Here is an 85647-nt window from a genome sequence, read left to right on the forward strand (position 1 = left end):
CTGCGTCGCCTGAACTATCGCGCGCTTAGAAGCAGAAGCAGAAGCAGAAGCAGAAGCAGAACAACAGCACGAACGCTGGGCATCGTGGCCAGCCTGGGGCGAACCCTGCGCGCGCAGTGCGGTCTGCATAGGCTAAGCGTAGCTTCATACCTTCGCAGGTGGGTTTGCCTACGCGCTTGTGTCATCATGCTCCGACCGCCGGTGAGTCCTCCTAATAAGCCTTTCTATGAACAAACCATACGCATTGCTGCTTGCCTTCGCCCTGCTCCAGGGCTGCCAGAGCCTGGCCCCGCAAAAGGCCGAGCCTCCCGTCGCCGAAGCTGGCAAGGCAGAGGCGGAAAAGCCCGTGGTGTATGGTTCATTCAAGCAGGACACACTCTATAGCCTGTTGGTGGCAGAGCTGGCCGGCCAGCGCAACCGTTTCGACATCGCCCTGGCCAACTACACCGATCAGGCGGCAAAAACCCAGGACCCAGCAGTTTCCGAGCGCGCCTACCGCATTGCCGAGTACCTCGGCGCCGACGAGCCGTCACTGGAGAATGCACTGGTCTGGGCGCGCAACGACCCGCAGAACCTCGACGCCCAGCGCGCCGCCGCCATTCAGCTGGCCCGCGCCGGCCGCTATGACGAGTCCATGGCCTACATGGAAAAGGTACTGCAGGGCCAGGGCGACACCCACTTCGACTTCCTCGCCCTGTCCGCAGCCGAAACCGACCAGAGCACCCGCGACGGCCTGCTGCAAAGTTTCGAACGCCTGCTGATGAAATACCCCGACAACGGCCAGCTGATATTCGGCAAGGCCCTGCTGCTGAACCAGGACGGCAAGACCGAAGAAGCCCTGGAACTGCTTGAGTCGCACCCGGCACAAAACGGCGAAGTCGCCCCGATCCTGCTGCGCGCCCGTCTGCTACAGGCCCTGGACCGTGGTCCAGAGGCCCTGCCACTGCTGCGCGGGGCGATTCGCGACAACCCGGACGACAAACGCCTGCGCCTCACCTACGCTCGCACCCTGGTCGAACAGGACCGTATCGCCGATGCCAAAGGCGAGTTCATCAGCCTGGTCCAGCAATACCCCGATGATGACGAATTGCGCTACTCGCTGGCGCTGGTGTGCCTGGAGAACAAAGACTGGGATGAAGCCGAAGGCTACTTGCAGGAGCTGATCGAGCGCGACAGCTACGTTGACGCCGCGCACCTGAACCTGGGCCGCATCCACGAGGAGCGCCACGACCCTGCTGGCGCTCTGGATGAATACGCCCTGGTCGGCCCAGGCCCAGACTACCTGCCGGCACAGCTACGTCAGGCCGACATTCTGATCGCCAACGGTCGCGGCAGCGATGCCTCGCGCCTGTTGGCCGAAGCACGCGAAGCCCAGCCAGACTACGCCATTCAGCTATTCCTGATCGAATCGGAAAGCTACAGCAACAACAACAAGGATGCCCAGGCCAATCAGGTGCTGCAGCAAGCCATCCAGCGCTACCCGGACGACCTCAACCTGCTTTACACCCGCGCCATGCTGGCCGAGAAGCGCAACGATTTGACGCAGATGGAAAAAGACCTGCGCGCCATCATCGCCCGCGAGCCAGAAAACGCCATGGCCCTGAACGCCCTGGGCTACACCCTGGCCGACCGCACCACCCGCTATGCCGAAGCCAAGGCACTGATCGACAAGGCCCACCAATTGACCCCCGATGACCCGGCAGTGCTCGACAGCCTGGGTTGGGTCAACTATCGCCTGGGCAACCTCGACGTCGCTGAAACCTACCTGCGCCAGGCCTTTGCCAACTTCCCCGACCACGAAGTGGCCGCCCACCTGGGCGAAGTACTGTGGGCCAACGGCAAGCGCCGCGAAGCTCGCCATGTATGGGCCAAGGGCTTCGAGGCCCAGGCCGACAGCCCTATCCTGCGCAAGACCCTTTTGCGCCTGACCGGATCCGAGACTCTTTAACGCCATGTTCCTGCGCCATTGCATCACCTTTACCATGATCGCCCTGCTGGCCGGCTGTGCCGGCTTCGGTAGCCGCGAGGCCCTGCAGGGCCACGGCGACCCGCAGCAGTGGCGCGCCCACAAAGCGCAGCTGAGCAGCCTCGATGGCTGGCAGATCAACGGCAAGGTCGGTATCCGTGCCCCGCGCGATTCCGGCAGCGGCACGCTGTTCTGGCTGCAACGTCAGGACTATTACGACATTCGCCTGGCCGGCCCGCTGGGCCGTGGCGCCGCACGCCTTACCGGCCGCCCGGGTGGCGTGGTGCTGGAAGTGGCCAACCAGGGCCGCTACGAAGCCACCAGCCCAGAAGCGCTGCTGGAAGAGCAACTGGGCTGGCAACTGCCGGTTTCGCACCTGGTCTGGTGGGTGCGCGGCCTGCCCGCCCCCGACAGCAAGAGCAAGCTGACCCTGGATGGCGACAGCCGCCTGGCCAGCCTCGACCAGGATGGCTGGCAGGTGCAGTACCTGAGCTACACCGAACAGAACGGCTACTGGTTGCCCGAGCGCCTGAAGCTGCACGGCAAAGACCTGGACGTGACCCTGGTGGTCAAGGACTGGCAGCCGCGCCAGCTGGGGCATTGATCGCATGCAAAAGCTCACCCTGCCCGCCCCGGCCAAGCTCAACCTGTGGCTGCACATCATCGGCCGCCGCGCAGACGGTTACCACGAACTGGAAACGGTGTTTCAGTTTCTAGACCATGGCGACGAACTGAGTTTTGCCCTGCGTGACGATGGCGTGATCCGCTTGCACACCGAGATCGAGGCCGTCCCCCACGACAGCAACCTGATCGTACGGGCCGCGCGCATGTTGCAAGCACAATCGGGCACCACGCTTGGCGCCGACATCTGGCTGACCAAGGTACTGCCCATGGGCGGAGGTATCGGCGGTGGCAGCTCGGACGCCGCGACCACCCTGCTCGCCCTGGCCCACCTGTGGCAACTGGACTGGGACGAAGACCGCCTGGCCGCACTGGGGCTTAGCCTGGGCGCCGATGTGCCGGTGTTCGTACGCGGCCACGCAGCATTCGCGCAGGGCGTAGGCGAACAACTGACCCCGGTCGACCCGATCGAACCCTGGTATGTCGTGCTGGTGCCGCAAGTGTCTGTCAGCACAGTAGAAATTTTTTCACATCCACAGTTGACACGTGATTCTCTCCCCCTTAAGATGCGCCCCGTTCCCGAGGGAAACAGTCGAAATGACTGCCAACCGGTGGTAGAGCAGAATTACCCAGAAGTTCGCAATGCGTTGAATTCACTGGGAAAATTCACTGAGGCTCGACTAACCGGCACTGGAAGTTGTGTGTTTGGGGCCTTCCCAAGCAAAGCCGAAGCTGATAAAGTTCTGGCCCTTCTTTCAGCGACCCAAATAGGGTTTGTGGCGAAAGGAAGCAATATTTCGATGTTGCATCGCAAGCTGCAAAGTCTGGTCAAGAAGTCGAGCGCATGAGCGTTCGCAGCAACAGATACAGGGGCGTCGCCAAGCGGTAAGGCAGCAGGTTTTGATCCTGCCATGCGTTGGTTCGAATCCAGCCGCCCCTGCCATTTTCCTTATACTCATCCAGGTATACCCTCAGCCTTCAGGTACTGCGCGTGTCCAAGATGATGGTCTTTACGGGGAACGCTAACCCCGATCTGGCTCGGCGTGTCGTACGTCAGCTGCATATCCCTCTCGGTGACGTCTCTGTCGGTAAATTCTCCGACGGCGAGATCAGTACTGAGATCAATGAAAATGTTCGCGGTAAAGACGTTTTCATTATTCAGCCGACCTGTGCCCCGACCAACGATAACCTGATGGAACTGGTAGTGATGGCCGACGCCTTCCGCCGCTCCTCAGCATCCCGAATCACCGCCGTGATTCCCTACTTCGGATATGCCCGCCAGGACCGCCGTCCGCGTTCGGCACGTGTAGCCATCAGCGCCAAAGTTGTTGCTGACATGCTCACTGTCGTAGGTATCGACCGTGTACTCACCGTCGACCTGCACGCTGACCAGATCCAAGGCTTCTTCGATATCCCCGTCGACAACATCTACGGCTCGCCCGTACTGGTTGACGACATCGAAGACCAGCGTTTCGAGAACCTGATGATCGTCTCCCCGGACATCGGTGGTGTCGTGCGCGCACGCGCTGTCGCCAAGTCCCTGGGCGTCGATCTGGGTATCATCGACAAACGCCGCGAAAAGGCTAACCACTCCGAGGTTATGCACATCATCGGCGACGTCGAAGGGCGCACCTGCATCCTGGTAGACGACATGGTCGACACCGCCGGCACCCTGTGCCACGCGGCCAAAGCCCTGAAAGAGCACGGCGCTGCCAAGGTTTACGCCTATTGCACGCACCCTGTCCTGTCGGGCCGCGCCATCGAGAACATCGAGAAGTCGGTACTGGACGAGCTGGTGGTGACCAACACCGTTCCGCTGTCCGCCGCTGCTCAAGCCTGTGATCGTATCCGCCAGCTGGATATCGCACCGGTTGTCGCTGAAGCGGTACGCCGCATCAGCAACGAAGAATCGATCAGCGCGATGTTCCGCTAAGCGGGACACGTGTTGATGTGAAGCGCCCCGCCCCAACCTGTGTTGGGGCGGGGCTTTTTTGCCATCCCCGTTGGCGCTGGTCGCAAACGCCCTCGGGGGGCTATTTTGGAGAAACAAAATGACTGATTTTATTCTGAACGCCCAAGCGCGTACTGACCTGGGGAAAGGTGCGAGCCGCCGCCTGCGTCACTCGCTGAGCATCCCAGCCGTTGTCTACGGTGGTGATAAAGAAGCTCAATCCCTGACCATCCTGGCCAAGGAAATCACCAAGCTGTTCGAAAACGAAGCTGCCTTCAGCCACGTTATCGAACTGAACGTTGACGGTGTTAAGCAGAACGTCATCATCAAGGCCATGCAGCGCCACCCAGCCAAGCAGTTCATCATGCACGCTGACTTCGTTCGCGTCGTTGCTGGCCAGAAGCTGACCGCCAAGGTTCCGGTTCACTTCATCAACGAAGAAGCCCCGGTCAAGAAAGGCGGCGAGATCTCCCACGTTGAGTCCGAGATCGAAGTTTCCTGCGAAGCCAAAGACCTGCCTGAGTTCATCGAAGTTGACCTGGGCAACGCCGAAATCGGCACCATCATCCACCTGTCGGACCTGAAAGCTCCGAAAGGCGTAGAGTTCGTCGCTCTGGCCCACGGTGATGACAAAGCTGTTGCCAACGTTCACGCTCCACGCGTTGCTCCAGAAGCAGAAGGCGCTGCCGAGTAATCCACTCGCACGCCGGCGTTGATCGGGTTACAGTGCCGCGCGCACTGTAACCCACCAACTCCAAGGAAGAGCCCCTGACGTGACCGCCATCCAGTTGATCGTTGGCCTGGGTAACCCCGGCCCCGAATACGAACAGACCCGGCATAACGCAGGGGCTCTTTTCGTTGAACGCCTTGCCAGCGCCCAGCGTGTTTCGCTGACCGCTGACAAAAAGTATTTCGGCCTGACGGCTAAATTCAGCCATCAGGGCAACGACGTTCGTTTGTTGATCCCCACCACCTACATGAACCGCAGCGGCCAGTCCGTAGCGGCCTTGGCCAATTTCTTCCGCATCAAGCCGGAAGCGATACTGGTGGCACACGACGAACTCGATCTGCCCCCGGGCGTTGCCAAGCTCAAGCGCGGCGGCGGCCATGGTGGGCACAACGGCCTGCGCGACATCATCGCGCAGCTCGGTAACCAGAACGACTTCCACCGCCTGCGGCTTGGCATTGGCCACCCGGGTGACGCCAAACTGGTATCCAACTTCGTCCTGGGCCGCGCGCCGCGCGCCGAGCAGGAGAAGCTCGACGCCAGCATCGATTTTGCCCTCGGCGTGCTGCCGGACGTGCTTGCCGGCGATTTCGCCAAGGCGATGCGCGAGCTGCACAGCCAGAAGGCCTGATTTCCTTTAGAGAGGGGAATACCCATGGGTTTCAATTGCGGCATCGTCGGCCTGCCCAACGTCGGCAAGTCCACCCTGTTCAACGCCCTGACCAAGTCTGGCATCGCGGCGGAGAATTTCCCTTTCTGCACCATCGAGCCGAACAGCGGCATCGTGCCTATGCCCGACGCTCGCCTGGCTGCGCTGGCTGAAATCGTCAAGCCAAACCGCATCCTGCCGACCACCATGGAATTCGTCGACATCGCCGGCCTGGTTGCCGGTGCCTCGAAAGGCGAAGGCCTGGGCAACAAGTTCCTCGCCAACATCCGCGAGACCGACGCCATTGCCCACGTGGTGCGCTGCTTCGAAGACGAGAACGTGATCCACGTTTCCAACAGCGTCGACCCCAAGCGTGACATCGAGATCATCGACCTGGAGCTGATCTTCGCCGACCTCGACAGCTGCGAAAAGCAACTGCAGAAGGTAGCCCGCAACGCCAAGGGCGGCGACAAGGATGCCTTGGCGCAAAAGGCCATTCTGGAAAAGCTGATCCCGCACTTTACCGAAGGCAAGCCTGCGCGCAGCCTGATGAAGCACATGGCTGACGACGAAAAGGCCGTCATCCGTGGCTTCCACTTGCTGACCAGCAAACCGGTGATGTACATCGCCAACGTGGCCGAAGACGGCTTCGACAACAACCCGCACCTGGACGTGGTCAAGGCCATTGCCGAGGAAGAAGGCGCGGTCGTGGTGCCGGTGTGCAACAAGATCGAAGCAGAAATCGCCGAGCTGGAAGACGGTGAAGAGAAGGACATGTTCCTCGAGGCCCTGGGCCTGGAAGAGCCTGGCCTGAACCGCGTGATCCGCGCCGGTTACGAGCTGCTGAACCTGCAGACCTACTTCACTGCCGGCGTGCAGGAAGTACGCGCCTGGACCGTTCGCGTCGGAGCCACTGCCCCGCAGGCAGCCGGCGTTATCCACACCGACTTCGAAAAAGGCTTCATCCGCGCTGAAGTGGTGGCCTATGACGACTTCATCCAGTTCAAGGGTGAAGCCGGTGCCAAGGAAGCCGGTAAGTGGCGTCTGGAAGGCAAGGATTACATCGTCAAAGACGGCGACGTGATGCACTTCCGCTTCAACGTCTAAGCGGTAACCTGCAGCACACACAAACCCCTTGAGGCTTGCGCTTCAAGGGGTTTTGTTTTGCCCGGACATGCGCCCTGTGCAGGGGCGGCCTTGTGTCGCAACGGGCCACAAAGCGGGCCCCGCCCCCAGCATCTAAGCTGAGGTTCAGCGCCCTTCTCGCCCAGAGCCGACACCATGCCCCACCCCACTCGTTTCGACTGGCAACGCTGGTTACCCGGCCTGGTCACCCTGCTCCACTACAAGGCAGCCTGGCTACCCAAGGACATCGCCGCCGGCCTGGTACTCACCACCATGCTGGTGCCTGTGGGCATCGCCTACGCCGAGGCTTCCGGCGTCCCCGGCATCTATGGCCTGTACGCCACCATCATCCCTCTGCTGGCCTATGCCCTGTTCGGTCCCAGCCGTATCCTGGTGCTGGGCCCGGACTCGGCGCTGGCCGCGCCTATCCTGGCGGTGGTGGTGCAATACGCGGCCAGCGACCCGCAGCGGGCGATCGCCATCGCCAGCATGATGGCCTTGGTCGCCGGGGCGTTCTGTGTGATTGCCGGGCTGCTGCGCCTGGGCTTTATCACCGAGTTGCTGTCCAAGCCCATCCGCTATGGGTACATGAACGGCATCGCCCTGACCGTATTGATCAGCCAGTTGCCCAAGCTGTTCGGCATCAAAGTCGACAGCGAAGGGCCCTTGCGCGACCTTTGGTCCTTGGGCCAGGCGCTATACGCCGGCCAAGGGCACTGGCCAAGCTTTGTCGTGGGTGCCGGTAGCCTGGCGCTGATTCTGCTGCTCAAACCGTTCAAGCGCCTGCCGGGCATCCTGATCGCCGTGGTACTGGCGACGCTGGCAGTGAGCGTGTTCAACCTCGATCAGATGGGCGTCAAGGTACTCGGGCAATTGCCCCAGGGCCTGCCCGGCTTCGTCTTCCCCTGGGTCAGCGACATTGACCTGGTCGAGGTGCTACTGGGCGGGATCGCAGTGGCGCTGGTGTCGTTCGCCGACACCAGTGTGCTGTCACGCTCCTATGCCGCGCGCCTCAAGATGCGGGTGAACCCCAACCAGGAAATGTTCGGCCTGGGCGTGGCCAACCTGGCCTCGGGGCTGTTCCAGGGCATCCCGATCAGCAGCAGTTCATCGCGCACACCAGTGGCCGAAGCTGCCGGCTCGCAGACCCAGCTCACCGGCATCATCGGCGCCCTGGCGGTAACCCTGTTGCTGCTGGTAGCGCCCAATCTGATGCAGCACCTGCCCAACAGCGCTTTGGCTGCGGTGGTGATTGCCGCTGCACTGGGGCTGTTCGAGTTTGCCGACCTCAAACGTATCTTCCGCATGCAGCAGTGGGAGTTCTGGCTGTCGTTCACCTGCTTTGTCGGCGTGGCAGTGTTCGGCGCCATTCCCGGTATCTGCATTGCCGTGGTGGTGTCGGTGATCGAGTTCCTGTGGGACGGCTGGCGGCCGCACCACGCGGTGCTTGGCCGGGCGGATGGGCTGCGCGGTTACCATGACATGCAGCGTTATCCACAGGCCCGGCGTATTCCAGGGCTGGTGCTGCTGCGCTGGGACGCGCCGTTGTTCTTTGCCAACGCCGAGCAGTTCCAGAACACAGTGATGGCGGCGGTAGACGCGTCGCCAACGCCGGTGCAGCGGGTGGTAATTGCCGCTGAGCCTGTGACCAGTATCGATATCACTTCGGCGGACATGCTGGCCGAACTGGACCGGGCATTGGAGGCGCGGGGGGTGGAGTTGCAGTTTGCCGAAATGAAGGACCCGGTGAAGGACAAGATGCGGCAGTTCGAGTTGTTCGAGCATATGGGGGAGAAGGCTTTTCATCCGACGGTGGGCGCCGCGGTGGATGCCTATCTGGAAGAGAGTGGGGTTGATTGGCAGCCCTGAATGGCCTGGGGGAGCGGGCTTAACTGCGAAGAAGCCCGCGCCGACTCCGAAGCCGGTCAATCCAGATCAACATGGCGCTGGCATACACCGACACCGCCAGAAACAGCGCCATACGCACCGCAAATGCCTTGTACACATCCTGCCCACCTGCACTGTCCTGCACCGACTGCCCCAGCAAGATCAACAGGGTCGTCAGGCAACTGACCCAGTACGCCGGGCTCTGCCGGCTCGGCACCGCCTGGTACAGGCGCCGAGCCTGCCAGAGGGCGAACAGCAGTACCCACAAAAAGAACATCCACAGGTGAACGAACAGGCTCAGCGCTACCCACAGCGCTATCGCCAACACCCCGGCAAGCAAGGTTGAACCGATCAGCTCCCGGCTGGCGTGCCGCGCGCGGGTTTCACCGGCTTGTTGCCCCACGCTCACGGCCTTCATGATCAACGGCATGTACTGGTCAGGGGCGATCAATGCCAGCAGAAAGGCCGGCATCACGATCAGCGTGGCACGCAGCGCCACCCAGCTGACATGCTCGCTGCCCAGCAGCGGCGGCACCGGCGGTGCTGGCGCATTGGCAGGTTCGGGGAACAACCTGTGCGCCACTGACGTGCCCAGCACTGCCAGCAGCATGCCTTTGGCCAGCGCTTCGACCACCGACAATGCCAGGGTGAAGTCACTGGTGCCGGCAGCGGCGATCATGGTCAGGCCGACCACCAGCAGGTTGGCCAGCAGGCCGTTGCCGCCCTTCAGTGCATAGCGCAAGGTCAGGAAAACACCCACCCCGACCAGTAACACCCCGGCCAACGGAGCATGGCGCAACAGCGGAATCAGCAGCAACCCGCTGCCGCAAGCGAGCAGCACCAGTAACGCCAGGGCCGGTGCCGCACGCAGCGGCAATGGCTGACTGCGCATGGCCAGTAACAGCACCGCAAACACCGGCGCCAGGATCGGCACCGGCAAGCCGATACCAAAGCTCACCGCCAGGCACAACGCCACACCCCAGGCCAGGCGCAGCGCCCGCAAGCGGCGCCATTCAATAGGCATACGACAGCCAGCTCATCAGCCACATGAACAACCGGCCCAGCAGGTTCAGTGGGTTGCCTTCGCTGGGCAGGGCCATGACCTCGGCCTGACCACCGACCCGCAGCACGGTCTTGTCCTGAAGCTGGTCGCGCTCCAGCTGGACAATCACCGGAAAGCGCTGCGCCGAACGCAGCCACTCGCGGCTATTCTGCACGGTCGGCAGCGTACCCGGCGGCGTGCTCTGGCCCACGCTCACGCCATAGCCAATGCTGCGGATACGCCCTTTCAACACGGTGCCCGGCAGCGCATCGAGCACCACCAGCACCGGGGTTTCAGGGCGCAAGCGACCGAGGTTGTTCTCGGTCATGTCGGCACTTATCCACACATCATGGATACTGATCAGGGTCATCATCGGGCTGCCCGCCCCGACATAGTGGCCAACGTCTGTGCGCAGGTCGGTGATCAACCCGTTCGCGTCGGCACGCACCACGGTACGGGCAAGGTCCAGGCGGGCCTTTTCCACATTGGCCGCAGCACTGCGCAGCTGGGCGTTGTCTTCCTGTGCCCCGCCCTGCTGCTCACGGGCGCGCTCTACCTCTGCGCGGGCTGCCGCCACTTGGCTGATGGCCTGGTCGCGGGTGGCCTGGGCGCCTTCCAGGCGGCGCACCGACACCGTACCGGGGTCCTCGTCAATCAGCCGTTTGAGGCGCTCGGCGTCCTGCCGCGCCTTGCGTTCGTTGGCCTGGGCGGCCACCAGCGCTGCCTGCGCCGAATCGATGCCGGCGGTACTGGCGCCGATCTGCCGGCGCACGGTATCGAGGTCGGCTTCGGCACGGGCCAAGGCAATGCGGTACTGCTCCTGATCGAGTTCGAACAGCACATCGCCCTGGCGCACCTCCTGGTTGTTGCCTACGGCCACACGCTTGATCTGCCCGGCCACTTCGGCGGCCACCGGGACCACGTAAGCCTGCAGGCGAGCTTGCTGGGTGTACGGCGTATAGCGGTCAGCCAGCAAGTACCAGAGCAGGCTGACGGCAATCAGCAGCAGCACCCAGCGCATGCCGCGATCCGGGGCTGACGGGGGCGGCGTGGGCGTGGCGTCGCTCATTCGGTTTCACCTTGTGCATGCGCGGTGGGGGCTGGCTCGTCGAGCAACTCGCCCCAGTCGGTGCGTTGCTGCATTTGCTGGCGGGTGGCCGGGTCGATCGGCGCGCGGCTGGCGTCCCAACCACCACCCAGGGCCTTGTACAACGTCACCAGGCTGCTGACCGCGTTGCCACGGCTGACCAGGTAACCGTCCTGTTGCTGCAACAGCAGTTGCTGAGCATCGAGCACCCGTTGAAAATCAGCGAAGCCTTCGCGGTATTGCGAGCTGGCCAGATTCAGCGAGCGCTGCGCAGCCTGAGAGGCCTGGTCGCGAATGGTTGCACTCTGCAGCGAGCGCACCAGCCCGCTGGCAGCATCGTCGGCCTCACGGGCGGCTTCGCGCACGCCCTGGTGGTACAACTCGATCAGTTGCTGCAAGCGGGCATCTTCCACGCGTACGGTGTTCTTGCGCCGGCCATAGTCGAACGGGTTCCAGATCAGGCTTGGGCCAGCCGCCAGGTCGAAGGTGTCGGGCAGATGATTGGCCGATAAAAAGGTCCAGCCGATACTGCCAAGCAAGCTCAGCTGTGGATAAAGATCGGCCTCGGCCACCCCGACCAGCGCCGACTGCGCCGCCACTGCCTGCTCGGCGGCACGGATGTCCGGGCGGCGCTGCAGCAGGCTGGCCGGTACATCCTGCAACACTGCCCGGTCTGGCAAGGGCAGTTGGCCATGGCCGGCCGCCAGCTGCGGCAGCGGCCCAGGCGGGCGGCCGAGCAGCGAACACAGCACATTGCGCAGGGCATTGAGCTGGTTCTCGAACTCGGGAATGGTGGCCTGGGTCGCCAGGTATTGAGTACGCGCCTGCTGCCAGTCGAGTTCGTCATTTTCACCGTGGCGGAACAACCGCTCGGTGATCTCCAGGCTACGCGCCTGGCGCTTGGCGTTCTCTTGTGCAATAGCCAGCCGCGCTTCGGCAGTGCGCAGGGCAAAGTAGGTGTCGGCCACCTGCGCACGTAGCAGCAGCATGGCATCGGCGTAGTTGGCCTGGGAGGCGAAATAGACGGCATCGGCGCTTTCGATGGCGCGACTGAAGCGGCCCCAGAAGTCAATTTCCCAGCCGATGTCGAAGCCCACGCTGGATTGCCAGAACACCGAATCACGGGCGGAGGGCGTACCGGACTGGTGCTGCTTCAGGTACAGGCTCTGCGCACTCAGTTGCTGCAGCTGTGGATAACGCCCGGTTTGCACGATGGCCAACTGGGCACGGGCTTCAGCGATACGCAGGCCAGCCACGCGCAGGTTGGTGTTGTTGGCATCGGCCTCAGCTATCAGCGTATCCAGCGTCGGGTCGGCAAACACCGCCCACCACTCGCGCAGGTCGGGCGCCGCCGCGCTGCGCTCGGCCTGCTCCAGCATTGGCGTGCTCCAGCCGCCCAACCACGGCGTTTGGGGCTTTTCATAATCCGGGCCGACTTGGGTGCAACCGGCCAGCACGATCAGCAGCCCCAGGCCACAGCAGCGGTTGGGCATGGCTCAGGCGGCAGGTGGCGCCGGTTGCTCCGGCACCTGCAGCGCAACCCATTGCCAGAACAATACGTAGGCCACGCCAAGGATTACCGGGCCGATGAACAAGCCGATGATGCCTTTGACCACCATCCCGCCCAATGCGCCGATCAGTACCACCGGCATTGGTACATCGACCCCGCGTCCCAGCAGCAGCGGCTTGAGCACGTTGTCGGCAAGGCCGGCGACAAAGGTGTAGACGGCAAAAATGATGGTCGCCACCGTGAAGCCTTCGGCGTTGAACACATAGATGATCACCGGCAAGGTCACCAGCGTCGCCGGGGCCTGTGCAATGCCCAGCATGAGGATGACGATGGCCAGCATCCCGGCACCGGGAACCCCTTTGACGATAAAACCAACACCGATCAGCAGCATCTGGATGAAGGCAATGCCGATCACCCCTTGTGCCACCGCGCGAATGGTAGCCGTACACAGCGTGGCCAGGGGTTTACCGCGCTCTGCGCCTGAAACCCGCATGGCGATGCGCTGGGCAGCGATTTCACCGCGTTCACCAAAGGCCATGATGACCCCGGAAATGATGATTGCGCCGATGAACAGAAGAAAGGCCCCACCGGCGCTGGCCGCAGCGCCCAGCACCGTTAGCCCGGCCCCCTTCATCTGGGGCATCCACTGATTCAACACACTGGCCATGTTTTCGGAGGCCGCCAACCACAGCGCATGCACCTTCGGCCCGATCAGTGGCCAGGTCGCCACGGAATCAGGCGGGACCGGCACGCTCCAGGCGCCGCTCTTGAGCAGCGTCACCAGGCTGTTTACCGATTCGCCAATCGACATCATCACCAGGTAGATAGGCACCAACAGCAGCACCAGAACCAATAGCACCACCAGCGTCGCCACATAGCCTTGCTTGAGCCCGGTGCGGCGCTGGATACGGCAATGCAATGGGTACAACGTAACCGCCAGGATCACCGCCCACATCATCAACTCCAGGAACGGCTGAAACACCTGGAAGGCGAAGATCACCAAGGCTGCCACCAGACCGGCCTTGATGAGCACATCGAGCAAGCCCCGCGAAAGGGCGCTGTCCAGCTTGAAACTCGACTGCATGACTCACCTCCCGATACCCAATGCGCCAGCAAGGCGCAATTCACTGGCCCGTTTCAGGGGATGCCTGTAAAGGGCTGTCATCGCGTAGCTGCCGCGCCAGGGCCATCATGACCAAGGGCACCACTGCCATCGACAAGGTGATGGCCAGCACCAGCAGGTCGTGTACCTGCTGGGTGAGTACCTGGTGCTCCAGCGCCAGCTTGAACACCACGAAGGCAAACTCGCCGCCCGAAGCCAGCACCACGCCCAGGCATAACGCCTGGGCCTGGTTGAGCCCACCGACCGTATGCCCCAGGCCATACAGCAAGGGCAGCTTGATCACCACCAGCAGCAGGGTGAGGCCCAGCACCATCAGCGGCATGCCGAACAGCAGGCGCAGGTCGGCACTCATACCTACGCCAACGAAGAACAATCCAAGCAGCAGGCCTTTGATCGGCTCGATCTGGGTTTCCAGTTCATGGCGGAACGGCGACTCGGCCATCAGCACACCGGCCAGAAACGCCCCCAGCGCCATCGACACACCCACATGCTCCATCAACCAAGCGGTGCCCAGCACGACCAGCAAGGCCGTGGCGGTCGACAGCTCAGGCAGGCCCGAACCCACCGTCCACTTGAATATCGGGGTCAGCAGATAACGGCCAAAAACAATCAGCACTCCAATGCCGACAGCTACAGCCAACAAAGGCCAGGCACCTTCGTCAGCAGTGCTGACATCGCCACCGAGCAGCGGCACCACGGCAATCAAGGGAATGGCGGCAATGTCCTGGAACAGCAGGATGGCCACGGCCAGGCGGCCATGAGGTTTGCCCAGGTCCTTGCGCTCGGCCAGTACCTGCAAGCCAAAGGCGGTGGACGACAGCGCCAGGCCCAGCCCCAGCACGATGGCGGCGGGTTTCGATTGGTCGAACAGCCAGAATGCCAGTAGCCCAAGCAGCACGGCGGTCAGCCCCACTTGCAAACTGCCGACGCCAAATAGCGCTCGGCGCATGGTCCACAGGCGCCTTGGGGACAACTCCAGGCCAATCACGAACAGCAGCATGACCACGCCCATTTCCGACAGCCGCGCCACGTTGTCCGGGTTGCCGAGCAGGCCAAACACCGACGGACCAATCAAGATACCTGCCAAGAGGTATCCCGGTACTGCGCCCATTTTCAGACGCTGCGCCAGCGGTACCAGAAGCACCACAGCCAAAAGGAATACCACCGTCGCCTGCAACAGGCTGCCGTCATGTGGCATGAGCTCGTACCTTCGCAGCTCCCTGCAGGGAGGGGTTCAGAAACGTTCTTCGACGAACTTGAACGGGTAGGCGACAGCCTTGTACTTGCCGATCTTGCCGCGTTTGGGCAGCTTCACGTGCTGGTCGCGGGTTATATCCTTGTAGGGAATACGGCTGAGCAGATGGCTGATGATATTCAGTCGGGCGCGACGTTTGTCGTTGGAGTTGGCCATGAACCACGGCGCCCAAGCGGTATCCGACGCCTGGAACATGTCATCACGCGCTTGGGTGTATTCATCCCAGCGGCTATACGACTTGACGTCCATTGGCGATAACTTCCACAGCTTGCGGCCGTCGTTGATGCGATCCTGCAGGCGCCGAGTCTGCTCATCGGCGCTGACTTCAAGCCAGTACTTGATGAGGATGATCCCTGAATCGACTATGACCCTTTCGAACCCGGGTACTCCGGTCAGAAACTTGTCCGCTTGCTCGCCAGAGCAAAAGCCCATTACCCGCTCAACGCCCGCACGGTTGTACCAGCTGCGATCGAAGATCACCACTTCACCCGCCGCAGGCAGATGACCGAGGTAACGCTGCAGGTACATCTGGGTCTTTTCCCGCTCGGTCGGTGCGGGCAGCGCCACTACACGAAACACCCGCGGGCTGACACGCTCGGTAATGGCCTTAATGGTGCCGCCCTTGCCGGCGCCATCGCGGCCTTCGAAGACAATGCATACCTTCAGGCCCTTGGCGACCACCCACTCCTGTAGCTTCACCAACTCTACATGCAGGTTCTTGAGCGCTTTTTCGTAGGCCTTGCCGCCCAGCTTTTCTGGCTGTTTTTTGGGGGGCTTCCTGGACGGCTTCGACATGACACGCTCCTGAAGGCGAATGAAGAGTGAGTATGGTCGATTAATGCCAGTTTGCCGCTTCGCTTGCAGATTGATGTGGGGGCTGTCGTGCAGCCCCCGGGAGGCACTATTTGGCCAGCTTGTTGTAACTGGTCATCAGGTTGCGGTAGTCCGGGATATGGTTGGAGAACAGGGTACCCAGCCCTTCGATGTCGTTGCGCCAGTCACGGTGCAGTTCGCAGGCCACGCCGAACCAGGTCATCAGCTGCGCCCCGGCAGCCTCCATGCGTCGCCAGGCCGAATCACGGGTCAGTTCGTTGAACGTGCCAGAGGCGTCGGTGACGACGAATACCTCGAAGCCCTCCTCCAACGCCGACAGGGCCGGGAAAGCCACGCATACTTCAGTGACCACGCCAGCAATCAGCAGCTGTTTCTTGCCGGTGGCTTTTACCGCTTTGACGAAATCTTCGTTGTCCCAGGCGTTGATGTTGCCCGGGCGTGCAATGTAGGGGGCATCAGGGAACTGCTCTTTCAGCTCCGGCACCAGCGGGCCGTTGGGCCCCGTCTCGAAACTGGTGGTGAGGATGGTCGGCAGCTTGAAGTATTTGGCCAGGTCGGACAGGGCCAAGACGTTGTTCTTGAAGCGGTCGGGGTCGATGTCCCTTACCAGCGAGAGCAAACCGGTCTGATGGTCGACCAGCAGTACGGCTGCGTTGTTCTTGTCCAGACGCTTGTATTGGAAGGTCACAGTGGATCTCCTTGCTTCAGCGGGTTGGGAGTATCAGCGTAGGCAAGGATGGAGGGTGGGAGAGACCGTCAGTCGGCTTGCCTGTACTGCCATGTGCCCCATCACTTCACAAATTCCTGAACTGATTATTTGCCGCCAGCGATTTTTCCCCTCGCCCACCGCCACCAGAATCGCTTCACCACAATCACAAAAAACCGTGAGGCCACTCCCGTGGACCAGACACTCCAAGTGCGGCAAGCTGCCGCCGACCTCGTCGCGGCGTTCGCCAGCAACGACACCGCCCGCTATTTCGCCTGCTTCAGCGAAGACGCCACCTTTCTGTTTCACACCTTGCCGTATCCGCTGCTGTCGCGTCGCGCCTATGAAGAGCTGTGGGCCCAGTGGCAGGCCGAGGGCTTTACCGTGCTTGCCTGCGAATCGGGCAACGCCCATGTAAGCCTGCAAGGCGACGTGGCTGTTTTCATGCACGATGTGGCCACGCATATCCGCATCGGCGGTGAAGAGCACCCGTTGAGCGAACGCGAGACCATTGTCTTCCGCCGCCATGGTGACCAGTGGCTGGCCTGCCACGAGCACCTGTCGGTCGTAACACCGGCCTGATCACCCTTTACGCGGCGCTGCCGCCCTGCCATCGCACCCACAAAAAGGCCCGCGCACTGCGCTGGCTACAACAACCGCGCTGGAGCACCACCATGAGCCACTCGACCGGTATCGAGACCAACGGCGTCGAACAGATCCCCGCAGATCAACGCGACGCCTCCCCGCTAGACCTGTTCCGCCTGATCTTCGGCGGTGCCAATACCTTCGCTACCGCCGTATTGGGCAGCTTCCCGGTGCTTTTCGGGTTGTCATTCCAGGCGGGTGTGTGGGCGATTCTGCTTGGCGTTGGCATCGGCGCGCTGATCCTTGCACCGATGGGGCTGTTCGGCGCGCTTAACGGCACCAACAACGCCGTTTCATCGGGCGCGCACTTTGGCGTACACGGGCGTATCGTCGGCTCGTTCCTGTCGCTGCTCACGGCGGTGGCGTTTTTCTCGCTCTCGGTGTGGAGCTCGGGGGATGCATTGGTCGGTGGTGCCAAGCGCCTGGCCGGCCTGCCAGAGACCGACCTGACCCTGGGGCTGGCCTACGGTGTGTTCGCGGTGCTGGTCCTGGTGGTCTGCATCTTTGGCTTCCGCTTCATGCTGTGGGTCAACAAGATTGCCGTTTGGGCCTCGAGCCTGCTGTTCCTGCTGGGCATCGTCGCCTTTGCCGGGCCCTTCGATGCCGGCTACGCAGGCAGCGTCAACCTTGGCCAGGCAGGCTTCTGGGCTGCGTTCGTCGGCGCGGCGATCCTGGCCATGAGCAACCCGGTGTCGTTTGGCGCCTTCCTGGGTGACTGGTCGCGCTACATTCCACGCGAAACCCCCAAGGCACGCATCATGCTGGCAGTGATCGCGGCACAGGGAGCGACGCTGATTCCGTTCCTGTTCGGCCTGTGTACGGCCACCCTGGTCGCCACCCAGGCTCCAGACTACATCGCCGCCAACAATTATGTGGGCGGACTGCTGGCGGTAGCGCCAAGCTGGTTCTTCCTGCCGGTGTGCCTGATTGCGGTGATCGGCGGCATGTCCACCGGCACCACCGCGCTGTATGGCACCGGCCTGGACATGTCCAGCGTGTTCCCACGCTTGCTCAGCCGAGCCGGCGCCACCCTGCTGATCGGCGTGCTGGCGATCGGCTTCATCTTCATTGGCCGCTTCACCTTCAACCTCGTGCAGAGCGTATCGACCTTTGCCGTGCTGATCATTACCTGCACCAGCCCGTGGATGGTGATCATGATCCTTGGCCTGATTACCCGCCGCGGCTTCTACCACGCCGACGACCTGCAGGTATTCACCCGCGGCCAGCGTGGTGGCCACTACTGGTTCCTGCACGGTTGGAACTGGCGCGGCATGGGGGCGTGGATCCCCAGCGCGGCGGTCGGCCTGTGCTTCGTCAACCTGCCGGGGCAGTTCGTCGGCCCACTGGGTGACCTGGCTGGCGGCATCGACCTGAGCCTGCCGGTCACGCTGGGGCTGGCTGGCGTGCTGTACCTGCTGTTGCTCAACCTGTTCCCTGAACCTGCTGGCGTGTATGGCCCCTTGGGCCCGCGATGGGTGCGTTGCAAAAGCACCGCGCATACGCCTGTGACCACTGCCGAAATGGCCTGACTGGAAACCGACCATGACCACTTCCCACTATATCGCCGGCCATTGGGTCGAAGGCCAAGGCAGCGACTGCATCAGTGTCAACGACCCTGCACTGGGGCAACCGTTCGCCGAGCTGATGGCCGCCAGCGTGAGCCAGGTCGACCAGGCCGTCGCCGCTGCCCGCAGCGCCCTGCCCGCCTGGAAAAGCACCTGCGCCAGTGAACGTGCCGCCTTCCTGCGTGGTTTTGCCGAACAGCTCGGGCAACGCCGTGAAGCGCTTGTCACCCTGCAGATGCGCAATAGCGGCAAACCGCGTCACGAAGCGGAAATCGACCTGGATGACGCCATCGCCACCTTTGGCTATTACGCCGAGCTGGCCGAGCAACTGCCATCGAAAAACCGCACTGTGCCGCTGGCTGCGCCGGGTTTCACCGCCCGCACCCGCCTTGAACCGGTGGGCGTGGTCGGCCTGATCGTGCCGTGGAACTTCCCGTTGGTGACCAGCGCCTGGAAACTTGCTCCGGCCTTGGCCGCCGGTTGCACCGTGGTGCTCAAGCCTTCAGAGGTCACCCCGCTGATCGAGCAGGCCTACGGCCAGATCGCCGACGCCCTGGGCCTGCCCGCCGGGGTGCTGAACATCGTCAACGGCAAGGCCGAGACCGGCGCCGCACTGAGCAACCACAACGGCCTGGACAAGTTGTCCTTCACGGGTAGCAACAGCGTCGGCTGCCAGGTGATGCGCAGCGCGTCGGCGCAGTGCCGGCCGGTGACGCTGGAACTGGGCGGCAAGTCGGCCATCGTGGTGTTCGATGATTGCGATGTCGACCAGGCGGTGGAATGGATTGTTGCCGGCATCAGCTGGAACGCCGGCCAGATGTGTTCGGCCACATCGCGGCTGCTGGTGCAGGACGGCATTGCCGATGCACTGCTGCAGCGCTTGCAGGCGGCACTGGAAAACCTGCGGGTGGGTAATCCTTTGACCGAAGAGGTCGACATGGGCCCGCTGACCAGCCAGGCGCAATGGCTGAAGGTGGCCAGCTACTTTGCCACGGCGCGGGAAGAAGGTTTGCAGTGCCTGGCTGGCGGCCATGCACTGGACCGTGAAGGCTGGTTCGTCAGCCCGACGCTGTATACCGATGTGCCGAAAGACAGCCGCCTGTGGACCGAGGAAATCTTTGGCCCGGTGCTCTGCGCACGGCGCTTTGCCACCGAGGAACAGGCCATTGCCGAAGCCAATGACAGCCGCTTCGGGCTGGTCGCCACGGTGTGCTCCACCGACCTGGAACGCGCCGAGCGCGTGGCCGATGCGCTGGAGGTTGGCCATGTGTGGATCAACTCGGTGCAGGCGGTGTTCGTCGAAACGTCATGGGGGGGCACCAAGGGCAGCGGGATCGGCCGTGAGCTGGGGCCTTGGGGGTTGTCAGCCTATCAGTCGGTCAAGCATGTAACCCGCTGTCTGGGCTGATATCGCAAGGGGCCGCCTTGAAACTTCTCACCGGTGTCAGTCGACAGGCAGCAACCTGCAGCTTCAACGGCGGCAATGCCTGGAAAGGCTTTGAAATAGAGGTGATTAATCATCAAACCGTGGGGCAAGGCGAAATCTATGGTTTTCCGGCCTCCTCGCGGGTAAACCCCCACAGGTAATCCACAACACCTCAGGCCTGTGGTCATCTTGTGGGAGCGGGCATGCCCGCGAAGAAACCAACGCGGTGGATGGCACCGGCTCTGCCGGTGTTCGGGGGTAAACCCGCGCCTACAACGACCTGTGCGTGTGTAGGAGCGGGTTTACCCCCGAATACGGTGGCGGCTGCGACGGTGAGCGGCCGGTGGAAATTGGCCAGCAGGGCCGGCCCTTTCGCGGGTAAACCCGCGCCTACAGGCGACCGCGAAGGCTTTTCAACTGTTGAGCGCCCACGAGCAGTTCACCCGCGAAGAGGCCGGTACAGGCCATACAAACATTCCCCCCGCGTGACTTTCTCCAGTGCCCGCAAAGTCCCACTTCCTGGTACCCCCATAATCACAACACCAGGCCGGACCACCCATGCACCCTCAACGCACCGCCTTGCACAATGAACTGCACGCCCGTCCGTCACTCTATTTCGACGGCCCGGCGCATGTCTTCCACCTGGCCTTGCTCGGCGGCGATGCTGCCTGTACAGCATTGCTACAACGCTGCTGCCCTGATGTTTCGGACACCGGTGCCGCACAAGGCATCACTGACATGGATGGCCACCCGTTCAAATGGGAGCGGCACACCGAGTTCTTCACGTTGACGCTGGTTGTGCCATGCACCACAGCCGATACCACATGGCAAACCCTACCGCCGGTGCTGGCCGAGGCGATTGCGCCGCAGGCGGCGCAGGTGATCAATGCAGTGCAGGTGCTGGTACGTCACGAACAGGACCTGAACCTGGCCCACTATGGTTTCAAAGACCCGTGCGGCTCGTGCGTGGGTGGTGGCGATGCGGTGGTGTGGAGCGACTTCCGCCTGACCGAGGATGGCACCAACCGCTTCCTGTTCATCAACAGGCGCCTCAATGCCTACCGCCAGGGCCGCATGATCCGCCGCCTGCTGGAAATCGAGACGTACCGCATGATGGCTTCGCTGACCCTGAGCACGGCCAAGCAACTGAGCCAGGAACTGGATGCCTTCGACAAGACCCTGGTCTGCCTCTCCGAGCGCAGTGCCGGGGTCGATGGCCATGATTCCAAGGGGCTCTTGGAAGCCATTGCCCACCTGTCACGTCAGGTTGTAAGCCGCACGGTAAAAACCCGTCACCGCTTTGGCGCCACCCAGGCCTACGCACAGCTGGTGTTCGAACGCCTGGGGGAGTTGCGGGAAAGCCATGTGGGCGACTGCCAGCGCCTTGGGGTATTCATCGAGCGCCGGTTCAAGCCGACCGTGCGTTACTGCGCAGCCACCGAGCAACGGCTGGAGCAGTTGGCGAAGAACGTGGCCAACCTGGGCGACTTGCTGCAGGCGCGGGTGCAAGTTGAGATGGAGGAGCAGAACGCCGAGATCTTGCGCAGCCTCAATGCCCGGGCAGATGCCCAGGTGAAAATCCAGCGAGCGGTGGAGGGGCTGTCGATCATCGCCATCACCTATTACCTGCTGAATCTGTTCAAGCTTTTGTATGGCGGGCTGAATGTACTGGGGTTGGGACTGACGGCGCGCGATGGCTTGATGGCCATGGCGCCGCCAGTACTGCTGGTGCTGCTGGTGATACTGCTGCGTATCAGGCAGGCCAAACAGCATTGAGTTGGGGGGCCTTGCCCCCCGATGCCTACACCGACTCGTCAGCCGGCCGCGTACCTTCCTGCACCAGCACCATGCTCTGCGGCGAAGACAGTGGAATGCCTTCATCACGCAACCGGCCAAGAATGGTGAACAGCAGGTCGCTGCGGGTGCCCGATACCTGCCGCGGCCCAGCCACATAGCCACTCACACCGATCACCATACCGCTGGCCGTCAGGTCCTTGAACGACACCGAGGTAGCTGGCGCATCCAGAATCGCCTCATGCTCATGGTAAGCCGCCAGCAGCAGCTCACGCACGCGGTTGGCATCGGTCTCCAGCGGCAGTGTCAGGGTAATGCTGACCACGCCCAGCGCGTTGCCCATGGTCACGTTGCGCACGTTCTGCGAGATGAACTGCGAGTTGGGCACGATCACCGTGGAACGGTCAGACATCTGGATCTCGGTGGCGCGGACATTGATGCGGCGGATATCCCCCTCGACACCCGCCAGGCTGACCCAGTCGCCGACCTTCACCGGGCGCTCGGTCAGCAGGATCAGGCCGGAAATGAAGTTCTGCACGATCTGCTGCAAACCGAAACCGATACCGACCGACAGGGCACTGACCACCCAGGTCAGACTGGTGAGGTTGATACGCAAGGTCGACATCACCAGCATGGCCAGGAACAGGAAACCCAGGTAACCCACCAGGGTTACCAGCGAGGCCCGCATGCCGGCGTCCATCTCGGTTTCCGGCAGCAGGCGGTCGCTCAGCCAGCGCTTGACCACACGGATGGCGAACAGGCCGCCGAGGAAGATCGCCAAGGCCAGCAGGATGTCCTGCGGCACGATGTTCAGGTTACCGAGCAGCTTGCCGCCGGTCCCATCCCAGTCGCCCAGACTCAACAGCAATTCGCTAGGGCTGGTGCCCGACGGCATCAACACCAGCAGCAGTGCCAGGAACAGCACGACCGTGCGGCCAATGCCGGCCAGTATGGTACTGGCCTGGGCCTGGTGGCGAGGGGCCAGGCCCAGGGTCGACGCCAGAGCCAGGCCACCGGGCTGGCGGGGTGACAGCAGGGTTTCGCACAGGTCGCCGAAGAAGGTGGTCAGCAAGTAGGCACAGGTGATCACCAGGCTGACCCACAACAGCTTGGCGGTGAGGAAATAGGCGAGTGTCAGGTAGCCGGTGAGCAGTGCCAGCAGGATCAACGTCAGCCAGATGACCATCACGAACGGGATCAGCCCGGCCAGGCCCGTCGGGCGCTCCAGGCCATGCTTGCGCAGGGTGCGGCGGTAACACAGCAGCGCGCCTGCAAAGGTGAGCGCCACCACCAGCGCGGTCAGCCCGTTGACGGCCACCGTCAGCGCCAGGCTGGCGCCGATCACGCTGTTCATGCGCTCCATGGTCATCATGACCATCAGTGCCAATGCCAGCACCTTCGGGAACCAGCCCAGCGCACTGGCGACTTCGTCGTGGATCGCCGGCAACCGCCAGGACGGACGCTGCAGCATCAGCATGGCGCGGCCCAGGCCTGTGATGAAGGCACTGAACACCACCAGGGTGAGAATGTGATTGGTCAGGCTGGCGATATCCGAACCCAAGCGTGCATTGCTTTCCAGCCCCCAGCGCAGCAACGACACCGAGCCGGCGATGGTGCCCAGGGTTGCCAGGCTAACGCCCAGAGCCAAGGCGCTGCGGCGCAGGCGGCCCTCCGGCAGCCAGTGGACCATGGCACTGGCCAGCAAGCGTTCAAGCACGCGCCGCACCAACGTCCACACCAGAATCGCCGCCACCAGGCTGGCAACGAACAGCCAGCGGTTTTCGGCGCTGAAGGCGCTGCTGATGGCATCGGCCGCCTCGCTGCGCAGGTCACGCAGGCGCGCCACGTCGTCCTGGGTGGGGCGGATGATGCTCTGCCAGAAGGCTGGGCTCAGCGGCGAGGCTGCACGGCTGGTGATTTGCGAGTTGAACTGGCTGCGGCGCAGGTTGACGATTTGCGTGGACAGGTCACGGGCCGACTGGGTCAGCTTGGTGGCCTGATCCTGCTGGGCTACCAGCGCCTTTTTCTCGGCCTCCAGCGCTTTGCGCTGCTGTGTCAGGGTAGCAGCCTCGTCCGGCTGGGCCGGGCCGATGACCTTCAGCTGGTCGTCGAGTTTTCCCACATCGGCAGTGCGCTGTGTACTCAGTGCATCAGCTTGACGCTGAACCTGCATCGCGCCCAGGCGCAGTTGCGACAGCACGTCGTCGTTGGCCTCGCTGGTGACGCCTTGGCGGATCAGGTCCAAGCGGTCACTCAGCTGTTCGAGGCTGGCGTTTTCGTCCAGTGCGGGCGCTTCGGCAGCCGCCAGGTTGGACAATGGCGTGGCCGGGGCCGACCAGGCCGGGCTGACAAGCAACAGCATCAGGGCCAGCAGGGCAATCAGACCTGGGCAATAACGGGCAAGGCTGACACGCCTCATCGAATATTCCTCTTTGCAATTCGATTTGGCGGGGGATTCTACGCGGCTTCGGGCTGTCAGGAGAGTGCCGTTTCTCGCTTCAGCAATTGCTGTTTGCGCTCCACGCCCCAGCGGTAACCGCTGATGTCGCCATCCCGGCGCACTACGCGGTGGCAAGGGATGGCCACGGCAATACGGTTGGCCGCGCAGGCCATGGCTACCGCCCGCACGGCCTTGGGGGCGCCAATGCGCTCGGCGATGTCGGTGTAGCTGACCCGGCTGCCGGCCGGCACCTCACGCAGCGCCTGCCACACCCGCTCCTGAAACGCGGTGCCTTGTACATCCAGCGGCAGGGCCAGGCCCAAGGCGGGCGCTTCGACGAAACCGATCACTTCGGCCACCCTCTGTTCGTAGGCGCTGTCGCCGCCAATCAGGTGGGCCTTGGGGAACTGATCCTGCAGCTCGTGCAACAAGCCCTCGGGGTCGTCGCCCAGCAGAATCGCGCAGATACCCTTGTCGCTCTGGGCGACCAATATTGCACCCAGCGAGCACTGCCCAAGGGCGAAGTGAATGCTTGCCCCGGCACCGCCGGCGCGGTATTGCCGGGGGCGCATGCCCAGGCGCTGGTCGGCGCTTTCGTAGAAGCGGCTGTTGGAGTTGTAGCCGGCGTTGTAAATAGCATCGGTGACAGAGTGCTGGCCGTCTTCCAGATGCGCACGCAGGCGCCGGGCCCGGAAGGCTGTGGCGTAGGCCTTGGGGGTGACCCCAGTTTCGGCCTTGAACAGCCGATGCAGGTGGAAGGGGCTGACGGCCAGCTGTGCACTGAGTTGGTCGAGGCTTGGCGCGGGGTCGCTGGTTTCGATCAAGCGGCAGGCGTGGGTAACCAGCTGGCTATGGCGGGTGGCGCTGGCCTTGCTGATACAGCGTTTGCAAGCACGGTAGCCGGCAGCCTCGGCAGCCGCGGCAGTGTCGTAGAACTCGACGTTCACGCGCTTGGCCTGGCGTGATTTGCAGCCGGGGTGGCAGTAGACGCCAGTGGTACGTACGGCGTAGACAAAGTGGCCTGTGGCGGCAGTGTCGCGGCTCTCTACGGCTTGCCAGCGTTGGTCAGGGGTGGTGTAGAGGTTCATCTTTGTTTCCCGGATATGTTGTTGCCTGTACGGGCGATGCAAAAACCTCAGGCCCGCCACAGGTACCAGGCCGCCACGGTACGAAACGGCCGCCAGGCGCCGCCCAGCGAACGCATTTGCGCCGGTGTCGGCGCCGACTCCAGCCCTTTGAGCCGCCGATACCCCTCGCGCACACCAAAATCGTCCACCGGCAGAATGTCAGAACGCCCCAGGCTATAGATCAGCAGCATCTCCACCGTCCACCGCCCTACCCCACGCAACGCCACCAGGCGTTCGATCAACGCCTCGTCAGCCATGGTTAACGCCTGCTCCCGCGTCGGTACCAAGCCCTCCAGGGTGGCTTGAGCAATGCCCTGGACCGTCACCAGCTTGCTCGCCGAAAAGCCGCAGGCACGCAGGGTTTCCGGGGTTACCGCCAACAACTGCTCTGGCTGCGGAAAATCATCTGCCGGGAACAGCGCCAGCAAACGCCCCAGGATCGCCTCGGCGGCGCGGGCGTGCAGTTGCTGGTAGGCAATCGCCCGCACCAATGCCTCATAAGGCTCACGTCCCGGCGTAGCCTGGTGCAGGCAGGGCCCGATCGCTGCGATATGCCGCGACCAGTCCGGGTCAAGTGCCGCCAGGTGTTGCGTGGCCTCGTGATAGGCCTCAGGCGAAAGGTCAGCCAGCATCATGGCACCTCCATCAAGTCGATTGCAGGTCCAGCTTAGCGCAGCCGTTCATCGGGCAAACGCCGGTTCTTGCGCAGCTAATCTTTGGCATTCCATTGCTCAGCGCCATCTTCCCCGCATAGAATTGAGAACTATTCACAATCGCACACATCACTGGACTGGGCCTTCTCTACGATGCAGATCAACGACACGCTCAAGCCCACCGAGGTCGCTCTGCTCTACCAGTCTCACCATGCCTGGTTGCGTGGCTGGTTACGCAGCCGGGTCGGTTGCAGTGAACATGCCGCAGACCTGGCCCAGGATACCTTCGTGCGGTTGTTGCGCGCCCGCCACGTGTCGCCGCTCAAAGAACCGCGCGCCTACCTCAGCAGCATCGCCCGTGGTTTGATGATCGACCAGTTCCGCCGCCGCGCGCTGGAGCGGGCCTACCAGGAGAGCCTGGCTCACCTGCCCGAAGCAGAAGTGCCCAGCGAAGAGGATAAGCTTGTCATCCTCGATAGCCTGGAACGCCTCGACCGCGCCTTGCACCAGTTGAAACCGCGCGTCCGCCAAGCGTTCCTGCTGGCCCAGCTAGACGGTTTGAGCATCGTGCAGGTTGCCCAACGTCTGGAGGTGTCCAGGGCCACCGTTGAGCGCGATCTGGCCAAGGCCCTGGGCGTCTGCTACCGGTTGCGCTATGCCGATGCCTGATGGTACGCCCGCTCAAACGCAAGTCGATCAGGCCATCGACTGGCTGGTAAAGCTGCGTTTCGACACCCCCAGCCCGCGCACCGAGCAGCAGTTTCAACACTGGCTGGCCAGCCACCCACACAACCGCCTGGCCTGGCAGCGGGTCAATCATCTGGGCGATGAACTGGCCGGGCTGCCCAAGGACCTGAGCCGGCGCACCCTGGACGCTAGCCAGCACCCCAAAGCCAGCCGCAGGGACCACCTGAAGTTACTGGGGCTGTTGGCCGTGGGCGGCAGCCTGGGCTGGGCCGCGCGCGAACCGCTAGGCCTGCCACAGCTGCTGGCCGACACCAGCACCGCCACCGGTGAACGGCGCCAATGGCAAGGCAGTGACGGCAGCCGCATCCAGCTCAACACTGCCAGTGCCATCGACTTGCACTACAGTGCGGAACAACGCCAGCTGAAACTGATCCATGGCGAGGTCAGCCTGGACAGCAACCCCAACGACAACCGCCCATTCCACGTCGCCACCCCTGTCGGCCCGCTGACCACCTTCGATGGCCAGCTGTTGCTGCGCGAAAACAGCCAGGGCCTGCTGCTGTCGGTGCGGCGTGGTGAAGTCACGCTGTTCCCTGCCTCGGCGTCAGCGAGGCAGGTGCTGCCCGGTGAAACCTTGCAAGTCAGCGCCAACGGCAGCATTCAGGCCAGAACACTGCACAACGACCCCTGGGGTTGGACCGAAGGTGTGCTCAGCGTGCAGCAGATGCCGCTTGCCGAGTTTGTCAGCGAACTCGGCCGCTACCGACCGGGCCTGTTGCGCTGCGCTCCAGAAGTGGCGGGCTTGAAGGTTTCCGGCACCTATCAGTTGGCTGACACCGGGCAAATCCTGCAACTGCTCACCCGCAGCCTGCCCGTGCGGGTCGAGTACCGAACGCGCTATTGGGTCAGCATCGGCGCGGCGTAAAGGGGTATCACTGCGCCACAGCCCGCATCCGCCCACGGCGCCGGTATGACTGCCTGGCAAAGCACACGAACAGCCCGGCCATCAGGGCCAGCGCCATGGGCAAACCGTGGGGCGCGACATTCATGGCCGCCCCACTGACCAGCGGCCCGACCAGGCTGCCTACGCCCCAGAGCAAGCCCACACTGGCGTTGGCAGTGACCAGGTCCTGGCCCTTGAAGCGCTGCCCGATCAGCACCAGCGCCAAGGTATAGATCCCCCCCGCCACCGCGCCCAGCACCACCAGCAGCGGCCACAGCAGCCAGGTCAGATTCAGCAGCCAAGGCAAACCGATGCCGATCACCATCGCCACCAGCCCGCACGCCAGGTGCAACCCTGTGCGCTCAACCCGGTCGGCCAACCAGCCCAGCGGCAGCTGGAACAGCATGTCGCCGGCAAACACCACCGTCACCATCAACGCCGCCACGCCAACGGCAAAGCCATGGCTGGTGGCGTACACCGGCAGCAGCGACAGCACCACGGCATCGAAGAACGAGAAGAACAGCACCGCCATGCACAACGCCGGTGCCACACGGAAGAACCCGGCCAGGCCGAAGCTTTTTTCGCCCTCTTCGTGCTCGACATGGTCGTTGGGCACCGTCAGCACAATGCACAGCAACGCCAGCCCATAACAGACCGTGACGACACCCGTGATCCACGGGCTATCGGCGCCCAACACTGCCAGCATGGCCGGGCCCAGCACCTGAAAGCCCGTAAAGCTGGTGGCGTACAAGGCCATGATCTTGCCGCGGTTATGTTCGGGGCACAGTTCGTTGACCCACGACTCGCCGAGGATGATGGCGATCCCCATGCCAAGCCCCAGGCCCAGGCGCAGCAACGCCAGCAGCCACAACGAGCCGAACGCGGACTCGAGCAAGGCGATGCTGACCGTGCACAGGCTGAAACACAGCAGATAGATAGTGCGCCGGGTGAGATGGCGGCAGCAGATGTCGACCAGAAAAGCCGAGAGCATCATGCCGGCGGCAGGGATGGCCGAGATGATGCCGATTTCCAGGGTGCTCGCCCCCGCTTCATGCAGGCGCAACGACACCAGCGGCAAGCTGGCCCCCAAACTGAAACCCACGACAGAAACGGCGAACAACAAGCCCGCCAATAAACGCATGTTCATGTACCACTCCTGGCAAACCGAAAAGACGTGCAGAAACAGGCGCGCACGCCGGAACGGCGAGCGACGCGAAAGCGCAGATCAGTTCAGGCGAGGTGTGGCGAGAAGGTGAAGGCAAACAGCACGCTGCGGCGGCGCTTGAGCACCGTGTCACTCGGCCATGCACGACGCAGTGCCTGGAAGGCAGGCTGGCGGGCGTGTGGGAGGGACTGGGTACGGCGCATTGCTTTGGCTACTACGCAGGTGATTGAAAAAAGAGGCGGCACTCTAGCCACCTCCGGGGGGCTCGTCAATTGCCCAGGGGCCTCTGCCAGGCCCCCGGCGCGTTCAGCGTTTACCTGTACTTGGCAGAAACACCGCCAACAACCCGAACAATGGCAGGAACGAGCACAACCCATACACGTATTCGATACCACGCAGGTCTGCTACGTACCCCAACAGCGCAGCGCCAATGCCACCAAAGCCGAACATCAGGCCGAAGAAGATCCCGGCAATCATGCCCACGCTGCCCGGCACCAGTTCCTGCGCATACACCACGATCGCAGAAAACGCAGAAGCCAGGATAAAGCCGATCACCACGCTCAGCACCGTGGTCCAGAACAAGTCGGCATACGGCAGCGCCAGCGTGAACGGCGCCACGCCCAGTATTGAAAACCAGATGACTGCCTTGCGCCCGATACGGTCACCGATCGGCCCGCCAAAGAAGGTGCCCGCCGCCACCGCGCCGAGGAACAGGAACAGGTGCAGCTGCGAGCTGGCCACCGACACACCGAACTTCTCGATCAGGTAAAAGGTGAAGTAGCTGGTGAAGCTGGCCATGTAGAAGTACTTGGAGAACACCAGCAAGCCCAGCACGATCAGCGCCGCAATTACCCGATTGCGCGAAATGCCGTGGGTGGCCTGAACCGTCTTGCGCGCCTTGACCTGATTGAGGTGCTCCTTGTACCAGCCGCGCAGCATCAGGGTAACGCCGAGGAAGAACAGCCCGGCCAGGCCGAACCAGGCCACATGGGTCTGGCCGAACGGAATGACGATGGCCGCTGCCAGCAGCGGGCCCAGAGCGGAGCCGGTGTTGCCACCGACCTGGAAGGTCGACTGGGCCAGGCCGAAGCGCCCGCCCGAGGCCAGCCGTGCAATACGCGAGGTTTCCGGGTGGAAGGTCGACGAGCCAATGCCCACCAGCGCCGACGCCAGCAGGATCATCGGGAAACTGCCAACGAAGGCCAGCATCACGATCCCCACCAATGTGCACAGGGTGCCTAGCGGCAACAGATTAGGCGTGGGCCTGCGGTCGGTGAAGAAGCCGACCCAAGGCTGCAACAGCGAGGCGGTGATCTGGAACGTGAGCGTGATCATGCCGATCTGGGCGAAGCTCAGGTCGTAGTTGGCCTTGAGCATCGGGTAGATCGCCGGCAGCACCGACTGGATCAGGTCGTTGATCAAATGCGCCAAGGCGCAGAAACCGATGATGCGCATCACCATCGGCGAGGCTTGGCTTGCCGCTGCCGGGGTGGATGCGGTGGAGGCACTACTGGTGGCCATTTGCCTGAATCTCCGTCCTCTGGTTTGGGATCCGATTATCAGGAATCAAATAGATACATAGCTACCTTTTTTATCCCCCTGTCGCCACGCACTTGAAAATGGTTCTCAATATAATTAGCATCCTCTGCCAATGACCCCTGTCATCGTTAGGCCAAACGGCCCCTATCGTGAGCAGACCGCCCCCATGAGCCCGATGTCCGCCAAGCAGCTGCAGCCCGACCCACAACAGGAAGCGCTGGCGTGGTTTTCGTTGCTGCGCCAGCCCGGTTGCGACGAAACCCAGCGCCAGGCATTTGCAGCCTGGTGCCAGGTACAAGAGAACGCCCACGCCTACGCCGAGCTGGAGACGTTCTGGCAACAGCTGCAACCCGCACCTGCCCGCCCTCGCCCACGGCATGTCACTGTCCGTCGCAGTCACCTGGGTAAAGGGTTGGCGCTTGTGTTCTTGCTAGGGTTAGGCGCTGCTGCTTACCTGTACTGGCCGCTGATACAGCGTCTGGCCAGCGAGCTGCACACCGATGTGGGAGAGCGCCGCAGCATACGCTTGGCGGATGGCACGACATTGAACCTGGACAGCGCCAGCGCGATGAACGTCGACCTGCGCGGCCGCACCCGCCAACTGCACCTGGTGCAGGGCCAGGTGCATATGGAAGTCGTGCTCGACGGGCGGGCCATGGACGTGGAAGTGGGCAACGCACGCATCCAGGTATACGGCACTCGCTTGCAGATAGCCCGCCATGCAGGGCGTGACGAACTCGTGGTATTCAGTGGCAAGGCCATGGTCACCCAGGGGGGTGAGCAGCGAATGGTCTCGGCAGGTGAGCGGGTAACCTTCGATGACACACGCATCGATACGGTGCGGAAGGCTGATCTGAAAACCGCTGACAGTTGGCGCAACGGCCGCCTTAAAGCCACAGACATGCCATTGAGGCAGGTGCTGGAGCGCCTTGCCGGTTACCAAGGGCAGCGTCTGTGGATGATGGATGAACACGTGGCTCATCGCCGTGTGAGCGGCGATTTCAACCTCGACCGGCCTGGCCAAAGCCTGCAATCCCTGGCTGCAGCCCAGCAGCTGCAGTTGCTGGGTGTGCTCGGGCACTGGCTTGTGGTGCGCTAAAACCGGGGCTGGCCGCTAAGTTTTTGAAAGCGTGCAAATTTTTTTTGAAATGAGTGTTGACAGAGGGGGCGTTCAAGAGAATAATGCGCGCCATCGGCTACATAGCTCAGTTGGTTAGAGCATAGCATTCATAATGCTGGGGTCCGGGGTTCAAGTCCCTGTGTAGCCACCAAACAAGACGAAGGGCTTACAGCAAGGTAAGCCCTTTTTCTTTGCCTGCGAAAAAGTTGCTGGTGCCCGCGCTAACCCATCCAGCAGCAGCCGGGCGCCGAACCACAGGGTTCGGCGCTGCTATCGTCGCCTCAACGTATTCCGGTCACCGCCACAGCCAGGCCAAGCCCGATCAATGCCAGACCAATGGCCCGGTCCACCAGCACTTGCCGTTCGATCATCGCCTTGCGCAATGCCGTGCTGGAAAAAAATACCGCCACCAGGCTGAACCATAGCCAATGGGCAACGGACATGAACGCACCGTAGGCGAAGTTCAGCGTCAGCGGGCTGCCAGGCTGTACCACCTGGGTGAAGGCACTGATGACAAACAACAGGGTCTTGGGGTTGAGGGCGTTGGTCAAAAAGCCGGTGCGCAGCGCTTGCAGTACGCTGGCAGCAGACTGGCCAACCCCGTCCAGGCTGATGCGTCGGGTGTTGGTCAATGACTTGTACCCGAGGTAGATCAGGTAGCCCGCACCCAGCACTTTCATGACGAGGAACAGCGCCGGGCTCTGGCTGATGATTACGGCAATGCCCAACACTGTGTACAACACATGCACCTGCACCCCCAGTGCGATACCTATGGCGGCCGCCAGCCCGGCCTTGCGGCCCTGCGCATAACTGCTGCGGGTGACCATGGCGAAATCGGCGCCAGGGCTGATGACGGCGAGCAGGGTAAACAGGGCGACGGCGATGAGTTCGGTCATGCTGATGGCTCTCGATAGGCGATGGAAATGCACAGACCGCCGATTATCGAGCGCTTACAGATGCGGAAAAATCGATTTATGCTGAGATGAATCTGATAGTTTTGCTCACAGATACGTACAACCTGCCTTGGCCTCTTCGCGGCTAAACCCGCTCCTACAGGGAACTATGTGGCCATGTAGCAGCGGGTTTACCCGCGAAGAGGCCGGCACAGCTGAGCAGGGAAATCATGAAACTGCCGCCACTCAACGCCTTCCGCTACTTCGACATTGCCGCCCAGACCGAGAGCTTCGTGCGCGCCGCCGAGCACTTGCACGTCACTCACGGCGCGGTCAGCCGCCAAATACGCCTGCTGGAAGAAAGCCTTGGCGTGGAACTGTTCGAACGGCGCAACAGGGCCATTTTCCTCACCCCTGCCGGGCGCGCCCTGCATGGCACCACCCAGGCGATCTTCGAGCAGCTGGAAGGCGCCGTGCAGCGTTTGCAGCACCAGGTCCGCGACAATGTGCTTGTGCTGTCCTGCGAACCGACCATCGCCATGCGCTGGCTGATCCCGCGCCTGCCGCGCTTCCATGCCACCCATCCCGACCTGCAGTTACACCTGGTGGCTGCCGGCGGGCCGCTGGACTTCGCCCGCAGTGGGGTCGACATGGCCATCCGCCGTGACGACTTCCACTGGAATAACCAGCTGTTCAACCAGAAGGTCTGCGATGAATGGATCGGCCCGGTGTGCCACCCCGCCGCCAGCGCCAGACTCGATGGCCAACGGCTGCTGCACAGCACCACACGCCCTGCTGCCTGGCCCACCTGGCTGCGCCTGAGCGGCCAACAGGCGCGGCACTGCGAACGCAGCGACTACGAGCATTTCTACCTGTCGATCCAGGCCGCCAACGCCGGCCTGGGCCTGGCCATGGCCTCAGCCCTGATGGTGTGCGACGAACTCGACAGCGGGCAGTTGCAGGCGCCGTACGGTTTTGTGCGCGATGGCTCGGCCTACCACCTGCTTAGCCCACAGCCTCTGGCCGACAGCAGCAAGTGCCAGCGCTTCGCAGAGTGGCTAATGGACGAATGCCGGGGTTGCCTGGCTCATTTGGGTTTGACGCAGAACGACGACCCCGCACTGCCATCGCCGCCCCAGGTGCGATAGCCGGCGGTATCCACATGAATGCGGCCTGATGGGTAGCGGCCCAGGCCCATGTTCCAGGCTTGGCCGTGCTGCTGCCAGAAACGGCACAGCGGATTGGGGTCGGCCCAGGCCGGCAGCAGTATATCGACGGCGAACGCGCGGGTATGCGCACTGTTGGCTGCCCCGCCCGCACAGGCGTTCAGGCGCGGCTCACGGTAAGCCGAAACCACCTCGAACTGGCGCAGGATGCCTTGATCGTCGAGTGCCCTGATCAACGCGAGGGTCGAGCGTACAGCCGCCCAATTGCCGGGGGGCGGTACAGCGAAAGGCGATGCGTGGCACAGTTTCCAGTCCGAAGCCGAGCGCAGCAACTGGTGAATTGGCACTACACCGTAAAGCCGGGCATCTACCAGCATTTCGCGGAAAGGGCGGGTTTGATGATCACCCGCCCACTGGGCGAACATCCACACGTCGCGCTCGTCAGCGTGGGCAACGCTCGCTAAACACAGGCCCGCTGCCAAAAGCAGTTTTCTCATTCTTTATCCGTCCCTGCTGAGAACAAAGCCTGCACTCCCACCGGAACTCATACTAGTTCAACGTGCAACCGTTACTGCAGCGTCAGCGGGTGGCCGAAGCAGAGGGGTGCCTGCGTGACGGGGTAAGCCGCTGGAAAGTCAGTCTTCGAACAGGGTACAGGCCATCACCAGGGCGTCTTCACGGCCGCCGGCGATCGGATAATAGTCGCGGCGGCGGCCAATTTCGTTGAACCCGTAACGTTCGTATAAACGATAGGCCGACTGGTTGCTGGCGCGTACTTCCAGGAAGCATTCGCGGCCATTGAGCTGATAGGCCCGGGCCATCAGGTGTTCGAGCAGGCGCAGGCCCAGGCCGCAGCCTTGGTTTTCCGGTTTTACGGTGATGTTGAGCAGGTGCGCTTCATCGATGATCACATTGATCACACCATGGCCCACTTGCTGCTGGCCATCGAACATCAGCCAGACTTCGTACGACTTGAGCGCATCCTGAAAGATTCCACGGGTCCAGGGATGACTGAATGCGGCATATTCGATCTTAAGTACGGCATCCAGATCCGCCTCGGTCATCGGGCGGAAGCTGATCGAGTCACTCATTCAACGCTCTTCCAGCGCGCCATCAGCTGGCGCATGGCTTTCCAGACGTCCGCCTTGCGCTGCGGCTCGTCCATCAACAGTTCAAGGCCCGGCAATGCCCAGGCGTCGCCCAGGCTGTCGAGCGTCAGGGTTTGGTAATAGGCGTCGGCGTCGACATTGGCGGCAAAACGCAGTGCCGGCAGGCCGACCAGCCACAGACAGGTACACGGGGCGTCTTCCAGGCGCGCCTGAACGAAGCCCTGGACGAAATCGCGCGCAGCCTCTGGCCCCTGGTCCATGTTGCCGCGCACCAACAGTGGCCAGCGTACCGGCTCGCCGATGATCTGCGGGGCGTCGGGCAGGCCGGCGGCGCGCAGCATGTCCTTGAGCAGCAGATAGGACGGATCGCGACTCTGGAAGGGCTGACCGGTGGCCAGTTCAACCAGCAGCAGGCAACTGCCGGCGCGCAACAACTGCAGCGAGAAGCGCGGTGGCGGCACCGGTGCCGGGCGCGGAGCAGCGGGCTGCTCTTGTGCCTCGGCAGGCTTGACGGCGGGTTTTGCCACACTGCCCGGGCGTGGGATCTCGATTTTCGGCCGCTCGCCGGAGCGGGCCTGGGGGGTGACAGGCGCTTCGTTGGTTACCGATGCCGGCCTGACCTCGAAATCGATGTCCTCGACTGGCACAACCGGCAGCAGCAGCTCGGGCCGCGACGGTGCGGCGAACGGCAGCTCGGCGCGCGGCAGCCAGTGCACCACTTGCATGGCGGAAAGGTAGGCGCGGCGACGGGGTTCGGTCAGCAAGGGGCGGATATCCGAGGGGGTGAAGGCAATTGGGCATTCTAACGTGTACGCCGTGGTTTTTGCAGCGCCTATCAGACCGAGCGCCGCGCGGGCGGCGCTCGATCTCACGAGTGCCACTAGAACAACGACATACACCCACAAACCTAAAGGTTATCTCTCATTACAGACCAAGGGGTAAAAACCACCCCCGCGAATGCAGTACAATCGCCCCCTTTTTCTTGGCAACGAGTCGAAGCCAATGATCGAACCCAAGCGCGTCCTGCGCGCCCTAGCCGAACACTGGGCCCTGATCGAGCCGCTGTGCGAGCGTTTCGACCAGGGCACCCTGAGCCTGGTCGAACTGCGCCAGCATGTGGCCCGCCAGCAGCTCGAAAGCACCCCGCAGGACATCACCCAGCTACTCGACGTGTGGATCCGCCTGGATATCCTGGTCCCGGTGGCCAAGAGCCCGAACCGTTTCGAGCTCAACGCGCAGATCCACGACTTCCTCGCCTACCTGCGCCGCGAACACCGGCTGGGCCTGTGCCTGGAGATCGAAGCCTACTTGCGCCACCTGGAGCGCCTGGCCGGGCACATCCAGGATGCCTTCGACAACCGCGACAGCGACGACCTGGCACGCCAGTTGCGCCTGCTCGACATGCGTGTGCGCGATGTGCTGAAAAAGCTCGACAACGACGAGCAGGCACTGGTGGCCGTGGCCGAACGGGCCAAGACCAGCAACCGCCAGATTCCGCTGCGCCAGCGTTATGCCGAAGTGCTGGCCACCTGGGACGAATACGTCGAGCCGATGATCCAGCTGGTCAACGCCGACGGCGCCTTCGAACAGGGTGTACGCAAGGTCGAGACCGTGCTGCTGAAACTGCTGGGCGAACAGGCGCGCCTGGGCCACCTGGTCGACGACGACATGCTGCTGCGCACCCACGCGCGCATTCTGGAAATGCAGACCAGCGCCCAGTTGACCCTGCGCCACGCCCGCGAACTGCTGCTGCCGCTGCGCGAAGAAGCCCGCCGCCACAACGCCGTGACCCGCGGCGCTGCACTGGCCCTGTCGGTGATCCGGCGCAAGGGCATCGATGCCGTGCCGCAGGCGGCCATGCCGATGTTCACCCGCCCGCAAAGCACCTTCCTTGGCAGTGCCAGCCAGGTCGAGGCCTACGTTTACGCACTGGCCCGCTTCGAGCCCAAACCGGCGCGCTTCCCCAAAGCCCACAAGACCCAGTCCGGCGCCCTGCCCCGTGCCCCGCGCACGGTCAAGGAAATGGCCGAACGCTGCGAACAGGCCCTGCCACTGCCCGACTTGATGGTCTGGCTGCTGGAGCAGGAGCCCGAAGGCGCCACCGACGAGCTGCTGTACTGGTTCTCGCGCCTGTCGCGGGAAAAGCGCTTCAAGCGCGAACGCCTCGACCGCCGCGAATACACCACTCAGGAACATTTGGTCAGCCTGCATTCGTTCGCCCTGACCTCCAGCCGCGAAGACGCCCCTAGCGCGCCTACCGAACCCAACGCGAGCCCAGCCCATGCATCTTGATCTTTCCGAACTGTCCCAGCTCGCGCCGATCTTCCGCGAGCTGTTCAAAGGCTTCCACGTCAGCCGGCGCGACCCTGAGCTGTACGCCCAGCTGTCGAACTTCCAGGACCAGTACCGCACCCTGTTCAAGGCCCTGGGCTTCGAGCTGGTGTGCGATACCCGTGGCTTCTATTACTTCGTGCCCGACATGACCGCCGCGCAGGTCAACAAGACCGCGCAGCGCCTGTCGCTGTTCACCTTCATCCTGGTCGAGCACCTTGCTGACCAGGGCCGCGACCCGATGGCCGTGCTCGATGGCGGCAGCATCGGTCGCGACGAACTGCCCTCGCTGCTGGACAAGTACCGCGACCTGTTCCTGCAGGCCGAAGTGCAGACCGTGGACGAGCTGGAAGAAAAAATCCTGCGCCGCATGACCCAACTCGGCTTCGCCCATGAGGAAGGCGGCATCTACCGCTTCCTGCCGCCCATGCATCGCTTCCTCGATGTGTGCCTTTCGGTGCAGCAGGACCGCGACCTGGCCGCCACCCTGCACAGCGCCCTGCCGCTGCCGACCCCGGTACTGGTCGAGGAAGAAAGCGCCGAAGAACTCAACCGTACCGACGACCCGCTCGACCTCACGCCTTTCCAGGGCGAGGAAAGCGAAGAGGACGCCTTGGCCCGGGCCATCCGCGAAGAGCAACAGGAGATTGACGCATGAGCCAGGAACGCTACGGCATCCGCCGCTTCGCATTGCTCAACACCGCCGGCTACAGCCTTGGCCTGTTCCCGCTGGAGCACCCGCTGTCGGTATACGGCGCCAACAACCTGGGTAAATCGGCTTCGATCAATGCCCTGCAGTTCCCGATCCTGGCACGTATGTCGGACATGAGTTTCGGCAAGTACAGCCTTGAGCAATCGCGCCGCTTCTACTTCGCCAGCGACACGTCGTACATTCTTTGCGAACTGAGCCTGCCCCACGGCACGCACGTGATTGGTGTGGTCGGGCGCGGCCCGGGTGGCGGTTTCGGCCACCAGTTCTTCGCCTACAAGGGCGAACTGGACCTGGCCCACTACCAGAAGAACGACACCTGCCTGCGTCAGAAAGAGCTGTTCACCAACCTTGAACGCCTGGGGATCAAGGCTTACGAACTGAAGCCGGACGAACTGCGCCGGCTGCTGGTGGGCGGACACACTTCGGTGCCGCTGGACCTGACCATGATCCCGCTGCGCTCCACCAGCGAGCAAAGCCTGAAAACCTTCCGCGCGCTGTTCATCAACCTGCTGCACATGCGTGAGATCACCGCCGCCAAGCTCAAGCAGCTGTTCCTCGACGCCTTCGAGCACAGCCTGCGCTCGGGCAGCGTCGACTACATCGCTGCGTGCGAGGAAGCCTTCCGCGACGTACGCCGCATGGAGCAGGACTACAACGCCCTGGTGGCTGCCGGCCCGTTGGTCGAGGCCCTGGCCGGTGGCGTGGCCCAGCGCGACATCCTGCGTGGCAAGCTGCACCGCATTTCGCCTGTGCTCGACACCCTGCTGGGCACCTGGCAGGAATACGCCATGGCGCGCAAGGAAGAGCTGGTCATCCAGTCCGAGCACTACCGTGGCGAGCAGGACCGCCTGCAGAACGACCAGCGCGGCGGCACCCAGGAGCTGATGCGCCTGGAGCGTGAAATTACCGGTATCCAGCGCTGGCTAGGCGAGCTGTCGGTGCTCAAGCACCGCTTTGCGCTGGTCGATGACGTCAAGGTACTGGAGCAGCAACTGCTGGCAGCCAAAGATGCCCACGACGAGCTGGCCGGCGCGCTGGCCCAGTCACGGCAGTTCAGTGCCGAAGACCTCGACGAGCGCGTACGCGACCTGGAAAAACGCCTGAAGCAGGTCAAGCAGCAGCTGGATCACGCTGACAACAACAGCTATGCCCGCCTGCGCGAGGAGTTCTCGCAGCAGGACGTCGACCGCCTGATGCGCCTGTTCAACGGTGCGCTGTTCAGCCTGCCGCTGGGCGACCGCGGCATCGAGCTGGACGACAGCGACCTGTGGGTAAAATCGCTGGAAGCGGTGCTGGACGGCTTCAAGGGCGAGCGCTTCGAGGCCCCAGGCCTGGCCATCGACCTGACCCACATCGACCCACCGGCCCTGCAGGCCCTGGCCGACCGCGCCGCCCTGCGCGACCAGAAAGAGCGCCTGGAAAAAGAACTCAAGCAGCTCAAGACCCAGCAGGCCGTGGCCGCCGACCGCTCCGCGTCCAAAGCGCAGACCGAAACCCTGTACCAGGAAGTGCTGGACGCGCAGAAGGCGCTGGAAGACTTCCGCCGTAGCCAAACCCTCACCGCCGAAGAGCCCGAGAAGCTGGAACAGCTCTCGCAGCTGGAAGCGGCCCAGGACGAACTCAAGCGCTCCAGCGACGCCTTCACCGAGCGCGTCCAGCAGCTGTCAGCCAAGTTGCAACTGGTCGGCCGTCAGCTCGGCGACCTCGAGTCCAAGCAACGCACCCTGGAAGACGCCCTGCGCCGTCGCCAGCTGCTGCCGGCCGACCTGCCCTACGGCACGCCATACATGGAAGCCATCGACGACTCGATGGACAACCTGCTGCCGCTGCTCAATGACTACCAGGACAGCTGGCAAGGCCTGCAGCGAGTGGACAACCAGATCGAGGCGCTGTACGCCCAGGTGCGCCTCAAAGGCGTGGCCAAGTTCGACAGCGAAGACGACATGGAACGCCGCCTGCAACTGCTGGTGAACGCCTACGCGCACCGTACCGACGAAGCCCTGACCTTGGCCAAGGCACGCCGCGCTGCGGTCACCGACATCGCCCGAACCCTGCGCAACATCCGCAGCGACTACGACAGCCTTGAGCACCAGCTGGCCCTGTTCAACCGCGAGATCAACAAGCGCCAGGTGTCCAACCTGGAAAGCTTCCGCGTGGTACTGGCGCCGAACAAGGAAGCGCTCAAGCACATCGACCAGATTATCCACAGTGCCGGCCAGTACGAAGAAGGCGAAACCCTGTCGGTCTTCGACCTGACCCAAAGCGCAGACCAGGACAACAAGAACGAAGAGGCCAAGGAGTACCTGGCACGGCTGGTGGCGGCCAACCACAACCAGCTGGGCCTGAAGGACCTGTTCGAGCTGGCGTTCGAGATCACCAAGGTCAATGGCCAGCCGATCATCCACGCCGACATCGACGGTGCGGCGTCCAACGGCACCACCATGACCATCAAGGCGCTGACCAACATGTACCTGTTGCTGCACCTGATGGACCGTGACCTGGCTGGGCGCATTCGCCTGCCGTACTACCTGGACGAAGCGGCAGACATCGACGAACGCAACCAGGCGGCACTGCTGGAAACCAGCCAGCAACTGGGCTTCGTACCGATCCTGGCGAGTGTGAAACCACAGGTCTCGGCGCACGTTGCGATCGACCTGGAAGGTGGCAGCGGGCCGAACGGCATCTACATCGACGAGGCGGACTGGAAGTTCATCAGCCGGCTGGATGAAGTGAAGGCGGTTGTGCGTGAGGATCAGGCCGAGGAGCTGGCCTGAGATAGCCGGGGCCGCGTTGCGGCCCATTCGCGGGTGAACCCGCTCCTACGACGGCCTGTGTCCAACCACCGAGCGTATGTAGGCGCGGGCTATCAATGAGCCCAAGGCAGGATCGGAATGGCAGTCACCGCATTCTGCGGGCTGCCTTCGATCATGCGGTCGCTGTACACCAGGTACACCAGCGTGTTGCGCTTCTTGTCGAGAAAACGCACCACCTGCATGGTCTTGAACACCAGCGAGGTGCGCTCCTTGAACACTTCCTCGCCATCTTTGAGTTCACCCTTGAAGTTGATCGGCCCGACCTGACGACAGGCAATCGATGCCTCCGCCCGGTCCTCGGCCAGCCCCAAGCCCCCCTTCACTCCGCCCGTCTTGGCACGTGACAGGTAGCACGTCACGCCCTCAACCTTAGGGTCATCGAACGCCTCGACCACAATGCGATCGTTCGGCCCGAGGAACTTGAACACGGTGGACACCTGGCCGATCTCTTCGGCGCCAGCCAACATCGGCAGCACGCACGCTGCCACCGCGATTACGCTCTTCAGCAGGCTCATACCAGCACCAGGTTGTCGCGGTGTACAAGTTCCGGCTCGGCGCTATAGCCAAGGATCGACTCGATGGCTTCGGACGACTGACCAATGATCTTCTGCGCCTCCAGGGCGCTGTAGTTGGCCAGGCCGCGAGCCACTTCAACACCGTCCGGGCCGACGCACACCACCATCTCGCCACGACGGAAGCTGCCCTGCACTGTCTTCACGCCAACCGGCAGCAAGCTCTTGTTGGCCTGACGCAGCGCTTGCACGGCACCGGCATCCAGCACCAGGGTGCCACGGGTTTGCAGGTGACCGGCCAACCACTGCTTGCGCGCAGCGAGCATGCCGCGCTCAGGGGACAGCAAGGTGCCCAGGCGCTCGCCCGCCTTCAGACGGTCCAGCACGCGCTCGATGCGGCCACCGATAATGATGGTGTGGGCACCGGAACGGGCAGCCAGGCGCGCCGCACGCAGCTTGGTCTGCATGCCGCCACGGCCCAGGGCACCACCGGTACCACCGGCCACGGCATCCAGCGAGGGGTCGTCGGCACGGGCTTCGTAGATCAACTGCGCCTCGGGGTTGTTGCGCGGGTCGGCATCGAACATACCATCGCGGTCGGTGAGGATCACCAGCAGGTCGGCCTCGACCAGGTTGGCCACCAGCGCCGCCAGGGTGTCGTTGTCGCCAAAGCGGATCTCGTCGGTGACCACGGTGTCGTTTTCGTTGATCACCGGCACCACACCCAGATCGACCAAGGTGCGCAGGGTGCTGCGGGCATTCAGGTAACGCTTGCGGTCGGACAGGTCGTCATGGGTCAGCAGGATCTGCGCGGTGTGCTTCCCGTGCTCCCCGAAGCTCGACTCCCAGGCCTGCACCAGGCGCATCTGGCCGAGCGAGGCAGCCGCCTGCAGCTCGTTCATCGCACTCGGTCGCTTGGTCCAGCCCAGCTGGCTCATGCCGGCAGCCACGGCCCCGGAGGAGACCAGTACCAACTCCACGCCTGCCTCACGCAGCGCGACCATCTGCTCGACCCAAACGGCCATTGCACCGCGGTCGAGGCCCTTGCCATCGGCGGTCAGCAGAGCACTGCCAATCTTAACGACCCAGCGCTTGGCGCCCGTCACCTTGCTTCGCATCTTCTTCCAACCTATGTCGAATCTGTAGATACCGTGGATACAAAAACGCCGCTCCAGAGAGCGGCGTTTAGTGTACTGCAACCGATCAGTCGCGCACGTAAATGATTTCCGGACCGTCTTCGTCGTCCTCGAAATCATCGTCCCAACCGTCATCGTCGCCAATGTCGTGCACGCTCTTGACGCCGGTACGGCGCAAGGTACGGGCGTCGTCCAGGGCCTGCAACTGGGCACGGGCTTCGTCTTCGATACGCTGATCGAGGTCGGCCAGCTCTTCGGCGTAGGCCGGGTCGTTGGCCAGGCGGTCGGCGCGGTCTTCAAGGTAGCGCATCAGGTCGTGGCTGAGCTTGTCGGTGCCCTGCTTGGAAATAGCCGAGATCACGTAGACCGGGCCTTCCCACTCCAGACGATCGATCACTTCCTGCACACGCTCGTCGCGCTCGTCGTCCATGACCATATCGGCCTTGTTCAGCACCAGCCAGCGCTCACGCTCGGCCAGCGACGGGCTGAAGCGGGTCAGCTCGTTGACGATGACTTCGGCGGCATCGGCCGGGCTGCTTTCGTCCAGTGGCGCGATGTCCACCAGGTGCAGCAGCACGCGCGTACGCGCCAGGTGCTTGAGGAAGCGGATACCCAGACCGGCACCTTCAGAGGCGCCTTCGATCAGGCCGGGGATGTCAGCGATGACGAAGCTCTTCCAGCGGTCGACGCTGACCACGCCCAGGTTTGGCACCAGGGTAGTGAACGGGTAGTCGGCGACTTTCGGCTTGGCGGCCGAGACCGAACGGATGAAGGTACTCTTGCCAGCGTTCGGCAAGCCCAGCAGGCCGACGTCGGCCAACACCTTCATTTCCATCTTCAGGTCACGCTGCTCACCCGGTTTGCCTGGGGTGGTCTGGCGCGGTGCACGGTTGGTGCTCGACTTGAAACGGGTGTTGCCCAGCCCGTGCCAGCCACCTTGCGCGACCATCAGCTTCTGGCCGGGGGTAACCAGGTCACCGATCACTTCCTGTGTGGAAGCATCGATCACGGTGGTGCCGACCGGCACGCGCAGGAACAGGTCTTCACCCTTCTTGCCGGTGCAGTCGGTGCTACCGCCGTTGGAGCCACGCTGGGCTTCATGGTGACGGGTGTAGCGGTAGTCGACCAGGGTGTTCAGGTTTTCGTCGGCAATCATGTACACCGAGCCACCGTCACCGCCGTCACCGCCGTTAGGGCCGCCGTTCTCGATGAACTTCTCGCGACGGAAGCTCATGCAACCGTTGCCACCGTCACCGGCCTTGACCCGAATGGATACTTCGTCAACAAACTTCATTAAAACCGCCTCTCGTCGGTAGACGAGCTGAATGACTCAAAAACATGAGGCTCTTGCAAAAATGAGCGCGGCGGCCCCGTACGACCGTAGAAACCAACGCCGGCAACCCAGACAAACAGCTTTGCAAGAGGCTCACCACAAACGAAAAAGCCCCGTCGCATGACGGGGCTTCTGGAGCGACGTCGCGATTAAGCGGCGACGATGCTCACGTAACGGCGCATGAACTCGCCTTTCTTCTCGAACTTGATCACGCCTTCGATCTTGGCGAACAAGGTGTGGTCCTTGCCCATGCCAACGCCGTAGCCAGCGTGGAATTCGGTACCGCGCTGACGGACGATGATGTTGCCTGGCTTGATAACCTGGCCGCCATACATCTTCACGCCAAGGCGTTTAGATTCTGAGTCGCGACCGTTACGAGTACTACCACCAGCCTTCTTGTGAGCCATGGTTCAATTCTCCAAATAAATTCAGGGGATCTAGGGGATTAAGCCTGGATGCCGGTGATTTTGATCTCGGTGAACCACTGGCGGTGGCCCATACGCTTCATGTGGTGCTTACGACGACGGAACTTGATGATGCGAACCTTGTCGTGGCGGCCTTGCGAAACGACTTCGGCCACTACTTTAGCGCCAGCAACAACTGGAGCACCGATGGTGACTTCTTCACCGTTGGCGACCAGCAGAACGCGATCGAAGGTCACGGATTCGCCAGTGGCGACTTCCAGTTTTTCGATCTTGAGGAATTCACCTTCAGCGACTTTGTACTGCTTGCCGCCGGTAACGATTACTGCGTAAGACATGGTATTTCTCCGATAATCCTGCTCACCCAGCGCTTTATATGATGAGTATTGGCTGGCATGGCTGCACAGGGCTGGAACGGCCCGGCGCAATTGCGTAAGGCAGGTGCTGCCCAGGAAGTTAGGGTGCGCGATTGTACGCAACCGCGGTTTTGCTTGCAAGTGCCGCCCCCGGCCTGCGGGCACCGCGCCTTGACACACCGGGACCTGCGACCTAGCATGCCGCGCAACCTCACTGGAGCAGCCGATGCAACCCCAAACCTTCTACCGCGCGGTGGCTGATGATTTCAGCGCCGTCGACGAGATCATCAAGAAGCAGCTGACCTCGCGCGTGCCGCTGGTATCGAAGATCGGCGACTATATCACGTCAGCCGGTGGCAAGCGCCTGCGTCCCCTGCTGGTACTGCTGTGTGGCAAGGCCCTGGGCCGCGAAGGCGACGACCTGCGCCTGCTGGCCGCCACCATCGAGTTCCTGCACACCGCCACCCTGCTGCACGACGACGTGGTCGACATGTCCGGCATGCGCCGTGGCCGCTCTACTGCCAATGCCCTGTGGGGCAACGCGCCGAGCGTGCTGGTGGGCGACTTCCTTTATTCGCGCTCATTCGAAATGATGGTCGAACTGGGCTCGATGCCGGTCATGCAGATTCTGTCCAAGGCCACCCGGGTGATTGCCGAAGGTGAAGTGCTGCAACTGTCGCGCGTACGCGACGCCAGCACCACCGAGGAAGTCTACATGGAGGTCATTCGCGGCAAGACGGCGATGCTGTTCGAAGCGTCTACCCACAGTGCTGCGGCACTGGCCCAGGCCACCGACGAGCAGCGCGAAGCCCTGCGTACCTTTGGTGACCATCTGGGCGTGGCCTTCCAACTGGTCGACGACCTGCTGGACTACAAGGGTGACTCGCAGACCCTGGGCAAGAACGTCGGTGACGACCTGGCCGAGGGCAAACCTACCCTGCCACTGATCTACACCATGCGCGAAGGCACTGCCGAGCAGGCGGCGCTGGTACGCCAGGCGATCCAGAAGGGTGGCCTGGAAGATCTGGAACAGATTCGCGTCGCGGTCGAAGAGTCGGGCGCGCTGCAGTACACCGCCGAGCTGGCGCGCGATTACGTGAAGCGTGCCATCGCCTGCCTCGAAGTGCTGCCTGCCAGTGAATACCGGGATGCGCTGGTTGAACTGAGCGAGTTTGCGGTCGCGCGAACGCACTGACAGACCGAGTCGCCTTCATTCGCGGGCAAGCCCGCTCCTACACCATTTGTGGGAGCCGGCTTGCCCGCGATGCTTTTTGTCCGGACATAATCACTTCCGGGAAATTACCTTTTACAATGTAGGCTTTTAACCGCCCGTCTGTTTGTTTGAGGAACCGAAGTGAGCACTCTGCCACCCTGCCCAAAATGCAACTCCGAATACACCTATGAGGATGGCACTCAGCTGATCTGCCCTGAATGCGCCCACGAGTGGTCGGCCGGCGGCGATGCCGAGGCGGCCAGTGACGAGGTGGTGAAAAAGGATTCGGTCGGCAACATCCTGCAAGACGGTGACACCGTCACCGTGATCAAGGACCTCAAGGTCAAGGGTTCGTCCCTGGTGGTCAAGGTTGGCACCAAGGTCAAGAACATCCGCCTGTGCGACGGCGACCACGACATCGACTGCAAAATCGACGGCATCGGTGCCATGAAACTGAAGTCCGAGTTCGTCCGCAAAGTCTGATTACACAAAAATCCGGCAATTGGCGCTTGCCATTTACGTAATAAGAATTATTCTCATTGGAACTGCTGTCCAAGGAGAATAGCCATGACTTATCTGATCGACGCCTGGCTGGAACGCCCTCACCCCTACCTGCGCATTCTTCATCGGGAAACCGGCGAAGTGTGCGCGGTGCTTGAAGAAGAAGCCCTCGACGAACTGCGTGACCAGGGTGACCTGGACATGAGCGGGCTGAATTCGAGTGAGCCGGGGGTGCTCAAGGAACTGGTACGGAATCTGTTTCTGTTCTGCTATGCGCGGGCATTGCGCCCTGAGGGGACAGACTGGAATTGAGGCCGGCAGGGCCGGCCTCTAGGGCATTACAGAACGTCGAGCAGCTCGACGTCGAACACCAGTACGCTGTGCGGCGGGATGCTGCCAACGCCTTGGGCGCCGTAAGCCAGCTCGCTTGGCACGTACAGGCGCCATTTGCTGCCAGCGTTCATCAGCTGCAGGGCTTCGGTCCAGCCAGCGATCACGCCGCCGACCGGGAATTCAGCCGGCTGGCCACGCTCGTAGGAGCTGTCGAACACGGTGCCGTCGATCAGGGTGCCGTGGTAGTGCGTACGCACGTTGTCTTCGCGGGTCGGCTTGGCGCCTTCGCCAGCGGTCAGCACTTCGAACTGCAGGCCCGAAGCCAGCGTGGTGATGCCTTCACGCTTGGCGTTCTCGACCAGGAACTCCTTGCCAGCAGCAGCGGCGGCTTCGGCCTTGGCTGCAGCTTCGGCTTGCATCACCTCACGGATGACCTTGAAGCTGGCCGACAGGTCGGCTTCGCTGACGCGGCTGTCGGCACCGTTGAAGGCGTCGGTCAGGCCGGCCAGGATGGCTTCCAGGCTAACGCCTGGTGGCGGGTTGTCGCGCAGCTGGCCGCCCAGCTGACGGCCGATACCGTAGCTGACGCGCGTTTCGTCGGTAGACAGGTTGAGTTCGGACATTGTCGTGCTCCACTGCAGGGCGCAATGCAGCCGCGCCCTTGATAAAAAGGGCGAGCAGCCTAGCACACTGGGGCGCTGCGAGCAGCTACCAGGCCGAACGCTGGGAAATCGGCACCTTCAGGTCTTCTTCCGGGTGCGTACCCATGCCGCACATTTCGTCCTGCACCGACCAGTGCACCAGGTTCATCGAGAGCAAGGGAATGGTTTGCAGCAACTTGCGCGCATCTTCCACCGAGTGCACGCGCAAGCGTTCACCGCGGGTATCGGACAGGGGGTGAGGATGGCCTTTGACCCGAGCCTCGAGCAGGTAGTCACCGCCTTCGATGGCGATCAGGTTCAGTTCGTCGACATGGCCAGCCCTGGCCTCGGTATTGAGCTGATGCAGGTTCATGAGAGCACCTCGCGATAGGAACCACGCATGAGAGCTCATTTTTTGTACAGACCGGCTAAAAGCACAAGCCAGAAACGACACCGCCCGTCCGTTTGGCAACGGCCGAGCGGTGTAAGCAGCAAGCGGACTCAGTGCTTGGTCAGCTTGTCCAGGTAGCCCATGCAGAACGCCGAGACCACGAAGGTCATGTGGATGATCACGTACCACATCAGGTAATCGGTGGAGATGTTCTGCGCATCCATGAACACCCGCAGCAGGTGAATGGACGAAATCGCCACGATCGACGCGGCAACCTTCATCTTCAGCGACGAGGAGTCCATCTTGCCCAGCCAGTTGAGCTTTTCCTTGCTTTCATCGATGTCCAGCTGCGAGACGAAGTTTTCGTAACCGGAAATCATCACCATCACCAGCAGGCCACCGACCAGCGACATGTCGATCAGCGACAGGATCACCAGGATCAGGTCGGCTTCGCTGAGGGCAAAGACGTTGGGCAGGACGTGGACCACTTCCTGGAAGAATTTCAGCGCCAGGGCCAGCAGGCCGAGGGACAGGCCGAAGTAGATCGGGGCGAGCAGCCAGCGCGAGGCGTACATCGCATTTTCGAGGATACGTTCCATGGAGGGTTTTGAGACTCGTCAGGTGACTGAAAAACGACGGCGAGTATAGCCAGCCACCTGTTACAGCAAAAGCCCGGGGACTGCTCCGCAGCCTGATCGCGACACAAGGCCACACTCCCACAGCAAGGCGATGCTGTACCTGTGGGAGCGGCCTTGTGTCGCGATGGGCCGCAAAGCGGCCCCGGCATTTTTCAGGTCTCAGGATGAAACTGGTAATCCCCCAGGTTGCGACACCGCTCACCATTGATCCGTCGCAACTGCGCCTGCAAATGCAAACACCAGATCTGCGGGTCCTCGGCCACCTGGTACCCATGCAGGGTCAGGCTGTCGACAATGGCATTGAGCACCGACTCGGCCACCAGTGGCCCATGAAACGGGCCCTGCGCCTTGATCGCGGAGGGTTGTTCACCGGCCATGCCGGCGGCGAACAGCAACGTCCACATGCCGTTGTCACCGGCCAGCGGGCGGATGCTGCATTCGATACGGGTCACCAGGCCCAGGCACTGGCGTGTGAGGCTGAGGTTGCGCATGGCCGCGTCCCCTCCAATGAGCCTTGTTCAGCCCGAAACCCTCAGGCTGTTTCCATCCTGAACGCTGTACCGTCCTTAAGTTCCAGCATAGAGGAACCGTTCAGAAAGATGGAAAACTGGCGCTGAACGGTAGCACATCGCCGCCAGCGCCAGTTTATTGACTCAGGCCGGTTTGGCCTGGGCAATTACCTCTTCCAGGCGTTCCTTTTCTGCCTTCTCGATGTCTTCCTCGCTGATCATCTCGGCAATTTCACGCAGGCGCTCCACCACCCGAGCGTTGACGCTGCCCTCGGTGAACAGCCCCTTGTCGTCGAGTACCCCGGCCTCCTCGCCCACCAGCAGGCTCAGCGCCTCATCAGCCTGGCTGACCGCGTAGACGTGGAACATGCCGTTCTCCACCGCCTGCAACACGCGCTCATCAAGCATCAGGGTGGCGACGTTGGCACGCGGAATGATCACCCCCTGCTCGCCGGTCAGGCCACGCGCCTCGCAGAGGCGGAAGAAGCCCTCGATCTTCTCGTTCACCCCACCCACCGCCTGCACTTCACCGAACTGGTTGATGGAACCTGTGATGGCGAAGCACTGCTTGAGCGGCGTGCGCGACAAGGCCGAGATCAGCGTGCAGGCTTCGCCCAGCGAGGCGCTGTCGCCGTCCACGTAGCCGTAGGACTGCTCCAGGGCGATGCTCGCGGAGATCGCCAGCGGGAACTCCTGGGCATAGCGGCTGCCCAGGTAACCGGTGAGGATCATCACCCCTTTGGAGTGGATCGGCTGGCCAAGGTTGACCTCACGCTCGATATCGACAATACCGCTGCCGCCGGGGTAGACGGTGGCCGAAATACGCGCGGGCATGCCGAACGCCGAGTCACCCACTTCCAGCACGGTCAGGCCGTTGCACTTGCCGATGGCCGCGCCTTCTGTGTCGATCAGGATGATGCCGGCGAGCATGTCGTCCAGCACCCGTTGCGACACACGGCCGGTACGGGTGGCCTTGGCCTTGAGCGCACGCTCGATGTGGCCTGCGTCGGTCATTTCGTCACTGGCCAGCTGGCGAATGAAATCAGCCTCGCTGACCAGCTGGAACAGGTCGCCGATACGCGCCGACAGGCGTGACTGGTTTTCAGCCAGACGCGCACTGTAGGTGGCCAGACGCGCCACCGCGTCACTGGTCAGCGGCGCCATGCCCTCTTCGTTGGTGCGGGTGCGCAACAGCTGGGCGAACTGCTCCAGGTTCTCGTCGACCATCGGCATGTCTTCATCGAAGTCCACCAGCACGCGGAACATCTCCTGGAAGTCCGGGTCGTGGTCCTGCAGTGCGTAGTACAGCTGGCGCGAGCCGATGATCACCAGCTTGACGTTCAGCGGAATCACCTGCGGCTGCAGGCTGACAGTGGCAACACGGCCCAGCTCACCGATCGGCGACTCCATCTTCAGCTTGCGCGACTGCAGCGCACGCTTGAGCGCGTCCCATACGAACGGCTCGCCCAGCATTTTCTCGGCTTCCAGAATCAGGAAGCCGCCGTTGGCCCGGTGCAGCGCGCCTGGGCGCAGTTGGCGATAGGAGGTATACAGCGCACCTTGGTCGGTGCTGTATTCGATACGGCCAAACAAATTGTCGTAGGTCGGGTGCGGCTCGAACACCACCGGCGCACCACCGTCAGCGTGATGGCCCACCACCAGGCTGGGCGCGTACTGCTCTTCGAGCAGCTTGCGGGCCACGGCGTCGGACTTGCTGTCATCGACCAGTTGCTCGACCAGCGTACGCAACAGGTTCAACTGCACCGATTGCAGGTAGGCGCACACCGCCGCGTTTTCGGCGTACTTTTCCGACAGCGGCGCCAGCAACGGCTGCAGCGCCAGGGTGATGGTTTCTTCGTTGAGCTGGCGCAGCTGGTTGTTCGATTCGCGCTTCCATTGCGGCAGGCTGGCCAGCTCTTCGTTGAGGCGCTCCTCAAGCAGGGCAATGTCCTCGTGGAACTGCTCGCGCACCTCCTCCGGCAATTGGGCAAATTCAGCTTCATCCAGCGCCTTGCCATCCGCCATCGGCGTGAAGGCGACGTTGCTGGCATCGCGGTACAAGGCCACGTCCTTTTCCAGCGACGCGCGCTCGATCACATCCAGAGCACGGTCATAACGCTGGTTGAAAGCGCGGTCGATGGCGCCCTTCTTCTGCTGGTAGGACGGGTGTTCGAACACCGCCGGGAACGTCGACAGCAGGTTGTCGATCAATCCGCCCATGTCGCTGATGAACTCGGCGGCGCTTCCGGACGGTAGCTCCAGTGCACGTGGTTCACGGGTGTCGTCGAAGTGGTTGACGTAGACCCAGTCGGCCGGGGTCTGCTGGCGCTTGCCCTCGGCCTTGAGGTAGCGCTTGACGAACGAGAAGCGCCCGGTGCCGGGCTCGCCCATCACATACACATTGTAACCAGGACGCGGCATGGCCACGCCAAACTGCAGGGCCTCGACAGCACGTTCCTGGCCCAGAACTCCGCGAAACGGCTCCAGATCGTCGGTATGGGTGAAAGCAAACTGCTCGGGGGAGAAACGCCGGGTCAGGGCTTCAGGCGCAAGACGCAGGCGCGCAGCGACAGGATCGGGCATTGGGTTTCCTTACTTCGGCGGGCAGATACGCAGCATTCTGGCGCTGCCCGCGCGCGCCTTGCAAGGCTCCACGGGACTTTATGTCGCAGCCGGTGCAGTCCTGTGACAGCAAATTTTTCGCAATCAACAACGCAACCTTTAGATCGTGCCTAAACTCCAAGCTGCGCGGGTGGGTGAAAAGCTTTCCCGACCTGGCAACCGAGTTGCCAGAAACCCTGACCCTTGGTTAAGACAAAGAGAACAAATGCTATGAAACGGATTCTTCTGGGTACTCTGTTCACCGTGGTCTCGCTGAACGCCATGGCCGAAGCGCCTGGCGGCCCGAACTGCGGCTGGGGCAACATGCTGTTCGAAGGCCAGCGCGGCACGCCGGCACACTTCCTGGCCTCTACCACCAACGGCACCTCCGGTAACGCCACCTTCGGCATGACCTCCGGCACCAACGGCTGCTCGACCAAGGCTTCGCTGACCTACGGCGGCAAGTCCTGGTTCGCCATGAACGGCATGATGAACGAGCTTTCCGAAGACATGGCCATGGGCCAGGGCGAAGCACTGACCACCTATGCCGTCGTTCTCGGCGTAGCACCGGAGGACCGCAGCTACTTCAACTCGGTCACCCACCAGCACTTCAACCAGATCTTCAGCAGCGCCGACGTCACTGCCGAAACTGTCCACAGCAACACCCTGGCCGTTCTGAAGAGCGACCCCCGTCTGGCCAAATACGCTACCGAGGCCTAAGCACAGCTGCTCCCGCCCCAACCGGGGCGGGTTTCGCCTTTTTCGGCATCGTCAAGAAGTAGTTGCCCGATATGCTCAAACGCCTCGCTGCCCTGGCGCTGTGTGCCTGCGCCCCTGTTCATGCCGCCCCCCTGCTGGATCCAGGCCGTCTCCAGCAATTGGCCAATACCCCTTACTGGCTCGCCATTGGACATTACGAAACCGCCAAGCTCGGCGGCTGGCGCAGCTATGTGGATGATGATGCGTTCTTCCTCGCCGAAGATGGCGCGCACCATCCGGACCAGGAACTCAAGGCTACGGTCGATGCGCTGTATGCCCCGGCCAGTCTCGGTGACAAGCACGCCCAGTGCGTTTTCCCCGCGCGCACCCGCTGGCTGCGCGAACAGCTCGACCTGCAAGACTTGCCACAACCGGACTGCCAGGAATTCAAGACCTGGTACCAGTCGATCGACCCGCACAGCGCCGCGTTGATCTTCCCGGCAGCCTACCTGAACAGCCCGTCGTCGATGTTCGGGCACACCCTGCTGCGCATCGACCAGTCCAACACCCGCAGCGACGACACCACGCTGCTGAGCTACGCCATCAACTTCGGTGCCTATATCGAAGGCAGCGACAACAGCATCCTGTACGCCTGGAAAGGCCTGATGGGTGGCTACCCGGGGCTGTTCGCGCTGATGCCCTACCAGGAAAAACTGTCCGAATACCGCAGCTTGGAAAACCGCGACCTGTGGGAATACCAGCTGGACCTGACCCCCGAAGAAACCGGACGTATGGTCGAGCATGTGTGGGAGCTGAAGCAGATCCAGTTCGACTACTTCTTCTTCGACGAAAACTGCTCCTATCGCCTGCTGGAGCTGCTGCAAGTGGCCCGGCCAAGCCTGGACCTGACGTCTCAGTTCCCGCTGACCGCCATTCCCACCGACACGGTAAAAGCCGTGAAGCAGTCCGGCCTGGTCGCCAGCGAAACCTACCGCCCCTCTCGCGAACGTGAATTGCTGGCCAGGGCCGAGCCACTCGACCCCAACGAAAAGCGCCAGGTGCTGGCTGTAAGCGCCGACATTGCGCAATTGCAAAGCCCTGAATTCCAGGCCCTGCCTCGCGAACGCCAAGCGTTGGTGCAAGATGCCGCGTATCGTCTTGAGCGGTATCGGGCCAATGGCCAGGAACGCGACCCAGGGCAGGCCAAACGCAGCTTCGAGTTGCTGCGGGCGATCAACAGCAACCCGCCGCCGCCCCTGCAGATCAAGCGCCCCGGCCTGCCCGAGGATGGCCATGACTCGCGCACCTGGCAACTGGGCGTGGGCACCCGTGAAGACCGCGCCTACGCCGAATATGGCCTGCGCATGGCCTACCACGACCTGAATGACAACGCCTATGGCTTCCCGCTGGGCGCACAGATCGAAATCCTGCAATTGAAGCTGCGCCAGTACGAAGGCAACGATTGGCAGGTGCAGCGCCTGGACCTGGCCACCATCCGTTCACTGACACCCCGTAACGAGCTGCTCAAGCCTTGGTCATGGCAAGTGGCTGGGGGGCTGGAGCGGGTGCCGGGCAAGCATGATGACGAAGTGCTGGTGAGCCATGTGAATGGTGGTGCTGGCGGCACCTGGCAGCTGGCCGACGGTTTGCTGGGGTTTGCCTTGGGCACGGTGCGGGTCGAGCATCACAACGACTTCGCTCAGTTCATTGCCCCGGCGGCTGGCTTCAATGGCGGGCTGCTGTGGCGCAACGGACTGGGCAACATGACGCTGGAGGCCAAGGGCGATTACTTCACCAACGGCGAAGTGCGACGCAGTGTGAGCCTGAACCAGCAGTGGGAGATCAGCCAGAACCTGGGGTTGCGGCTGAGTGCCTCGCGGGAATTCAGCCACTTGGCTACGGCGCAAAACGAGGTGATGCTGGAGCTGAAGTGGTATCACTACTGAGGCCGTTTTGCGGCCTTTCGCGGGCACGCCCGCGAACTGGCCAGTTAAGCCAGCAAAGCAGTGTGACTGAACCAACTCTTTGACACTGTTTTGACACCTACCCGACAAACCGCCACCTAGACTTCCCATCATCAACTGGAGGGCTTTGTGGCTATGTCGCGGTACTGGTTTGGCGTGTGCATTGCGTTGTTGCTGTCAGGTTGCGAAACCACCCACGAGCAGATGGTCAACCACGGTTACCCTCCTGCCTATGCGGATGGCTTCCAGGACGGCTGCAGCAGTGGCCGCCAGGCGGCCGGGCTGATGGTGGGCAACTTTCGCAAAAACGTACCGCGCTACCTGCACGAGCGTCAGTACGAAACCGGCTGGGACGATGGCTTCCGCCAGTGTCACGCCATGCAGAACAGCGAAGAACAGCGCCAATACCACGAGCGCTTCTGGGACCAGCGCGACCGCGAGTGGGAACAGGAAAAGGACCGCGGCGCTGCCAAGGCCTATCGCCACAACTGAGTCGCAAACGGACATTCCTTTAAACCGGCGGCCTGCCATGATGGTCTCACGCACAAGGAGGCCCTGCATGAGCCGAGCATTCGTCAACGAAGACCAAGCCGCCGCCCAGGCCGACCAGCCGGTCGAGCGGCGTATCAGCGAACAGCCCAACTATGTGACGGCCAGCGGCCTGCGCCAGCTGCAAACGCGGGTGGCCGAGCTGAATGCCTTGCGCAGCGAACTGCAGGCGCAGGGCGAACGGGGTGACAAACAACGGCTGGCCGATACCGAGCGGGATCTGCGCTACTTCAGCGCGCGGGTGCAAAGCGCCCAGGTGGTACCCGCGGCGACTTCGCATAGCAAGGTACAGATTGGTAGCCGGGTGCGATTTGTCGACGCGCAGGACCAGGAGCAGGTGGTGCAGCTGGTAGGCGAGGATGAGGCGGATGCCGGGCACGGGTTGATCAACTGGGGTTCGCCACTAGGGCGGGCTTTGCTCGGGGCTGGGCCGGGGGATGAGGTGGTCTGGCGGCGGCCGGTGGGGGAACAGGTGATAGAGGTGGTTGAGATTCTGGGCGAGGGTTGAGGGCCCTGGGGGCTGCTTTGCAGCCCATCGCGACGCAAGGCCGCTCCCACAAGCTGGACTGCCACCGAGAAATTGGACACCAATCCAACCCTTGGTAGCCTGTGAGAGCCTGTGAGAGCCTGTGAGAGCCTGTGAGAGCCTGTGAGAGCCTGTGGGAGCCCGTGAGAGCCTGTGGGAGCGGCCTTGCGTCGCGATGGGCCGCAAAGCGGCCCCCTACGGTCTCAGATCAGACCACGCCCTGAGCCAGCATCGCATCGGCCACTTTCACGAAGCCCGCGATGTTCGCCCCTTTGACGTAGTTGATACGGCCATCAGCCTCTTCACCGTAGTGCACGCATGCATGGTGAATAGACTGCATGATGTTGTGCAGCTTGCTGTCCACTTCACCGGCCGTCCACAGCAGGCGCATGGCGTTCTGCGACATTTCCAGGCCCGACACGGCTACGCCGCCCGCATTGGAGGCCTTGCCCGGGGCGTACAGAATGCCGGCGTCCAGGAAGATATCCACAGCCTCGAGGGTAGTCGGCATGTTGGCGCCTTCGGCCACACAGATACAGCCGTTACGCAGCAAGGTGCGGGCATCTTCGGCGCCCAGCTCGTTCTGCGTGGCGCATGGCAGGGCGATGTCGCACGGCAGGCTCCACGGGGTCTGGCCCTTGCGGAACTCCAGGCCGAATTGCCCGGCCAGCTCGCTGATACGTCCACGCTTGACGTTTTTCAGCTCCATCAAGGCGTCCCACTGAGCGTCGGTCAGCCCGGCTTCTGCATACAAGGTACCTTCAGAATCAGACAGCGAGATCACCTTGCCGCCCAGGTCCATGACCTTACGCGCAGCATACTGGGCGACGTTGCCCGAACCAGACACCGCCACGCGGCGGCCGTCGATACGCTTGTCCTGACGCTTGAGCATTTCTTCGGCGAAGTAAACGCAGCCATAGCCGGTGGCTTCCGGGCGGATCAGGCTGCCGCCATAGGTCATGCCCTTGCCGGTCAACACCGAGGTGAACTGGTTGGCCAGGCGCTTGTACTGGCCGAACATGAAGCCGATTTCGCGGGCACCCACGCCGATGTCACCGGCCGGTACGTCGCAGTCAGCGCCAATGTGTCGATACAGCTCGCTCATGAACGCCTGGCAGAAGCGCATCACTTCGGCGTCGCTCTTGCCTTTCGGGTCAAAGTCCGAGCCGCCCTTGCCGCCACCCATGGGCAGCGAGGTCAGCGAGTTCTTGAACACCTGTTCGAACGCCAGGAACTTCAGCACGCTGAGGTTCACCGACGGGTGGAAGCGCAGCCCGCCCTTGTACGGGCCAATGGCACTGCTCATCTGAATGCGGTAACCGCGGTTGACCTGCACCTTGCCCTGGTCGTCGACCCAGGAGACGCGGAACAGTACGGCGCGCTCGGGCTCGACCATGCGCTCGAGGATGCCGGACTGCAGGTAGTGGGGGTTGGCTTCAAGGAATGGCCACAGGGTGCGCAGCACCTCTTCCACCGCCTGGTGGAATTCCGGCTGGCCTGGGTCACGCTGCTTTAGGCGTGCAAGGAAATTGTCGACAGATTCGATCATGGTAGACATCTCACCAAGAGGATTGGACTTATTGGTTTTTTTCAGAAATGTACCAAGAAGCAATCGCACCGGAATAGGGCGAAATGTCGTTTTTTTGAAATTATTTGGTGCGTTTTATGTAAGTGTATACAAAATACACCTTCGCCTCGCCCTTTATAGCGGTCCGCCAGGCACAAAAATGGGGCCCCTTGGGGCCCCATTCTTGTGCATCAGAAAACCAGCTTACTGGGCCAGTTTCTTGTGCCGTACACGGTGCGGCTGGGCTGCTGCATCACCCAGACGCTTCTTGCGGTCGGCTTCGTACTCGGTGTAGTTACCTTCGAAGAACACCACATTCGAGTCGTCTTCGTACGCCAGGATGTGAGTAGCCACACGGTCCAGGAACCAACGGTCGTGGGAAATCACGATCGCGGCGCCCGGGAAGTCCAGCAGGGCTTCTTCCAGCGAACGCAAGGTTTCGACGTCGAGGTCGTTGGACGGTTCGTCGAGCAGCAGAACGTTACCGCCTTCCTTCAGGGTCAGGGCCAGGTGCAGGCGGCCACGCTCACCACCGGACAGGTCCTTGACGAACTTCTGCTGATCGCCACCTTTGAAGTTGAAGCGGCCAACGTAGGTACGCGAAGGGATCTCGTAGTTGCCGATGCGGATCTGGTCGGAACCGTCGGAGATCTGCTGGAACACGGTCTTGGCGCCGTCCAGGTCCTCGCGGCTCTGGTCAACACAGGCCAACTGCACGGTTTCACCGATCTCGATGCTGCCCGAGTCCGGCTGCTCCTTGCCCATCAACATGCGGAACAGGGTCGACTTACCGGCACCGTTACCACCGATAACGCCCACGATGGCACCTTTGGGCATGGCGAACGACAGGTTGTCGATCAGCACACGGTCACCGTAGCCCTTGGTGACGTTCTTGAACTCGATAACCTTGTCACCCAGGCGCGGGCCGGCCGGGATGTAGATTTCGTTGGTTTCGCTGCGCTTCTGGAATTCCTGCGACTGCATTTCTTCAAAGCGCTGCAGACGGGCCTTGGATTTGGACTGGCGCGCTTTGGCGCCTTTGCGCACCCACTCCAGTTCCTCTTTCATGGCCTTCTCGTGGGCGCTCTGCTGCTTGGATTCCTGCGCCAGACGCTCCGACTTGGCTTCCAGCCAGCCCGAGTAGTTGCCTTCGTACGGGATGCCGGCGCCGCGGTCCAGCTCCAGGATCCAGCCGGCGACGTTGTCGAGGAAGTAACGGTCGTGGGTAATGGCTACCACGGTACCCGGGAAGTCGTGCAGGAAGCGCTCCAGCCAGGCCACCGAGTCGGCGTCCAGGTGGTTGGTGGGTTCGTCGAGCAGCAGCATGTCGGGGGCCGACAGCAGCAGGCGGCACAGGGCCACACGGCGCTTCTCACCACCGGACAGGTGTTCGATGCGCGCATCCCAGGCGGGCAGGCGCAGGGCGTCGGCAGCGACGTCCAGCTGGCGCTCCAGGTTGTGGCCATCAGCGGCCTGCAGGATGGCTTCCAGCTTGGCCTGCTCGGCGGCCAGCTTGTCGAAGTCGGCATCCGGCTCGGCGTAGGCCGCGTAGACCTCGTCCAGGCGGGCCTGGGCGTCCTTGATTACGCTGACCGCTTCCTCGACCACTTCACGCACGGTCTTGGTTGGGTCCAGTTGCGGTTCCTGTGGCAGGTAACCCACGTTGATGTCGGGCATCGGACGGGCTTCGCCGTCGAATTCCTTGTCGACGCCCGCCATGATCCGCAGCAGGGTCGATTTACCGGCGCCGTTCAGGCCAAGTACGCCAATCTTGGCGCCAGGGAAGAACGACAGGGAAATGTTCTTGAGAATTTCCCGCTTCGGCGGCACGACCTTGCTCAGCCGATGCATGGTGTAGACGTATTGAGCCAAAACCAAGCCCTCTAATCAGATAGGTAAAGACATCGCCGATCGCCCCGGCACGCGGTGGCCAGTGGGATGTGTTTACGGGGTGTCATTGAACAAAGTCGACCATTCTACGCCAACGCGCGGCGTTGCATAGGAGGGGCCGATGGTGGGGTGTGATCAGTGCGGTCCCTGGGATGAATTCATTGCCTGTGCCGGCCTCTTCGCGGGCATGCCCGCTCCCACAGAGTCACCACAGAGTCTGAAGAATCCACGATTCCTGTGGGAGCGGGCGAGCCCGCGAAAGGGCCGGCACAGCAGCCGAAGAGGCTCAGACGTGACGCTGCTTGGCCTTGCCCCGCGGCAAGCGGCAACGGTCGCCCTGCTCGGCCAGGCGTGCGGCCCAGGCGGACTTCACGCTGAAGCCGCCGCTGCGGGCAGGGTGCTGCTCGGCCGCCTTGGCCGGTTTGCCAGGTGCAGGCGCAGTGCTGACCACCTTGGCTGCCGGCTTGACCGCCGGTACTGCAACAGCCGGCTCTGCTGCCACCTTGGCGGTCTTGCGCAGTTCAGCCAGCGATGGGGCCTTGCTTTTGGCGGCAGCGGCCGCCTCGGGTTTGCCCAGCGAACGCTGGCAAGACTTGCAGGATACGTCCTCGGTCACGGCAGTACTGACAAGGGTCTGACTGCTGCGCCCGCAGGCGGAATCGAGGCCATTGGAGGAAAAGTGAGTAACCAAAAGCGAACATCTCCGATGCGTTGTCATGTATAGCGGGCGCTATTCTCGCACAGGTTACAGGGGCTTGCCGAACCACCGGGCAGCCACCACCGGTCAACATGGCTGGCACTTCGCCATAATCCGAGGCATGCTAGCCGGTTTCGGGTGTCCGGCTTTATAGTGCGCCACCGCGGTGCGCAAGCCCGGCGCCGGCACGCTCCGTGCACGATCATTCCCTGCCATCGCCAGCCCAATCGCAGGATCAACGCTTGACCAACCTTACTCATCCGTCGTCATTGCGTTCCGCCCCACAAGCACCCGCAACTATCCTGCGCGGGTCGATCAAGGGTGCGCTGGCGCTGCTGGCCCTGATCCTGCTGGGCCTGCTGCTGTGGCAGCTGTTCGCCCAGTTCAATCATACCCAGGCCGAATTGCGCAAACAGAGCCTGGACGCCTCCGCGGAACTGGCCGACCATCTGAGCCTGAACATGGCGCTCAAGGCGCAACAGGCCGTAAACGTGGTGCAACCCTACCTTGATGCACCAACACCTGCCGCCCTGCCCAGCCTGCTCGGTACCCTGCGCGAGCGCCTCCCCGCCCTGCAGAGCATGGCCTGGCTGAACAACACAGGGCAGCTACGCGCCGACAGCCTGGCCGGCAGCCCCGACCGCCAGTCGCTTGACGAGTTGCTCGTGCTGAGCCAGGGACGCCCGTACTTCTTCACCAATTCGGCCGACAACCACATCCTGTACCTGTTGCTGCGCCAGGATGCCTCACAGGGTAGCGGCTACTGGCTACTGCGCCTGTCACCGGACTATTACCGCGAGCTTACCCTCCACCTCGAGGGCAGTGGCCACCCGCAGTGGCTGCTGGAAAACAGCCGCAGCGGCGAGGTGCTGCAGCGCCATACCGCAACCGACACCAGCGACGAGCCGCTGCAAAGCGTGATGCTGGCCTTTATCGAAAACAGCACCTGGCAGCTACGCGGTCTGTTCGACGCCAAACTGGCCCGACAAAAATTATTGCCGGCGCTGTTCGGCAAGTGCCTACTGGTGCTGTTCTGCGCCCTGCTGCCGGTGCTGGCGCTGATCAACATGCGTCGCCGCCAGCGGGCGCTGCAGGAAGACCGTCGGCGTTATCAGGAAATTTTTGAAGGCACCGGCGTTGCCCTGTGCGTGCTCGACCTGTCCAGCCTGCCTGGCCAGCTCGATCGCTACCACCTGCGTAACCGGGCCGCACTCAAGCACAGCCTGGCGCTGGACCCGAACCTGCGCCGCTCGCTGCTGCTGGAGCTGAAGATCACCGAGGTCAACCAAGTGGCGCGCCAGCTGCTGAACATCGACTGCCACGAAGGTGCCTGGCAGCGGCTGATCAATGGCACTGGCGACAGCCGAGACAGCGTCGGCATGCAACTGATCGACGCACTGATCGAACAACGCCCGCTGCTGGAGCTGGAAGTGCGCTTGCCGACACCGCAGGGCGACGAGCTGCACCTTTGGCTGATGGCCCGCCTGCCGCTGCAGCGTCGTGATCACCAGGCGGTGATCCTCAGCATCAGCGATATCACCAGCCGCAAACAGGTGGAGCTGTCGCTACTGGAACGCGAAAGCTTCTGGTCGGACGTGGTACGCACCGTACCCGACCAGTTGTATGTGCAGGATGTGCCCAGCCAGCGGATGATCTTCAGCAACCGCCACCTCGGCCAGACCCTGGGCTACGACCGCACCGAGCTGGCACAGATGGGCGACCGCTTCTGGGAGCTGCTGCTGCACCCCGAGGACGCCGCACACTACCAGGCACTGCGCCAGCAACAGCGCGACAGCGGTCATGACCAACCGCTGCACTGCCAGCTGCGCTTCCGCCACCGCGACGGAAGCTGGCGCTGCTACGACATCCGCGAGCAAGTGCTGACCCGCAACGCCGAAGGCCTGGTGACGCGCATCATCGGTGTGGGCAAGGATGTGACCGTTCAGATCGAGGCCAGCCAGTCGCTACGTGACAGCGAGCAACGCTACCGCATGCTCGCCGAAAGCATCAGTGACGTGATCTTTTCCACCGACAACCAGCTCAAGCTCAACTATGTCAGCCCCTCGGTACAGAGCGTGCTGGGCTACCAGGCCGACTGGATCTTCGCCAACGGCTGGCAGTCGATCGTCGCCAACCCGGCCCAGCTCACCGGAGTCTACAGCCTGATGGAGCGTGTCAGCAAGGCCATGGGCGATCCGGCGCAGATGGCGCAACTGTGCAGCCAGTTACCCACCCAACTGTTCCTGTTCGACTGCCTGCGTGCCGATGGCCGCAAGATCCCGATCGAGCTGCGCCTGGTGCTGGTGTGGGACGATGACCAGCGCTTCGAAGGCGTACTCGGGGTGGGCCGCGACATCAGCCAGCAACGTCGTGCCGAAAAAGACCTGCGCATGGCCGCGACCGTATTCGAACATTCCACGTCGGCGATCCTCATCACCGACCCGGCCGGCTATATCGTCCAGGCCAACGAGGCGTTCAGCCGCGTCAGCGGTTACGCCGTCAGTGAAGTGCTCGACCAATTGCCGGGCATGCTCACTGTCGACGAACAGCAGGAAGGCCACCTGCGCTATGTGGTCAAGCAACTGCACCAGCGCGGCAGCTGGGAAGGTGAGGTGTGGCTCAAGCGCCGTGACGGCGACCACTACCCGGCCTGGGTCGGCATCACTGCGGTACTGGACGACGAAGGCGACCTGGCCAGCTACGTGTGCTTCTTCACCGACATCAGCGAACGCAAGGCCAGCGAACAGCGCATCCACCGCCTGGCCTACTACGACGCCCTTACCCACCTGCCCAACCGCACACTGTTCCAGGACCGTTTGTACAATGCCCTGCAGCAGGCCGAGCGGCAGAAGGCCTGGGTGGTGCTGATGTTCCTCGACCTAGACCGCTTCAAACCGATCAACGACTCCCTCGGCCATGCGGCCGGCGACCGCATGCTCAAGGACATGGCCCTGCGCCTGCTGGCCTGCGTGGATGACGACGACACGGTGGCACGCATGGGCGGCGACGAGTTCACCCTGCTGCTGCAGCCGCGCCCCACCCGCGAAATGGCCCTGAACCGCGCCATCCACGTGGCCGAGAACATCCTCGGCAGCCTGGTGCGGCCGTTCGTGCTGGAAAACCGCGAGTTCTTCGTCACCGCCAGCATCGGCATCGCCCTCAGCCCGCAGGATGGCAGTGAGCTGAGCCAACTGATGAAGAACGCCGACACCGCCATGTACCACGCCAAGGAGCGCGGCAAGAACAACTTCCAGTTCTACCAGGCCGAAATGAACGCCAGCGCCCTGGAGCGTCTGGAGCTGGAAAGCGACCTGCGCCATGCCATGGAGCAGAACGAGTTCATCCTCTACTACCAGCCGCAGTTCAGCGGCGACGGCAAGCGCCTGACGGGCGCCGAAGCGCTGCTGCGCTGGCGTCACCCAACCCGTGGCCTGGTGCCGCCGGGTGACTTCATCCCGGTGATCGAAGAACTGGGCCTGGTGGTGGACGTGGGCGACTGGGTGCTGCGCGAGGCCAGCCGCCAGCTCAAGGCCTGGCACAAGGCCAAGGTGCGAGTGCCGAAAGTGTCGGTGAATATTTCGGCGCGGCAGTTCTCAGACGGCCAACTGGGCACGCGGATTGCCAACATCCTGGAAGAAAGCGGCCTGCCGCCGGCGTGCCTGGAACTGGAGTTGACCGAAAGTATCCTGATGCGTGAGGTGAACGAGGCGCTGCAGATTCTTGCCAGCCTGAAGAACCTCGGCCTGAGCATTGCGGTAGACGACTTCGGCACCGGCTACTCGTCGCTCAACTACCTCAAGCAGTTCCCCATCGACGTCCTGAAGATCGACCGTACCTTCGTCGACGGCCTGCCCGAAGGCGAGCAGGACGCGCAGATTGCCCGGGCGATCATCGCCATGGCCCACAGCCTCAACCTGGCAGTCATCGCCGAGGGCGTGGAAACCCACGAACAGCTGGAGTTTCTGCGCGAGCATGGTTGCGACGAGGTGCAGGGCTATCTGTTCGGGCGGCCGATGCCGGCGCATCAGTTCGAGGCGCAATTCTCCAACGAGACCTTGTTCATGTTCCATTGACCCGCACGCTGCCTGCTCGCAAGGTCCCGGTAGGACCGGGTTTACCCGCGAACACCGGCGAAGCCGGTGCCATCTACCGCGCCGGCTTCTTCGCGGGTAAACCCGCGCCTACACGTACGGTGTCGCGACACAATCCTGCATAAAAAGCGGACTTCCAGGTCAACTCCTGCCCCCGCCCAGCCCAGAAACGGCGCGGGATGCAAGATGAAGCCCATTGGTCTGCGACTTGACGCCACTTCATATGCCAGCCGCGAATCAATCGGTTAGAATGCACACCCAAATTACCCCGATCCTTGAGGACCGCCATGTTCAGCCGTGATTTGACCATTGCCAAGTACGACGCCGAGCTCTTCGAAGCCATGCAGCAAGAAGCTCTGCGCCAGGAAGAGCATATCGAGCTGATCGCTTCGGAAAACTACACCAGCCCGGCAGTCATGGAAGCCCAGGGCTCGGTCCTGACCAACAAGTACGCCGAAGGCTACCCAGGCAAGCGCTACTACGGCGGTTGCGAGTACGTCGACGTCGTCGAGCAACTGGCCATCGACCGTGCCAAGGAGCTGTTCGGCGCCGACTACGCCAACGTACAGCCGCACGCTGGCTCCCAGGCCAACGCTGCCGTCTACCTGGCCCTGCTGTCGGCCGGTGACACCATCCTGGGCATGAGCCTGGCACACGGTGGCCACCTGACCCACGGTGCTTCGGTAAGCTCCTCGGGCAAGCTGTACAACGCCATCCAGTACGGCATCGACGGCAACGGCCTGATCGACTACGACGAAGTCGAGCGCCTGGCTGTCGAGCACAAGCCCAAGATGATCGTTGCCGGCTTCTCGGCCTACTCGCAGGTTCTGGACTTCGCCCGCTTCCGCGCCATCGCCGACAAGGTCGGTGCCTACCTGTTCGTCGACATGGCCCACGTTGCCGGCCTGGTTGCCGCTGGCGTGTACCCGAACCCTGTTCCGTTCGCCGACGTGGTCACCACCACCACCCACAAGACCCTGCGCGGCCCGCGCGGCGGCCTAATCCTGGCCCGTGCCAACGCCGACATCGAGAAGAAGCTGAACTCCGCCGTCTTCCCGGGCGCCCAGGGCGGCCCGCTGGAGCACGTCATCGCGGCCAAGGCCATCTGCTTCAAGGAAGCCCTGCAGCCAGAGTTCAAGGCTTACCAGCAGCAGGTCGTGAAGAACGCCCAGGCCATGGCCAGCGTGTTCATCGAGCGCGGTTTCGACGTGGTTTCCGGTGGCACCCAGAACCACCTGTTCCTGCTGTCGCTGATCAAGCAGGAAATCTCCGGTAAGGATGCTGACGCCGCACTGGGCAAAGCCTTCATCACCGTCAACAAGAACTCGGTACCGAACGACCCGCGTTCGCCGTTCGTCACCTCGGGCCTGCGTTTCGGCACCCCAGCCGTGACCACCCGTGGTTTCAAGGAAGCCGAGTGCAAGGAACTGGCCGGCTGGATCTGCGACATCCTGGCCGACCTGAACAACGAAGCGGTGATCGACGCCGTCCGTGAGAAGGTCAAGGCCATCTGCAAGAAGCTGCCGGTTTACGGCAACTGATTGGCGCTTGCCTGAAGTGAAAAAGCCCGGCCCAGTGCCGGGCTTTTTCGTTTGATTTCGTTTGTTTCACACGCACTGCTGCTCTTTGGAGGAGCAACTGTCTTGCTCAATTTGTAAAAGCTGGCGCGATCCCTGTGGGAGCGGCCTTGCGTCGCGATAGGGCCGCGCAGCGGCCCCAGGATCGCGGCATCATGCATAGATTGCAGGGGCCGCTTTGCGGCCCTATCGCGACGCAAGGTCGCTCCCACAAAGACCGCGTTCCCAGTTGATCACCGCACAGGCCACACCTTGACCAGAGAACAACTCGAGACCCACCAGATCCCGATCTACTTCGCTGCCGTGCTCGCAGCCGTTGCCTTCGGCTTGATGGCCAGCCACAGCGCACGGCATCTGGAAGCCCTGATCACTCCCGCCATCGCCGTGTTGATGTACGCGATGTTCCTGCAAATACCCTTCCTCGACCTGCGCCAGGGCCTGGGTAACCGCCGCTTCATCACGGCCCTGCTACTGGCCAATTTCATGCTCGTTCCGCTGCTTGTCTGGGCCATCACCCGCGGGCTGGTGGAACACCCGGCGATCCTCGTCGGTGCCTTGCTGGTGCTGCTTACGCCCTGCATCGACTACGTGGTGGTGTTCACCCACATTGGCAAAGGCGACTCACGCCTGACACTGGCCGCAACCCCCCTGTTATTGCTGGCGCAACTGGTGCTGCTGCCGGTGTACCTGGCCCTGATGCTGGGTGGCAGCAGCCAGGTGGCAATCTCCATCACCCCGTTCCTGGAAGCCTTCGTGCTGTTGATCGTGTTGCCGATGGCCCTCGCGGTACTCACCAGCGCCGGTGCCCGGCGCTCGCGCGCAATCGCGACATGGAACGACGCCTGGGCGTGGTTGCCGGTGCCGGCGATGGCCTTGGTGCTGATGGTGGTGATCGCTTCGCAGATTGCCGTGGTACTGCGTGATTTCGACCGTTTGCTGCCGGTGGTTCCGGTATACATCGGCTTCATGCTGCTGGCGCCGGTGCTCGGCTTCATCTGTGCGCGCCTGCTGCGCCTGCCGGCCAGCGAGGCACGCTCGGTGACCTTCAGCGCAGCCACGCGCAACTCGCTGGTGGTGCTGCCGCTGGCGCTGGCGCTGCCAGAAGAGATGCGCGGGTTGGCGGCGGCAGCCGTGATCACGCAAACCCTGGTAGAGCTGGTGAGCGAACTGATCTATGTACGGGCGGTACCACGGTTTGTGCGTTGACCCGTGGTACTCGTCATAGAGAAAAGGGCTATTCGGGGCACACAGCGAACACCTGCACCTCTACCAGGTAGCCAGCCCCCAGGGCGGCGCCCACGCAGGCCCGCACCGGTTTTGCAAAGCCTTGCAACCAGGCGTCGTACACTTCGTTGACCAGGTCGAAGTGGCGGTAGTCGGCAAGCCACATCTGAACCCGCGTCAGCTGCGCCTTGCCGACGTTGGCTTGCACCATCAGGCCGTCGATCACGCTCAGCGCCTGACGCAACTGCCCCTGCACATCCTGTTGCAGGTCATCCGCCACGATGCCTGCCGTTTCAAACAGGCCCCTGTAACTGACCGCCAGTGACATCCGCGCGCTTGATCCGTAGCGAGTGATCATCGAGGTGCCCTCCCCCTCAACCCATCTGGTTGAAACAGACGACTTTGGGTTGGGTCATGTCCTCGTAGGCGAACCGCACCCCCTCACGCCCAAGACTCCCATACTTGGCCCCACCAAATGGCATGGCATCGAAGCGGTAGTCGGAAGAGTCGTTGATCATTACACCGCCGGCCTCGATACGCCGGGCCAGGCTCAACGCCAGCGACAGGTCGCGGGTGAACACACCGGCATGCAAGCTGTACTCCGGGGCATTGGCCAGCGCTATCGCCTGCTCTACAGTCTCGAAGGGCGCCAGCATCACCACCGGCGCAAAAACCTCTTCGAGCCACAGCCGGCTGACGGGGTCAACGCTTTCGAGCACTGTCGGCGCATAGACCGCACCCTGACGCTGGTGGCCGCAGAGCAGGCGGGCACCACCCTCAAGCGCCTGGTTGACGCGTGCTTCGATCTGCCGTGCAGCCGCTTCGGTGATCATCGGCCCCATGTCGGTTTCGCGCCGGCCCGGATCGCCCCAGACCATCGCCTGGGTCAATGCCACAAAGCGTGCACGAAACGCCTCGTAGATCGAGGCATCCACGAGAATGCGCTGGGTGCCGATGCAGTTCTGCCCGGCGGCCCAGAACGCGCCCGACACACACGACTCGACCGTGGCTTCAAGGTCGCAGTCCTTGAGCACCAGCACCGGGGCGTTGCCGCCAAGGTCCATGGCAAGTTTTTTCAAGCCAGCCCCGTGCGCAATCTTTTCGCCCGTCGCGAAACCGCCCGTAAAGGAAACCATGCGCACCTCACGCACAGCCACCAGCGCCTTGCCCAGTTCGGCGCCCCCTGTGGCTACGGTGACGACGGCCTCCGGCAACCCTGCCTCCACCAGGTACTGCACCAGTTTCAGGGCAGAAAGAGGGGCCAACTCCGAGGGTTTCAGAATGACCGCATTGCCCCCTGCAAGTGCTGGCCCCAGCTTGTGCGCCACCAGGTTGAGCGGGTCGTTGTACGGGGTAATGGCCAGGATCAACCCCAACGGCTCGCGGGTGAACCAGCCCTGACGCGATTCGGAGCCTTCATAGGCATCGAAAGGCACCACCTCACCGGCGTTGCGCCGCGCCTCTTCGGCAGACAGCTTGAGCGTGTTGATGCAGCGTTTGACCTCTTTTTCGGCCTGGCGCAGGGTCTTGCCCGCTTCATCGACGATCAGGCCGGCAAAGTCTGCCGCATCCCGTTCAATGAGCTGAGCGGCGTGCTCCAGAATAGCGGCCCGGCGGTGCCGGGGCAGCGCCGCACTTTCACGCCCCCCCTGACGGGCACGGGCGAGCAAGGCAGGCACCGCTTCTGCACCGAGGTTGTCGACGCTGCCAACCAGGCTGCCATCGAAGGGGTTGTACACATCGATCAAGGCGGGTTGCTGAACAAGCGCCCGCGATACGGAAGTCAGGCTCATGAACGTTGCTCCTCAGGCCGAATGGCCGGCGGTGTGAATGGCGACAATGTCCGACAGCAGGGCAAAAGCCGTTTCGATGCGCCCCGCCCCCGGGCCGGACACGGTTACAGCCCCCAGCAACTCGGTGTCGAACGCCAGCGCATTGGTGGCGCCTGAAATACCCGCCAAAGGGTGATGGCCAGGCAACAGCTTCGCTTCGACGCTGGCTCGCACCGAGCCGTCAGCTTCACGGCGGGCGCTGCCGATCAGCTTCCAGCGCTCGCCCGCCGCCTGTGCCCGCTCGATAGCTGCGCTGTCGATGGCACTGATACCGCTGCAGGCCACATCACCCACCTGCAAACAGGCGCCGAGCAACTCATTGGCGAGGATCACCACCTTCAGGCGTACGTCATGGCCTTCCACATCGGCGGTCGGGTCAGCCTCGGCAAAGCCCAGCGCTTGTGCCTGGGCCACCGCCTCGTCGAAGCCAAGCCCTTCCTCCATGCGCGTGAGCACATAGTTAGAGGTACCGTTGAGAATGCCCTCGAAACCTACCAGGCCCGCGCCCGCCAGGGTCTGGCGCGCCATGCGCAGCACCGGTGTGCCGCTCATGACGGCGCCTTCGTATTCGAACGACACATTGTTGGCCTTGGCCAAGGCCTTGAGCGCCTGGGCATGCAAGGCAATCGGCCCCTTGTTGGTGGTGACCACGTGCTTGCCCGCCTCCAGCGCCCAGCGGCAGAAGGTTGCCGCCGGCTCACCGTCCTTGGGGTTGGTGAATGTGGCCTCGGCGATGATGTCGGCGCCTGATTGCTTGATCACCGCCTCATTGAACGCCTCGGCCGAACCTTGAGGGATTTGCGCCAGCGCGCCCTTCTGGGCCGGCAGCGCGGCCAGCATGGCGGCATCCAGGCCGTCGCGGTCGATCACCGACCCCAGGAACAAGTCGGTGACACCAACGATTTTCAGGCCAAAGCCCAACTCGTGCTGCCAGCGCGCATTGCGTTCGGCGATCAGTTGGGCAAGCGCGCGGTTAACGCCACCAAAGCCAACGAGTGCAATTTTGTATTCGGTCATGGTTTGCTGTCCTGTCCAGGCAGTGGGTCGATGAGGACTAGCGTAAGAGCCGTGCACTGCCAGTTGAATATGGCAATCCGCTGTATTTATTGGCCAATCTGGCCAGTGCAAAGCGCGCACCTGCGCCAGGGCAAAACGCACAACGCCGCCTGGGCGCGAACCCAGGCGGCGTTGTGCTAGCCAATGCAAAGACGCGGTTCAGACCACCGCGGCCAGGACGAACGAAGTCACCGTGTTCTCCACCCCGGGCATGGCAGCGATTTCCTTCCACACATGGTGCACCCGCTCCGGGCTGGAGGCCTCGACGCGCAACATCAGGTCGAACTCGCCGCTGAGCACTTCACACTGGATCACCTCGGGGATCTGGCGCAGCGCATCGAGTACCGCCTCACCGCGCATGCGGTCATAGCGGTAGACGAAGATCACCGCATTGATCAACGACGCCGGCCGTCTGCCCTCACCGATGCGCAGGGTATAACCCTGAATGGCGCCGTCGCGCTCCAGCCGCTCGATGCGCTGGCGTACCGCATTGCGCGACAGGTTCACCTTCAACCCCAACTCGGCGTGGGCAATACGCGCATTGGCGGTGAGCTCGGCGAGAATGCGCTCGTCCAGGGGGTCGAGGATGCGCTTCATCGCCCAGCCTGCAACCGGGCCAACAAGGCATGAACACCGGCCAGGTCGTCAGCTGCCAACAGCGGCCCATCACCCGCTGTGCCGACCGCGCCGGCGGGCACCTCACCGTGCCAGGCCCCCAGCTCCGCCAGCAGCCCGGCAGACTTTTCGGGGGCAAACTGCCCCAGCGTGACGATGGGCGCACCGATGTTGCGCCGGTGCAGGCGCCCGGCGAATACCCCTGTCGCGGCATGAGGGTCTACTGCGCTGCCCGTTTCGTGGAACAGCGTGACAATTTCTTCGCGAATCAGCACGTCGTCCACGGCATAGGAGTCGAACAGCATGCGCGCATGCAACCACTGGCGGTTGCCGATGCTCAGCTCGCCACACGCCTCGAAGTGCTCCATCAGTGCCCGGGTTGCCCCGCCATCGCGGTCATACAGTTCCCAGACGAAGCGCTCCAGGTTGGAGAACAGCGAAAAGTCCATGACCGGTGACAAGGTCTGGCTGGTTGAACCACGGCTGTAGCGGTTGCAGTGGATGAACCGGTGCAAGGCATCGTTGCGGTTGGTGGAGACGATGATCTGGTTGATCGGCAGGCCCATTTTCTGGGCAATGAACCCCGCGTAGATCTCGGCAAAACTGGCCGTGGGGATGCTGAACCCGACCGGGCGTATCCCGCCACCGAGCTGCAGCGCCGCATGGAAATAGAACACGATCTGCGCCAGCACACCGACCCAGTTGGTGGAGTTGAAGCTGACCGGAATCAGCCCGGGGCATGGCCAGTCACGCAGCAGCGCCGACACCAGCGACTGGCAATCGTCAAAGCTGCCATCCACGGCCACACAGCTTACGCTGTCGGACGCGGCGCTGCGCATCACTGCCGCGCGGTCGGCGGGCGTGCCTGCGCTGGGGTATAGCGCCAGCAAGCCTGCTGCCGGGCAATGCCGCAACGCTTCGATAGCCGCTACTGCGGTATCGCCGTTGCTGGCACCGACCAGCATGACCCGCTCGCACTCCGCCCCCAGAAAGTGCCGGACAAAACGCGCCTGCAACTGCGCGGCAAAGTCCTTGGAGGACCGGGTAGGCCCATGGAAAAGCTGCAGGATCCATTCGTTATGGCCAAGCTGCTGCAACGGCGCAATGCCGCGGTGGCGGAACCCGCGATAGCTATCGCTGACCAGCGCCCTGAGGGTAGGCTCGTCGAGGGTATCGCCGACAAACGGTGCCATCACCCGCCAGGCCAGTTCGTCGAAGGGCAACCACGACCAGCTGGCAATTTCCTGTGGGCTGAACACCGGCACCGAGATGGGCACATAAAGCCCGCCATCGTCGGCCAGGCCAGAAAGCAATGCCGTGCGGAAATCGACCCGTGTCTCGTTGCCGCGCGTGGATGTGTACTGCATCGGTGCTCCAGATAGCTACGTAAATTAACGATGCGCCATGGCCACCAGCCAATGGCTGAACGCCTGGGCATCGGGGGACAACGCTTCACCCAGGCCGCGTACCAGGAAAAACGACTCGCTTGCCTCGATACGCTGGGCAAAGGGAGCGACCAGCCGCCCCTCCTGCAGCAGGTCCTCGACCAGCGACGAGCGTGCCAGCGCCACCCCGAGCCCCAGCTCCGCCATGCGCAGGGTCGACACCAGCGTGTCGAACTGCAGGCCACTGGAAGAGTCGACCTGATCGGCGCCGACCCGCTCCAGCCAGTAGCCCCACCCCTCCTCGTAACCCAGCACATGCAGCAACGGCACACGGGCCAGGTCGCGCGGGTCGCGCAGCGGGCAACCGGCCAGCAGCGCGGGTGCGCACACCGGCACCAGCATGTCGCGGGTCAGGCGCTGCGCCTCTACCCCGGCCCACTGCCCGCTACCCCAGCGGATTTCCAGATCATCTTCGGCATCCAGCTCCTTGACCCACAGGTTGCTGATGTAGCGGATGTCCACCTGCGGGTGCGAACGCCGAAAGTCGGCCAGCCGCGGGGCCAGCCAGAAGTGCAGGAACGACAGGCTGCCCCGTACCTTCAGCGGCCGACGTTGGCGTTGCCCGAAGATTTCATTGGTGCCGACCGCAAGGCGGCTGATGGCGTCCTGCACCACCGGAAGGTAGGACTGCCCTTCTTCGGTCAGCCCCAGCCCGCGCGGCAGGCGCTTGAACAGCGCCACACCCAATTGGCTTTCCAGGTGACGAATCTGTTGGCTCACGGCCCCTTGGGTAAGGTGCAGCTCTTCTGCCGCATGGGTGAAGTTCAAGTAACGCGCCGACACTTCGAAGGCTCTCAGCCAGTTCAGGGGGGGCAGGGTTTTCTGAGTCATCGGCGGCTTCTCGTGGCTAGGTTCCGGTGGCCTAGTATCACCTGCTCAGGCGGCCTCGGAACCTGGGGCGACGATTTCCAGCGGGGCCGTACGGCGGCTGCGGTACTTGCACGTCAGCCAATAGGCCAGGTAGCACCAGGCAATGAAGGGCAAGCCGAAGTACAGGGCGACCCGCTGAGCAGGGTCGAAGGCAATGCCGACGCAGGCCAGTACGCAGCAGAAAATGGCCCCCAGTGGTACGAACGGGTAGCCACGCACCCGGAACTTGAGGTCCTCGAGCTTGCCGCCGCTGGCGATGTAATGACGGCGGAATGCGATCTGGCTGGCCGCAATGCTGATCCACACCACCACCACGGCCAAACCTGAAATCGACACCAGCGCCAGGTAGATGGTGTCGGGGGCAAACACACTGCTCAACAGCGAAGCCATGCCGCCAGCCATGCTCAGCACGATTGCATTGAAGGGTGTGCCGCGGCGCGACAGCGTGGCGTAACGGCGGGGCATGTTGCCTTGATCGCTAAGGGTCCAGAGCATGCGCGAAGCGGCGTAGAGGCCGGAGTTGGCGGCAGACAGCAGCGCGGTGATGATGACGAAGTTCATGATATCGGCCGCATACGGGATACCAATCATCGCAAAGACCATCACGAACGGGCTTTCAATAACCCCGGCCTGTTCACGCGGCAGCAAGGTGGCCAGTACAAAGATGGTGCCGATGAAGAACAGCGCCAGGCGCAGGACCGTGGTGCGAATGGCCTTGGGCACGTTCTTTTCCGGGTCTTTGGTTTCGCCGGCAGCGATACCGATCAGCTCGGTACCCGAGAACGCGAAGGCCACTGCCAGCAGGGTCATGGCAATTGACCAGAAACCGGTGGGGAACAACCCTTCACGGGTGAAATTGCCCAGCCCTGCACTGTGCGCCTGCTGGATCTCGAAGCCACCCAGAATGGCCCCGCCGCCCACCACCAGAAAGGCGATGACGGCCAACACCTTGACCAGTGACAACCAGAATTCGGTTTCGGCGAACGATCGCACCGAAATGATATTGCTGATGAACACCGCGGCGCCGAACAGCGCACTCCACATCCATACCGGCGTGTCGGGGAACCAGCGCACCATCAGGATGCCCGCGGCGGTGAATTCGGAGCCGATGGCCACCGTCCAGGTCAGCCAGTACATCCAGGCCACCATGTAACCGGTGCCCGGGCCGAGGTAACGCGTGGCGTAACTGCTGAACGAGCCGACTTCCGGCATGTGTACCGCCAGCTCGCCCAGGCACATCATGACCAGGTACACCATGATTGCGCCGAGTATGTAGGCGATGACCGCGCCCAACGGGCCGGCCTGGTTAACGGTGTAGCCCGACGTGAGAAACAGGCCGGTGCCTATCACACCGCCCAGTGCCAGCATGACGATGTGGCGGGTTTGCATATCCTGCTTGAAGGTATGCGCCGAGGCATTTCTAGTTGTGGTTGTCTGCACGGACATTGTGGGTTACTCATGAAAGTTGGCGGGCAAGGACGTAGCAACGACCTCGTCTTGGCAGAGCGAATCGAGTTGCCTTGCATATTGTTTTTGTTCGACTTCATGAAGTGGCACCCACCGCACGGGTGGGTGCTACGCGCCAGCCTCAGGCCTGCACCGGGCGCTGGCAGGTGTCTGCGTCAGCGTGCAATTCCTTTGCGACGGCCAGTTCCTCACGCACCGATGCACAGGCCTGTGCCAGGTCCGCCAGCAGGTCATCGGTTTCCTCGATGCCCACTGAAATGCGCACCAGCCCTTCGGAAATGCCCAGCGCCAGGCGCTCCTCCAAAGTGTTCTCGACATGGCTGGTGGTGCGCGCCGGGCCATAGATGGTCTCTACCGCGCCGAGGTTGCCGGCCCGGTGGGCATACTTCAGCCGCGGCAGCAAACGGGCCACGGTCGGCATGCCGCCTTTCAGCACGAAGCTGACAATGGCGCCAAACCCGCGCATTTGCGCCTTGGCAATGGCATGCCCGGCATGCGCCGGCAAACCTGGGTAGTTCACCGCTTCAACCAACGGCTCAGTGCTCAGGTAAAGGGCCAACGCCATGGCACTGGCTTGCTGCTGGCGCAGGCGCACTGCCAGGGTCTTGATACCGCGGATGATCAGGTAGGCCGAGAACGGGTCCAGCGCCGCACCGTTGATTTCCCGGTAGTGCCGCACCTGGGCCATCAACGCCTCCGCGCCGCACACCACCCCACCCAGCACGTCACCATGCCCGGACAGAAACTTGGTTGCGCTGTGCACCACCACATCCACGCCCAGCGCCAGCGGGTTCTGGTTCAGTGGGGTGGCAAAGGTGTTGTCGGCCACCACCAGTGCCCCCACCTTGTGCGCAGCGGCGCTCAGCCGACGAATGTCCAGCACCTTCAGCGTCGGGTTGGTGGGGGTTTCCAGGTACAGCAGGTCGCAACCGGCGGCAATCTCGCGCTCCAGCGCTTCAGTGTCCAAGGTATCGCACAGGCACACTTGCACGCCCATGCGCGGCAGGAACTCTTCGAAGATCTTGTTGGTACCGCCATAGCTGTCGCGGGTCGACACCACGCGTTTGCCGTTGGACAGGAAGGTGTGCAGCACGGCACTGATGGCCGCCATGCCGCTGCTGAACGCGACTGCCGACTCGGCTTGCTCCAGTTCGGCCAGTTTTGCTTCCAGCGTGGCGACCGTTGGGTTGCTCATGCGGCTGTAGATGAAGCCCGGCTGCTTGCCCTGCGCCACGTCGTACCAGGCATCGATATCGTTATAGCCATAAGCGGCGCTGACCACGATCGGGGTCTGCGTGGCGTTGTACGGGTGCTGTACCTGTTCCCCGCTCCACACGACCCGCGTCCCCACACCGGCCGCAGCATTGCCCTCGAATTTTTCGTTGTTGTTCATATCCGCTTCCCGCCCAGCTGAGTTGTGTACACCGATGCAGCATCGGCCTTCAGCGGACTATAGGGAGATGGCGGGGGCCTGAAAAACGATGGAATCCGGGTCTGACTGGCGTTTTTTTTAATGGCTGCGGGCCGGGCGCTGCAAAAGCCGCCCGGCCACGTGGGCGCTTAGGCCAGGTTACGCTTCAGCTCGGCGATGTGCTCCGGGCCGATGCCACAGCAACCGCCGACCATGCTGGCACCCCGCGCACGCCAGTCCTTGGCCCATGCCAGGTAACCCGGCGGATCGAGGTCTTCGCGCAGTTCGTCCAGGCCATCGTTGGCAGTGGCTTCTTTGGGCTGCGGTGGGAAGGCGTTGGCATAGGCACCAATGGCAATCTCGGCGTTGTGCCGCTCGATGACGGAGCGCGCGACATCAATGGCGGCGCCGATCACCTCAGGCTGGCTGCAGTTGAACAACACCGCAGCCACCCCCAGGCTGACTGCGGCTTCGATGGCGTCGGCCACCGGTTCACCGGAGCGCAGGCGCGGAACCTCGTCGACGTCCTCGTCCTGCAGGGTGAAGGACACCCAGAACGGCCTGCCGTCTGCCGGCAAATGGCTATGAATGGCCCGCACTTCGGCCACGGAACTCTGGGTTTCGGCCAGCCACAGGTCAACATGCGGGGCCAGGCCCTGGAGCAACGGAGTCAGCACCTCTGCCACACGCTCGGGCTGGAACAGGTCGGGGCGGTAGGACCCGAACAGCGGCGGCAGCGAACCGGCCACCCTGACCGGGTGCGCGCCGCTATCTGCCGCGTGCCGCGCAAGCTGGCCGGCGATATGGGCCAGCTGTCGCCCTTCGGCGGCAAAGCGTTCTTCACCGATGTGGAACGGCACTACTGCATAGCTGTTGCTGGTGATGACCTGCGCACCCGCATCGATGAAGGCTGCATGCACGCCCACGACCGCCTCCGGCGCCTCGCTCAGCGCCAGCGCCGACCACTCGGGCTGGCGAAACGGTGCACCGCTGCGCTGCAGCTCTCGGCCCATGCCACCGTCCAGAATTACCATCGTTCGCTCTGCCATATAACTTCTCTGAAGGTTCTTATGAATAAAATTCATTATGGGGATTGGGGTTATAACTATTAAATACCCTATCACCCATTTGCCCAACATATCAGGTATGTACATGCGATTTTCTTCTCTGCTGGGTGCGGGCCTTGTACTGCTCGCAACTGCCACCCAAGCCTTTGCTGGCGCCACGTTGGAGCGGGTTGAATCGCGCAAGGAAATGGTTAACGTGCTGATGGAAAGCTACCCGCCGTTTTCCTTCCTCAATGACCACAACCAGCTCGACGGTTACGACGTGGACGTGGCCAAGGCAGTGGCCGACAAGCTCGGCGTCAAACTGCGCCTGGAAACACCGTCCTGGGACGTGATTGCCGCTGGCCGCTGGAGCGGGCGCTACGACATCTGCATTTGCTCGATGACCCCGAGCAAGGCACGCGCCGAGGTGTTCGACTTCCCCGTGGAGTACTACGCATCGCCCGCCGTGATCGTGGTCAATGCCTCGGATGAGCGCATCCATGGCGCCAAAGACCTGGAAGGCCGCAAGGTGGGTTCGATCAGTGCATCGAGCTACGAAAGCTACCTGAACAAGAACCTGGTCATTGAAGGCAAGGAAGACCAGAAGATCGATTACCCGTTCGACTTCGTGCAGGCTGCGCCCTACGACACTGAAAACGTCGCCTTCCAGGACTTGGGCCTGGGCACTGGCGTGCGCCTGGACGCCATCATTACCAACCTGGTGACCGCGCAGCCGCGCCTGCAGCAAGACAAGCGCTTCAAGCTGGCCGGCGCGCCGCTGTATGAAGAGCCCAACGCGGTGGCCATCGAAAAAGGCGACCCTGAGTGGGATGCCAAGGTACGCCAGGTGTTCGCCGAGCTGAAGGCTGATGGCACCCTGGCCAAGCTGTCGCAGAAATGGATTGGCGCCGACATCAGCAAATGAGCACCTTCCCCCCCTCCCCCAAGCCCGTGGCAAAGCCAGCGGGCGCCGGCCTGTTCGGCTTTCGCACCCGGTTACTGCTGACCTGGCTGGCGCTGTTCGGGCTGTTTGTCGCCTTCTTCCTCAGCTTTGACCTGAAGTTCGCCATCATTCTGGAGAAGTTTCCCAACCTGGCCGGTTTCAAGCTGGGGCCCAATGGCTTTCTGCAAGGCGCCGCACTGACCCTGTTCCTGTGCCTGTGCTCGATGGTGGTATCCGTGCTGCTCGGCTTTGCCGCCGCGCTGGCACGGTTATCCAACAGCGCGGTGCTGGTAGGTGTGGCCAGCTTCTACACCTCGTTCTTCCGTGGCACACCGCTGCTGATCCAGATTCTGCTGATCTACCTGGGGCTGCCGCAGGTGGGCCTGGTACCCGGCGCCATCAGCGCCGGCATCATTGCCTTGTCGCTGAACTACGGGGCCTACCTGAGCGAGATCTTCCGGGCCGGCATCCTCGGCGTGGCCCGTGGGCAACGTGAAGCAGCATTGGCGCTGGGCATGCGCACGCCGCAGATCTTCTGCCACATCATCCTGCCCCAGGCCATGCGGGTGATCATTCCGCCCACCGCCAACCAGTTCATTTCGATGCTCAAGGACTCGTCGCTGATTTCCGTGATGGGGGTTTGGGAGGTGATGTTTCTGGCGCAGTCGTATGGGCGTTCGAGCTATCGCTACCTGGAAATGCTGACCACCGCCGCCGTGATCTACTGGGTGCTGTCGATACTGCTGGAACTGCTGCAGGCGCGGCTGGAACGGCATTTTGGCAAGGCTTATCAGCGCTGAGGGCTGCCACACGGCCCTTGCAGAATCATCTACGCAGGCACGACGTGCAGGAGCGCCACTAGGGCGCTCCTGCATCGACCGCGTCAACTGAAGCCGCTTTGCCGCTCACAAAGCTTTCATCTCGGCAATATCCCGCGCCACCTGATCTGCAGAGTGGTCGAACATCGCCTGTTCCTGCGCATCCAGCGGCAACTCGATCACCCGCGCAAGCCCCTTCTCTGCCAATACACAGGGCACACCCATGGCGATATCCGTTCGCCCATACTCGCCCTCAAGAATCGCCACCGCCGGCAAAATACGGTTCCGCCCGTTGGCGATCGCATCGACCATCTGCGCAATGGCCACGCCCGGTGCATCGCAGGCGCTCCCCGTCTTCTTCAACCCCAGAATCTCGCCGCCGCCCTTACGGGTGCGCTCGACAATCTGTTCGATCTGCTCGCTGGACAGGAAGTGCGACAACGGCACCGAGCCAATCTGGCAGTAGCGCATCAGCGGCACCATGCTGTCGCCATGCCCGCCCAGCACCAACGCCGTGATATCCCGTGCAGAAAACCCGGTTTGCTCGGCGATGAAGCACTTCATGCGCGCGGTATCCAGCACCCCCGCCTGCCCGAAGACCTTGTCGCGCCCTAGCCCGCTGACGCTCCAGGCGCGATAGGTGAGCACATCGACCGGGTTGGACACCACCAGCACCGTCGCTGTCGGCGCGTGGTGCTTGATATCCGCCATGATGCTGTCGAGGATTGGCAGGTTGGTACTCAATACATCCTGGCGCGACTGGCCGGGCTTGCGCGGCACGCCCGCCGTGATCACCACCAGCTCGGACCCCTCCAGCATTTCGGCTTTGGCCCCGCCGTGAACATGGGTATCGGAACCTGAATCCACAGCCGCCTGCCAAACGTCCAGCGCCTTGCCCTGCGCCAGCTCACCCTGCACGTCCATCAACACCAGCTCACGGCACAACTCATCCCGGGCGATGATCTGCGCCGCCGCCTCGCCGACCAGGCCGGCACCCACAATCGTTAATTTGTTCACCAGACACCTCCCAGCGGCGCGCGCCACCAGGAACACGCCTGCGTATAGAGAGAAGTATTGCCTGCCGGGGCTAAATGGCCACCCAAGACGATGCGACTACCTTCACTTGACAGTATTCCATGGCAGCGCGAATACTTTGGCCAGATTCATATAGATGACCATACAACAAGGTGAATCAATCGATGACCATGCTGCCCAAGCGCCCCGTCGCCACACCGCCGCACACCGGCCTCAGCGCCACACCTCCCTGCTGCCCATCTTCCGTTACCAGGCGCCCGCCTGTGAGCGGCAGCTAGCGCAAAGCCGCGTCCCCTTCCTCGAAAACGTAGCAGCAGCCCCAACGGCAGCCACCTGGGCATGCCCCGTGGAAACGCCCGTCACGCCTTCAAACCCTGAGTGCAGCCGAGCGCCAGCCCAACCGAGACTCCTTGAATGACTCCCTTAGATATACAGCTATTACTGACAGCCTTGGCCAGTGTTCTGGTGCTGGTGGCGCTCATCGTTTCGCGCCTTAAGATGCACCCGCTGCTGGCCTTGCTGGTGGTGTCCATTGGCGTGGGCTTCGCGACGCATATGGCGCCAGGCAGCATCGTCTCCCACCTGCTCACCGGCGCCGGCAAGACACTGGGCGCAGTGGGGGTGGTGATCGCGCTGGGTGCGATGCTCGGCAAGATCCTGGCTGACGCAGGCGTCACGGAACAGGTCGCGGATGTCATCCTCAAGCGCACCTCCGACCGCATGATCCCTTGGGCCATGATGCTGGTTGCCTTCGTCATTGGCATCCCCATGTTTTTCGAAGTCGGCCTGGTGATCATGCTGCCGCTGATATTCAGCGTGGCGCGCAAACTGGAAAGCAAGGCGCGCTTCAAAGGCTCGGCGTATGTGTATGTAGGTGTGCCGGTCATTTCGGCGCTTGCCGCCATGCACGGCATGGTACCGCCGCACCCAGGCCCCCTGACCGCCATCGCCGTGCTCAAGACCTCGGTTGGGCCCACCATGCTCTATGGCTTCCTTGCCGCCATTCCGGCAATGATCCTGGGCGGCCCGCTGTACGGCATGTTCATTTCACCGCGCATGAACACGCGGCCCGATCAGGCATTGCTGGACCAGTTCACACTGGCTGAAAAAGCCGATGGCCAACCCCGCCCCGGAGTAATGGTCGGCATGCTGGCCGCATTGCTGCCGGCCATCCTGATGCTGGTGCATGCCGTCGCCGAGATGCTGCTGCCCAAAGGCAATGCGCTGCTGGAAATGGCCAGTTTCCTGGGCAACCCGCTAATCGCCATGCTGCTGGGCGTGCTGTTCGCCGGCGCCAGCCTGGTGCTAGCGCGCGGCGGCGACGCCGAACAGCTGCGCGATGCACTGGGCAAAAGCCTCAAGCCGATTGCCTCGATCATCATGATCATTGCCGGTGGCGGTGCCTTCCAGGAGATGCTGACCAGCGCCAAGGTAGGCGATGCCATTGTGCACCTGACCCAGCAATCTGCCTTCCCTCCCCTGATTCTGGGGTGGCTGATCGCGATGCTGCTCTCGGTGTCTACCGGTTCCGCCACGGTCGGTATCGTAGGGGCTGCCGGCTTGCTGGCGCCGCTGGCAGGTGCAGACCCCAGCCTCAACCTGCCTTTGCTGGCCTTGTCCATCGGCTGCGGCTCGCTGTTCTTCAACTATGCGAACCATGCAGGCTTCTGGATGGTGAAAGAATCCTTTGGCATGACCATGGGCGAAGCCACCAAGACCATCTCGGTGGTGCAGTCCATTGTGGCGGTGGTTGGCTTGATCGTGGTGTTGCTGCTGAACTCGGCCATCACCATAGGTTGAACTTGAGTCAACGGGGGCTGCACAGCAGCCCCAATCTGGCCCCACCCTCGAGCAACGATCTGGCCTAACGCTGCAGATCCTGCTCGCTTCGTTCCATTACCTTCCCACACTGCTCACTGGCCAACCGGCTGATGATCCGGATCGCCTGATGGATACCGGCCGTGTTGCGAAAACTCAGACGCGGGTTGTGTTCGCACTCGAGCATTTCGTCGTGCTGGACCAGGGCCTCGCCTAGCAGTTCAAGGGTCCAGGCGTAGCTTTGGATGGTGGAGAGGCGTTCTTGGTCAGACATGGCGGGCCTCCGATTGGACGGAGGTGAAGAAAGGTTTGCCGACGGTGAGCTCACTCAGGGCGGCCGAAGAACAACGGCGGCGAACGGATACGCGGATCTGTAACGGGTTTACGGTGGTCATGCATGAGTTCCTTTCGTGATGGAACTGCCACCGCTCGCGGCCAAGCAAGTTAAGGTGGCAGCAGTACGCGGGTTGGCCGACCGGGACGAAAGGAGCCCGGCACACCCGAAGGTGTCCCGCGCACCACCGCCATAACGCAACATCGCGGGCACAAAAAAAGCGCCTGCGATGAAGATTGGGCGCTGATGCGCCTTTCGATTCCGACCGGCCAAGGTCGCATCGCCGATGCTTCGGCGACGTAGGGACTTTATTCCTGGGTGGCGGTTTTCGCAAGTTTCTCGGGGTACGAATAGCCAACGCGCGCCGTAGGAAAACGGCTTGCCACAGGTCACATGTACTTCCCAGGATAAATGCGGTCCGTGTAGGAGCTGGCTTGCCTGCGAAGGGCTGCGCAGCAGCCCCATACCCCATATGACTGGAATAATCCTTCAGCGACCTTCAGCAGATTAGGCCAGGCGCAACATGCGATACCTGGCCCAATCAACACCCTCGCCTAACCCTCCAACTCCTGGCCATCGCGTTCCAACAACTTCCCACACTGCTCACTGGCCAACCGGCTGATAATCCGAATCGCTTGATGAATCCCAGTTGTAGTTATTCCTGACTGCTTTTCCGTGCCCGTGACGATGCCGGCCTCGACACTGCCTTCTTCGCTTTGACTGCTGCAGGGCTTTTCCCTCGTTTCGGTCCGGTCCCTACATAGGAACTGGCCAGCGGCGCGGCCACAGCGATTGGCCCACCAGCCTTCAACTGGCCGACAGTGTTGCCGACGAGCGTTGCAGTGGGCTTATCTTTGGCAGTCATCACCATCCCCATCCGCACGCCAAAGAGACGCAGCACGGCCTCCAAAGTGCTGAGCTTCGGATTCGACTTCCCGCTTTCCAGTTCGTACAGGCTTTTCGTGGACATCTTGCACATGGCCGCGAAGGTCTCTTGGTCAAGCCCGGTGACTTCGAGCCGTAGACGGCGGATGGATGCCCCAATTGGATCGAGCCCCTCCGCGTTGCGCTTGACGATATCCTCTACGAGCTGGGCGCGCTCTTCAGGCTGTAGTTTTTTCATCGCAGTCCCCACTCCACGAGTCGCTTGTCCAGGTTATTCACGGGTAGAGAGGCGGCATTGCGCATCGATTCGGGCGCATCGGTCAGCAAATCGGGCAACGCCCGGAATGCCTCAGCCGCATTCATCAACCGTTGCAGCAGGACATCGGGATCGGTGTAACCAACCAGCTCAGCGCAGTTATCGCGCCAATTGGAAGACCCCTTGCGCTCCGCCGCCCACTTCGTCGTCCGTGTGATGCCCTCTTCATCCAGGATCATTGGCGCGAGGTCATAGATTGGCGCCAAACGAAACTTCCCACCCACACGCATGATGGAGGTGTTGCGGCCGTGGTTATCGGTGTTCCCTAGAATGCGGTTCAGCAGATCGCGCCGCACATACTCGAACACCAGGTCGTCCACCTCATCCTGCTGGCCGTTATCGATCCATAGACCTACCAGGCGGTGAACCACTTCGGCATGCGCCATCGGATGCGCGTAGCCGGTAATGCCGCAGATCGAGTACACCGACTCCAGCGGTATACGCTCCACCACGCCATCCACTACTCGGCGATCAAATCGTGGCATCCAGAGGCTTGGCTTCACTGCCTCTTCAAGCGCCAAACCATCAGTGGCAACCGTATCAAGGCCGAGGGCAGCAACCGCCTTGTAGTAATGAAACTCTGTTCGCAGGATGTCTTGGTCGCGCTCGCCGCCTCGATTACGCGCGAACTTGATCAGCCAGTGACGGCACGCCTGGTCATCGGGGAGCATCGCATCAGCGTAGAGAGCACCGTTGTGGGCTTCGGTCATGACCAGCTTGGGGGCTTGCCCGTTGGCACCGGTAGCACCGCCCAACGCCGCGCCGGTTTCATAGGCGTACTCAAGAAATTCGTTCGTCCTGTCCACGACCTCAGCACGCGCGAAAGCCTCGTTCCGGTCCGGCTGAAGGCCTTCCACCGATTCCTTGATGCGCAGGTGCCCAATAGGCGCCGGCGTGAAACGTTCCAGAAGGTAAAGCCCCATTTCCACGCCTTCAGGCTTAAGACGCCCGTAGCGGGATTCAAGAGAGTCCTTGGCAGCACCAGAGGGAATGATGTCGTAGAGGAATGCTGGATACCCTTTGACGTCATGGTGGTCCCAGTTCAACGGAAGGTTAACGCTTAGGGCGAGTTCGCAACGATCTTCCATGCGATCAACGTTCGCGATGATGTAGTCGCCGTCGTAGGCGACAAGGCACCTTCCATCAGCAACACGCTCGGGGTTCTCAACCGTAAGTGTCGCTGCATCGCGCCATGCACCATCGGAGAAAGCCTGGATCGTGAGTCTGAGCGGCATCGGGACACCATTAATCAGTACTTTAATGCTGATTATCATAGTGCGCATGGCAGGAATCGGCAATATTTTGCTGATTAAAAGCTTAAGCACGGATAAAACCGGCATCACACTACCGATTATGCATTCACATCGCGCGGGAGGGGGGCTAGAGGTCGTTGCTGCGCCTGGAAGGCAGGAAGTGCATGTGATTCAACCTTTGGGTTATAGGACCATGTTTAATTGCGTTGGGTAGGTGGTGGATGGCACGGGCTTCGCCCGCGTTCGCGGGTAAACCCGCTCCTACAGGGGGGTGGAACGGCTACGCCTTGATGAATCCATAGGTCACCCACATCCAAGCGAAGCCAAAGGCCGTCAGCCACGTGGATACCTGTAGAGCCAACTTAAGTTTTGCAGGGAAGTTTTCTAGTTCTTCGATGTCCAGATGCCCTCGGCGCATATGTACGCCAGGCCAAATGAGTATTCCACAAAGAAACGTTATCAGCAGCCACCGAGCGCCAAAGCGCCGCGTGCCCAAAAACAGTTTCATTTGCTCCAGGCCGGGATGACTTTGGATAGCCGAGGTTGCAACAGTGAAATTTCTTGTACCCGCGATGAATGCACTGACCGCACAACCGGCCAACGCGATCACGAACGGACACGCCAGCATTATCCACTTCAGCCACACGGGCCAACTCTCGAACTCAGTCATAATGTGATTCGTAGATCAGCTCGCCCATTTGCTCACCGCCCTCCGCACCGGCGATGCTCCCAGCAAAAGCCCCTCCCCCGACCAGCGCAATGCCACATACCGGCGCCCCGAAACCCGCGGTACCAGCAGAGAACACCCCACATACAGCGAGCGCAGTGATCCCAGCAATCTTGCCACCCACGATCCCTCCCGCCAGCCCCCCAGCGAAAGCACCTGCCTCAGACAAACGAATTTTTTTGCAGGCTTCGGTTTCCCCTGCACGGCAGGCCTCTTGGACTTTCAGATAGGAAGATGTACCACCTAAGCCAATTCCGACATGCCCACCATACCGAAGGTACTTACTAAGCTTCGCCACTTTGTCCAAGTATGTGGCGTACCCAGGAATCTGCCCTGGCCCACCGGCTTTCGACCAATGATGCACAAGGCTCTTGGTCGAGATATTCAAGCTTTTCTTCAGCCGCTCGTAGGCCCCTAGATTCAGATGTTTATTTAGAAAAGTCGCCTTCAGCTGACCATCTAGCTGCTCCAATAACAGCCGTCGTTCGGCGAAGAACGATGGACTATTCAGATGGCCATGGCGCAGAAATTCTTGCTGATGCAAACGCTCGATGTTGCCAAGTGTGCTGCGAAGCTGCCGGAGGCCGTGGTCCATCATGTCCTTACCCACCCCCATGGAGAGACTGGCGTCACTAAGCAGTCCGGCAATTTCAGCCTGATACTCCATCATGAAATCTGACTCGGCAAAATCGAGTACAGCCAAGGAACGTCGCGCGCGCTCGGCGGCCGCCATGAGTTGGCCCTCCTCCTGAGTGCAGGCATAACCGTTATCCGGATCGCCGATGACGAAGATTTCCCCTGCCTTGAACCCCCGCTCGAAAGTCGGGTTCAGGCGTTGCAGGTACGAAATGGGCAAGGTTGAATCATGGCTAGCCAGCTCCAACAGAATCTGCGGGAACGACATGCTCCGGGGCACCACATAGAATCCCGGCTGCATCTGCCCAGGCAACCCGCCAACCATGGCGGGCGAAGCCCCTGCCAAAGCGCTAGAGCTCCCAGGGCCAGCGGGTGTGAGGCTAGTGCGTAAGGCAACCGGCAGCCGCGGCGGGGGCATTTCCCCTATAGGCGCCACCACCCGGTTGCTACCCTCTGGGCAACCGCAATCAACTAACGCACCATCCATCGCGACTGGCTGGCCATCCGAGATGAAGTGCCACACCCCTTCGACGACCTTTCCTTCCAGCCCGCAAAGTGGACAAGGTGTGGTGGGATCCCCCATCCTCAGGACCATTCGTCCCTCGTCGAGGTAACCTTCCCCGGTAGCGATGCAAATCGCACCTGTGGTGGTCACATCACCGTCTACTGCTTGGCCAAGCCCATCCAGACTGACGCGCATTTCAGAGTCCCTTTCGAACTGTAGGAGCGAAAGAACCTAACAGCTAAGAAGGGGCAAATGAGGCCTCGAGCAGCTAACGAGACGATTCCTACGAGCAACGCGGATTTAGGACTAGGCACGACCTAACGGTTTGAGAACTAGACTCTGTCTGAAAAAAGCCGTCGTCCCCTTCCAGCCTCAGCCTGCGCAGAAATTCGAGCTCGGCCAGAACGTCAACCAGCGGCGAGTCAAAGGACGGGTTCAGTAGCTGCAGGTCGCGGTGAGAAAACTGGGGCATCTCAAAATTTTCTCTAAACGGGAAAATCATTATCTAGAAAAATTTCCGTTCTCACCCCGTAAACACTGGCCAAAACCTGATCGACAGCTAACCATTATCTAAAAATACGTCCAACCCTAAGTGGAAAACTGCGAACCATAAAGTCAAAAACACGCAGATCCGTGGGGAAAAAAGCGGGA

Annotated in this window: 79 protein-coding genes, 2 tRNA genes and 1 pseudogene; 35 read left to right on the plus strand and 47 right to left on the minus strand. The window is 62.3% G+C overall.

Annotation, left to right across the window (positions count from 1 at the left end; genetic code table 11):
* The first annotated feature begins 226 nt into the window (after positions 1 to 226).
* From BJQ17_RS15765 to BJQ17_RS15805, 9 genes are all read left to right on the plus strand, one after another.
* Positions 227 to 1948, plus strand: coding sequence for a tetratricopeptide repeat protein (locus tag BJQ17_RS15765; protein WP_070096304.1), 1722 nt, complete (start codon positions 227 to 229; stop codon positions 1946 to 1948).
* 4 nt (positions 1949 to 1952) lie between these two features.
* Positions 1953 to 2570, plus strand: a complete 618-nt coding sequence (lolB, locus tag BJQ17_RS15770; protein ID WP_003247402.1) for a lipoprotein insertase outer membrane protein LolB — start codon at positions 1953 to 1955, stop codon at positions 2568 to 2570.
* 4 nt (positions 2571 to 2574) lie between these two features.
* Positions 2575 to 3435, plus strand: coding sequence for a 4-(cytidine 5'-diphospho)-2-C-methyl-D-erythritol kinase (gene ispE, locus BJQ17_RS15775; RefSeq protein WP_070096305.1), 861 nt, complete (start codon positions 2575 to 2577; stop codon positions 3433 to 3435).
* Positions 3436 to 3455: 20 nt separating this feature from the next.
* Positions 3456 to 3530 (plus strand) — tRNA-Gln (locus BJQ17_RS15780).
* 48 nt (positions 3531 to 3578) lie between these two features.
* On the plus strand, positions 3579 to 4520 hold the full coding sequence (locus tag BJQ17_RS15785; protein WP_003247410.1) for a ribose-phosphate pyrophosphokinase: 942 nt from the start codon (positions 3579 to 3581) through the stop codon (positions 4518 to 4520).
* A gap of 118 nt (positions 4521 to 4638) precedes the next feature.
* Positions 4639 to 5232: a 50S ribosomal protein L25/general stress protein Ctc gene (locus BJQ17_RS15790; RefSeq protein ID WP_003247411.1), complete on the plus strand. Its 594-nt coding sequence runs from the start codon at positions 4639 to 4641 to the stop codon at positions 5230 to 5232.
* Between the two features lie 79 nt (positions 5233 to 5311).
* Entirely contained in the window at positions 5312 to 5896 is a 585-nt protein-coding gene (gene pth, locus BJQ17_RS15795) for an aminoacyl-tRNA hydrolase (protein WP_003247413.1), read from the plus strand.
* A 24-nt stretch (positions 5897 to 5920) separates the two neighbouring features.
* Entirely contained in the window at positions 5921 to 7021 is a 1101-nt protein-coding gene (gene ychF / locus BJQ17_RS15800; protein WP_003247414.1) for a redox-regulated ATPase YchF, read from the plus strand.
* Positions 7022 to 7195: 174 nt separating this feature from the next.
* Positions 7196 to 8908 (plus strand): SulP family inorganic anion transporter, encoded by a 1713-nt coding sequence (locus BJQ17_RS15805; protein WP_014862061.1) that lies wholly within the window; start codon positions 7196 to 7198, stop codon positions 8906 to 8908.
* 19 nt (positions 8909 to 8927) lie between these two features.
* Here the strand turns inward: BJQ17_RS15805 and BJQ17_RS15810 are convergent, their stop codons facing one another.
* The 7 genes from BJQ17_RS15810 to ycaC form a co-directional block, all read right to left on the minus strand.
* Positions 8928 to 9950 carry a DUF2955 domain-containing protein gene (locus BJQ17_RS15810; RefSeq protein ID WP_070096306.1) on the minus strand — a complete coding sequence of 341 codons (1023 nt, stop codon included), beginning with the start codon at positions 9948 to 9950 and terminating at the stop codon, positions 8928 to 8930.
* Positions 9940 to 11037 (minus strand): HlyD family secretion protein, encoded by a 1098-nt coding sequence (locus BJQ17_RS15815; protein ID WP_003247419.1) that lies wholly within the window; start codon positions 11035 to 11037, stop codon positions 9940 to 9942. Before BJQ17_RS15815 ends, BJQ17_RS15810 begins: the two co-directional genes overlap by 11 nt.
* Positions 11034 to 12548 carry an efflux transporter outer membrane subunit gene (locus tag BJQ17_RS15820; RefSeq protein WP_070096307.1) on the minus strand — a complete coding sequence of 505 codons (1515 nt, stop codon included), beginning with the start codon at positions 12546 to 12548 and terminating at the stop codon, positions 11034 to 11036. The genes BJQ17_RS15815 and BJQ17_RS15820 overlap by 4 nt, the downstream gene beginning before the upstream one ends.
* 3 nt (positions 12549 to 12551) lie before the next feature.
* Positions 12552 to 13649, minus strand: a complete 1098-nt coding sequence (locus BJQ17_RS15825) for an AI-2E family transporter (RefSeq protein ID WP_004575694.1) — start codon at positions 13647 to 13649, stop codon at positions 12552 to 12554.
* A gap of 40 nt (positions 13650 to 13689) precedes the next feature.
* The gene (locus BJQ17_RS15830; protein WP_070096308.1) at positions 13690 to 14886 is read right to left on the minus strand and encodes a monovalent cation:proton antiporter-2 (CPA2) family protein; all 1197 of its coding nucleotides are present in this window, start codon (positions 14884 to 14886) and stop codon (positions 13690 to 13692) included.
* Positions 14887 to 14922: 36 nt separating this feature from the next.
* Positions 14923 to 15738: a polyphosphate kinase 2 gene (ppk2, locus tag BJQ17_RS15835; protein WP_004575696.1), complete on the minus strand. Its 816-nt coding sequence runs from the start codon at positions 15736 to 15738 to the stop codon at positions 14923 to 14925.
* A gap of 106 nt (positions 15739 to 15844) precedes the next feature.
* Positions 15845 to 16465: an isochorismate family cysteine hydrolase YcaC gene (gene ycaC / locus BJQ17_RS15840; RefSeq protein WP_003247424.1), complete on the minus strand. Its 621-nt coding sequence runs from the start codon at positions 16463 to 16465 to the stop codon at positions 15845 to 15847.
* Between the two features lie 210 nt (positions 16466 to 16675).
* Between ycaC and BJQ17_RS15845 the strand changes: the two genes are divergently transcribed.
* The 5 genes from BJQ17_RS15845 (at position 16676) to BJQ17_RS15860 (ending at position 21895) form a co-directional block, all read left to right on the plus strand.
* Positions 16676 to 17065: a nuclear transport factor 2 family protein gene (locus tag BJQ17_RS15845; protein WP_049586379.1), complete on the plus strand. Its 390-nt coding sequence runs from the start codon at positions 16676 to 16678 to the stop codon at positions 17063 to 17065.
* Between the two features lie 92 nt (positions 17066 to 17157).
* On the plus strand, positions 17158 to 18657 hold the full coding sequence (locus BJQ17_RS15850) for a cytosine permease (RefSeq protein ID WP_004575698.1): 1500 nt from the start codon (positions 17158 to 17160) through the stop codon (positions 18655 to 18657).
* 13 nt (positions 18658 to 18670) lie between these two features.
* Positions 18671 to 20101 carry an aldehyde dehydrogenase family protein gene (locus tag BJQ17_RS15855; RefSeq protein WP_070096309.1) on the plus strand — a complete coding sequence of 477 codons (1431 nt, stop codon included), beginning with the start codon at positions 18671 to 18673 and terminating at the stop codon, positions 20099 to 20101.
* 17 nt (positions 20102 to 20118) lie between these two features.
* Positions 20119 to 20280 (plus strand): hypothetical protein, encoded by a 162-nt coding sequence (locus BJQ17_RS31680; RefSeq protein WP_156336270.1) that lies wholly within the window; start codon positions 20119 to 20121, stop codon positions 20278 to 20280.
* Between the two features lie 397 nt (positions 20281 to 20677).
* Positions 20678 to 21895: a DUF3422 domain-containing protein gene (locus BJQ17_RS15860; protein ID WP_003247428.1), complete on the plus strand. Its 1218-nt coding sequence runs from the start codon at positions 20678 to 20680 to the stop codon at positions 21893 to 21895.
* A gap of 25 nt (positions 21896 to 21920) precedes the next feature.
* Here BJQ17_RS15860 and BJQ17_RS15865 read toward each other — a convergent pair whose 3' ends face one another.
* The 3 genes from BJQ17_RS15865 to BJQ17_RS15875 are packed head-to-tail and all read right to left on the minus strand — an operon-like array spanning position 21921 to position 26115.
* Positions 21921 to 24332, minus strand: a complete 2412-nt coding sequence (locus tag BJQ17_RS15865) for a DUF3772 domain-containing protein (protein WP_003247429.1) — start codon at positions 24330 to 24332, stop codon at positions 21921 to 21923.
* A gap of 56 nt (positions 24333 to 24388) precedes the next feature.
* On the minus strand, positions 24389 to 25441 hold the full coding sequence (ada, locus tag BJQ17_RS15870; protein WP_014859289.1) for a bifunctional DNA-binding transcriptional regulator/O6-methylguanine-DNA methyltransferase Ada: 1053 nt from the start codon (positions 25439 to 25441) through the stop codon (positions 24389 to 24391).
* A gap of 47 nt (positions 25442 to 25488) precedes the next feature.
* Positions 25489 to 26115 (minus strand): DNA-3-methyladenine glycosylase, encoded by a 627-nt coding sequence (locus BJQ17_RS15875; protein WP_070096310.1) that lies wholly within the window; start codon positions 26113 to 26115, stop codon positions 25489 to 25491.
* Positions 26116 to 26286: 171 nt separating this feature from the next.
* Here BJQ17_RS15875 and BJQ17_RS15880 point away from each other — a divergent pair, with 171 nt between their 5' ends.
* Entirely contained in the window at positions 26287 to 26802 is a 516-nt protein-coding gene (locus BJQ17_RS15880) for a sigma-70 family RNA polymerase sigma factor (protein ID WP_003247432.1), read from the plus strand.
* A complete protein-coding gene (locus BJQ17_RS15885; protein ID WP_070096311.1) occupies positions 26789 to 27745 on the plus strand; it encodes a FecR domain-containing protein in 957 nt (318 codons plus the stop codon). The genes BJQ17_RS15880 and BJQ17_RS15885 overlap by 14 nt, the downstream gene beginning before the upstream one ends.
* Positions 27746 to 27752: 7 nt before the next feature.
* Here BJQ17_RS15885 and BJQ17_RS15890 read toward each other — a convergent pair whose 3' ends face one another.
* The 3 genes from BJQ17_RS15890 to BJQ17_RS15895 form a co-directional block, all read right to left on the minus strand.
* Positions 27753 to 28910: an MFS transporter gene (locus tag BJQ17_RS15890; RefSeq protein ID WP_019750431.1), complete on the minus strand. Its 1158-nt coding sequence runs from the start codon at positions 28908 to 28910 to the stop codon at positions 27753 to 27755.
* 83 nt (positions 28911 to 28993) lie between these two features.
* Complete coding sequence (locus BJQ17_RS31685; protein ID WP_003247435.1) at positions 28994 to 29131, minus strand: hypothetical protein; 138 nt, start codon at positions 29129 to 29131, stop codon at positions 28994 to 28996.
* 103 nt (positions 29132 to 29234) lie between these two features.
* Entirely contained in the window at positions 29235 to 30449 is a 1215-nt protein-coding gene (locus BJQ17_RS15895) for an MFS transporter (protein ID WP_070096312.1), read from the minus strand.
* A gap of 193 nt (positions 30450 to 30642) precedes the next feature.
* Here BJQ17_RS15895 and BJQ17_RS15900 point away from each other — a divergent pair, with 193 nt between their 5' ends.
* Both BJQ17_RS15900 and BJQ17_RS15905 read left to right on the plus strand, forming a co-directional pair.
* Positions 30643 to 31566: a FecR domain-containing protein gene (locus tag BJQ17_RS15900; protein ID WP_070096313.1), complete on the plus strand. Its 924-nt coding sequence runs from the start codon at positions 30643 to 30645 to the stop codon at positions 31564 to 31566.
* A gap of 95 nt (positions 31567 to 31661) precedes the next feature.
* A tRNA-Met gene (locus BJQ17_RS15905) sits at positions 31662 to 31738 on the plus strand.
* A 130-nt stretch (positions 31739 to 31868) separates the two neighbouring features.
* Here the strand turns inward: BJQ17_RS15905 and BJQ17_RS15910 are convergent.
* The gene (locus BJQ17_RS15910; RefSeq protein ID WP_004575706.1) at positions 31869 to 32483 is read right to left on the minus strand and encodes a LysE family translocator; all 615 of its coding nucleotides are present in this window, start codon (positions 32481 to 32483) and stop codon (positions 31869 to 31871) included.
* 227 nt (positions 32484 to 32710) lie between these two features.
* Here BJQ17_RS15910 and BJQ17_RS15915 point away from each other — a divergent pair, with 227 nt between their 5' ends.
* Positions 32711 to 33628 carry a LysR substrate-binding domain-containing protein gene (locus tag BJQ17_RS15915; protein ID WP_019750428.1) on the plus strand — a complete coding sequence of 306 codons (918 nt, stop codon included), beginning with the start codon at positions 32711 to 32713 and terminating at the stop codon, positions 33626 to 33628.
* Here BJQ17_RS15915 and BJQ17_RS15920 read toward each other — a convergent pair.
* The 3 genes from BJQ17_RS15920 to BJQ17_RS15930 all read right to left on the minus strand — a co-directional run bounded on the left by BJQ17_RS15920 (position 33568) and on the right by BJQ17_RS15930 (position 35519).
* The gene (locus tag BJQ17_RS15920) at positions 33568 to 34143 is read right to left on the minus strand and encodes a D-Ala-D-Ala carboxypeptidase family metallohydrolase (protein WP_033725220.1); all 576 of its coding nucleotides are present in this window, start codon (positions 34141 to 34143) and stop codon (positions 33568 to 33570) included. The genes BJQ17_RS15915 and BJQ17_RS15920 overlap by 61 nt on opposite strands.
* Positions 34144 to 34281: 138 nt before the next feature.
* Complete coding sequence (gene rimI / locus BJQ17_RS15925) at positions 34282 to 34737, minus strand: ribosomal protein S18-alanine N-acetyltransferase (RefSeq protein WP_004575708.1); 456 nt, start codon at positions 34735 to 34737, stop codon at positions 34282 to 34284.
* Positions 34734 to 35519, minus strand: coding sequence for a hypothetical protein (locus BJQ17_RS15930; protein ID WP_003247448.1), 786 nt, complete (start codon positions 35517 to 35519; stop codon positions 34734 to 34736). The genes rimI and BJQ17_RS15930 overlap by 4 nt, the downstream gene beginning before the upstream one ends.
* Before the next feature lie 238 nt (positions 35520 to 35757).
* On the opposite strand from BJQ17_RS15930, the gene mksB reads away from it, so the two are divergent.
* Genes mksB through mksF form a run of 3 tightly spaced genes read left to right on the plus strand, consistent with a single transcriptional unit; the run spans position 35758 to position 40572 of the window.
* Entirely contained in the window at positions 35758 to 37047 is a 1290-nt protein-coding gene (mksB, locus tag BJQ17_RS15935; protein ID WP_003247449.1) for an Mks condensin complex protein MksB, read from the plus strand.
* On the plus strand, positions 37037 to 37744 hold the full coding sequence (mksE, locus tag BJQ17_RS15940; RefSeq protein ID WP_003247452.1) for an Mks condensin complex protein MksE: 708 nt from the start codon (positions 37037 to 37039) through the stop codon (positions 37742 to 37744). Before mksB ends, mksE begins: the two co-directional genes overlap by 11 nt.
* Positions 37741 to 40572, plus strand: a complete 2832-nt coding sequence (mksF, locus tag BJQ17_RS15945) for an Mks condensin complex protein MksF (protein WP_003247454.1) — start codon at positions 37741 to 37743, stop codon at positions 40570 to 40572. Before mksE ends, mksF begins: the two co-directional genes overlap by 4 nt.
* 92 nt (positions 40573 to 40664) lie before the next feature.
* Here mksF and BJQ17_RS15950 read toward each other — a convergent pair whose 3' ends face one another.
* The 5 genes from BJQ17_RS15950 to rplU all read right to left on the minus strand — a co-directional run bounded on the left by BJQ17_RS15950 (position 40665) and on the right by rplU (position 44352).
* The gene (locus BJQ17_RS15950; protein WP_003247456.1) at positions 40665 to 41126 is read right to left on the minus strand and encodes a CreA family protein; all 462 of its coding nucleotides are present in this window, start codon (positions 41124 to 41126) and stop codon (positions 40665 to 40667) included.
* Complete coding sequence (gene proB, locus BJQ17_RS15955; RefSeq protein ID WP_003247458.1) at positions 41123 to 42241, minus strand: glutamate 5-kinase; 1119 nt, start codon at positions 42239 to 42241, stop codon at positions 41123 to 41125. The genes BJQ17_RS15950 and proB overlap by 4 nt, the downstream gene beginning before the upstream one ends.
* A gap of 85 nt (positions 42242 to 42326) precedes the next feature.
* Positions 42327 to 43553 (minus strand): Obg family GTPase CgtA, encoded by a 1227-nt coding sequence (gene cgtA / locus BJQ17_RS15960; protein WP_003247460.1) that lies wholly within the window; start codon positions 43551 to 43553, stop codon positions 42327 to 42329.
* Positions 43554 to 43741: 188 nt separating this feature from the next.
* Positions 43742 to 43999, minus strand: coding sequence for a 50S ribosomal protein L27 (gene rpmA / locus BJQ17_RS15965; protein WP_003247464.1), 258 nt, complete (start codon positions 43997 to 43999; stop codon positions 43742 to 43744).
* Between the two features lie 38 nt (positions 44000 to 44037).
* Positions 44038 to 44352, minus strand: coding sequence for a 50S ribosomal protein L21 (gene rplU / locus BJQ17_RS15970; protein WP_003247466.1), 315 nt, complete (start codon positions 44350 to 44352; stop codon positions 44038 to 44040).
* 244 nt (positions 44353 to 44596) lie between these two features.
* Between rplU and BJQ17_RS15975 the strand changes: the two genes are divergently transcribed.
* The 3 genes from BJQ17_RS15975 (at position 44597) to BJQ17_RS15985 (ending at position 46396) form a co-directional block, all read left to right on the plus strand.
* Complete coding sequence (locus BJQ17_RS15975) at positions 44597 to 45565, plus strand: polyprenyl synthetase family protein (RefSeq protein WP_003247469.1); 969 nt, start codon at positions 44597 to 44599, stop codon at positions 45563 to 45565.
* 159 nt (positions 45566 to 45724) lie between these two features.
* Positions 45725 to 46066: a zinc ribbon domain-containing protein YjdM gene (locus BJQ17_RS15980; RefSeq protein WP_003247477.1), complete on the plus strand. Its 342-nt coding sequence runs from the start codon at positions 45725 to 45727 to the stop codon at positions 46064 to 46066.
* A gap of 84 nt (positions 46067 to 46150) precedes the next feature.
* Complete coding sequence (locus tag BJQ17_RS15985; RefSeq protein ID WP_003247479.1) at positions 46151 to 46396, plus strand: hypothetical protein; 246 nt, start codon at positions 46151 to 46153, stop codon at positions 46394 to 46396.
* A gap of 26 nt (positions 46397 to 46422) precedes the next feature.
* Here BJQ17_RS15985 and BJQ17_RS15990 read toward each other — a convergent pair whose 3' ends face one another.
* The 5 genes from BJQ17_RS15990 to BJQ17_RS16010 form a co-directional block, all read right to left on the minus strand.
* On the minus strand, positions 46423 to 47040 hold the full coding sequence (locus BJQ17_RS15990; RefSeq protein WP_003247482.1) for an FKBP-type peptidyl-prolyl cis-trans isomerase: 618 nt from the start codon (positions 47038 to 47040) through the stop codon (positions 46423 to 46425).
* Positions 47041 to 47125: 85 nt separating this feature from the next.
* Positions 47126 to 47431, minus strand: a complete 306-nt coding sequence (locus BJQ17_RS15995; RefSeq protein WP_003247483.1) for a DUF6482 family protein — start codon at positions 47429 to 47431, stop codon at positions 47126 to 47128.
* 128 nt (positions 47432 to 47559) lie between these two features.
* On the minus strand, positions 47560 to 48048 hold the full coding sequence (locus BJQ17_RS16000) for a TIGR00645 family protein (protein ID WP_003247486.1): 489 nt from the start codon (positions 48046 to 48048) through the stop codon (positions 47560 to 47562).
* 191 nt (positions 48049 to 48239) lie between these two features.
* Positions 48240 to 48578: a hypothetical protein gene (locus tag BJQ17_RS16005; protein ID WP_003247487.1), complete on the minus strand. Its 339-nt coding sequence runs from the start codon at positions 48576 to 48578 to the stop codon at positions 48240 to 48242.
* 162 nt (positions 48579 to 48740) lie between these two features.
* Entirely contained in the window at positions 48741 to 51179 is a 2439-nt protein-coding gene (locus tag BJQ17_RS16010) for a Lon protease family protein (protein WP_004575710.1), read from the minus strand.
* A gap of 249 nt (positions 51180 to 51428) precedes the next feature.
* Between BJQ17_RS16010 and BJQ17_RS16015 the strand changes: the two genes are divergently transcribed.
* From BJQ17_RS16015 to BJQ17_RS16030, 4 genes are all read left to right on the plus strand, one after another.
* A complete protein-coding gene (locus BJQ17_RS16015; RefSeq protein ID WP_003247492.1) occupies positions 51429 to 51917 on the plus strand; it encodes a DUF3015 domain-containing protein in 489 nt (162 codons plus the stop codon).
* A 71-nt stretch (positions 51918 to 51988) separates the two neighbouring features.
* Positions 51989 to 53842: a DUF4105 domain-containing protein gene (locus tag BJQ17_RS16020; RefSeq protein WP_070096314.1), complete on the plus strand. Its 1854-nt coding sequence runs from the start codon at positions 51989 to 51991 to the stop codon at positions 53840 to 53842.
* A 153-nt stretch (positions 53843 to 53995) separates the two neighbouring features.
* Complete coding sequence (locus tag BJQ17_RS16025; protein WP_003247495.1) at positions 53996 to 54352, plus strand: lipoprotein; 357 nt, start codon at positions 53996 to 53998, stop codon at positions 54350 to 54352.
* 67 nt (positions 54353 to 54419) lie between these two features.
* Positions 54420 to 54917, plus strand: a complete 498-nt coding sequence (locus BJQ17_RS16030; protein WP_003247496.1) for a GreA/GreB family elongation factor — start codon at positions 54420 to 54422, stop codon at positions 54915 to 54917.
* Between the two features lie 226 nt (positions 54918 to 55143).
* Here the strand turns inward: BJQ17_RS16030 and gdhA are convergent, their stop codons facing one another.
* The 3 genes from gdhA to BJQ17_RS16045 all read right to left on the minus strand — a co-directional run bounded on the left by gdhA (position 55144) and on the right by BJQ17_RS16045 (position 59083).
* The gene (gene gdhA / locus BJQ17_RS16035; protein ID WP_003247498.1) at positions 55144 to 56484 is read right to left on the minus strand and encodes an NADP-specific glutamate dehydrogenase; all 1341 of its coding nucleotides are present in this window, start codon (positions 56482 to 56484) and stop codon (positions 55144 to 55146) included.
* Between the two features lie 222 nt (positions 56485 to 56706).
* Positions 56707 to 58374: an energy-dependent translational throttle protein EttA gene (ettA, locus tag BJQ17_RS16040; RefSeq protein WP_003247499.1), complete on the minus strand. Its 1668-nt coding sequence runs from the start codon at positions 58372 to 58374 to the stop codon at positions 56707 to 56709.
* Positions 58375 to 58678: 304 nt separating this feature from the next.
* On the minus strand, positions 58679 to 59083 hold the full coding sequence (locus BJQ17_RS16045) for a hypothetical protein (protein ID WP_004575714.1): 405 nt from the start codon (positions 59081 to 59083) through the stop codon (positions 58679 to 58681).
* 248 nt (positions 59084 to 59331) lie between these two features.
* On the opposite strand from BJQ17_RS16045, the gene BJQ17_RS16050 reads away from it, so the two are divergent.
* From BJQ17_RS16050 to BJQ17_RS16060, 3 genes are all read left to right on the plus strand, one after another.
* Positions 59332 to 63162, plus strand: a complete 3831-nt coding sequence (locus BJQ17_RS16050) for an EAL domain-containing protein (RefSeq protein ID WP_064615048.1) — start codon at positions 59332 to 59334, stop codon at positions 63160 to 63162.
* 305 nt (positions 63163 to 63467) lie between these two features.
* A complete protein-coding gene (gene glyA, locus BJQ17_RS16055) occupies positions 63468 to 64721 on the plus strand; it encodes a serine hydroxymethyltransferase (protein ID WP_003247505.1) in 1254 nt (417 codons plus the stop codon).
* Between the two features lie 288 nt (positions 64722 to 65009).
* Positions 65010 to 65963, plus strand: a complete 954-nt coding sequence (locus BJQ17_RS16060; protein ID WP_070096315.1) for an arsenic resistance protein — start codon at positions 65010 to 65012, stop codon at positions 65961 to 65963.
* A gap of 28 nt (positions 65964 to 65991) precedes the next feature.
* Here BJQ17_RS16060 and BJQ17_RS16065 read toward each other — a convergent pair whose 3' ends face one another.
* The 9 genes from BJQ17_RS16065 to BJQ17_RS16105 form a co-directional block, all read right to left on the minus strand.
* Positions 65992 to 66339, minus strand: coding sequence for a RidA family protein (locus tag BJQ17_RS16065; protein ID WP_070096316.1), 348 nt, complete (start codon positions 66337 to 66339; stop codon positions 65992 to 65994).
* 16 nt (positions 66340 to 66355) lie between these two features.
* Positions 66356 to 67774 carry an aldehyde dehydrogenase family protein gene (locus tag BJQ17_RS16070; protein WP_070096317.1) on the minus strand — a complete coding sequence of 473 codons (1419 nt, stop codon included), beginning with the start codon at positions 67772 to 67774 and terminating at the stop codon, positions 66356 to 66358.
* Positions 67775 to 67786: 12 nt separating this feature from the next.
* Positions 67787 to 68830 (minus strand): homoserine dehydrogenase, encoded by a 1044-nt coding sequence (locus BJQ17_RS16075; RefSeq protein ID WP_012051145.1) that lies wholly within the window; start codon positions 68828 to 68830, stop codon positions 67787 to 67789.
* Between the two features lie 198 nt (positions 68831 to 69028).
* The gene (locus tag BJQ17_RS16080) at positions 69029 to 69466 is read right to left on the minus strand and encodes an Lrp/AsnC family transcriptional regulator (protein WP_010951921.1); all 438 of its coding nucleotides are present in this window, start codon (positions 69464 to 69466) and stop codon (positions 69029 to 69031) included.
* Complete coding sequence (locus BJQ17_RS16085) at positions 69463 to 70851, minus strand: threonine synthase (protein WP_070096318.1); 1389 nt, start codon at positions 70849 to 70851, stop codon at positions 69463 to 69465. Before BJQ17_RS16085 ends, BJQ17_RS16080 begins: the two co-directional genes overlap by 4 nt.
* Positions 70852 to 70875: 24 nt before the next feature.
* Positions 70876 to 71760 (minus strand): LysR substrate-binding domain-containing protein, encoded by an 885-nt coding sequence (locus tag BJQ17_RS16090; RefSeq protein ID WP_014859427.1) that lies wholly within the window; start codon positions 71758 to 71760, stop codon positions 70876 to 70878.
* Between the two features lie 45 nt (positions 71761 to 71805).
* A complete protein-coding gene (locus BJQ17_RS16095) occupies positions 71806 to 73245 on the minus strand; it encodes an amino acid permease (protein ID WP_010951918.1) in 1440 nt (479 codons plus the stop codon).
* 142 nt (positions 73246 to 73387) lie between these two features.
* Positions 73388 to 74659, minus strand: coding sequence for a cystathionine gamma-synthase family protein (locus BJQ17_RS16100; protein WP_070096319.1), 1272 nt, complete (start codon positions 74657 to 74659; stop codon positions 73388 to 73390).
* 167 nt (positions 74660 to 74826) lie between these two features.
* Entirely contained in the window at positions 74827 to 75711 is an 885-nt protein-coding gene (locus BJQ17_RS16105) for a homocysteine S-methyltransferase family protein (protein ID WP_019750412.1), read from the minus strand.
* 118 nt (positions 75712 to 75829) lie between these two features.
* Here BJQ17_RS16105 and BJQ17_RS16110 point away from each other — a divergent pair, with 118 nt between their 5' ends.
* Together BJQ17_RS16110 and BJQ17_RS16115 are read left to right on the plus strand one after the other, a co-directional pair.
* Entirely contained in the window at positions 75830 to 76651 is an 822-nt protein-coding gene (locus BJQ17_RS16110; protein ID WP_003247511.1) for an ABC transporter substrate-binding protein, read from the plus strand.
* Positions 76648 to 77469, plus strand: a complete 822-nt coding sequence (locus BJQ17_RS16115; protein WP_003247513.1) for an amino acid ABC transporter permease — start codon at positions 76648 to 76650, stop codon at positions 77467 to 77469. The genes BJQ17_RS16110 and BJQ17_RS16115 overlap by 4 nt, the downstream gene beginning before the upstream one ends.
* A 105-nt stretch (positions 77470 to 77574) precedes the next feature.
* On the opposite strand, the gene BJQ17_RS16120 is transcribed toward BJQ17_RS16115, so the two are convergent.
* Positions 77575 to 78504: a malate dehydrogenase gene (locus tag BJQ17_RS16120; protein ID WP_070096320.1), complete on the minus strand. Its 930-nt coding sequence runs from the start codon at positions 78502 to 78504 to the stop codon at positions 77575 to 77577.
* Positions 78505 to 78936: 432 nt separating this feature from the next.
* Here BJQ17_RS16120 and BJQ17_RS16125 point away from each other — a divergent pair, with 432 nt between their 5' ends.
* Positions 78937 to 80322, plus strand: a complete 1386-nt coding sequence (locus BJQ17_RS16125; RefSeq protein WP_070096321.1) for a GntP family permease — start codon at positions 78937 to 78939, stop codon at positions 80320 to 80322.
* A 64-nt stretch (positions 80323 to 80386) separates the two neighbouring features.
* Here the strand turns inward: BJQ17_RS16125 and BJQ17_RS16130 are convergent, their stop codons facing one another.
* From BJQ17_RS16130 to BJQ17_RS32575, 7 genes and pseudogenes are all read right to left on the minus strand, one after another.
* Positions 80387 to 80614 (minus strand): hypothetical protein, encoded by a 228-nt coding sequence (locus BJQ17_RS16130; protein WP_014755271.1) that lies wholly within the window; start codon positions 80612 to 80614, stop codon positions 80387 to 80389.
* Positions 80607 to 80735, minus strand: a complete 129-nt coding sequence (locus tag BJQ17_RS32135; RefSeq protein ID WP_256559744.1) for a hypothetical protein — start codon at positions 80733 to 80735, stop codon at positions 80607 to 80609. Before BJQ17_RS32135 ends, BJQ17_RS16130 begins: the two co-directional genes overlap by 8 nt.
* Before the next feature lie 594 nt (positions 80736 to 81329).
* Positions 81330 to 81797, minus strand: a complete 468-nt coding sequence (locus BJQ17_RS16135) for a helix-turn-helix domain-containing protein (protein WP_070096322.1) — start codon at positions 81795 to 81797, stop codon at positions 81330 to 81332.
* On the minus strand, positions 81794 to 83215 hold the full coding sequence (locus BJQ17_RS16140) for a type II toxin-antitoxin system HipA family toxin (RefSeq protein ID WP_083285070.1): 1422 nt from the start codon (positions 83213 to 83215) through the stop codon (positions 81794 to 81796). Before BJQ17_RS16140 ends, BJQ17_RS16135 begins: the two co-directional genes overlap by 4 nt.
* 193 nt (positions 83216 to 83408) lie before the next feature.
* A complete protein-coding gene (locus BJQ17_RS16145; RefSeq protein WP_003247529.1) occupies positions 83409 to 83798 on the minus strand; it encodes a hypothetical protein in 390 nt (129 codons plus the stop codon).
* Positions 83791 to 85191: a PAAR domain-containing protein gene (locus BJQ17_RS16150; RefSeq protein ID WP_070096323.1), complete on the minus strand. Its 1401-nt coding sequence runs from the start codon at positions 85189 to 85191 to the stop codon at positions 83791 to 83793. The genes BJQ17_RS16145 and BJQ17_RS16150 overlap by 8 nt, the downstream gene beginning before the upstream one ends.
* Before the next feature lie 118 nt (positions 85192 to 85309).
* Positions 85310 to 85468 (minus strand): annotated as a pseudogene (locus BJQ17_RS32575) (Fic family protein); the annotation flags it as partial.
* Positions 85469 to 85647: the final 179 nt, after the last annotated feature.

This window comes from Pseudomonas sp. NBRC 111139 (genome assembly GCF_001753955.1).
Classification (GTDB): domain Bacteria; phylum Pseudomonadota; class Gammaproteobacteria; order Pseudomonadales; family Pseudomonadaceae; genus Aquipseudomonas; species Aquipseudomonas alloputida.

What these genes read in the sequence shown, in the direction of transcription:
- mksB (WP_003247449.1), top strand. Translation starts at nt 35,758, where the DNA reads ATGATCGAACCCAAGCGCGTCCTGCGCGCCCTAGCCGAACACTGGGCC.
- BJQ17_RS16085 (WP_070096318.1), bottom strand. Translation starts at nt 70,851, where the DNA reads ATGCAGTACACATCCACGCGCGGCAACGAGACACGGGTCGATTTCCGC.
- BJQ17_RS15875 (WP_070096310.1), bottom strand. Translation starts at nt 26,115, where the DNA reads ATGATGCTGGCTGACCTTTCGCCTGAGGCCTATCACGAGGCCACGCAA.
- BJQ17_RS16095 (WP_010951918.1), bottom strand. Translation starts at nt 73,245, where the DNA reads ATGTCCGTGCAGACAACCACAACTAGAAATGCCTCGGCGCATACCTTC.
- BJQ17_RS16135 (WP_070096322.1), bottom strand. Translation starts at nt 81,797, where the DNA reads ATGAAAAAACTACAGCCTGAAGAGCGCGCCCAGCTCGTAGAGGATATC.
- BJQ17_RS15985 (WP_003247479.1), top strand. Translation starts at nt 46,151, where the DNA reads ATGACTTATCTGATCGACGCCTGGCTGGAACGCCCTCACCCCTACCTG.
- BJQ17_RS16010 (WP_004575710.1), bottom strand. Translation starts at nt 51,179, where the DNA reads ATGCCCGATCCTGTCGCTGCGCGCCTGCGTCTTGCGCCTGAAGCCCTG.
- gdhA (WP_003247498.1), bottom strand. Translation starts at nt 56,484, where the DNA reads ATGATCGAATCTGTCGACAATTTCCTTGCACGCCTAAAGCAGCGTGAC.
- BJQ17_RS15910 (WP_004575706.1), bottom strand. Translation starts at nt 32,483, where the DNA reads ATGACCGAACTCATCGCCGTCGCCCTGTTTACCCTGCTCGCCGTCATC.
- BJQ17_RS15880 (WP_003247432.1), top strand. Translation starts at nt 26,287, where the DNA reads ATGCAGATCAACGACACGCTCAAGCCCACCGAGGTCGCTCTGCTCTAC.
- BJQ17_RS16110 (WP_003247511.1), top strand. Translation starts at nt 75,830, where the DNA reads ATGCGATTTTCTTCTCTGCTGGGTGCGGGCCTTGTACTGCTCGCAACT.
- cgtA (WP_003247460.1), bottom strand. Translation starts at nt 43,553, where the DNA reads ATGAAGTTTGTTGACGAAGTATCCATTCGGGTCAAGGCCGGTGACGGT.
- BJQ17_RS15860 (WP_003247428.1), top strand. Translation starts at nt 20,678, where the DNA reads ATGCACCCTCAACGCACCGCCTTGCACAATGAACTGCACGCCCGTCCG.
- BJQ17_RS15765 (WP_070096304.1), top strand. Translation starts at nt 227, where the DNA reads ATGAACAAACCATACGCATTGCTGCTTGCCTTCGCCCTGCTCCAGGGC.
- BJQ17_RS15820 (WP_070096307.1), bottom strand. Translation starts at nt 12,548, where the DNA reads ATGCCCAACCGCTGCTGTGGCCTGGGGCTGCTGATCGTGCTGGCCGGT.
- ppk2 (WP_004575696.1), bottom strand. Translation starts at nt 15,738, where the DNA reads ATGTCGAAGCCGTCCAGGAAGCCCCCCAAAAAACAGCCAGAAAAGCTG.
- BJQ17_RS15975 (WP_003247469.1), top strand. Translation starts at nt 44,597, where the DNA reads ATGCAACCCCAAACCTTCTACCGCGCGGTGGCTGATGATTTCAGCGCC.
- BJQ17_RS15855 (WP_070096309.1), top strand. Translation starts at nt 18,671, where the DNA reads ATGACCACTTCCCACTATATCGCCGGCCATTGGGTCGAAGGCCAAGGC.
- BJQ17_RS16140 (WP_083285070.1), bottom strand. Translation starts at nt 83,215, where the DNA reads ATGCCGGTTTTATCCGTGCTTAAGCTTTTAATCAGCAAAATATTGCCG.
- ychF (WP_003247414.1), top strand. Translation starts at nt 5,921, where the DNA reads ATGGGTTTCAATTGCGGCATCGTCGGCCTGCCCAACGTCGGCAAGTCC.
- BJQ17_RS16100 (WP_070096319.1), bottom strand. Translation starts at nt 74,659, where the DNA reads ATGAACAACAACGAAAAATTCGAGGGCAATGCTGCGGCCGGTGTGGGG.
- BJQ17_RS15810 (WP_070096306.1), bottom strand. Translation starts at nt 9,950, where the DNA reads ATGCCTATTGAATGGCGCCGCTTGCGGGCGCTGCGCCTGGCCTGGGGT.
- BJQ17_RS16125 (WP_070096321.1), top strand. Translation starts at nt 78,937, where the DNA reads ATGACTCCCTTAGATATACAGCTATTACTGACAGCCTTGGCCAGTGTT.
- BJQ17_RS15790 (WP_003247411.1), top strand. Translation starts at nt 4,639, where the DNA reads ATGACTGATTTTATTCTGAACGCCCAAGCGCGTACTGACCTGGGGAAA.
- BJQ17_RS16020 (WP_070096314.1), top strand. Translation starts at nt 51,989, where the DNA reads ATGCTCAAACGCCTCGCTGCCCTGGCGCTGTGTGCCTGCGCCCCTGTT.
- BJQ17_RS15920 (WP_033725220.1), bottom strand. Translation starts at nt 34,143, where the DNA reads ATGAGAAAACTGCTTTTGGCAGCGGGCCTGTGTTTAGCGAGCGTTGCC.
- BJQ17_RS16080 (WP_010951921.1), bottom strand. Translation starts at nt 69,466, where the DNA reads ATGAAGCGCATCCTCGACCCCCTGGACGAGCGCATTCTCGCCGAGCTC.
- BJQ17_RS32135 (WP_256559744.1), bottom strand. Translation starts at nt 80,735, where the DNA reads ATGACCACCGTAAACCCGTTACAGATCCGCGTATCCGTTCGCCGCCGT.
- BJQ17_RS15825 (WP_004575694.1), bottom strand. Translation starts at nt 13,649, where the DNA reads ATGCAGTCGAGTTTCAAGCTGGACAGCGCCCTTTCGCGGGGCTTGCTC.
- rpmA (WP_003247464.1), bottom strand. Translation starts at nt 43,999, where the DNA reads ATGGCTCACAAGAAGGCTGGTGGTAGTACTCGTAACGGTCGCGACTCA.
- BJQ17_RS16075 (WP_012051145.1), bottom strand. Translation starts at nt 68,830, where the DNA reads ATGACCGAATACAAAATTGCACTCGTTGGCTTTGGTGGCGTTAACCGC.
- BJQ17_RS15950 (WP_003247456.1), bottom strand. Translation starts at nt 41,126, where the DNA reads ATGAGCCTGCTGAAGAGCGTAATCGCGGTGGCAGCGTGCGTGCTGCCG.
- BJQ17_RS16115 (WP_003247513.1), top strand. Translation starts at nt 76,648, where the DNA reads ATGAGCACCTTCCCCCCCTCCCCCAAGCCCGTGGCAAAGCCAGCGGGC.
- BJQ17_RS16030 (WP_003247496.1), top strand. Translation starts at nt 54,420, where the DNA reads ATGAGCCGAGCATTCGTCAACGAAGACCAAGCCGCCGCCCAGGCCGAC.
- BJQ17_RS15895 (WP_070096312.1), bottom strand. Translation starts at nt 30,449, where the DNA reads ATGGCCACCAGTAGTGCCTCCACCGCATCCACCCCGGCAGCGGCAAGC.
- BJQ17_RS15865 (WP_003247429.1), bottom strand. Translation starts at nt 24,332, where the DNA reads ATGAGGCGTGTCAGCCTTGCCCGTTATTGCCCAGGTCTGATTGCCCTG.
- BJQ17_RS15900 (WP_070096313.1), top strand. Translation starts at nt 30,643, where the DNA reads ATGTCCGCCAAGCAGCTGCAGCCCGACCCACAACAGGAAGCGCTGGCG.
- BJQ17_RS16150 (WP_070096323.1), bottom strand. Translation starts at nt 85,191, where the DNA reads ATGCGCGTCAGTCTGGATGGGCTTGGCCAAGCAGTAGACGGTGATGTG.
- mksF (WP_003247454.1), top strand. Translation starts at nt 37,741, where the DNA reads ATGAGCCAGGAACGCTACGGCATCCGCCGCTTCGCATTGCTCAACACC.
- BJQ17_RS15990 (WP_003247482.1), bottom strand. Translation starts at nt 47,040, where the DNA reads ATGTCCGAACTCAACCTGTCTACCGACGAAACGCGCGTCAGCTACGGT.
- BJQ17_RS15815 (WP_003247419.1), bottom strand. Translation starts at nt 11,037, where the DNA reads ATGAGCGACGCCACGCCCACGCCGCCCCCGTCAGCCCCGGATCGCGGC.
- BJQ17_RS15850 (WP_004575698.1), top strand. Translation starts at nt 17,158, where the DNA reads ATGAGCCACTCGACCGGTATCGAGACCAACGGCGTCGAACAGATCCCC.
- BJQ17_RS15995 (WP_003247483.1), bottom strand. Translation starts at nt 47,431, where the DNA reads ATGAACCTGCATCAGCTCAATACCGAGGCCAGGGCTGGCCATGTCGAC.
- BJQ17_RS16015 (WP_003247492.1), top strand. Translation starts at nt 51,429, where the DNA reads ATGAAACGGATTCTTCTGGGTACTCTGTTCACCGTGGTCTCGCTGAAC.
- ada (WP_014859289.1), bottom strand. Translation starts at nt 25,441, where the DNA reads ATGAACCTCTACACCACCCCTGACCAACGCTGGCAAGCCGTAGAGAGC.
- BJQ17_RS16000 (WP_003247486.1), bottom strand. Translation starts at nt 48,048, where the DNA reads ATGGAACGTATCCTCGAAAATGCGATGTACGCCTCGCGCTGGCTGCTC.
- BJQ17_RS15890 (WP_019750431.1), bottom strand. Translation starts at nt 28,910, where the DNA reads ATGAACATGCGTTTATTGGCGGGCTTGTTGTTCGCCGTTTCTGTCGTG.
- BJQ17_RS16090 (WP_014859427.1), bottom strand. Translation starts at nt 71,760, where the DNA reads ATGACTCAGAAAACCCTGCCCCCCCTGAACTGGCTGAGAGCCTTCGAA.
- BJQ17_RS16065 (WP_070096316.1), bottom strand. Translation starts at nt 66,339, where the DNA reads ATGATCACTCGCTACGGATCAAGCGCGCGGATGTCACTGGCGGTCAGT.
- BJQ17_RS16145 (WP_003247529.1), bottom strand. Translation starts at nt 83,798, where the DNA reads ATGACTGAGTTCGAGAGTTGGCCCGTGTGGCTGAAGTGGATAATGCTG.
- mksE (WP_003247452.1), top strand. Translation starts at nt 37,037, where the DNA reads ATGCATCTTGATCTTTCCGAACTGTCCCAGCTCGCGCCGATCTTCCGC.
- BJQ17_RS15805 (WP_014862061.1), top strand. Translation starts at nt 7,196, where the DNA reads ATGCCCCACCCCACTCGTTTCGACTGGCAACGCTGGTTACCCGGCCTG.
- BJQ17_RS16005 (WP_003247487.1), bottom strand. Translation starts at nt 48,578, where the DNA reads ATGCGCAACCTCAGCCTCACACGCCAGTGCCTGGGCCTGGTGACCCGT.
- BJQ17_RS16025 (WP_003247495.1), top strand. Translation starts at nt 53,996, where the DNA reads ATGTCGCGGTACTGGTTTGGCGTGTGCATTGCGTTGTTGCTGTCAGGT.
- BJQ17_RS16130 (WP_014755271.1), bottom strand. Translation starts at nt 80,614, where the DNA reads ATGTCTGACCAAGAACGCCTCTCCACCATCCAAAGCTACGCCTGGACC.
- BJQ17_RS16070 (WP_070096317.1), bottom strand. Translation starts at nt 67,774, where the DNA reads ATGAGCCTGACTTCCGTATCGCGGGCGCTTGTTCAGCAACCCGCCTTG.
- rplU (WP_003247466.1), bottom strand. Translation starts at nt 44,352, where the DNA reads ATGTCTTACGCAGTAATCGTTACCGGCGGCAAGCAGTACAAAGTCGCT.
- BJQ17_RS15885 (WP_070096311.1), top strand. Translation starts at nt 26,789, where the DNA reads ATGCCGATGCCTGATGGTACGCCCGCTCAAACGCAAGTCGATCAGGCC.
- glyA (WP_003247505.1), top strand. Translation starts at nt 63,468, where the DNA reads ATGTTCAGCCGTGATTTGACCATTGCCAAGTACGACGCCGAGCTCTTC.
- BJQ17_RS15830 (WP_070096308.1), bottom strand. Translation starts at nt 14,886, where the DNA reads ATGCCACATGACGGCAGCCTGTTGCAGGCGACGGTGGTATTCCTTTTG.
- ispE (WP_070096305.1), top strand. Translation starts at nt 2,575, where the DNA reads ATGCAAAAGCTCACCCTGCCCGCCCCGGCCAAGCTCAACCTGTGGCTG.
- lolB (WP_003247402.1), top strand. Translation starts at nt 1,953, where the DNA reads ATGTTCCTGCGCCATTGCATCACCTTTACCATGATCGCCCTGCTGGCC.
- proB (WP_003247458.1), bottom strand. Translation starts at nt 42,241, where the DNA reads ATGCGAAGCAAGGTGACGGGCGCCAAGCGCTGGGTCGTTAAGATTGGC.
- BJQ17_RS15915 (WP_019750428.1), top strand. Translation starts at nt 32,711, where the DNA reads ATGAAACTGCCGCCACTCAACGCCTTCCGCTACTTCGACATTGCCGCC.
- BJQ17_RS16105 (WP_019750412.1), bottom strand. Translation starts at nt 75,711, where the DNA reads ATGGTAATTCTGGACGGTGGCATGGGCCGAGAGCTGCAGCGCAGCGGT.
- rimI (WP_004575708.1), bottom strand. Translation starts at nt 34,737, where the DNA reads ATGAGTGACTCGATCAGCTTCCGCCCGATGACCGAGGCGGATCTGGAT.
- BJQ17_RS31685 (WP_003247435.1), bottom strand. Translation starts at nt 29,131, where the DNA reads ATGCGCCGTACCCAGTCCCTCCCACACGCCCGCCAGCCTGCCTTCCAG.